Annotated in this window: 99 protein-coding genes and 12 pseudogenes (2 of these 111 only partly in view); 52 read left to right on the forward strand and 59 right to left on the reverse strand. The window is 71.6% G+C overall.

The window, feature by feature from the left end:
* Positions 1 to 209 carry the 3' portion of a hypothetical protein gene (locus tag OG357_RS04265; protein ID WP_329619839.1) on the forward strand. It extends 247 nt beyond the left edge of the window, so the window shows 209 of its 456 coding nt (coding positions 248-456); its start codon lies beyond the left edge, outside the window; its stop codon occupies positions 207 to 209.
* Between the two features lie 58 nt (positions 210 to 267).
* On the opposite strand, the gene OG357_RS04270 is transcribed toward OG357_RS04265, so the two are convergent.
* Positions 268 to 735: a type II toxin-antitoxin system PemK/MazF family toxin gene (locus OG357_RS04270; protein ID WP_329619840.1), complete on the reverse strand. Its 468-nt coding sequence runs from the start codon at positions 733 to 735 to the stop codon at positions 268 to 270.
* Positions 736 to 947: 212 nt separating this feature from the next.
* On the opposite strand from OG357_RS04270, the pseudogene OG357_RS04275 reads away from it, so the two are divergent.
* Together OG357_RS04275 and OG357_RS04280 are read left to right on the forward strand one after the other, a co-directional pair.
* Positions 948 to 2,188, forward strand: a pseudogene (locus OG357_RS04275) (IS701 family transposase).
* 183 nt (positions 2,189 to 2,371) lie between these two features.
* Complete coding sequence (locus OG357_RS04280; protein ID WP_443066622.1) at positions 2,372 to 3,601, forward strand: IS701 family transposase; 1,230 nt, start codon at positions 2,372 to 2,374, stop codon at positions 3,599 to 3,601.
* Positions 3,602 to 4,699: 1,098 nt separating this feature from the next.
* Here OG357_RS04280 and OG357_RS04285 read toward each other — a convergent pair.
* The 3 genes from OG357_RS04285 to OG357_RS04295 all read right to left on the reverse strand — a co-directional run bounded on the left by OG357_RS04285 (position 4,700) and on the right by OG357_RS04295 (position 7,967).
* Positions 4,700 to 4,897: a hypothetical protein gene (locus tag OG357_RS04285; protein ID WP_329619841.1), complete on the reverse strand. Its 198-nt coding sequence runs from the start codon at positions 4,895 to 4,897 to the stop codon at positions 4,700 to 4,702.
* 517 nt (positions 4,898 to 5,414) lie between these two features.
* The gene (locus tag OG357_RS04290; protein WP_329619842.1) at positions 5,415 to 7,511 is read right to left on the reverse strand and encodes a SpoIIE family protein phosphatase; all 2,097 of its coding nucleotides are present in this window, start codon (positions 7,509 to 7,511) and stop codon (positions 5,415 to 5,417) included.
* Positions 7,512 to 7,604: 93 nt separating this feature from the next.
* Positions 7,605 to 7,967: a QsdR family transcriptional regulator gene (locus OG357_RS04295; protein WP_329625486.1), complete on the reverse strand. Its 363-nt coding sequence runs from the start codon at positions 7,965 to 7,967 to the stop codon at positions 7,605 to 7,607.
* Between the two features lie 10 nt (positions 7,968 to 7,977).
* Between OG357_RS04295 and OG357_RS04300 the strand changes: the two genes are divergently transcribed.
* Positions 7,978 to 8,157: a hypothetical protein gene (locus tag OG357_RS04300; protein WP_329619843.1), complete on the forward strand. Its 180-nt coding sequence runs from the start codon at positions 7,978 to 7,980 to the stop codon at positions 8,155 to 8,157.
* A gap of 895 nt (positions 8,158 to 9,052) precedes the next feature.
* On the opposite strand, the gene OG357_RS04305 is transcribed toward OG357_RS04300, so the two are convergent.
* The 7 genes and pseudogenes from OG357_RS04305 to OG357_RS04335 all read right to left on the reverse strand — a co-directional run bounded on the left by OG357_RS04305 (position 9,053) and on the right by OG357_RS04335 (position 13,089).
* A complete protein-coding gene (locus tag OG357_RS04305) occupies positions 9,053 to 9,496 on the reverse strand; it encodes a hypothetical protein (RefSeq protein WP_329619844.1) in 444 nt (147 codons plus the stop codon).
* A complete protein-coding gene (locus OG357_RS04310; protein ID WP_329619845.1) occupies positions 9,478 to 9,804 on the reverse strand; it encodes a restriction endonuclease fold toxin-2 domain-containing protein in 327 nt (108 codons plus the stop codon). The genes OG357_RS04305 and OG357_RS04310 overlap by 19 nt, the downstream gene beginning before the upstream one ends.
* 10 nt (positions 9,805 to 9,814) lie before the next feature.
* Positions 9,815 to 10,963 carry a hypothetical protein gene (locus tag OG357_RS04315; protein WP_329619846.1) on the reverse strand — a complete coding sequence of 383 codons (1,149 nt, stop codon included), beginning with the start codon at positions 10,961 to 10,963 and terminating at the stop codon, positions 9,815 to 9,817.
* 136 nt (positions 10,964 to 11,099) lie between these two features.
* Positions 11,100 to 11,427: pseudogene (locus OG357_RS04320) on the reverse strand (sulfite exporter TauE/SafE family protein); the annotation flags it as partial.
* A 73-nt stretch (positions 11,428 to 11,500) separates the two neighbouring features.
* Entirely contained in the window at positions 11,501 to 12,052 is a 552-nt protein-coding gene (locus OG357_RS04325) for a flavoprotein (RefSeq protein WP_329619847.1), read from the reverse strand.
* Positions 12,049 to 12,153: pseudogene (locus tag OG357_RS04330) on the reverse strand (FAD-dependent oxidoreductase); the annotation flags it as partial. The gene OG357_RS04325 and the pseudogene OG357_RS04330, both read right to left, overlap by 4 nt.
* Before the next feature lie 204 nt (positions 12,154 to 12,357).
* The gene (locus OG357_RS04335) at positions 12,358 to 13,089 is read right to left on the reverse strand and encodes a MerR family transcriptional regulator (protein WP_329619848.1); all 732 of its coding nucleotides are present in this window, start codon (positions 13,087 to 13,089) and stop codon (positions 12,358 to 12,360) included.
* Positions 13,090 to 13,143: 54 nt separating this feature from the next.
* Between OG357_RS04335 and OG357_RS04340 the strand changes: the two genes are divergently transcribed.
* Positions 13,144 to 13,431: a hypothetical protein gene (locus OG357_RS04340; RefSeq protein ID WP_329619849.1), complete on the forward strand. Its 288-nt coding sequence runs from the start codon at positions 13,144 to 13,146 to the stop codon at positions 13,429 to 13,431.
* 16 nt (positions 13,432 to 13,447) lie between these two features.
* On the opposite strand, the pseudogene OG357_RS04345 reads toward OG357_RS04340, so the two are convergent.
* Positions 13,448 to 14,017 (reverse strand): annotated as a pseudogene (locus tag OG357_RS04345) (sensor histidine kinase); the annotation flags it as partial.
* Between OG357_RS04345 and OG357_RS04350 the strand changes: the two are divergent.
* Positions 13,997 to 14,107, forward strand: a pseudogene (locus tag OG357_RS04350) (alpha/beta hydrolase); the annotation flags it as partial. The pseudogenes OG357_RS04345 and OG357_RS04350 sit on opposite strands and share 21 nt — an antisense overlap.
* Before the next feature lie 31 nt (positions 14,108 to 14,138).
* Positions 14,139 to 14,405, forward strand: coding sequence for a hypothetical protein (locus tag OG357_RS04355; protein ID WP_329619850.1), 267 nt, complete (start codon positions 14,139 to 14,141; stop codon positions 14,403 to 14,405).
* Between the two features lie 161 nt (positions 14,406 to 14,566).
* Here the strand turns inward: OG357_RS04355 and OG357_RS38775 are convergent, their stop codons facing one another.
* The gene (locus tag OG357_RS38775) at positions 14,567 to 15,382 is read right to left on the reverse strand and encodes a DUF4232 domain-containing protein (protein ID WP_443066623.1); all 816 of its coding nucleotides are present in this window, start codon (positions 15,380 to 15,382) and stop codon (positions 14,567 to 14,569) included.
* 212 nt (positions 15,383 to 15,594) lie between these two features.
* On the opposite strand from OG357_RS38775, the gene OG357_RS04370 reads away from it, so the two are divergent.
* Positions 15,595 to 16,788, forward strand: a complete 1,194-nt coding sequence (locus OG357_RS04370; RefSeq protein WP_329619853.1) for a helix-turn-helix domain-containing protein — start codon at positions 15,595 to 15,597, stop codon at positions 16,786 to 16,788.
* Between the two features lie 514 nt (positions 16,789 to 17,302).
* Here OG357_RS04370 and OG357_RS04375 read toward each other — a convergent pair.
* Complete coding sequence (locus OG357_RS04375) at positions 17,303 to 17,806, reverse strand: RNA polymerase sigma factor (protein ID WP_329619854.1); 504 nt, start codon at positions 17,804 to 17,806, stop codon at positions 17,303 to 17,305.
* Positions 17,807 to 17,950: 144 nt separating this feature from the next.
* Positions 17,951 to 18,331, reverse strand: coding sequence for a winged helix-turn-helix transcriptional regulator (locus OG357_RS04380; protein ID WP_329619855.1), 381 nt, complete (start codon positions 18,329 to 18,331; stop codon positions 17,951 to 17,953).
* A gap of 100 nt (positions 18,332 to 18,431) precedes the next feature.
* Here OG357_RS04380 and OG357_RS04385 point away from each other — a divergent pair, with 100 nt between their 5' ends.
* Positions 18,432 to 18,839, forward strand: coding sequence for a RidA family protein (locus OG357_RS04385; RefSeq protein WP_329619856.1), 408 nt, complete (start codon positions 18,432 to 18,434; stop codon positions 18,837 to 18,839).
* 76 nt (positions 18,840 to 18,915) lie between these two features.
* Here OG357_RS04385 and OG357_RS04390 read toward each other — a convergent pair.
* Positions 18,916 to 19,286, reverse strand: a pseudogene (locus OG357_RS04390) (VOC family protein).
* 51 nt (positions 19,287 to 19,337) lie between these two features.
* On the opposite strand from OG357_RS04390, the pseudogene OG357_RS04395 reads away from it, so the two are divergent.
* Both OG357_RS04395 and OG357_RS04400 read left to right on the forward strand, forming a co-directional pair.
* Positions 19,338 to 19,436: pseudogene (locus tag OG357_RS04395) on the forward strand (IS982 family transposase); the annotation flags it as partial.
* A 73-nt stretch (positions 19,437 to 19,509) separates the two neighbouring features.
* A complete protein-coding gene (locus OG357_RS04400) occupies positions 19,510 to 20,397 on the forward strand; it encodes a PhzF family phenazine biosynthesis protein (RefSeq protein WP_329619857.1) in 888 nt (295 codons plus the stop codon).
* A gap of 495 nt (positions 20,398 to 20,892) precedes the next feature.
* On the opposite strand, the gene OG357_RS04405 is transcribed toward OG357_RS04400, so the two are convergent.
* Both OG357_RS04405 and OG357_RS04410 read right to left on the reverse strand, forming a co-directional pair.
* Positions 20,893 to 22,290 (reverse strand): hypothetical protein, encoded by a 1,398-nt coding sequence (locus OG357_RS04405; protein WP_329619858.1) that lies wholly within the window; start codon positions 22,288 to 22,290, stop codon positions 20,893 to 20,895.
* An 896-nt stretch (positions 22,291 to 23,186) separates the two neighbouring features.
* Complete coding sequence (locus OG357_RS04410; protein WP_329619859.1) at positions 23,187 to 23,558, reverse strand: DUF6193 family natural product biosynthesis protein; 372 nt, start codon at positions 23,556 to 23,558, stop codon at positions 23,187 to 23,189.
* A 391-nt stretch (positions 23,559 to 23,949) separates the two neighbouring features.
* Between OG357_RS04410 and OG357_RS04415 the strand changes: the two genes are divergently transcribed.
* The 3 genes from OG357_RS04415 (at position 23,950) to OG357_RS04425 (ending at position 25,782) form a co-directional block, all read left to right on the forward strand.
* Positions 23,950 to 24,078, forward strand: a complete 129-nt coding sequence (locus OG357_RS04415) for a hypothetical protein (protein WP_329619860.1) — start codon at positions 23,950 to 23,952, stop codon at positions 24,076 to 24,078.
* A gap of 130 nt (positions 24,079 to 24,208) precedes the next feature.
* Entirely contained in the window at positions 24,209 to 24,643 is a 435-nt protein-coding gene (locus tag OG357_RS04420; protein ID WP_329619861.1) for an NfeD family protein, read from the forward strand.
* 29 nt (positions 24,644 to 24,672) lie between these two features.
* Complete coding sequence (locus OG357_RS04425; protein WP_329619862.1) at positions 24,673 to 25,782, forward strand: SPFH domain-containing protein; 1,110 nt, start codon at positions 24,673 to 24,675, stop codon at positions 25,780 to 25,782.
* A 33-nt stretch (positions 25,783 to 25,815) separates the two neighbouring features.
* On the opposite strand, the pseudogene OG357_RS04430 reads toward OG357_RS04425, so the two are convergent.
* The 3 genes and pseudogenes from OG357_RS04430 to OG357_RS04440 form a co-directional block, all read right to left on the reverse strand.
* A pseudogene (locus tag OG357_RS04430) lies at positions 25,816 to 27,160 on the reverse strand (DNA repair ATPase); the annotation flags it as partial.
* 174 nt (positions 27,161 to 27,334) lie between these two features.
* Positions 27,335 to 28,445, reverse strand: a pseudogene (locus OG357_RS04435) (hypothetical protein); the annotation flags it as partial.
* Positions 28,446 to 28,482: 37 nt separating this feature from the next.
* On the reverse strand, positions 28,483 to 28,764 hold the full coding sequence (locus OG357_RS04440) for a hypothetical protein (protein ID WP_329619863.1): 282 nt from the start codon (positions 28,762 to 28,764) through the stop codon (positions 28,483 to 28,485).
* Positions 28,765 to 29,068: 304 nt separating this feature from the next.
* Here OG357_RS04440 and OG357_RS04445 point away from each other — a divergent pair, with 304 nt between their 5' ends.
* The 4 genes from OG357_RS04445 (at position 29,069) to OG357_RS04460 (ending at position 33,507) form a co-directional block, all read left to right on the forward strand.
* Positions 29,069 to 30,040: an acetylxylan esterase gene (locus OG357_RS04445; RefSeq protein ID WP_329619864.1), complete on the forward strand. Its 972-nt coding sequence runs from the start codon at positions 29,069 to 29,071 to the stop codon at positions 30,038 to 30,040.
* A 147-nt stretch (positions 30,041 to 30,187) separates the two neighbouring features.
* The gene (locus OG357_RS04450) at positions 30,188 to 30,880 is read left to right on the forward strand and encodes a hypothetical protein (protein ID WP_329619865.1); all 693 of its coding nucleotides are present in this window, start codon (positions 30,188 to 30,190) and stop codon (positions 30,878 to 30,880) included.
* Positions 30,881 to 31,852: 972 nt separating this feature from the next.
* Positions 31,853 to 33,055 (forward strand): MFS transporter, encoded by a 1,203-nt coding sequence (locus OG357_RS04455; RefSeq protein WP_329619866.1) that lies wholly within the window; start codon positions 31,853 to 31,855, stop codon positions 33,053 to 33,055.
* Between the two features lie 41 nt (positions 33,056 to 33,096).
* Entirely contained in the window at positions 33,097 to 33,507 is a 411-nt protein-coding gene (locus OG357_RS04460) for a GlcG/HbpS family heme-binding protein (protein WP_329619867.1), read from the forward strand.
* Positions 33,508 to 33,589: 82 nt separating this feature from the next.
* Here the strand turns inward: OG357_RS04460 and OG357_RS04465 are convergent, their stop codons facing one another.
* A complete protein-coding gene (locus OG357_RS04465) occupies positions 33,590 to 33,958 on the reverse strand; it encodes a lipase family protein (protein ID WP_443066624.1) in 369 nt (122 codons plus the stop codon).
* Between OG357_RS04465 and OG357_RS38780 the strand changes: the two are divergent.
* Positions 33,901 to 35,759, forward strand: a pseudogene (locus tag OG357_RS38780) (Tn3 family transposase); the annotation flags it as partial. The gene OG357_RS04465 and the pseudogene OG357_RS38780 overlap by 58 nt on opposite strands.
* An 80-nt stretch (positions 35,760 to 35,839) precedes the next feature.
* Here OG357_RS38780 and OG357_RS04480 read toward each other — a convergent pair.
* Positions 35,840 to 36,502 carry a TetR/AcrR family transcriptional regulator gene (locus tag OG357_RS04480; RefSeq protein ID WP_329619870.1) on the reverse strand — a complete coding sequence of 221 codons (663 nt, stop codon included), beginning with the start codon at positions 36,500 to 36,502 and terminating at the stop codon, positions 35,840 to 35,842.
* A gap of 108 nt (positions 36,503 to 36,610) precedes the next feature.
* Between OG357_RS04480 and OG357_RS04485 the strand changes: the two genes are divergently transcribed.
* The 3 genes from OG357_RS04485 to OG357_RS04495 all read left to right on the forward strand — a co-directional run bounded on the left by OG357_RS04485 (position 36,611) and on the right by OG357_RS04495 (position 38,915).
* Positions 36,611 to 37,192 (forward strand): class I SAM-dependent methyltransferase, encoded by a 582-nt coding sequence (locus OG357_RS04485; protein WP_329619871.1) that lies wholly within the window; start codon positions 36,611 to 36,613, stop codon positions 37,190 to 37,192.
* 176 nt (positions 37,193 to 37,368) lie between these two features.
* Positions 37,369 to 38,388 carry a recombinase family protein gene (locus tag OG357_RS04490; protein ID WP_329619872.1) on the forward strand — a complete coding sequence of 340 codons (1,020 nt, stop codon included), beginning with the start codon at positions 37,369 to 37,371 and terminating at the stop codon, positions 38,386 to 38,388.
* On the forward strand, positions 38,385 to 38,915 hold the full coding sequence (locus OG357_RS04495; protein ID WP_329619873.1) for a hypothetical protein: 531 nt from the start codon (positions 38,385 to 38,387) through the stop codon (positions 38,913 to 38,915). The genes OG357_RS04490 and OG357_RS04495 overlap by 4 nt, the downstream gene beginning before the upstream one ends.
* A gap of 90 nt (positions 38,916 to 39,005) precedes the next feature.
* Here OG357_RS04495 and OG357_RS38785 read toward each other — a convergent pair.
* Positions 39,006 to 39,200: pseudogene (locus OG357_RS38785) on the reverse strand (BBE domain-containing protein); the annotation flags it as partial.
* Between the two features lie 94 nt (positions 39,201 to 39,294).
* The gene (locus tag OG357_RS04500; protein WP_329619874.1) at positions 39,295 to 40,476 is read right to left on the reverse strand and encodes a cytochrome P450; all 1,182 of its coding nucleotides are present in this window, start codon (positions 40,474 to 40,476) and stop codon (positions 39,295 to 39,297) included.
* A 266-nt stretch (positions 40,477 to 40,742) separates the two neighbouring features.
* Here OG357_RS04500 and OG357_RS04505 point away from each other — a divergent pair, with 266 nt between their 5' ends.
* Positions 40,743 to 41,969 carry a cytochrome P450 family protein gene (locus OG357_RS04505; protein WP_329619875.1) on the forward strand — a complete coding sequence of 409 codons (1,227 nt, stop codon included), beginning with the start codon at positions 40,743 to 40,745 and terminating at the stop codon, positions 41,967 to 41,969.
* A gap of 113 nt (positions 41,970 to 42,082) precedes the next feature.
* On the opposite strand, the gene opcA is transcribed toward OG357_RS04505, so the two are convergent.
* Together opcA and OG357_RS04515 are read right to left on the reverse strand one after the other, a co-directional pair.
* Positions 42,083 to 42,994, reverse strand: a complete 912-nt coding sequence (opcA, locus tag OG357_RS04510; RefSeq protein WP_329619876.1) for a glucose-6-phosphate dehydrogenase assembly protein OpcA — start codon at positions 42,992 to 42,994, stop codon at positions 42,083 to 42,085.
* Positions 42,995 to 43,026: 32 nt separating this feature from the next.
* Positions 43,027 to 43,581, reverse strand: coding sequence for a DoxX family membrane protein (locus tag OG357_RS04515; RefSeq protein ID WP_329619877.1), 555 nt, complete (start codon positions 43,579 to 43,581; stop codon positions 43,027 to 43,029).
* 179 nt (positions 43,582 to 43,760) lie between these two features.
* Between OG357_RS04515 and OG357_RS04520 the strand changes: the two genes are divergently transcribed.
* From OG357_RS04520 to OG357_RS04530, 3 genes are all read left to right on the forward strand, one after another.
* Positions 43,761 to 45,137, forward strand: coding sequence for a dipeptidase (locus tag OG357_RS04520; RefSeq protein WP_329619878.1), 1,377 nt, complete (start codon positions 43,761 to 43,763; stop codon positions 45,135 to 45,137).
* A 73-nt stretch (positions 45,138 to 45,210) separates the two neighbouring features.
* The gene (locus OG357_RS04525) at positions 45,211 to 45,813 is read left to right on the forward strand and encodes an HdeD family acid-resistance protein (RefSeq protein ID WP_329619879.1); all 603 of its coding nucleotides are present in this window, start codon (positions 45,211 to 45,213) and stop codon (positions 45,811 to 45,813) included.
* Positions 45,814 to 45,980: 167 nt separating this feature from the next.
* The gene (locus tag OG357_RS04530) at positions 45,981 to 46,403 is read left to right on the forward strand and encodes a DUF350 domain-containing protein (protein WP_317601289.1); all 423 of its coding nucleotides are present in this window, start codon (positions 45,981 to 45,983) and stop codon (positions 46,401 to 46,403) included.
* Positions 46,404 to 46,466: 63 nt separating this feature from the next.
* Here the strand turns inward: OG357_RS04530 and OG357_RS04535 are convergent, their stop codons facing one another.
* A complete protein-coding gene (locus OG357_RS04535) occupies positions 46,467 to 47,495 on the reverse strand; it encodes a S66 family peptidase (RefSeq protein WP_329619880.1) in 1,029 nt (342 codons plus the stop codon).
* Between the two features lie 68 nt (positions 47,496 to 47,563).
* A complete protein-coding gene (locus OG357_RS04540) occupies positions 47,564 to 48,040 on the reverse strand; it encodes a hypothetical protein (RefSeq protein WP_329619881.1) in 477 nt (158 codons plus the stop codon).
* Positions 48,041 to 48,499: 459 nt separating this feature from the next.
* On the opposite strand from OG357_RS04540, the pseudogene OG357_RS04545 reads away from it, so the two are divergent.
* Positions 48,500 to 49,402 (forward strand): annotated as a pseudogene (locus OG357_RS04545) (SPFH domain-containing protein); the annotation flags it as partial.
* A gap of 8 nt (positions 49,403 to 49,410) precedes the next feature.
* The gene (locus OG357_RS04550) at positions 49,411 to 50,388 is read left to right on the forward strand and encodes a M23 family metallopeptidase (RefSeq protein WP_329619883.1); all 978 of its coding nucleotides are present in this window, start codon (positions 49,411 to 49,413) and stop codon (positions 50,386 to 50,388) included.
* A 13-nt stretch (positions 50,389 to 50,401) separates the two neighbouring features.
* Here the strand turns inward: OG357_RS04550 and OG357_RS04555 are convergent, their stop codons facing one another.
* The 3 genes from OG357_RS04555 to OG357_RS04565 form a co-directional block, all read right to left on the reverse strand.
* Positions 50,402 to 51,274, reverse strand: a complete 873-nt coding sequence (locus OG357_RS04555; protein ID WP_329619884.1) for an alpha/beta hydrolase — start codon at positions 51,272 to 51,274, stop codon at positions 50,402 to 50,404.
* A gap of 139 nt (positions 51,275 to 51,413) precedes the next feature.
* The gene (locus OG357_RS04560; protein WP_329619885.1) at positions 51,414 to 52,100 is read right to left on the reverse strand and encodes an ABC transporter ATP-binding protein; all 687 of its coding nucleotides are present in this window, start codon (positions 52,098 to 52,100) and stop codon (positions 51,414 to 51,416) included.
* 44 nt (positions 52,101 to 52,144) lie between these two features.
* Positions 52,145 to 53,638, reverse strand: coding sequence for an ABC transporter permease (locus OG357_RS04565; protein WP_329619886.1), 1,494 nt, complete (start codon positions 53,636 to 53,638; stop codon positions 52,145 to 52,147).
* 320 nt (positions 53,639 to 53,958) lie between these two features.
* On the opposite strand from OG357_RS04565, the gene OG357_RS04570 reads away from it, so the two are divergent.
* Entirely contained in the window at positions 53,959 to 54,741 is a 783-nt protein-coding gene (locus tag OG357_RS04570; protein ID WP_329619887.1) for an MBL fold metallo-hydrolase, read from the forward strand.
* A 7-nt stretch (positions 54,742 to 54,748) separates the two neighbouring features.
* On the opposite strand, the gene OG357_RS04575 is transcribed toward OG357_RS04570, so the two are convergent.
* Positions 54,749 to 55,972 carry an ROK family transcriptional regulator gene (locus OG357_RS04575; RefSeq protein ID WP_329619888.1) on the reverse strand — a complete coding sequence of 408 codons (1,224 nt, stop codon included), beginning with the start codon at positions 55,970 to 55,972 and terminating at the stop codon, positions 54,749 to 54,751.
* Between the two features lie 79 nt (positions 55,973 to 56,051).
* Between OG357_RS04575 and OG357_RS04580 the strand changes: the two genes are divergently transcribed.
* Both OG357_RS04580 and OG357_RS04585 read left to right on the forward strand, forming a co-directional pair.
* On the forward strand, positions 56,052 to 56,669 hold the full coding sequence (locus tag OG357_RS04580) for a winged helix-turn-helix transcriptional regulator (protein ID WP_329619889.1): 618 nt from the start codon (positions 56,052 to 56,054) through the stop codon (positions 56,667 to 56,669).
* Positions 56,666 to 57,589, forward strand: coding sequence for a ketopantoate reductase family protein (locus OG357_RS04585; RefSeq protein WP_329619890.1), 924 nt, complete (start codon positions 56,666 to 56,668; stop codon positions 57,587 to 57,589). The genes OG357_RS04580 and OG357_RS04585 overlap by 4 nt, the downstream gene beginning before the upstream one ends.
* A gap of 52 nt (positions 57,590 to 57,641) precedes the next feature.
* On the opposite strand, the gene OG357_RS04590 is transcribed toward OG357_RS04585, so the two are convergent.
* A complete protein-coding gene (locus OG357_RS04590; protein WP_329619891.1) occupies positions 57,642 to 58,919 on the reverse strand; it encodes a serine hydrolase domain-containing protein in 1,278 nt (425 codons plus the stop codon).
* Positions 58,920 to 59,103: 184 nt separating this feature from the next.
* Here OG357_RS04590 and OG357_RS04595 point away from each other — a divergent pair, with 184 nt between their 5' ends.
* Positions 59,104 to 59,970: a GNAT family N-acetyltransferase gene (locus tag OG357_RS04595; protein ID WP_329619892.1), complete on the forward strand. Its 867-nt coding sequence runs from the start codon at positions 59,104 to 59,106 to the stop codon at positions 59,968 to 59,970.
* Between the two features lie 49 nt (positions 59,971 to 60,019).
* Entirely contained in the window at positions 60,020 to 60,523 is a 504-nt protein-coding gene (locus OG357_RS04600) for a GNAT family N-acetyltransferase (RefSeq protein WP_329619893.1), read from the forward strand.
* Positions 60,524 to 60,541: 18 nt separating this feature from the next.
* Here the strand turns inward: OG357_RS04600 and OG357_RS04605 are convergent, their stop codons facing one another.
* From OG357_RS04605 to OG357_RS04615, 3 genes are all read right to left on the reverse strand, one after another.
* Complete coding sequence (locus OG357_RS04605; RefSeq protein WP_329619894.1) at positions 60,542 to 60,997, reverse strand: hypothetical protein; 456 nt, start codon at positions 60,995 to 60,997, stop codon at positions 60,542 to 60,544.
* Positions 60,998 to 61,054: 57 nt separating this feature from the next.
* Positions 61,055 to 61,456: a VOC family protein gene (locus OG357_RS04610; protein ID WP_329619895.1), complete on the reverse strand. Its 402-nt coding sequence runs from the start codon at positions 61,454 to 61,456 to the stop codon at positions 61,055 to 61,057.
* A 116-nt stretch (positions 61,457 to 61,572) separates the two neighbouring features.
* Complete coding sequence (locus OG357_RS04615; protein ID WP_329619896.1) at positions 61,573 to 61,953, reverse strand: VOC family protein; 381 nt, start codon at positions 61,951 to 61,953, stop codon at positions 61,573 to 61,575.
* A gap of 400 nt (positions 61,954 to 62,353) precedes the next feature.
* Between OG357_RS04615 and OG357_RS04620 the strand changes: the two genes are divergently transcribed.
* Complete coding sequence (locus tag OG357_RS04620; protein WP_329619897.1) at positions 62,354 to 62,860, forward strand: DoxX family protein; 507 nt, start codon at positions 62,354 to 62,356, stop codon at positions 62,858 to 62,860.
* Here OG357_RS04620 and OG357_RS04625 read toward each other — a convergent pair.
* Positions 62,857 to 64,500: an FGGY family carbohydrate kinase gene (locus tag OG357_RS04625; RefSeq protein ID WP_329619898.1), complete on the reverse strand. Its 1,644-nt coding sequence runs from the start codon at positions 64,498 to 64,500 to the stop codon at positions 62,857 to 62,859. The genes OG357_RS04620 and OG357_RS04625 overlap by 4 nt on opposite strands.
* A 151-nt stretch (positions 64,501 to 64,651) precedes the next feature.
* Between OG357_RS04625 and xylA the strand changes: the two genes are divergently transcribed.
* A complete protein-coding gene (gene xylA, locus OG357_RS04630; protein ID WP_329619899.1) occupies positions 64,652 to 65,821 on the forward strand; it encodes a xylose isomerase in 1,170 nt (389 codons plus the stop codon).
* A gap of 73 nt (positions 65,822 to 65,894) precedes the next feature.
* Here xylA and OG357_RS04635 read toward each other — a convergent pair whose 3' ends face one another.
* Together OG357_RS04635 and OG357_RS04640 are read right to left on the reverse strand one after the other, a co-directional pair.
* A complete protein-coding gene (locus tag OG357_RS04635) occupies positions 65,895 to 66,992 on the reverse strand; it encodes a LacI family DNA-binding transcriptional regulator (RefSeq protein WP_329619900.1) in 1,098 nt (365 codons plus the stop codon).
* Positions 66,993 to 67,098: 106 nt separating this feature from the next.
* Positions 67,099 to 67,428 carry an L-rhamnose mutarotase gene (locus OG357_RS04640; protein ID WP_329619901.1) on the reverse strand — a complete coding sequence of 110 codons (330 nt, stop codon included), beginning with the start codon at positions 67,426 to 67,428 and terminating at the stop codon, positions 67,099 to 67,101.
* 174 nt (positions 67,429 to 67,602) lie between these two features.
* On the opposite strand from OG357_RS04640, the gene rhaI reads away from it, so the two are divergent.
* From rhaI to OG357_RS04670, 6 genes are read left to right on the forward strand one after another with little or no spacing between them, the layout of a single operon-like run.
* A complete protein-coding gene (gene rhaI / locus OG357_RS04645; RefSeq protein ID WP_329619902.1) occupies positions 67,603 to 68,769 on the forward strand; it encodes an L-rhamnose isomerase in 1,167 nt (388 codons plus the stop codon).
* A 55-nt stretch (positions 68,770 to 68,824) separates the two neighbouring features.
* Positions 68,825 to 70,870, forward strand: a complete 2,046-nt coding sequence (locus tag OG357_RS04650; protein WP_329619903.1) for a bifunctional aldolase/short-chain dehydrogenase — start codon at positions 68,825 to 68,827, stop codon at positions 70,868 to 70,870.
* Between the two features lie 8 nt (positions 70,871 to 70,878).
* Positions 70,879 to 72,393: a rhamnulokinase gene (locus OG357_RS04655; protein ID WP_329619904.1), complete on the forward strand. Its 1,515-nt coding sequence runs from the start codon at positions 70,879 to 70,881 to the stop codon at positions 72,391 to 72,393.
* Positions 72,393 to 73,109 (forward strand): (Fe-S)-binding protein, encoded by a 717-nt coding sequence (locus OG357_RS04660; protein ID WP_329619905.1) that lies wholly within the window; start codon positions 72,393 to 72,395, stop codon positions 73,107 to 73,109. The genes OG357_RS04655 and OG357_RS04660 overlap by 1 nt, the downstream gene beginning before the upstream one ends.
* A complete protein-coding gene (locus tag OG357_RS04665) occupies positions 73,106 to 74,530 on the forward strand; it encodes a LutB/LldF family L-lactate oxidation iron-sulfur protein (RefSeq protein WP_329619906.1) in 1,425 nt (474 codons plus the stop codon). The genes OG357_RS04660 and OG357_RS04665 overlap by 4 nt, the downstream gene beginning before the upstream one ends.
* Positions 74,527 to 75,177 carry a LutC/YkgG family protein gene (locus tag OG357_RS04670; RefSeq protein WP_329619907.1) on the forward strand — a complete coding sequence of 217 codons (651 nt, stop codon included), beginning with the start codon at positions 74,527 to 74,529 and terminating at the stop codon, positions 75,175 to 75,177. The genes OG357_RS04665 and OG357_RS04670 overlap by 4 nt, the downstream gene beginning before the upstream one ends.
* 54 nt (positions 75,178 to 75,231) lie before the next feature.
* Here OG357_RS04670 and OG357_RS04675 read toward each other — a convergent pair whose 3' ends face one another.
* Genes OG357_RS04675 through OG357_RS04690 form a run of 4 tightly spaced genes read right to left on the reverse strand, consistent with a single transcriptional unit; the run spans position 75,232 to position 79,459 of the window.
* On the reverse strand, positions 75,232 to 76,257 hold the full coding sequence (locus OG357_RS04675; RefSeq protein WP_329619908.1) for a LacI family DNA-binding transcriptional regulator: 1,026 nt from the start codon (positions 76,255 to 76,257) through the stop codon (positions 75,232 to 75,234).
* A 30-nt stretch (positions 76,258 to 76,287) separates the two neighbouring features.
* Positions 76,288 to 77,208, reverse strand: a complete 921-nt coding sequence (locus OG357_RS04680) for a carbohydrate ABC transporter permease (RefSeq protein ID WP_329619909.1) — start codon at positions 77,206 to 77,208, stop codon at positions 76,288 to 76,290.
* Positions 77,205 to 78,137, reverse strand: coding sequence for a carbohydrate ABC transporter permease (locus OG357_RS04685; protein ID WP_329619910.1), 933 nt, complete (start codon positions 78,135 to 78,137; stop codon positions 77,205 to 77,207). The genes OG357_RS04680 and OG357_RS04685 overlap by 4 nt, the downstream gene beginning before the upstream one ends.
* Positions 78,134 to 79,459, reverse strand: a complete 1,326-nt coding sequence (locus OG357_RS04690; protein ID WP_329619911.1) for an ABC transporter substrate-binding protein — start codon at positions 79,457 to 79,459, stop codon at positions 78,134 to 78,136. Before OG357_RS04690 ends, OG357_RS04685 begins: the two co-directional genes overlap by 4 nt.
* A 207-nt stretch (positions 79,460 to 79,666) precedes the next feature.
* On the opposite strand from OG357_RS04690, the gene OG357_RS04695 reads away from it, so the two are divergent.
* Together OG357_RS04695 and OG357_RS04700 are read left to right on the forward strand one after the other, a co-directional pair.
* Positions 79,667 to 81,688 carry a beta-galactosidase gene (locus tag OG357_RS04695; RefSeq protein ID WP_329619912.1) on the forward strand — a complete coding sequence of 674 codons (2,022 nt, stop codon included), beginning with the start codon at positions 79,667 to 79,669 and terminating at the stop codon, positions 81,686 to 81,688.
* A 185-nt stretch (positions 81,689 to 81,873) separates the two neighbouring features.
* Positions 81,874 to 83,457: a glycosyl hydrolase 53 family protein gene (locus OG357_RS04700; protein WP_329619913.1), complete on the forward strand. Its 1,584-nt coding sequence runs from the start codon at positions 81,874 to 81,876 to the stop codon at positions 83,455 to 83,457.
* A 61-nt stretch (positions 83,458 to 83,518) separates the two neighbouring features.
* Here OG357_RS04700 and dgoD read toward each other — a convergent pair whose 3' ends face one another.
* The 5 genes from dgoD to OG357_RS04725 all read right to left on the reverse strand — a co-directional run bounded on the left by dgoD (position 83,519) and on the right by OG357_RS04725 (position 88,060).
* Positions 83,519 to 84,664 carry a galactonate dehydratase gene (gene dgoD / locus OG357_RS04705; protein ID WP_329619914.1) on the reverse strand — a complete coding sequence of 382 codons (1,146 nt, stop codon included), beginning with the start codon at positions 84,662 to 84,664 and terminating at the stop codon, positions 83,519 to 83,521.
* A complete protein-coding gene (locus tag OG357_RS04710) occupies positions 84,661 to 85,413 on the reverse strand; it encodes an SDR family NAD(P)-dependent oxidoreductase (RefSeq protein ID WP_329619915.1) in 753 nt (250 codons plus the stop codon). Before OG357_RS04710 ends, dgoD begins: the two co-directional genes overlap by 4 nt.
* A 61-nt stretch (positions 85,414 to 85,474) precedes the next feature.
* The gene (locus tag OG357_RS04715; protein WP_329619916.1) at positions 85,475 to 86,437 is read right to left on the reverse strand and encodes a sugar kinase; all 963 of its coding nucleotides are present in this window, start codon (positions 86,435 to 86,437) and stop codon (positions 85,475 to 85,477) included.
* Positions 86,434 to 87,099: a bifunctional 4-hydroxy-2-oxoglutarate aldolase/2-dehydro-3-deoxy-phosphogluconate aldolase gene (locus tag OG357_RS04720; RefSeq protein WP_329619917.1), complete on the reverse strand. Its 666-nt coding sequence runs from the start codon at positions 87,097 to 87,099 to the stop codon at positions 86,434 to 86,436. The genes OG357_RS04715 and OG357_RS04720 overlap by 4 nt, the downstream gene beginning before the upstream one ends.
* A gap of 55 nt (positions 87,100 to 87,154) precedes the next feature.
* Positions 87,155 to 88,060: an SMP-30/gluconolactonase/LRE family protein gene (locus tag OG357_RS04725; protein WP_329619918.1), complete on the reverse strand. Its 906-nt coding sequence runs from the start codon at positions 88,058 to 88,060 to the stop codon at positions 87,155 to 87,157.
* 129 nt (positions 88,061 to 88,189) lie between these two features.
* Here OG357_RS04725 and OG357_RS04730 point away from each other — a divergent pair, with 129 nt between their 5' ends.
* On the forward strand, positions 88,190 to 89,467 hold the full coding sequence (locus OG357_RS04730) for an ROK family protein (protein WP_329619919.1): 1,278 nt from the start codon (positions 88,190 to 88,192) through the stop codon (positions 89,465 to 89,467).
* A gap of 55 nt (positions 89,468 to 89,522) precedes the next feature.
* Here OG357_RS04730 and OG357_RS04735 read toward each other — a convergent pair whose 3' ends face one another.
* Positions 89,523 to 90,308 (reverse strand): IclR family transcriptional regulator, encoded by a 786-nt coding sequence (locus OG357_RS04735; RefSeq protein WP_329619920.1) that lies wholly within the window; start codon positions 90,306 to 90,308, stop codon positions 89,523 to 89,525.
* Between the two features lie 161 nt (positions 90,309 to 90,469).
* Here OG357_RS04735 and OG357_RS04740 point away from each other — a divergent pair, with 161 nt between their 5' ends.
* The 4 genes from OG357_RS04740 (at position 90,470) to OG357_RS04755 (ending at position 94,927) form a co-directional block, all read left to right on the forward strand.
* On the forward strand, positions 90,470 to 91,624 hold the full coding sequence (locus OG357_RS04740; protein WP_329619921.1) for a mandelate racemase/muconate lactonizing enzyme family protein: 1,155 nt from the start codon (positions 90,470 to 90,472) through the stop codon (positions 91,622 to 91,624).
* Positions 91,621 to 92,664, forward strand: coding sequence for a zinc-dependent alcohol dehydrogenase (locus OG357_RS04745; RefSeq protein WP_329619922.1), 1,044 nt, complete (start codon positions 91,621 to 91,623; stop codon positions 92,662 to 92,664). Before OG357_RS04740 ends, OG357_RS04745 begins: the two co-directional genes overlap by 4 nt.
* 51 nt (positions 92,665 to 92,715) lie before the next feature.
* Positions 92,716 to 93,723 (forward strand): hypothetical protein, encoded by a 1,008-nt coding sequence (locus OG357_RS04750; protein WP_329619923.1) that lies wholly within the window; start codon positions 92,716 to 92,718, stop codon positions 93,721 to 93,723.
* Positions 93,724 to 93,841: 118 nt separating this feature from the next.
* Complete coding sequence (locus OG357_RS04755; RefSeq protein ID WP_329619924.1) at positions 93,842 to 94,927, forward strand: LacI family DNA-binding transcriptional regulator; 1,086 nt, start codon at positions 93,842 to 93,844, stop codon at positions 94,925 to 94,927.
* Here the strand turns inward: OG357_RS04755 and OG357_RS04760 are convergent.
* The 5 genes from OG357_RS04760 to OG357_RS04780 all read right to left on the reverse strand — a co-directional run bounded on the left by OG357_RS04760 (position 94,917) and on the right by OG357_RS04780 (position 102,933).
* Positions 94,917 to 97,127, reverse strand: a complete 2,211-nt coding sequence (locus OG357_RS04760; protein WP_329619925.1) for a glycosyl hydrolase family 95 catalytic domain-containing protein — start codon at positions 97,125 to 97,127, stop codon at positions 94,917 to 94,919. The genes OG357_RS04755 and OG357_RS04760 overlap by 11 nt on opposite strands.
* Positions 97,124 to 99,142, reverse strand: coding sequence for a beta-galactosidase (locus OG357_RS04765; RefSeq protein WP_329619926.1), 2,019 nt, complete (start codon positions 99,140 to 99,142; stop codon positions 97,124 to 97,126). Before OG357_RS04765 ends, OG357_RS04760 begins: the two co-directional genes overlap by 4 nt.
* A 91-nt stretch (positions 99,143 to 99,233) precedes the next feature.
* Positions 99,234 to 100,172, reverse strand: a complete 939-nt coding sequence (locus OG357_RS04770) for a carbohydrate ABC transporter permease (RefSeq protein WP_329619927.1) — start codon at positions 100,170 to 100,172, stop codon at positions 99,234 to 99,236.
* Positions 100,169 to 101,203 (reverse strand): ABC transporter permease, encoded by a 1,035-nt coding sequence (locus OG357_RS04775; protein WP_329619928.1) that lies wholly within the window; start codon positions 101,201 to 101,203, stop codon positions 100,169 to 100,171. Before OG357_RS04775 ends, OG357_RS04770 begins: the two co-directional genes overlap by 4 nt.
* Before the next feature lie 2 nt (positions 101,204 to 101,205).
* A complete protein-coding gene (locus tag OG357_RS04780; protein ID WP_329619929.1) occupies positions 101,206 to 102,933 on the reverse strand; it encodes an extracellular solute-binding protein in 1,728 nt (575 codons plus the stop codon).
* Positions 102,934 to 103,285: 352 nt separating this feature from the next.
* Here OG357_RS04780 and OG357_RS04785 point away from each other — a divergent pair, with 352 nt between their 5' ends.
* Entirely contained in the window at positions 103,286 to 106,165 is a 2,880-nt protein-coding gene (locus OG357_RS04785) for a glycoside hydrolase family 3 C-terminal domain-containing protein (protein WP_329619930.1), read from the forward strand.
* A gap of 36 nt (positions 106,166 to 106,201) precedes the next feature.
* The gene (locus OG357_RS04790) at positions 106,202 to 106,456 is read left to right on the forward strand and encodes a hypothetical protein (protein ID WP_329619931.1); all 255 of its coding nucleotides are present in this window, start codon (positions 106,202 to 106,204) and stop codon (positions 106,454 to 106,456) included.
* Here OG357_RS04790 and OG357_RS04795 read toward each other — a convergent pair.
* Together OG357_RS04795 and OG357_RS04800 are read right to left on the reverse strand one after the other, a co-directional pair.
* Positions 106,447 to 106,641 carry a DUF397 domain-containing protein gene (locus tag OG357_RS04795; protein ID WP_329619932.1) on the reverse strand — a complete coding sequence of 65 codons (195 nt, stop codon included), beginning with the start codon at positions 106,639 to 106,641 and terminating at the stop codon, positions 106,447 to 106,449. The genes OG357_RS04790 and OG357_RS04795 overlap by 10 nt on opposite strands.
* Positions 106,638 to 107,438 (reverse strand): helix-turn-helix domain-containing protein, encoded by an 801-nt coding sequence (locus OG357_RS04800; protein ID WP_329619933.1) that lies wholly within the window; start codon positions 107,436 to 107,438, stop codon positions 106,638 to 106,640. Before OG357_RS04800 ends, OG357_RS04795 begins: the two co-directional genes overlap by 4 nt.
* A 133-nt stretch (positions 107,439 to 107,571) precedes the next feature.
* On the opposite strand from OG357_RS04800, the gene OG357_RS04805 reads away from it, so the two are divergent.
* Positions 107,572 to 108,030: a hypothetical protein gene (locus tag OG357_RS04805; RefSeq protein WP_329619934.1), complete on the forward strand. Its 459-nt coding sequence runs from the start codon at positions 107,572 to 107,574 to the stop codon at positions 108,028 to 108,030.
* Positions 108,027 to 108,287 carry a hypothetical protein gene (locus OG357_RS04810; RefSeq protein WP_329619935.1) on the forward strand — a complete coding sequence of 87 codons (261 nt, stop codon included), beginning with the start codon at positions 108,027 to 108,029 and terminating at the stop codon, positions 108,285 to 108,287. Before OG357_RS04805 ends, OG357_RS04810 begins: the two co-directional genes overlap by 4 nt.
* A gap of 166 nt (positions 108,288 to 108,453) precedes the next feature.
* On the opposite strand, the gene OG357_RS04815 is transcribed toward OG357_RS04810, so the two are convergent.
* Both OG357_RS04815 and yicI read right to left on the reverse strand, forming a co-directional pair.
* On the reverse strand, positions 108,454 to 109,635 hold the full coding sequence (locus tag OG357_RS04815; RefSeq protein WP_329619936.1) for a Cmx/CmrA family chloramphenicol efflux MFS transporter: 1,182 nt from the start codon (positions 109,633 to 109,635) through the stop codon (positions 108,454 to 108,456).
* A 265-nt stretch (positions 109,636 to 109,900) separates the two neighbouring features.
* Positions 109,901 to 111,906 carry the 3' portion of an alpha-xylosidase gene (gene yicI / locus OG357_RS04820; RefSeq protein WP_329619937.1) on the reverse strand. The gene runs 244 nt beyond the window's last position, so the window shows 2,006 of its 2,250 coding nt (coding positions 245-2,250); the start codon falls outside the window, past its right edge; its stop codon occupies positions 109,901 to 109,903.

Below are 111,906 nucleotides of genomic sequence, written 5' to 3' on the forward strand. Positions count from 1 at the left end.
CGTTCAACCGCCCGCCGGGGGACAGAGACTGGGGCCGACACTGGCTGAACCGCATCAGATATCTCCAGAAACCGGGCACCGAGAACCCGGAGAAGCACATCTCCTACATCGTGCACACCCGGCGGCATGCGGGGCTGCCGGATCTGGAGGGCCATGAAGTCGCAAGGGGCACTGATTCCTCTGATTCCCCTGCCTCCGAAGGCCCTTGAGGCGGCCGCGGGCTGTCGTTCGCGTTGCCTCGTGGTGGCGGGTCGTCGGCGTGAAGGATCACATGCTGCTGGAATTGCTCCATGGATTCGGCCTGGCCCCGCCCAACGGGGCCGGGGTGTTGAAGTGCGGGCCTTCGAGACGGCGGGCATCTTTGATCTCGCTGATCCTGGCAGCCGTCATCGGGGTCCACTCCCTCCTCTGTCCAGCGGCACGGAGGGCTTCTCCAACCTCGCTGAGCTTCACGGAGGACAACACGCCCGCCCGCTCGATCAGGTCGTCCCGGGCCACGGTGGTCAGCCATGTGCACGGAGTAAAGCCTGGACGCGGGAACGCGAACCGCAGCACGCCTTCGAAGGGCAGTCCTTCCGGGGCTCCTACGGCCACTTCAACGCCCAGGCCGCTGATGTCGACGCCCGCTGGCGCAACGACCTGCATCGCCTGAAACCCGGATGACTCCTCGTCCGAGAGCAGCACGACCGGGCGTCGCTCATCGAAGTCGACCCACCAGACTTCACCGCGTTGCATGTGTCCTCCTGGCACGAGACGGCGGGCGAACGCTGCATGCCCCGTGCGGGACACGGAAGGGATGCGGCCCCGTCTTCGCACGTCGTGACCGAGGGGCGGTGAAGACGGGCGCGGCCACCGTTGATCATCGGTGTGTGAAGACTGAAGATCATGCGGTGGCCGCGAGTCACAGCGTAGACCCTGCCCGCTGGCAGGAGGCGTTCGAGGTCCTGATGTCCCGGATAGCGGGCCGGTTCGCGCGGGTTGAACCCCGGCGTCGGGTGCGGGACTTAGTACTGGGGCTGCTGTCGGACCTGCCGCGCAGGAACTGCTGGAGCATCGCCGAGTGGACCGGGCAGGCCAGTCCGCATGGAATGCAGCACCTGCTCGGCCGGGCTAAGTGGGATGCCGACACCGTGCGCGATGACGTGCGCGAGTACGTGCTGGAACATCTGCACGACGACGATGCGGTGCTGGTCGTCGATGAGACCGGGGACGTGAAGAAGGGCACGCACACCGTGGGTGTCCAGCGCCAGTACACCGGCACGGCCGGGAGGATCGAAAACGCTCAGGTCGCTGTCTACCTCGTCTATGCAGGCCGCCGCGGACACGCGGCGATCGACCGCGAGCTGTACGTCCCGCGCTCGTGGACGTGCGACCCGGACCGCTGCCGGGCGGCGGGACTGGGCGAGGACACCGTCTTCGCGACCAAGCCGGAGCTGGCCGCCCGCATGATCGGCCGGTTCCTTGACGCCGGGCACCGTGTGGGCTGGGTCGCGGGCGATGAGGTCTACGGCGGCAACCCCAAACTGCGGGCCGCGCTGGAAGAGCGCCAAGTCGGCTACGTGCTCGCCGTTTGCTTGCTCGGCCGAAGTCACTACGGGCGCGGGGAAGTTCTGCGCGGATGCCCTGGCCGTGAAGGTGCCGAAGTGGGCCTGGCTGAAGCTGTCAGCAGGGGCCGGCGGCAAGGGGCACCGCTTCTACGACTGGGCCGTCATCGACCTGGCCGAACCCCGCCTCGGCAGCCACCAACTGCTGATCCGCCGCGACCGCACCACCGGTGAACTGGCTTACTATCGTTGCTGGTCGCCGGCTGCGGTGCCTTTGGGCCACGCTGGTGCGGGTCGCCGGGTCGAGATGGCGAGTGGAGGAGACCTTCCAGTCCGGAAAAGGCCTGGCCGGACTGGACGAGCACCAGGTCCGCCGTTTCACCTCGTGGTCTCGCTGGGTCACCCTGGTCATGCTCGCCCACGCCTTTCTCGCCGTCGTCCGCGCTGACGAACACTCCCGCCATTCCGCCCCGGACGGGCTGATCCCGCTCACCTGCAACGAGATCCAGCCACTATTCACCACGCTCGTCGTTCGGCCCGTGCACGGTGCAGCCCACCGGCTCGGCTGGTCCGACTGGCGACGCCGCCATCAGGCCCGAGCCCAGACCAGCCATTACCGCCGACAAGCCGCGAATCAGACCTGAAGATCACGATCTACGGCTGGAGTACTAGTACTCCAGCAGGACTTTGATGTTTTGCCTGGTCAACGGCTTGGGTTTGGGGAGTGTAGCGGGGTGGTGCTGGAAGCGGGGCGGGTTCACCTGGCCCGTCCCGCGAACGAGTGCCCTCGCCGTGTGTAGTGACATCGGGCTGGACAGCCACCATGTGTGACTGATGACGTAACCGCCAACGAGTGGGAACACGAACTGGAAGAACTCTTCCTGCAAGTCGGGCACCGCTTCTCACGTGTTGAGCCGCGACGCCGGATGCGGGACTACGTCCGTGGTCTGCTCGGCCCGGTGGGCCGCAAGAACTCCTGGCAACTGGCCGAGTTTGCCGGGCACTCCACGCCGGACGGACTGCAGCACCTCCTGGCGAAAAGCCGGTGGGAAGCCGACGGAATCCGTGATGACCTGCAGGGTTACGTCGCCGAGCACCTCGGCGCCGACGACGGTGTCCTGATCATCGACGACACCGGCTTCGTCAAGAAGGGTGTCACTTCAGCCGGGGTGCAACGGCAGTACTCCGGCACAGCCGGCCGCACCGAGAACTGCCAGATCGGTGTCTTCGCCGCCTACGCCACCACCCTGGGCCATGCCTTGGTCGACCGCGAGCTCTACCTGCCCAAGTCCTGGACCGACGACCTCGAGCGCTGCCGTGCTGCCAAGATCCCCAGCGAGCGTGGCTTCGCGACGAAGAACGACCTGGCCCGCACCATGGTCCTGCGAGCACTCGCCTCCCCGCTGCCCGTCGCCTGGGTCACCGCGGATGCCGCCTACGGGCAGGACTCCCGCTTCCGCCGGTTCCTGGAAGACGTCGGCCTGTCCTATGTCATGGCCGTACCGAAGTCCCAGCAGGTCCACGGCCCCCGCATCGACCATCTCATCGGCCAGGCTCCGCCAGAAGCGTGGCAGCAGCTCTCCTGCGGCGACGGCGCCAAGGGGCCCCGAATCTACGACTGGGCCGCGGCCCGGCTGCCGGCTGTCTGGGAATTCGACGGCGACGAGCCCACCCGCCAGCGATGGATGCTCGCCCGCCGCAGCATCACCAAGCCGGACGAGCTCGCCTACTTCCTCGCCTCGGCACCCCTGCAGGCAACCCTCACCGACCTCGTGGGGATCGCCGGCTGCCGCTGGAAGATCGAGGAGTGCTTCCAGAGCGCGAAGAACGAATGCGGCCTGGACCAGTACGAAGTCCGCCGCTACACCGGCTGGCACCGGCACATCACTCTCGCCATGCTCGCCCACGCGTTCCTGGCCGTCACCGCCGCCCACGCGAGGGAAAAAGGGGAACCGAGCAGAACACTCCCGACCTCGTGGACCTCACACCAGCCGAGATTCGCCGTCTCCTGGCAGCTGCCCACCGACATCCTGCTGCACAGGGCGACCACTCGATGAACTGGTCACGATGGCGCCGTCGGCACCAGGCCAGAGCCCGCAGATGTCACTACACACGGCGAGGGCACTCGTTCGCGGGACGGGCCAGGTGAACCCGCCCCGCTTCCAGCACCACCCCGCTACACTCCCCAAACCCAAGCCGTTGACCAGGCAAAACATCAAAGTCCGGCTGGAGTACTAGGTCCAGGTCTGTTGACGGCATTCCAGGTCCGGTGGAGCCGCCAGTGCACGAGGCTGACGTTTCCTCGGCACCGGGAATGCGTCACACACACGACGGGTGGCTTCAGAGCATCCTCTTCGAGCCCGGATGGAACATCAAATGCGGTCCTTGGCGACGCCAAGTAGCTAGATCTTGGGCGCGCAGTCCGCTCTCCTCGGGTCCGCCTCCGTCGCGGGCCGCTCGTCCCGGATCCGGTCCAGGTCGGGCTTCCCGAACAGAAGGGGCTCGGCAGCCGAGTCCCAGATCGTCGCCGCCGGATCGAGCAACTCTCGATCCGGGCCCGGTCCCCCGCCTCATACGCCTCGTACATACCGGTGATCACCGCTCAGACCGCCGAGGCGTCGGTGGCCGAGGCCCCGGGGCGAGCGGCCGAAGAAACGGCAGAGCGCGTGCGTCGGACACGGGAACCTCCAGGTCGGGCTCGATTCAGGCGGGTCACTCCAAGGGGTGCACGCCGGTCCCTCCGCCGTCCCATCTGCCGCCTCACCCGGGGAGATGCCCCGCCCTCTGCCGCCTTCCAGCCGCATCATCGTCGTACCGCAGGCGCCGTGGGTGTCGCCTTGGAAGCACAGCAGCAGGGGAGCAGGTCTGACACACAGAGCCCGCTGGCACCAAGATCTGGACCATTCCCGGACCAAACCACTGGCCTGAACCCCCAGGAGGACGCGGCCGTCCCCATGCGGTCAAGCGCTTCCGGACAGGTCAGCTGGGTGCGGCCTCGGGCCGTCGGCGCTCGGTGCCCTCTCCATGCCCGCTGCCGGGTATGCCAGGCCGGTCGTGTGCCGGCCGGGATGGCGGGCGGTGGCAGGACGCGGCAGAGCCCGGCCGGATGACTGTTACCGATCGGGCTCTGGGCGTGTGGGTGAGCAATGCCAGGGTCAGAGCGTCTCGTCGTGCAGGTCCTCTTCGCGCATCAGGTCGTCCTCGCGGCGGCGCGAGGGCTCCTGCTGTTCTTGCTTCTGTCCCTGCTCGCGGGACTTGCCCGGCCGGGGGTGTGCGGGGTCTCCGGGGCGCCGGTGTTCCTGCCCCTCGCGGCCCTTGCCCGGCTCCTGGCGCTTGTCCTGCTTACCGCCCATGACGGCGACTCCTTCATACGGGGTACGGATTTCTCACTTTCACGCTGACACGAACAGTCACCGCTCGCACGATTTCGGTTACGTCGTCAGTGGTGGCCACGCGCACGGTCGCCTGCGCCACCGTGGGGGTCGCTGCCCCCACAGTGCTCAAGACGCGGCCGTCAGCGGCCCGCGCGGTGACCCGTGTCTCAGGTGCCGTGATGATCGCCATCAGCGGGTTCCTCCTCCCGGAACGCCTGCCCGGTTGGTTGATGCGAGGGCGGTTTTGCCGCGGCTGCTCCTAACCTGACGCGAGCGCCTCACAACGAGCATCAGAGAATCGATCGAACGGCAGATCAGGTATCCGCATACGCTCTGCCTCCGGTCGCCGTCTTCTGCGACCCGACACGGCCGCACCCCATGCCCTGTCTGGAGGCCGAAGCTCACCCCCGGGGTGCACGGCTCGCCACCGCACTCGCAGCCGTTCCCGCGTTCGGGACCGCTGCGGAACGCGCCTCGGGCCGGACTCGACGCCTCCTCAAGGGGCGCGGCGGACGCGGGCGAGGACCAGAACCGTGTCGTCGGCCGGCGGGGCGGGCAGCAGGCTCGCGAGGATGCGGTCCGCCATGGCTTCCAACGCCCCCGGGGCTCCGCCCAGTTCGGCGCGCAATGCCTTCAGGCCGACCTCGAGGTCCCCGCCACGTGTCTCGATGAGGCCGTCGGTATACAGGGCGAGAATCGCGTTCCGGGGAAGTTCGATCTCGATCGTCCTGAAAGGACAGCCGCCGACGCCGAGAGGGACTCCCAGGACGTCGTCGATGGTCTCCACGGTGCCGTCCGGCCGGAGCACCAGGGGCGGGGGATGGCCGGCGCTGGCGATGCGGGCGCGCCCGCTCGTCGGGTCGTAGACGATGTACAGGCACGTCGCCAGCTCGATGCCGGCCTCCTGGGCGCACGCGTCGAGCTCAGTGAGCAGGTCGTCGGGCTCGCTGTCGTGCCTGGCCAGAGCCTTGGTGGTGATGCGAAGGCGGCCCATGGCAGCCGCGGCCGACACCCCGTGCCCCATCACGTCGCCCACCACGAGCACGACCCGGCCGTCCGGCAGATTGATCACGTCGTACCAGTCGCCGCCGACCTCGGTGACCCGGCTGCCGGGCAGGTACCGGTGAGCCACGTCCACGTACGGGCTGGTCGCCAACGCGCTGGGCAGCAATGCCCGCTGCAGTGTGAGGGCGATGTCCTGGACACGGCTGTACAGACGGGCGTTGTCCAAACAGATCGCAGCACGTGAGGCGAGCTCACCGGCAAGGCTGACATCGTCCTGGGTGAAGGCCGGCCGGCCTGCGGACCGGCCGAACATGGCGATTCCCTGGACGGTGCCCCTGGCGATGAGCGGGGCGACGAGGACGCAGGCCAACCCGCTCTCGGCCAGGAGCCGCGCGCGCGACTCGATGAGGACGGTCCGGGCCAGGAACTCATCGTTCACCACGGCGGAGATGGCACGACCGGTTTGCAGCATGTCGTGGATGACGGAGCCGGGCGGATACCGCACCGTTTCCACTCCGCTCACGAGTTCGGTGGCCGGAGGGGGCAGGATCGTCCCGGATGCGATCCGGCGGGTGATCAGTGGTCGCGCCGGGTCGAAATCCTCCGCTTCATCCATCCACTCCACGACTTCGACCACGGCTCCGTCGCAGAAATCCGGCATCGACGCGTCCACCAGCTCCTGGGCCGTGAGGTTCACGTCCAAGGTGGTCCCGATACGCTTGGAGGCCCCGTCCAGGAGAGCCAGTCGTCGCCGGCTGGCGGTGGCTTCCAGGATCGCCTGTTCCCGGTCCGTCACATCCACCATCAGCCCACCCACTCCGGGACGCGAGCCGACCGCCTGACTCAAGGGGAAAAAGCTCACAGACCGCACTTGGTCACGGTCCGGATGCCCCCGCGGGCGCATGCCGACCAGCGTCCCCACGACCGGCTCTCCGCCCAGGGCGACGTCGCGGAGCATGAGCTGGTACTCGCCACCGTCGGACATGATCATGACTTCGTCCATGTGCCGCCCGAGGTGCGCCTCGATCGGAAGGCCGTCCATGTCGGCGAGCGCCTGGTTGAGGTGGACGTACCGGAGGTCCGCGTCGAGCATGACCAGGCCGATGGGGCAGGTCTCGAAGAGGGCGTCGAGGAAGGCGAGGTTGGTCTTGACCCGATCGAGCTCGTCGCTACGGCTCGCCAGGATCATCACCGCCGAAGGCCCTCCGGCTCCGGTCACGGAGAAGACCCGGAAGCCGCAGTCGAAGACTGTGCCGTCACGGTGCCGTGCCGTCAGCCGGCCCCTCCAATACCCCTGGGTCCGGCCACGCTCCGTCAGTCGGGCGCACGATTCGGACGCGCTCTGGGGCCCGTCGGCGAAGAGAACGGCGCCGGGCTTCGACAGGACGGCGGTGGAGTCGTACCCGAAGAGGTCCCGCGCGCCCGGCCCCCAATAACAGACGAGGTCGCCGGCATCGATGCCGAAGACAGCCACCGGCACATGCTCGAGCAGCGTCCCCGGCTCGGACCAGAACGGGCCGTGAGCCTCCTCGCCCCCCGGCCGAGCCGATGGCACGAGACGTCCCCTTCCATCCGCCGTTCTATCCATTCATTATGCGGAGACCTTGGGCTTTCCGCGGCGGGAAGTGCGCCGCGGCGAGGACTGAGCCGAGAGAGACGTCCCCGGCCACCAGTGGGCGGCTCAGCGCAGCAGGGCGGCAACGGCGGCCGCCGGTTCGGCCGCGTCGGGTTCGTCGCCGCTGATCAGGTCCGGGTGTACGAACGTCGCCGATGCGGGTGACGATGCAGGCGAGGTCCGGGAGCTCCATCGGCGGCACGCGGGCCCCGCGGTCCACCTCTTCCTGAAGGCTCCCTGGATCTTCGCGACGATGCGGCGCTGCACGACGCCGGCCCTGGTGGTCATCAGTCGGAGGGCCGCCTTGGGCTCGCGGGACACGAAGGTGTGGACGTAGTCGGCCTCGATGATGCCGCGGGTGAAGTTCTCCACGATGGCGGCGATGCGGGATCCTCCCTGGCCCGGCGCCTCGGCCGCAGCCTGCTCCAGGGCCGGCTCCGTGAGCGATCAGCTGATCGCGGTTTCCGACCCAGGGAAACAGCACGGCTCGGCTGATGCCGAGCGAGCCGGCGAGGTCCTGCATGTCGACGCGGTCCCCGGCAAGATACCGCTGACGCGCGAGATCGAACGCGTCCATCAGGCTGCGGCGCGGGACCTTGCCCGCGGCCAGGTGCCGTGACAACGGCGTCTCCTCTACGACCACCACTGTTCTCGGACGCGGCGGGACAGCAGAAGGTGGCCATGCCCCAGATCCGCAACCGCCTGTGCCGCTGAGCCCGCCCCTGAACGACGGCAGCCCCCACCTCGACGGACGCTCCATAGCCGTCGCCACTCGTCTGACCTCAGCAGGCGGAGGAAGTTCCGAGGCGGTGTGTGACCAGACATCATTCGGCGCAACGGCCGGATAGGAAACTACGGATGGCTGCACCCTGCGGCTCACCCGGCCGACTGGCCATCTAAAGGTCGGACAGCGACACGCGGGCCCCCGCCCGGGCACGGGGCACGGGGCACGGGGCACGAACCAGCCCCCGTGATCACCGTCACCCCGGCGGACCGACGGCGATCCCGACCCCTGCATCCGCGAGGGAACCTCCCGTCGCCACAGGAACCCTCGAAGCGGCGCGGCAACCTAGCAGCGAATCCCGGGCCGGCAAAGCCGACGAAAGGAGCCGTCTCAACCATGGAACCGCAGCCGCACCCCTCCGAAAACAGCCGACCGCGCAGGCGTCAGCCCGTCGAGCCCGTCCTTAGGGACACTTCCGACGTCGCCACGATGCTCAGCATGTCCACGAGCTGGGTGTACAGGGAGGCGTCGAAGCTGGGCTTGAAGGGATACAAGCTCGGCCGTGGCAAGAATGCCAAGGTCCTGTACAGGAGTCTGCCCGGAGTCGAACCCCAGCTCCAAGGGCAGCAGTTGCCAGGCGATGTCGTTGTGCAGCCCGTACAGGGTCCCGATGGGCGTGTACGGACCTCCGGGCTTCCCGCAGCCATGGCCTTCCAGAGTCGGCCGCCGATCCGGCCGACTCCACCACGTACCTCGGTGAGGCGCTGGAGGCAGTCGACCACGTCCGCCGTCATAGCGCTTCGAGGTGAGCGAGGAAGGTGGCCATGAGGCGGGGGCGGGGGACGTCGGGAACAAGCGCGTCGGGCAGGTCGGCTTCCAGGCCCCACTCCGTGTTGAAGGTGATGCTGCTGCCGTCCGGGACGACGCTGTCCCACAGCCACTTGGCGAACTCCGCTGCGGCATGGACCGTGCAGTCCTCGATGGCGATACCTTCCGGGGATTGTTTGGTGATGCCCTCCAGTTCCTCCTCGCCGAGCGTGATGCCGAAGTGCATGACGGACCCGCGCACGGGGCCTTCGCCCCCTTCGTCGACACGGACGAACGTGTCCGTCTGCCGCTCGCGCAGCTTGGCCTCGATCCCCTCGTAGGTCAGACCCCAGGTGGAACCCTCGGCGGGGCCGAAGACGTACATGGTCCGGAGTTCGGCCAGTTCGGCTAGTTCGGACGCGTCCACGCGTTCGCTCCCTCGTCGTGCGCTGCTGCGGTTGGTGAGGGTACGTATCGGGCGTAGCCGTTGACGCCGTACGCGGCCGTCATGACGCGCCAGTAGGCCACGGAGTCCGCGTTGTTCGTGACCGTCTCGATGCCTCTCATCTCCTTGTTCCGAGGGTCGTTGAGAGCGGCGTTGTACTTCGCGAGCTCCTTGCGGTCCTTGTCGTACAGGAAGTCCTTCTTGCCGGACCGGTGGTTCGTGCGGAGTTCGTCGAGCGAGCGGTAGCACGGCTTGTTCGGGTTGTTGACGTACTTGGCCTCGATCGCCATGCCGTCACGGTTACGGAAGCCGTCGACCATCAGGGTGCTGTTGGCGCTGATGGTCGAGCGGGATGGGCACCTCGTATTCGGGGTATCCGGCGACCCGCTTCTCGTAAGCGATCTCGGCGGGATTCCCGCCGGACACGTCTCCGGCGCGCAGGGAGTTCAACCACGTCGGGAAGTTCTGCTGCTCGGGCGCGGTGAGGGACCGGAAGCGGGGGTCCTGAGGCGTCGGTGGGGCCATCGGCTGTACGCGAGGACCGTTCGGCGGTCGATGGACCACGGGGACCAGGAGGGGAAGCCGGATCAGCGGTGCGAGGAAGGGCGGCAGCGACGGGAGGGGGAGGAAGCCGCCTCCGTCAGGTTGTGGCATGGGAACCCTGGACTCCGAGCTGTCGAGCGCCGGCGGGATGTTGCCCGGGCGGGCGATGCGCGTGTCGCCCGTGACGAGTTCGTGGAGCCCGCCGTCGTGCCCCTCGCCGCCGAAGAGCGGGCGCTCCCAGATGGCGAGCGGCTCGCCGAGGAGCGGGCTGTCCTCTTCCGGGATCCGCTGCAGCGCGGTGCCGATGTGGTCCGCGTACGCCTCGCAGGCGCTGGCGATCATCCGGCACGCGGACGGCAGGCTCGCCATCAGGGTCTCCTCCTCGCCGGCTTCGGAGGGAGGCGGGGTCTTGCCCACGAAAACGGTGAAGAAGGTCTGGACCGCTTCGGCCGTCTCCCCGAGCTGCTGGGCGCTCGCGGTACGCCAGGCGCTGTCGGAGTCCCAGTAGGCGTTGTCGAGGATGCTTGCCGCCGAGCGCCACGCGTTCGCTGTCTTGGTGAGCTTGTCGCGCTGGCCGTGGAAGCGGGAGCTGAGCAGGTACTGGTCGGTCCAGCTGGTCTCGCCGACGGCCTCGGGCAGTTCCTCGGCGTTGTGGCTTCCACGTGGGTTGCAGTCCGGCCTGGGGGGCTGGGAGCCGATGTCGGGTGCTGTGCTCTGGCCGAGCAGGGACGCGGCGTTCGGGCTCTCCTGCTTGAGGAAGTCCTCGGCGGCCTTGAGCATGGCGCCGGCTCCGTTCGCCATCACCTGATGGGCAAGGCCCGCCGCCTCGAAGACCGTCTTCACCGCCGGCTTGTACACGGCGGCGACGGCACGGGCCGGCGTTGCCGTCTCCCGCCATCCCGCCATGAGCGCTGAGTTCGGTGAACAACAGACCCAGCATGTCGTAGATCAGGTCCCGCAGCCGCACCATGGACCACGAAGCGTTGACGTAGTTCCCGGCCTTGTGTTGAAGATTCAAGACTCCCCCGTGCCCTCACCCACCAGGCTGTCGGGGCTGGAGGCGGGCGCCGAGGCAGCCTCCGACGAGACCGCCCAGGCCACAGGCCAGACCCCTGCCACCACCCGGGCGCGGCGGGGTCGGGGCTTGCCATCGCCAGCACGGCGTGTGCGGCGGCCCCGGCGACGGTGGGGTTAAAGCTCGCGGCGAAGGTGGCCGGTGCAACACGGGTCAGGGGCATGCCACGCGCGGCGAGGATCGGACCAAGCAGAGAGCCGCGGGCGGGGCACAGGGTGCGCAAGCACAGCCACGCCCCGAGCGGCAGCAGCAGGGCCGCGACCTGCATCCGGAAGACGTCCGGCCGGGGGGCTGAGACGGCGAAGCGGCCCGTGCGAAGGCTGGCGGTACCTCCCCAGCCTGTGCGCAGCGTGGTGTGGTGGAAAACCCTATGCACCCGCCGAATTGCGGGCCGCAGGAGTGAGTAGCTCCAGCGCTTCCGCCCAGTGGAAGGGAGCCGCTCCCCCACCCGCCTCCGGACGGTGCGGCTCATGGGCCCCGACGAGCACGCCCATCTCCCTCAGCTGCTCCAGACTCCGGCGGTACGCCGGGTGGGCGGCCAAGGCAGCGTTCACGTACGGCAGGACCACTGTCGGGATGCCCATCCCGTACGCCTCGCACAGGATGCCCAGGGCAAGGGTGTCGGCGATGCCCGCCGCCCACTTGTTGATGGTGTTGAACGTGGCCGGCGCCACGGCGATGGCGTCGGCAGGCGGGAGCGGGCGCGGGTCGCCGGGGCCGCGCCACGCCGAGCGGATCGGGTAGCCCGTCTGCCGGGTGAGCGCCTCGGTGTCGAGGAAGCCGAGCCCCTGGGGTGTCGCGACCACACCCACGTCCCAGCCCTGTTTCTGCGCAGCGGTGATCAGCTTGTGGGCGTCACCCGCGATGCCTGCGGCGCAGACAACGATGTACAGGACGGGCTTCTTCGGCTGGTCATTCACTGCCTGTTCCCTTCACTGGAGGCCATGAGGCTCGCGGCTTCCTCGGCGCATCCCCATGAGAGCGTGACGCCGGCACCGCCGTGCCCGTGGTTGTGCACGACCTTCGAGGTCGGCTACTGCACCAGCCCAGTAACCGCCGAACGCTGCGCGGGCCCGCAAGTCGCCAAACACACCAACGGGGCCTAGCCATGCCAGACCTGGTGCACGACGAGGGCGTCCCAGCACCGACGCCATACTGACGTCATGGGGCAGACCGGTCTACCTCCGGCCCTCCGGACAGTGTGAGCGCACCCGGCAATTTCGCGTCACGCGTTGAGCTGTTGCCGAATGAGCGTGTCGATTCGCTGCCATGCAGGGGACGAGGCGTTGACCGTGCCTTGGATCAGTGAAGGGATGCCGGAGTCCTCATCCAGGTGGGGTAGCTCCTCGGAGCCGTAACGAGCCTTGGTCGCCTCGACAATGCGGCGGGCGAGGTCGTCGATGCGGGGATCCTGGGCGTCGAGGTCGTGCGCGTGGTCGTAGTCGAGGAAGAGCTGCCGTAGGGCCGGCTCGGCCAAGGACTCGGCCTGGTCGTGGAACAGGGTGATCGCGTGGTCCGGGTGGGTGGCGAAGACGAGGATCCACAGGTCGCGTTGCAGATCGACCCACCGCGGGGTGAATCCCCAGCGGGCCAAGTGCTCCAGGTGGGCAGCGACCTCGGCAGGTACCGGTGCCAGCTGCCCGGCGACAAGTCGGCGAAGGCGCGCCTGTGTCGCCCGCAGGTCGCGGATGCGCGTAGTGAGCTCCTCGTCGATCTCGCTCAACGCCTCCCGGAACTCCGCGTCGGTCGCCGATCTCAGCTCTCGGATACGGGCCAGGGGGACGCCGGCTTCGGCGAGCGTCCGGATTTTGATCAGGTCGATGGCGTCGCTGGCGTCGTATCGCCGGTACCCGGACGCATCACGGTCGGGCTCGGGGAGCAGCCCCTTGTCGTGATAGACGCGGATGGTCTTGATCGATACTCCGACATACGCGGCCAGCTGCCCGATGGTGATCACCCGGCCATCGTCGCACTTGACCTTTCCCCTGGGGCAGGGTCGCACCATGGCGTCATGGAGAACACGAATATCGATCGGGAGACCCTGCGCGAGCTGGCCGACGAGGGCAACGAGTCCGCGTTGGACCGGCTGGCCGACCTTGTCGACGCAGCCGGTGACCTCGACGAGCTGAGCGAACTGTTGGACGAGGGATCCCTGCGCGCCGGGTTCCTCCTCACCCGACGCGCGGTCGCGGCCGGCGACCTGCGCGAGCTGCAACGCATCTCCGACGCTGGGTACGACGAGGCCGGGAGTGAGCTGGAGCGGCTGTTGAAGGCATCGGCTGACGAGTACCGGGACTGACCCCGGCACGCCCGTGTCAGGTGGTCGTCCCGGCCGCCAGGTCCGGGAGGGACGGCGGGGAGCCGTCGGCCATGCGCAGGCTCACGGACATGGTCAGCCCGCCGCCGGGGGTGTCCTCGGCCGTCACCGTGCCGTCGATAGCTTCCGCGAAGCCCCGCGCCACTGCCAGGCCGAGACCGACGCCCGCGCCGCGCGGGGCGTCGCCGCAGCGCTGGAAGGCGCCGAAGATGCGGTCCTCGACCTCGTCCGGGACTCCGGCTCCGCGGTCGACGACCCGTAGGTCGACGCGGTCGGCCTGAGCGCTCGCCGAGACGAGTACGGGCTGCCCGGGCGGGCTGTGCTTGACCGCGTTCTCGACGATGTCGGCGACGGCCCGTTCCAGCAGTCCGCGGTCGACGGCGACCATCGGCAGCGTCTCGGGGATGTCGGGGTCGACGCTGCCCTCGCGGACGCGGAGCAGTGCCATCGGCACGACCTCGTCGAGGTCGGTCTCCCGGATGACGGCGGTGACGGCGGTGACGGTACCGGTCTCCAGGCGGAAGACGTCCAGCAGGTTGCCGAGGGAGAGTCGGTCAGCACCCTCATCGCCGGCCCCCCGCCCGGCGCCCCCGTGCCGCCCATCCTCCCGCCCCAGGACGGCTTCCTGTTCCTGGACCGCGACAAGTTCGCCGCCTCTGCCCACAGCCAGGAGTCCAGGAGTCATTGCCATGGAAAGGCCGACCCGCCGCACGCTGGCGGTCGCCGCTGCGGCTGCCGCTCTGGCGACCCTCATGCCCACCGTCTCCGCCGCCATCGGCCCGACCGCCACCGAGGCCGGCAGCGCCCCGGAGGCGTCTCCGAGACCGACGGTGGTCCTGGTCCACGGAGGATTCGACGACAGCTCCAACTGGAACGGCGTCATCGCGCGCCTGCAGAAGGACGGCGGTCCGGTCGCCGCCCCGGCCAATCCCCTGCGCGGCCTGCCGACCGACTAGACGTACCTCTCCAGCGTCCTCGACTCGGTCCAGGGCCCCGTCGTCCTCCTCGGCCACTCCGCGCTGACGTGCCCGGGCCGCCGCCGGCACCGGGATCTCGGCGCCGGCGGCGGCCTGCCTGTTGCTCCACGTGCTGTAGGGCCGTCGTCAGGCCTCCCGGGTCAGGAGCCCAGTGCGTCCTCGACGGTCTGCTGCCAGTACGTGACCGTCAACGAGCTGTCGTAGTAGATGCCCTTCGCCGGAATGGACGGTGTGGCGGACGCCCCGCCGCTGCTGAGGGGTGTCCGCCCCTGGAAGGCGATCGTGAGCCGCTTTCCGTTTGTCCCGCCCTCGCCACTGCCGTCGGCTGCCGACAGCATGGCCCCCGCGTAGCCCGACTCGCCAGGCGCGAGGGACACCACGGCCTGCGGCTTGGTGTCCTCCCGCGCGGCCGGTGCCCACTGCATCTCGTCGAACCGGACCACCGGGTAGTACGTGAGATCGCAGAGCTTCGAGCCGGTGTTCTTCACCGTGATCAGCATGTGGTTGAGGGGACGGGACACTGTCTGGACGGTGACTGCGGTGTTCGAGCCGTTGCACGAGACACGATCGGCCGCAGCAGACGGCTTGGCAGAGCGCTTCGCGTCTCCTGGTTCGCTCCCGCTCGTCGCGCCGCCGCCGGTCGCCTGTGAACCGCCGCTGCTCGTCTCGAAGCTCGGGGCCGGGGTGCTCGGCTTCGTCTGCTGCCCCGTGGGAAGGCTCTGGGTGTTCGACGCGTCGCGCGGCGACGACGACGGCGGCGATGAGGGCGACGGCGCGGCCGTGGTGGAGCCCGGGGCGGCCCCGCCTCCCTCGTCCTTGACGCCTGTGCCGCTCTGACACGCGGTGAGGGCGAGCGCTGCCAGGGCGACGGCGGCCGCACTCGCGACGCGTCGGGAGTGCGGGGGCCGAAGGGTACGGGCGGTGCTCGTGGGGCGGGTGCCACGGATGGCGAACATAGCGATTCCCTCTCGTACGACAAGCCGTGGGTGGCCGGTTGAAGCCGGTCGCCCAGGGCGCTGTGCTTGGATGACCTGAGCTTGTGGGGAGTTCCGTCCCAGCTGCCAGACCCGATGGACGGTCAGGGATGCTGGAACACAGAAAGGGGCTCTGAGCTGCTGAAACAACCCGCCCCTGGGACGTGGGACGGGACACCGGGGTGGGAGGAACAGTGTCGGAAGACACTGCTGGGGCCGAGTTCGCCAGGCTGCTGCGGGAGTTGAAGGACCGGTCCGGGCTCAGCTACGGAACGCTCGCCAAGCGACTCCATATGAGCACGTCGACTCTGCACCGGTACTGCTCCGGCGATGTCGTACCGATCGAGTACGCACCGGTCGAGCGGCTCGCCCGCCTCTGCAAGGCATCGCCCGAGGAGCTCGTCGAACTGCACCGGCACTGGGTGCTGGCGGACGCGAACCGTCCACGCAGGGGCACCGAGCCGGACGTCAAGTCCCCGGCCGGCGCTGCCCCGGTGGCACAGGCGGTCGCGCCGACCCGCGCGCCGCAGGAGACGGGTGCGAGCGTGCCACGGGAACCCGGAACGCCTGCGCCGAAGGTGCGTCACCGGCGCAGGGCCGTCATCGCCGGGATCGCCGCGGCGGTTGTCGCGGTGGCCGTCGCCGGGACGATCGCGCTCACCACGAACCTGCCCGCTGGAAGCACGGACGCCCGAAACGGCCCGACCGGTGCTACCGGTGCTACCGGTGCTACCGGGACCCCCTCCTCCGCCGGCCTCGGCGGGGGCACCGGATCGCGTGCGCCGCTGAGCGTGACCACCCTGCCGCACACGTGGGAATCGCCCTGCGGCCAGCACTATCTGATCGACAAGCCCCCGGCCCAGGTCTCTCCGCCGCCTGTGGAGCAGGACGCCCCCGCGTGGGTGGCGGCGTCCGGAGCCGTGCCCGCGGGCGAGCAGTACGTCACGCTGACAATTCAGGGCTCGGGCAAGGAGACGGTGGTCCTGGACGGCCTCACTGTCCGTATGGCCGCCAAACGGGCGCCGCTCGCCTGGAACGACTACGCCATGGGGTACCCGGGCGTCGGCTGCGGTGCCGGAGTCCCGACCCGCTCCTTCACCGTGGCTCTCGACGCCACGCGCCCGTCCGTCGTCCCCGAGGCGGGGCAGCCGGACTTCCCCTTCAAGGTGAGCGAATCCGCTCCGGAGGTCTTCTACATCAAGGCCGACGCCTCCGCCTACGACGTCAGCTGGTACCTGGAGCTGACCTGGTCGAGCGGCTCACGCCACGGCACACTCAAGATCGACAACAAGGGCAAGCCGTTCCGTACGAGCGGACACAACGGGCGTCCCGGCTACGAGTTCCCCCTCGGCGGTGACGGGTGGGTCCCCGAGGGGACCACCCTCTGAGCGGGCGACTCGGGTCCGGGCATGAGGACTTGCAAGGTGCCGCAGCAGGTCGACGACGAGTGGGACGCGTACTGGCGCACCCACACGCTCGACGCGGACGGAAAGATCGTCGACGTGCCGTGACGATGCTCCGCGCACGTCGGCGGAAGGGCGCTCGCTCCTCGGCCCGGCGGCTGGGGGAAGACCACTCGGAGTCTCTGGACGCGCTGCCGATGGACAGGAACCCGTCCCGGCGGAACATGAGCCGGGCTAGATTCGGTGGGCAGATGTGAACCGCGCCGGGGCGGGTAACGTCCATCTCCCAGATCTGGATCTCGCGACTCGCCGCCACATGGCGCAGGTGCTGCCGTACTCCGTCTTCCAGGGTTTGCCGCACGACCGGGACGGGATGGACCTGTTCACCCGGCCTCCCCAGTCGGCCGACCATCTCGGACTCGGCCACTCGGCCGGCCACAACTCGGAGATCTCCCGGGGCAGTCCACCGGATTCCCACGCCCGCAGCGTCGCCACGGCCTCATGTCTGCTCGCCTCGGCGAGCGTGGAGGTCCTGATAAGAGGTGACGCCGCTGAAGTGCCTGAGCAGCAACACCAACCGTTGCTGCTCGGGCAATTCCTCCACCGCGGCCCAGATCCAGTCGCGCATCGCGTGCTGCTCGACGAACCGCTCGGGATGCCCCACGTCGTCTCTGCGGAGGCACGGGGACTGAAGTCCGGCGAGGCCTGGTGATTCCCGTATGGCACGCAGGCGCATGCAGCAAGCATTGCGCACGACCGCACGCAGCCATGCGCCCACTGCCACGGGATCCCGCACGTCACTGATACGGCGCAGGGCAGTCAACGCGACGTCCTGCACTGCATCTTCGGCATCCGGGCCGTAGCCGAGCACACTCAGCGCCACCGCGCGCATCGGCGCCTGATGGCGCGCCAGCAGCAGCCCCAGGGCAACGGCCTCTCCGGCCTGGGCCCTGCGGGCGAGGTCCTCGTCCGTCGGACCCGTCTGCGGGTCGAGAGCTGTCATGTCTCCGAACGCCTCCGTGACTACCCGTCACGAACTCGGCTCCTGGGAGGAGTTGGAGCCCTCCTACTCCCAAGCGGGCATGCGCGCAGGTAGACCTGGGAGCAAACGGCCGCGACCGTCGCGGGCGGGCGTGTGCTCCAGTGGTCAGGCGTCGAACTCGCGGCGGGCGGTCTCGATGTGCCCGAGGTAGCGGTGGGTCCAGTCGCACAGGCCGTCGATCGTCACCCGCAGAGCGTGACCCGGCTCGGTGAGGGCGTACTCGACCCGCGGCGGCACGACGGGGTGCACCGTCCGCACGAGGAGGCCGTAGCGCTCCAGCATGCGCAGGTTCTGGGTGAGCATCTTGTGACTGATGCCCTCGATCTCGTCGCGCAACTCGCTGAAGCGCAGGGTGCGGTCCCCCACTGCCTCGATGATCAGGAGCGCCCATTTGTTGGCGACGTCCGAGAAGATCTGCCGCGCCAGGGAGTCCGCGCGCCGAAGGTCCGCGTCGTCGGGCGAGCCCGTGAACTGCTTGGTCACCATCTGGTTCCCCAGTCACCGAAAAGTGCGTTCTTCCATGTCAGCGGCCACTCTCCTACGGTTTCTGAGTAACCACAAGAGAGTGTCAGGAAGGACGGAAACCATGACCATCACCCTGATGAACCCCAGCGGACTGCCGGAGATCCCGGTGTACCGGCAGGTGTCGGTCGCGACCGGAACGAAGCTGGTCTTCGTCGCCGGCCAGGTCTCATGGAACGCCGACGGGGTCACGGTCGGCGCAGGCGACCTCGCCGCACAGGTCGAGCGCTGCTACCTCAACGTCGGCACCGCGTTGGCCGAGGCCGGCGCCTCCTTCGCCGACGTGGCGAAACTGACCCTCTACGTCGTCGACTGGACCCCCGACAAGATGCCCCTGGTCCTCGACGGCATCGCCCGGGCATCCGCGCAGCTGGCCATCACCCCCATGGCGCCCGGCACGCTGATCGGCGTCGCGGCACTCGACGTACCCGAGCACCTGGCCGAGGTCGAAGCCACCGCCGTCGTCGACTGAGCTGCGACCCCGAACCGGCTCTCGACGCCCACCGCGCGGGATCACAGCACGCCGACCGATGGCGAATCCTAAGCGCTCAGTTCGCGTAGGCGGTGATCGCGTGGCCCTCGGGGCCGAGGAAGGTGAACATCCTGCCGAACGGGCCGTCATCCGGCCTCGTGACAATGGCGATTCCGGCGACCTTGAGGCGGTCATGAAAGGCCTGGGCGTCACTGGTCCCGCCCCACGGCGAGACGCCAACACCGGACCGCTCCGCACTGTCGAGGTCCACGCCCGGCAGGGGCTCGCGGACCGCGAACGCGATCAGTTCGGCGGCGAACACCACGGCCCCGGGGGCGAGGACGGTGCCCGGCGGAGCCCGAGGTGGGTCTCGTAGAAGGCGGCAGCGGCATCGCGCACCTGCAGGGCAACGACATCCGGCCCGGTGACGGAATCGGTAGTGGTCATGGGAACTCCTCAGCCGGGGCTCGTGTCAGGACTTCGACATAGGAGACCGTCCGCGTCGCGCAGCGCATCCTTGCGCTGGCCGCGGCAATCTGGCACAACCACAGGACCGCGCAGCCTGCCATGCGATCTCTGATCGCCTACGACCACTGATCACATCGGAATCACTCGCCTACAGCGTGCTGAAGTGGGGAACTACCTCGGGGCTCGGTGCCGTTCTCCCGGCATGAACTACCTACGCGCAACCCCTGACATCCTGCGATACACCGCCTTCTCCGACAATCCAGAGGGAGGCAATCCCGCCGGAATCGTTCTCGACGCCACGGGCCTCGGCGACGAGGAGATGCTGGCGATCGCCGCCGAAGTCGGCTACAGCGAGAGCGCGTTCCTGACAGCGGCGTCCGAGGAAGCGGGATCCGGCGCTTCGGACGCCGGGCGCGCGTACACCATCCGCTACTTCAGCCCCAAGGCGGAGGTGCCCTTCTGCGGTCACGCCACCGTCGCGACGGCCGTGGCCCTCGCTGAGCGCATCGGCCCCGGCGACCTGGTGTTCACCACGCGTGCCGGGACCGTGCCGGTCACCGTGACGCGGGAGGGCGGGACGCTGCGGGCGACGCTCACGAGCGTCGAGCCGCACATCGAGGAGATCGCGGCCGATGACCTGGCAGAGGCACTCGCAGCCCTCGACTGGCCGGCCGACGACCTCGATCCCGCCCTGCCTCCCCGCATCGCCTTTGCGGGCGCCCGCCATCTGATCCTTGCCGCCGCGAGCCGAGAGCGCCTGGCCCGCCTGGCGTACGACTTCGCCCGCCTTGAGGCCCTGATGCACCGGCTCGACCTGACGACGCTGGAGTTGGTCTGGCGCGCCTCTGCGGAGGTCTTTCACGTCCGCGCCCCGTTCCCGGTGGGCGGTGTGGTGGAGGACCCGGCGACCGGGGCGGCGGCCGCCGCCTTCGGCGCGTACGCCCGTGAGCTCGCACTCGTGCCCGAGGCGACGGTCCTCACCCTCCACCAAGGGGAGGACATGGGGCGTCCTGGCGTCCTGACGGTGGAACTGCGGCCGGGCGACCGTCGGATCAGGGTCGGCGGCGCAGGGGCCCGCATCTCGGCCTGATCCAAGCGAGAGGCCCTGACCGATCAAGTCCGCCGGCTACCGGCCCAGCCCTCGTTCCCGGCATAGCAGCCGCCGGGGACGAGGCGCTCCGCATGTGAACGGGTGGCTACCCGATCCGGATGATGTCCAGTGCAGGACGGGTTCTGGGTGTGGCGGTCACGCGGGCGGAACTCCGGTGGAGGGCCGCTGGGCGCTCTGGCACTGTCCCCGGCCCCCGGCCAAGGAGTTCCCGCCCGTGCTCGACGCCTTCGACCGGCTCCTGGACACGGTCGGAGGCCGTGTCGGCCTCGCAGGCCGGGAAGACCGAATGCGCTCCGGGCCGCCACCAGCCTTTCCCGGCCCGCTCGGCCGTACTCCGGCCGGGAGCGCCCCCCGCAGCTGCGCGCGGCGTTGTGGCCGGCATGGGCTGATGGACCGGGCACGGCCCGGGCATCGAGGAAGAACGCGGATCAGGTTACGGAGAGGGCGTGACGGGCTGATGACGGCTGCCGAGGGTCAGTCGCCCCCGCAGCCGCCACTCGACCCGCAATTGGAGCCGCAGCCGACCCCGTTGTGCCGGTCACCGAAGCCGCTCCCGCGCCCCCGGGTCGACGAGCCGCGCGGTGGGTTCCTGCGGCGCTCCTCCGCCTCGCGCTGCGCCTCCCGGTAGCGCTCCGCCTTCTCCCGGCCCTCGCGGAGCCGCTCACGCTGCCGCGCAGGGCCGTCCGCCGGTTCCCATGGGCCCAGCCCGTGGCGGCGGTCCGGGCGGAGCGGGGCAGCGGTCACGGTCGCGTACATCCGCCCCATCTCCTGGTAGCGGTGGTATTCGGCACAGGCGTATTGGAGGACGACTTCGTCGCCCTCCGCGGGGCTGCCGTACAGGACCGCTTCAAAAGGCTCGTGCTTCGGGTCGATGTCGTGGTGCCCGTTCCCCACTCCGTACGCCGAGCCGCTACCCAGAAGCCGCGTCCTGGCGCGGGTGTCTCTCTTGCGGGGAACGTACGCGATCAGGGGGGTCGCCGAACGGGTGCGGGCGTCCGCGCACACCCAGTGGCGCCCGTCCGCCCCGGCTCGCACGCCCACGATCAGGGCCGGCTGCGGCTCCCCGTGCAACCGCCGGGCCGCCCGGTGGGCGAGCTGGCCCCGGCCGTAGAGGGTCGTACCGGCCACAAGGAGCACCAGAGCGATGCCCTGCTGCCCGACGGCGTCGTAGGCAACGCCGGACACGGTCGGTTCCCCGAACAGTCCGTCGGCGAGGATGGCTGCGGCGACCAGGCAGAGCGCCAGCCCGAGGTAGACCCGCTGGTGTCCGCGGTGGCCGTCCGACTCCGGAGTGCCTTCGGGCAGCGGGAAGCGGCGCACTCCCGCAACGGCAAGGGCCAGGGCCCGCTGTCGGCGTCGGGCCCGCAGCCGCAGACAGCCTCCTGTGAACGCGACGACGCAGACGGCGAGGACGACCAGCCACCCGGCCCTCGCCGGTTGGTCCACGTCGCCGGGCCGGGCCAGAGTCAGAACCGCTTCCACAGCGACGAACACGGACGCCGGTATGGCCGCGACCGGAACGTACCGATACCAGAGCGGCAGGGCGGTCAGCAGGATCAGGCCCGGATACCTCAGCCAGTCCGTCCCGTCCCCGGGCCCGCTGTGCCACGCCGCGGACGCGGACGAGAGTCCGAACAGCAGGACGTACGCTGCCGCCACCAGGACAGCCAGGACCCAGCCGCCCACGGTCGGGGCGAGAACGGTCGGGACCGCCGCCTTCCGCCACCGTTCGGCGTCGGCCACAGCCCAGGTGGCGACGCCGCCTCTGGACACGGACCGGGAGGCGACACCGTCCCCGGTCACCGACCAGGTGACGACACCGTCTCCGGGCAGAGTCCCGGGTGGCAGATGCTTGATGTGATACGCCGTCACCGACCCACCGCCACGCGCCCCCGTATGCCCATCCCGCACGCCCCCTGCGCTCGCTCCCCCATGCTTTCCCGGCCAGTCTGCCCGCGACGGTCCTCCGCCCCACCGCGGAGAGCGTTTTCCAGCCAAGCATTCCGGTCCGGTATCAACACGCTCACCGCCTGCCACCACCCCTTAGCCTCGCCGTTTCGGTTGGACGGTGAGTCCTCGTTGAGGGGTAACTTCCAGGTGTTCGACGCGTTTTCGGTGTTCAAGCATGGCGGAGTTCCGGCGCGGTGGTCAGGTTCTCCAGGGCCCCTCGGTCCGTGAGCGAGGCGTACCGCTTCAGCCACTTCGAAGCGCAGGAAACGGCGCGGCGCCACGCCACCCGACTGACCGCATGCGTCAGCGCCGTACGCACGCGCGTCGAGGCCATGCCGCCTGGCCAGCACCGAAGCCGAAGCATGGATCAGCTGGGCGGGGGCAGGTGCGTACCTCCCATCGCGCACACTCGGAGAAACGGCAGGTCAGCGGCCCTTTTCGGCGGGCTCAAGCATCGCCACGCACTCCACGTGGTGCGTCATGGGAAAGACGTCGGCTTCCAACGGCGAGGTTCGAAGGTGAGCCCTGCTCGTCGCCAGGCTTCTGCTCCACCATCGCAGGCAGTCACTCAGCGTGCCCTTGACAGTGCCTTCGAACCGGCTGCCGGCTTCTCCGACGTATCGTCAGAAGGGTGCAGCGCCGGGCCGCCCTGAAGCCCTCGTCCGTGGACCGCACCCGGCGACCGTCCGCCTGCCGACGAGCTTCGCACCGACAGAAGTCGGGCCGATACCGTCGGGCCTTCCCTGTTCCGGTCAGCGGTCCTCGGGTATTCGGACGACGTCACATCGAGGGGTTCGCCATCTTGCTCTGGGCACGCGTCACAGATCGTCCGGAGTACCGTCGACGGCCGGGCCGCAGCCCTCGGGGAGGTTGGCCGCGATCAACTCGTACGCCTCCTCCACGGTCCCGGCCACGCCGACGAGCGTGCGGTCGGATTCGCGCCGGACGCGGTAGCCGCCGGCGACCTGAGGGAAGGCGGTCGGCACGTCGTGTGTCCACGGGTACTGGGTGCACCGGCTCAGGTAGAGGACGCCGTGGCCGACCATGGGGAACAGCTCGCGCAGGGCCGGATGGCCGCAGGCGGTGCGGGGAACGATCGGATCGACGCGTTCCGGGCCGTAGGCCAGCACCGTCGCCCATTCCGCGGCCACGATGTCTCGTGCGTTCTGGGTCTTCTCGTCGTCGGCCATCAGTCGGCGTTCCTCAGTTAGTCGGGGAGTTCGCTTCTCAGGTTCTCCGGAAGTCTGGACAGGTCCGTCCGGGGCGGGCTCACCCGTCTCATGCGCGGCGACGTCATCCATGACCTCGGCCAGGCGGAGAAGGGCCTCGGCCCGGACACGGAGCTGTGCGTGAGCCCTGGCGAGTACGAGGACGGTCTCCAACCGCCGCGGCGGCCGTCGTCGCGGCGGTCTCCCTCTGGCCGACGGAGCTCACGACGCTGCGCGAGCAGAACCTGTGCCTGGGGATGCTGACGGAGGAGACCACGGGCCTGCTCCAGGACGGCGAGGGCGGGGCCGTTCTCGCCGACGAGGACGAGAGCTCGGGGTCCGCCGCGAGATCGGGGAGGGCCTCACGGGCAGGGTGGGCCCGCGGCAGAGCGGGGTCCTCGTCGGACGGAACCGGGACAGCACGTCGCTGGTCAAGGAGTCGCGGACCGTGATCCTGGAGGCTGTCGACAACCTGGTCAAGCCGTACGACTGCGCCGCGTGACCAGTCGCCCAGGCCGAGGTCAGGTCGCGCAGCGGGGCTCCCTGATCGCAGAGTGGAGGGAACGAGTCCGTTCTGTCCGGGTTCCGGGTGGGTAGGTGGTGGATAGGTCCCCCTGAGGGAGGCTGACCCGATGCCGTGGTTCGTATGGCTGCTCGCCGCCGGGGTGCTCGGTGTCGCGGAGTTCTTCACCCTGACGCTGGTTTTCGGGTTGCTGGCGGGCGCTGCGCTGGTTGCCGCTGTCGTCGCTGGTGTGGGTATCGGCCTTCTCGGCCAGATCGTGGCGCTCGGAGTGGCAGCGGCGGCGGGTCTCCTCATCGTCCGTCCCGTCGCGCTGCGGATGGCGCGGACACCCCTCACGCGCGAGGGCAGCGATGCGCTGATCGGGAAGCGTGCCGAGGTGATGCAGGAGGTCACCGCGAGCCACGGTCTGATCAAGATCTCAGGTGAGGAATGGTCCGCCCGCGCTCTCGACGAGAGCCTCGTGATCCCGGTGGGCGCGCTGGTGGATGTCATGGAGATCGAAGGCGCCACCGCGGTCGTCTACCCCCGCGAGCTCCTTCCGTGAACGACTGAACACCTCGCAACGGAGGAATTGTGGATCCGGTTCTCATCCCGATTCTCGTGGCGGCGATCGTTGTCGTCTTCCTCATGGCCGCCACGGTGCGGATCGTCCCGCAGGCGCGCCGCTACAACATCGAGCGGTTCGGCCGGTACCGGCGGACGCTGCAACCCGGCCTGAACTTCGTCGTGCCGGTGGCTGACCGCGTCAACACCAAACTCGACGTACGCGAGCAGGTGTACTCGTCCGCACCCAAGCCGGTGATCACCGAGGACAACCTCGTGGTGAACATCGACACCGTGCTCTACTACCAGATCACCGACCCGCGGGCGGCGGCCTACGAGGTCGCCGACTACCTCCAGGCAATCGATCAGCTCACCGTGACCACGGTGCGGAACGTCATCGGCTCCATGGACCTGGAGCAGACGCTCACCTCACGTGAGGAGATCAACGCCCGGCTCCGCGCAGTCCTCGACGACGCCACCGGCAAGTGGGGCATCCGCGTCAACCGTGTCGAGATCAAGGCCATCGATCCGCCGAACACCATCAAAGAGGCGATGGAGAAGCAGATGCGGGCCGAGCGGGACAAGCGCGCGGCCATCCTGCACGCCGAAGGGGAACGGCAGGCCAAGATCCTCACCGCGGAGGGCACGAAGCAGAAGGACATCCTGGAAGCACAGGGCGCGCAGCAAGCCATGATCCTGCGAGCCGACGGCGAGGCGAAGGCGGTGGAGCGCGTCTTCCAGGCCGTCCATCGCAACAACGCCGACCCGAAGATCCTGGCCTACAAGTACCTCGAGACGCTCCCGCACCTGGCGAAGAGCGACAACAACACGTTCTGGGTGATCCCGGGCGAGCTGACCGAGGCCGTCCGTGCCGTCACCCACGCGTTCGGAGACCGGTCGACGATGGGTCTTCCCGCACCTGCGCAACCGGAGGAAGCGACCACCACCGATGCCGACGGCGCGCCGGACGAGGGCGGGGCACCGGAGCTCGAGGCAGGTTCGCCGCTTTCGCTCGACGCTGCCGCGGCCGCAGCCGAGGTCGCGAAGCGGGCCGACGCCGTGGTGAGCGACGCGAAGGCCGAGGCCGAGGCCGCGAGGACGGCCCAGCTACCGGGCCGGGGGCAGACGTCCGGCGATTGAGCGCCAAGGGTGTCGTCTCCCTCCGCGCTCGGGTCAGTTCGGGGACTCGTCGGGGACATCATCGGATCGTGACGCGTGGCGTCCCACCGGTCGCGCCAGGAGGCGGCGCGGGTCCGTGGCGCGGGTGACGGCCGTCTCGACGGCGGTGATGCGGTCGGCGAACAGGCCGAGGGCGGCGACCGCCCTGGCGGCGGGGTCGTCTCCGGAGCCTCCCGACGCCTGGGTGCGGGTGTGGGTGTGGGCGGTGGTGATCTCCGACCAGCGGGCGGCCTGGGCCGGCGTGAGGTGCCGCGCAGTTCGGCGAACTTGAGGAGGTTCGCCTCGGCCTCGGTGGCGAGGGGCTGGGCCACGTCGGTGTAGTGGTCGTCGATCACGGCGGCGAGTTCGGCGCCGTTCATGGCGGCCGAGATGCGGGCCGCGATCTTGTTCATGGCGCGGTACGAGCCCTGGAGCCGGAAGGGCGGTTCCGTGCGGGCCGCGTCGGTGCGGGCGGCCGAGGCGATGTACTCCTCGGTGACGCCCAGGACGGTCTCGCGGGCAGTGAGGAGATGCAGCTCCAGGTCGGACCGGTCGCGGCCGGCCAGCGGCGCGAGGACCGGGTGAGAGGTGAGGGCGTTCTCGACGAAGCTGAGCGCGAAAGCGCCCTCCTTGCCGGTGGTCTTGCCGTAGCCGGGCGGGAAAGGAGCAGCAGCAGCCCCTGGGGGTCGCTGCGCTTGGCGTCCCCGGCGGCACCGAGCTGCTTGGCGAGGTTGTCGACGATCAGCGGGAGGTAGACCTCGTCGACGAGCCGGTTGCGGACGAAGGACGACATCACGCGGGGGCGGTACCCGTCGAGCCGGAGCCGGGTGCGCTCGGCCGCGACGAGATCCGCCCGCTGCCGCTGGTAGGCGCGGAAGGCCGGTACGTCCGGCTCGGCAAAGGCACGCGTCCTGTCCAGGAACTCGTCCAGGCGCAGTTCCAGCGCGCGTCCCTTCACCCGGGGGTGGCTGCCCAGGAGGCCTGTGACCGTCGCCGTGGTCGGGGCGGCCACCTCGTAGCGTTCGAGGTCCCGGCAGAGCTCGACGGCGGCGGCCTCGGCGAGTACGCCCTCGTCGGGCTGCTCCCCGGAGGCCGTGGCGTAGGCGGTGAGCCAGGCCTCGACGAGGCGGAACGTGCCGAGGAGCGTCCGGGCCGCCTCCGAGACGGCGAAGCCCGCCGGCGCTGCCGTCCGCGCCGTGCTCGGCCAGCAGGCGGGCGGCGAGGTGTTCGGCGCGGTAGACCCGCGGCGACTCCCGACGGCGGCGACGTCACGGGGCACGCGGGCGTGCCCGGTGCGCACCCGGCCGGTGCCGGTCAGGCCGAGCTCGCCGGAGCCGAAGGCCGCGATACGGGCCTCGTCGAGGGTCCCGGCTCGCCTGTGCGGCGGGCCGGTCGCGCAGCACCGTGTACGTGTCCTGGCCGATTCCGGCGCTCATCTCGTTCCGCTCCTTGTACCGTGGTGGATACGGGTCCGGTGCCGGCCACTCCCCCGTTCGCCGGCACCGGACTCGCTGTGACCGCTCCCCCGGGGCGGTCAGCTCCTGGCGGCGCCGTTCAGCGCCGCGGTCTCGGCCGGGGGTGCGGTGGCCGGGCCGGGTACGTGTGCGTCGAGCCCGCCGGACTTCATGACCTTCGCGAGGAGCGCGGAGACTCTGAGGTTCTGCACGTCCGCGCTGGAGAGCGAGCCGAGCACCTTCGTCGGGTCCTCGGTGAAGGCGCCCTCGCCGTTCCACCACGGGCCGGCCAGCGCCTGCGCGGTCCGGGAGGGGTCCCGGAAGCCGTCGACGGACTTGTCGAGCCGGTCGAGGAAGACGGACACGCCATCGACGATGCTGATGTCGGCCTTCGCCAGGCCCGTGGCGAGCACATTGGCCTGAGCCTCCGCGACCTGCCGCTGCACTTCGAGGCCGGCGAGACGGATGTCCTTCTCGACCTCCAGCCTGAGCCGGTACTCCTCGTGCGCGCGGGACGCCTCGTCGAACGCGGCGACGGCGATCGCCTTCTGGTTGAGCCCCTCGGCCTCCGCCTTCGGCTTCTCGCCGATCGCCGTGGCCTCCGCGAGCGCCTTGGCCCGCAGCCCCTCGGCCTCGGCGCGCAAGCGGGCCTCGGTGGCCTCCGCCTCCGTTCGGCCGGTCTTCTCGATGGCGTCGGCCTCCTTCTTCCGTACCTGCGCGGCAGCGAGGCCTTCGGCAAGGCGGATCTTGGCGCGGGCGTCCATGTCGGCGGCATGGTGCCGGGCCTCGGCCAGGGTGAGTTCCTCGGCGGCCCGGTGCACGGCGGCCTGCTCGGCCGCCTTCGCCGCCTTGATGTCCTTGATGCCCTTGATGCCCTTGACCAGCTTCTCCTGTGCCTCCGCCTCGGCCGCGATGACGATCGCCTGCCGGGTACGGTCGGCCTCCTCGACCGTACGCAGCCGCTTGATCGACTCCTCCTGCTCGGATCTTGCGGATGCCCTGGGCGTCCAGGATGTTGCCCGGGTCGAGCTGCGCGAGCGGGGTCTGCTGCTCCAGATAGTCGAGTGCCGCGTCCTCCGGGCTTTAGCCGTTGAGGTCGATGCCGATGATCTCGATGATCCGGAAGCGCAGTTCCTCGCGCTTGGTGCAGAGGTCGGTGAAGTCGAGCCGCTTGCCGACGGTCTTCAGCGCCGACCGGGGCGGCTCCGGCATGCCCTCCGCAACACCCCTACAGCGTGTTCACGTCCAGGAGGCGGCTCGTGCGGGTGCTCGCGCCGGTCAGGGTGAGGGGGATGCCGAGGCTTCCGCACATGCGGTGGGCGCGGGCGAGGGCGCTGAGGGTGGCCGGGGTGGGGTCGGCGGCCGGGAGCGCGATGACCACGCGCGTCGGACGGTGGGTCTGGACCAGGGCTTGGATCTGGAGGGCGGCGGCGGCCCTGTTGGTGACGTCCAGGTCGCGGTGGAGCATCACGTGCAGGACGTCGTGGCGAACGGTGTGGCTGATGAGCATGGTGTCCCTCCGCGCAGGACGACGAAGGCCCGCAGCCGGACACGGTGGGGCATCGTCCGAGGATGCCATGGGGACAGGTCCGGGAGCGTTCTCGTGGCGCGCTCGGCGTGAAGTGTCGGTGGGGTGGCGTCGGGAGCGGCCCCCTGATTCACGTAGACGAATCGGCGGCGGGTGCCGACCAGGGCCTGTCCGGCGGATCAGGGTCGGCCCCGGCCGCGATCCGCCGGGCAGGCCCTAGGGTGGGGAGGACCGGAGTGACCGGTCGAGATTTCGAACGCGACCCCTCACCCACCAGGCGGTACCCATGAGCCAGTTCGACCTGCCCATCGACCAACTCCGTACGTACCGCAGCGCATCCGTGGAGCCCGAGGACTTCGACGCCTTCTGGGCGAAGACCCTCGACGAGACGCGCACGCACCCCCTCGACGCGCGTTTCGAGCGCGTCGCCACGGGGCTCGTCACGGTGGAGACGTACGACGTGACGTTCGCCGGGTTCGACGGTCAGCCGGTCAAGGGCTGGTTCGTGCTCCCGGCGGGCACCTCCGAACCGCTCCCCGTGGTCGTCGAGTTCCTCGGGTACGGCGGCGGGCGCGGACTGCCGCACACGCATCTGCTCTGGGCCTCCGCCGGGTTCGCGCACTTCGTGATGGACACCCGGGGACAGGGCAGCGGATGGGCCACCGGCGACACCCCCGACCCGGTCGGCAGCGCGCCTGCCTCCCCCGGTTTCATGACCCGGGGCATCGAGGATCCGGCGACCTACTACTACCGGCGGCTCTTCACGGACGCCGTCCGCGCCGTGGAGGCGGCGCGCTCGCACCCGCTGGTGGACGCGGGCCGCACGGCGGTCACCGGAGGCAGCCAGGGCGGCGGCATCACCCTGGCGGTGGCGGGGCTGGTACGGGATTTGGTGGCGGTGGCCCCGGACGTACCGTTCCTCTGCGACTTCCCGCGGGCGACGACGATCACGGACCGCACGCCGTACCGCGAGATCGGCACCTACCTCAAGGCCCACCGTGGCCGCGTCCAGCGGGCGCGGGACACGCTCGCGTACTTCGACGGGGTCCACTTCGCGGCGCGCGCGACCGCGCCGGCCCTGTTCTCGACGGCCCTGGAAGACCTGACGTGCCCGCCGTCGACGGTGTTCGCGGCCTTCAACGCCTACGCGGAGGAGGACAAGGAGATCGAGGTCTACGACTTCAACGACCACGAGGGCGGCGGCTCCTTCCAGCAAGCGGCCCAGCTTCGCTGGCTGCCGGGGAGGCTGCGCGCCTGAGGCCCTGCCCCGCGTCTCGCCCCCTTCCTTGGCGAAGCGCCGCTCGCCCCCTGGGTAATCAGCCGGACTGATCGTTGCTTCGGAGCTATCGTCTGCCGAACAAGGTCCGTACACCCGGGGGGGGTTGTGGTGAGACGACGGCTTCTCATGAGTGCAGCAGCCACATTGCTGGTGGCGCTGGCCGGATGTACGTCGGGGATGGAACCGTCGCGGGCATCCTCGAAACCTGTGACCGGGACGCCTTCGGCCACGATACGACCGGCGGTCACGCAACGGCCGTACGACAGGGCGCCGGCACGGCCGCTGGACAAGGCGGCGGCCGACAACCGTGACCTCGCTTTCCTGCGCGCGGCATTCTCTCCCCCAGTGCCGACGGGACACGAGGTTCCACCGTCCGACGAAGTCGCCGTCATTCATCGGCTGAGCGCCGAGACCGGGGAGCTGGCGTGGATGCCCGACGGGCGTACCTTCTGCTACGGCATGGTCCGGGAAGGCTACAGCTCGTTCAGATGCGGCCGGCTTCCCGAGGAGGCACCGGCGCCCGGACTGCTCTTCACGCATACGGGCGACGATGACCGGGCGGAGCGGGAGGGCGATCTCGACGAGGTCCGGCGAGTGGTCTTCGTGATAGCCGAGGGCGGTCCGAAGCGATTCGACCACGTCAAGCGCAGGAAGGGGATGGGACCGGTGCACCAGGCAGTCGCAAGGTTCCCCTCGGGCCGTATGGTCACCTTCCTGACGTTCGACCACCCCGTGCACGGTTGGGAGCTCGACCCGGAGGCCAGGATCTGCAGGAGCGACCGGGCGGTCTGCTTCCCGTCCGAGCCCGTACCGTACTGACAGGGCGGCGGTGCGCGGCCGGTGGCCGCACACCGTCTCAGCACCAGCGCCCGGTCTGCTCCCCCGCGCACCCGGCTGACCAGCCCCGTCTTCGGCTTGGCCTGCGCGGCATCCCGTCGCCGGCAGGCGGGGGCATAGGCAGCGCGCGGAAAGGCGATGCCCTGCGATGACGGGCCGTGGCACAGTCATCGGAACCGGCGGTCACTGGATTGGCTGGACGCGCCCGAGGCGTGATTCCGCGGCGAGTCCAAGCATGCTGAGTGACTCTTCTCTTCAACTCCCGTACCCGCTGCCCGAACGAGCCCGCCGACGACCAACACCGTCCGCGTCCACGTCCGCAGCGTCGTCATCGACGGCCGCCAGATGAGGGAGCCGTACGCCCACTGGCTCGCCGCACAGGTGGGACTCACGGCCATCGGACCCGCGCAACGGTCCTGAAGGCGGCCGGCCGACCCTCGGCCGTAACGCGCATGACGAGGAGTCCTGCTCCACCGGATGGGCATGACGGGCGAGCCGACGGTCGATGCCGACGTCGAGGCACTGGTCGAGAGGGTTCTGGCGCGCTCTCCGACCGTCCCGGGCCGGCTTAGGGCCTTTGCCTTGAGGCGGGCGGGCCTGTCTGCGCCGTCGCTTCGGAGACTCCGAGCCGGAGGGAGTGTGCGACTCTGCACGCACTGCGTCACGATCGCCCACCGGCACGCGCTCACCCACCTCACCCGGGCCTCGGCCGAGGAACCCCGGTGCAAGGGGAATGGCCTGGAGGCGCCCCAGCCGCCGGTCAGGCGGTCATCCGGCCACATACCGCTGCGGTTCAGCTGACCGATGCGGAGCAAGTCCCACACCGCGCCCGCCCCAGGCAGCGCGCCACCACCCCGAGGGCACCGGCTATCCGCGTTTGCAGTTAGGGCGCGCCTGCAACTATTGTGGAGGCACGTAAAGAGCTTACTCAAGCAATCACGGAAGGGGTGAGCCATGCCGCTCGCACTCCTCGCCCTGGCAGTCGGGGCCTTCGGTATCGGCACGACCGAGTTCGTCGTCATGGGGCTGCTGCCCGGGATCGCCGCCGACTACGGCGTCTCCATCCCCGCCGCGGGCCTCCTGGTCACCGGCTACGCACTCGGCGTCGTCGTCGGCGCGCCGCTGCTGACCGTCCTCGGCAACAAGGTGAGCCGCAAGCGGATGCTCATGCTGCTGATGGGCCTGTTCGTGCTCGGCAACCTGGTCTCCGCCCTAGCCCCGAGTTTCGGGATGATGCTGACCGGCCGCGTGATCGCCTCGCTCGCCCACGGCTCGTTCTTCGGCATCGGGTCCGTCGTCGCCGCCGGCCTCGTCGCCCCGGACAAGAAGGCCGGCGCCATCGCCACCATGTTCACCGGCCTGACGGTCGCCAACATCGTCGGCGTGCCGCTCGGCACCTTCATCGGGCAGGCAGTCGGCTGGCGCACCACCTTCGCGATCGTCGCCCTGCTCGGTGTGATCGGGCTGCTCGGCATCGCCAGGCTCGTACCCGCCATGCCCCGCCCCGAAGGCACCCACCTGCGCCGGGAGCTGAAAGCGTTCCGCAACCCGCAGGTGCTGCTCGCGATGGCGATGACCGTGCTCGGCTTCGGCGGCGTCTTCGCCGCGATCACCTACATCGCACCGATGATGACCGAGGTCGCCGGCTACTCCGACGGCGCGGTCACCTGGCTCCTCGTCCTCTTCGGCGTCGGGATGTTCCTCGGCAACCTGCTCGGCGGCCGGTACGCCGACCGTGCGCTGATGCCCCTGCTGTACGCCTCCCTCGGCGGGCTCGCGATCGTCCTCGCGCTGTTCACCGTGGCCGCCCACGACAAGATCCTCGCCGCGATCGCGATCCTCCTCGTCGGGGCGCTCGGCTTCGCCACCGTCCCGCCGCTGCAGAAGCGCGTCCTCGACCAGGCGCACGGCGCGCCCACCCTGGCCTCCGCCGTCAACATCGGCGCCTTCAACCTCGGCAACGCGCTCGCCGCCTGGCTCGGCGGCCTCGTCATCGCCGCCGGCTACGGCTACACCGCACCGAACTGGGTCGGCGCCCTCCTCGCCGCCGCCGCTCTCGGCCTCGCCATCTGGTCCGCCGCACTGGAGCGCCGGGCCCCGGCAGCCGAAGCCGCCCCCACCGTCGACACCGACGCCCGCATCCCCGTACACCACTGATCACCCCTCTTCCATCCCCCCACCACAAGGAAAGTGCCATCATGAGCCTCACCCTCCACGACGCCGAGACCCTGATCACCGCCGCCCGTCGCGCCGCCGACGCCGCCGGGGTCACCGTCAGCGTCACCGTGCTCGACGCCGGCGGCCACCTGCTCGCCTTCCGCCGCGACGACCGGGCCGTGCTGATCTCCGGCGAGACCAGCACGCGCAAGGCGTACACCGCCCTCCAGCTCAACGCCCCCACGGCCGACCTGGTCGACCTCGTCAAGCCCGACGGCCCGTTCCACTCGCTGCCCACCGCCCTCGACCGGCCGCTGCTCTTCATCGCCGGCGGAGTGCCCGTGCACCGCGACGGACGTCTCGTCGGCGCCGTCGGCGTGGGCGGCGGCGCCCCGGAACAGGACCACGCCTTCGCCACCACCGCACTCCAGGAGCTGCCCCGCTCCCGATGACGCCCAGGAGGTCTCGGTGACCAGGGCACGCCTGGTCACCGGCCCCGGTGCGGGTGCGAGCGGGGGCGCAACCGGGGTGGATTCAGCCGAGGTCGTTCTTCAGCGCTGCGATGTACGTGAGGATCGAGTGGTCGCGGACGCCGTCGCCGGCGGGGGCGAACGGATCGGCCGTCAGTCCCTTGGCCCGGTCCGTCAGTCCTGCCATGAGCGTCATCGACTCCCGCACCTTCCCGGAGGCGTCGATGTAGCGCAACGTGTCGACGTGGGTGTAGGCGGGCTCGGGTGGGAGCTGGGGGACGATGTCGTTGTTGTTGACGAAGCGGTGGATGCGTTTGGCGAGGCCCTTGTTGCAGGCCGCGGCGAGGCGACGGTCGCAGGTGCGGGGTTGGCCGGGAGCGGGCGACGGACAAGGAACGCCCGTCGACGCTGCCGCAGCTGGAGAAGGCGTCACGGACCCTCGCGCGGGCGGCGAAGATGCTGTTCGAGGAGCTGGAACTGGTCGAGAGCCATGGCACGGATCTGGACGCGGCGGCGCTGTGGCGGGCGCTGGAGGAGGTCGCCCCGCGGGCGGTGGTGATGAGCGCGGCCGCGCTGGTGGTCTCGCTGGTGCCGGAGGACGAGGACTCGGCGGCGGTCGCGATGCGGGCGGCGCTGGCGACCCGGTACAACACGGTGCGGCCGTTCCTGTCGCTACTGGGCGAGTCGAAGGCGCTGGACGCCGCGACCGGCGGGAAGCGGGTGCTGGCTGGGGTGAAGCGGCTGCCCGCACTGGCGCGGTGGCGGGTGAAGGACAAGCCGCTGCTGCCGCGCGAGGTCGACGACAAGCTGGTGCCGGCCGCGTGGCGCAAGACGGTGTACGCGAACGCCGGCCTGCCGCCGGGAGCGGTGCACAGGGACGCGTACGTGGTGTGCGTGCTGGAGCAACGGCACCGCGCGCTTCAGCGCAGGGACGTGTTCGCCTCTCCCTCGCACCGCTGGTCCGACCCGCGCGCTCGGCTGCTGGACGGCACCGAGTGGGAGGCCGTGCGGAAGGACGTCCTGGCGGGCCTGAGCCTGGACCTGCCGGTCGAGGAGCACCTGGCCACGCTGGTGACGGTGCTGGATGCGGCGTGGAAGCAGATGGCGGAGCGGCTGGAGACGGCCGGGCAGGACACGAAGGTCACCATCGAGGTCCCGCCGGGCGGCCGGGCGAAGCTGAACGTGTCCAAACTCGGCGCCCTGGGCGAACCGAAGTCCCTGACGTGGCTGCGGGGGCGGGTGGAGAGGATGCTCCCGAAGATCGACCTGCCGGAGCTGCTGTTCGAGGTGCACGGCTGGACCGGGTTCCTGGACGCCTTCGTGCACCTGGGCGACGGCACGACCCGCATGAAGGACCTGACCACCTCACTGGTGGCCCTGCTGGTCTCGGAGGCGTGCAACATCGGCATGACCCCGGTCATCAACCCCGCACATGATGCACTGACCCGTTCCCGGCTGGTGCACGTCGACCAGTTCTACCTGCGGGCCGACACCATCGCCGCGGCGAACGCCGCACTGATCGAGGCGCAGGGCCAGGTGCCCGGTTCAAGGACCTGGACGACCAGCGGTTCTGGCGCGCGTCCCTGCCCGGCGTCGTGACCGGTACGTACGGGCCGCTGGAGCCGCTGGCCCGCAACCGGGTCAACCTGAACAAGGTGATCACGCACTGGCCGGACATGCTGCGGGTCGCCGGATCCCTGGTCACGAACCAGGTCCGCGCCTACGACCTGCTGCGGATGTTCGGCCGCGAGGGCCACCCGACCCCGCTGGGCCAGGCGTTCGCCGAGTACGGGCGGATCGCCAAGACCGAGCACCTGCTCCGTGTCGTGGACCCGGTCGACGACACCTACCGCCGCCAGATGAACCGGCAGCTCACCGTGCAGGAGTCCCGCCACAAGTTGGCCCGCGACGTGTGCCACGGCAAGCGCGGCACCATCCACCAGGCGTACCGGGACGGCATGGAGGATCAGCTCGGCTCGCTCGGCCTGGTCCTCAACGCCGTGGTGCTCTGGACCACCCGGTACATCGACGCGGCTGTCGCGCAGCTCCGCGCCGAGGGCCACGAGATCCGGGACGAGGACATCGCCCGGCTCTCCCCGCTGAAGCACCGCAACCTCAACGTCTTGGGCCGCTACAGCTTCACCGCCTCCGCCCCGGTCGGCGGGGCCTTGCGGCCGCTGCGCGACCCGGACGCCGCCGGGCTTGACGATGATGACGACGGTGCAGCGGAGTGAGCGTCCCGGTCAGCTTCCGCAGCCGCAGCCGGTCGCGGACTCTGCTTCGCTTCGGCGGCTGTCGCCGAAGGGTCGGTGGCCTACTCGTCGTCTGTGCAGAGGTGGGTAGTCAGGGCCACACATGCCCACTCCTCCCAGGCGTCGGGGGACCAGCCCCGGTCGCGGACAAAGATCAGGTATAGCTCCGGACTGAGCAGCCCGTACAGCAGGTCGGCGGCGCGGGCGGTGTCGACGTCGGGGCGGGCGTCGGGCTTGGAGGTCAGCGCCTTCGCCGCGGCGTGCTGGACGGTGTAGCGCGGGTCGGGGCCGGCCGGCCACTGCGCGGCGATCTCCGGGTCCGTGGCGGCCGCAGCCGCGATCAACGGCATGATCGGGGCGACCCGGCCGAGGATGTCGCGTACACCCCGTACGTGGGCGCGCAGTTGCCCGGCCGCGGTGGGCTCGGCGCACGCGCCGCGGAACCAGTCGCGGTCCATCGTGGCGACCGGTTCGACGTCGCCCGCGATGGACGTGTCGACGACGTCCTTGAACAGCGCGCGCTTGTTTCGGAACACGAAGTACACGGTCTGGACGGCCACACCCGCGCGATCCGCAACCTCCTGAAGGCTTGTCGCACCGTACCCCTGCGCGACGAACAGCTCCCGCGCCGCCGCGACGATCTTCTCGCGGGTACGCCGCGAGCGTTCGGCCCTCTTGTCGGGGCGCTTGACGTTCTGTCCGTCGGATCCCTTGACCGCATCCATGCCGGGAGTCTATCTCTAGAGTCAGTCACTAGAGATGAACTCTAATTTCTTGGAGGGGTAGCGATGAGTGAGACTCAGACGGCTGCGGAGCTCGAGCAAGAGGGTTTTGTGCGCCGCGTGTTGGAGGACTTCTACCGGGACGGCAAGCCGCCGTGGGACAGCGGCATCACGCCACCCGAGCTCATGGCCCTGATAGAGGGGCCCGGTGCGCTGATGCCAGGCCAGGTCCTCGAACTCGGCTGCGGCACCGGGACCAACGCGGTGTACCTGGCCCGGCACGGCTGGCGAGTGGCGGCCGTCGACCTGGTCGACCGCGCGGTACGGCAGGCTCGGGAGAAGGCCGACGCTGCAGGAGCGGAAGTCACGGTGCTGTGCGGGGACGCCACCCGTCTCGACGAGGTGGGCGTGCCCGGCCCGTACGACCTGTTCTTCGACCTGAGCTGCTACTGCGGGATTCCACCGCACCGCCGCGACGCCTACGCCGCCGGCCTCACCAAGCGTGCCGCCCCCGGTGCGCGATTGCTGATGTTCGGGTACGGGCCCGGGGCGTTTGACGACTCGTGGTCCGGCGTCACTGCGGACGAACTCAGCGCCAGGTTCGCTGGGTGGCAGCTGGACGACGTGACGCCCGGCACGAACCCGGTCCCGACTTTCTGGTTCACGCTGCGCCGCGGCGCCGGCTCTGCATGAGCTCAGTCGCACCGGGCAGCTTCGGGCTGCGGCTGTCGCGCGCGGCCGTTCTCAAACGAACATCTGTGAGAGTTCTGCGAGAACCCTAGGAGTGATCACGTTTCCGCAGGTCGCCGTTCGCAGAAGTCCTCTCGAAACCGGCGTGTTGTGCGAGGCGGTTCCGAGAGACTGCCGCCATGGATCTCACGCCCGATCAGGCCGCATTGGCGGTGGAACGTCACGACTGCCCGAACTGTGACGCACCCGTCGGAAGCGCCTGCCGCACCCGGGGCGGGAAGACAGCCGCGAAGTACCACACCCCGCGTTTCGTCCTGGTCCCAGCGCTCCGCAAGGAACCGGAGATCCCCGTCCCCGCCGACCGGCTCCCCGGACGCGCGTGGAAGCAGGGCCCCGCGCTCGCCGCCGTCCCCGCGCCCCGCACCGAGCGGCCCGTCAGGATCGGGTACGCGAGGACGTCAACCGCCCGCCAGGAACTGGCGAGCCAGCTCGAAGCCCTCCACCGCGCGGAGTGCCACAAGGTCTTCAAGGAACAGATCAGCACCCGCATCAAGATCCGGCCCGAGCTCGAGAAGGCACTCGCACTGGCCCTCCAGTTCAAGGAGGCCGCCCCCGAGACGCCGGTCATCTTCACCGTCCACGAACTCAAGCGGCTCGCCCGCAACGCGGCCGAGCTGATGACCCTGTCCGCCGAGCTCCAGGCAGGTGGCATCCAGCCCGAACTCCTCACCGGCCCGCTCACCGGCGTCTACGACCCCAACGGCATGGGCGCCATGTTCTTCGCCGTACTCGCGGTGGCCGGGCAGATCGAGCGCAACTACATCCGGGAGAAGACCCTGGAGGGCCAGGTCACCGCGGCGGCCAAGGGGAACCACGGCGGACGCCCGAAGGTCATCGACGACGACATGCTCACCTTCGCCGTCGCCCTCAAGGACAAGGGCGTACCCGTCCCCGAGATCGCCAAGAAGCTGGTCATCAAGACTGGGAAAAACGCGGGCAAGCACCCCTCGATCGCCTCGCTCTACCGGGCGCTCGCCGAAGCTGAGGAGGGCGCGGTGGACGATGGCCCGCCTCTGCGGCCCAAGCCCGTCCGCATCCGCCGGCCCGGGGAGCCGCTCACCCCCGAGAAGATCGACCTCCGCGAACGTCTCCAGTTCCAGCCTCACCCGAACGTGGAGATCAGCAGCCGGAACCAATGATCAATCTCAGCGCCAACGGCTGTACGGATGTTCCCCATGGCCGCAACACCCTGCCGGCGATCGGGGCCTTCTCGCTGCCTGTCTGGCAGCCGACCCTCCGTACGACCGACCTGCCCGTCACCGTCCGATACACCACCACCGGTCGGTTCGGCACGACCGATCTCCAGGGCCGCCTGTCCACCTTCAGCCGCATCGTCCACACCATCGGCCAGGAGGCCGACCACCCCGGTGGCACAGCCGCGCTCCTGGGCTCCGGCACCCGGCTGTTCGCGATGCGCGGACCGGACGGTGTGGAGGTCAACGGCCTCGGGGACGCCCAGCGCACGCTGCGGGTCCTGGGCGCGGCCGGTGTCACCTCCGGCGTCCTGCGATTGACCGGGGCGGACCAAGCCGTACTGGCCGACATGATCAGGCGGCAAGCGGACGTCCTGCCGCCGGACGCCCGCGCCATCCATCCCGGCATCCGCTATCACGCCGGGCGGATCGCGGAGAGGAACCGCACCTTCGAGCGGCGACCGACAAGGTGAGCTCCGGGAAGCCCTCCAGCCGTACGCGCGTGAACCCGTGCGGCTGAGGGCTTCCCGGTCTCGCACCCGGGGACGGCCGACGGCTTGTCGGTAGCGGAACAGGCCGGCGGGGTCGTAGCGTCGTTCGACGGCGAACAGGCGGTCGTAGTTGCGGCCGTAGTAGGCGTGCTGCCAGTCGGGCAGGTCGGGTCCGGGAAGTTGACGTAGGCCGCGCGGGTGTCGAGGCGTCGGCGGAGCCTGACGCCCGCAGCTGATCCGGACAGGGCTGAAGCCCGAGCCGTACAACAGGCTCGGGCTTCAGGTCGTGCACCATCGTGCACGAGGCGTGGCGCGCGCCTCCCGGACGGGCGCCCCGCTCACTGGTTTCAGTGCCAGTACTTCATGGTCGTACCCCCTCCCCCGCTCTCGGGCGCAGAGTGACCTCGAAGCGGTCGAGACCGCGGAGGGTCAGATTGCGCCGGTGTTCCGGTTCCGCGACTCCCCGTGCGTCCGGGTAGTCCCTGGCCAGGGCCCCGAGGACCGATCCGGCGAGCCGGATCGCCATGGACGCGCCCAGACAGGCATGGGCTCCGCGTCCGAACCCGAGGTGCGGGTTCGGGGTGCGGTCGAGTCGCAGCTCTGTGGGGTGGTCGAAGCGGAGCGGGTCGTGGTTGGCCGCGCCCAGGAGGAGCGTGACCGGATCACCCGCTCTCATCGTGACGCCACCCAGTTCGGTGTCGGTGACGCAGACCCGGGCGTCCGCCTGGACGGGTGCGTCGTACCGGATGAGTTCGTCCACGGCGGAGGCCGGGGTCGCCCGGAAGGCGGCCGGCGCGCCGGGGGTGGTGAGGAGTGCGGCGGCGGCGTTGCCGAGGAGCCGCGAGGCGGATTCGTAGCCGGCGTGGAGGACTGCGCGCAGACTGTTCCGGAGAATCGTTTCCTCTACGCCGCTGTCCGCCGCGTGCTCGGCGACGTGGGCGATGAGCCCTTCCTTGGGCGGATCCGCGAGCCATCCGCCGGCGTACTCGGCGAGCCGGGCCCTGGCCGCGACGGCGGGCTCGTGCTTCTCCGGCCACAGGCCGGCGTCCATGCCGTCGACGACGGTACGGGACATGGGCACGAACCAGTCGAGCTCGGGGGCCGGTACGCCGAGGAAGGCGGTGACGAAGCGCAGCGCGACCGGTTCGGCCAGCTCCCCGACGAAGTCGAACGAGGGTTTCTCTGCCAACTCCGCGAGCAGGTCCGCGATTTCGAGGTCCAGACCGTCGTGCAGCGCCCGTCGGTCCTGGGCCCGGAATCCGTCGAGGAGCAGGTGCCGGATTGCCGTGTGCTCGGGCGGGTCGAGGGTCTGCACGCTGAGCAGCGGCGCGGGGATGTCCTCCCCGGCGCGGCGCCAGTCGGAGGCGAACCGGTGACTGTCGGTGAGGACGGCGAGGCAGTCGGCGTGCCGGGTCAGCACCCAGGAGCCGAGCAGCTCATGCCAGAAGACGGGGGTGGACTCACGCATCAGGGCGTACGCGGGGTACGGGTTCCGCAGGTTCGACGGACGGACCAGGTCCAGGATCGGGTCCACAGCGTTCACAGCTGCCGCTTGCTCCACGAAACATCTCCCCCTTCGCACACGGCCTGGTTGAGGCCTTCATTGCCGACGAGTCGAGCTGTACGAGACGTGGATCCACCGGTGGGCGGAGCGTCTCGCTGGTGTGCCACCGGCGGTTCGCCGGTCCTTCCCCGTGCATCATTCGTACATCATTCGAGCCGAGCGCCGGTGACGCTACCACGCAACTGAGGCGGCTGGTATGACTACCTGCCACAGATCTTTCACAAAGCTTCGGGGAGTTACGGAAGATGACCGGCCAAGACCAGACGATTGTTCACGATGTCCCGGTAAACGTCGCCCAACAGCCCAACCCCTACCCCCTCTTCGAGCGCATCCGTGAGCACGGCGTCGTCCAGCGCGTCCGGCTGAATCCCACCCTTGAGGTCTGGATGGTCACCGGCTACGACGAGGCGGTCGCCGCGCTCACCGACCCCCGGCTCAGCAGTAGTCCCGTCGGGGTCAACGGACTTGAGGAGGAGATGGCCCATCAGGAGCGCACCAACGTCCTGATGGCCAGCATGCTCGTCGCCAACGGCGAGGACCACACGCGGCTGCGCAACCTCGTCTCGAAGGCCTTCACCTTCCGTCGTGTGGAGCAGATGGCGCCCCGCGTCCAGGCGCACACCGACGCCTTCCTCGACGCCTTCGCGGCACGCGGATCCGCCGATCTCGTCTCCGAGTTCGCCCTCCCGCTGCCCATGGCCGTACTCAGTGAACTCATCGGCATCCCGGCCGAGGGACAGCCCGACTTCGCCCGCCTCGCGGTCGGCCTCATCATGCCGCCCAACACGCCCGAGCGACTCGCCAAGGGAGCCCAGGCGCGGGCCGAACTCACCGAGTTCTTCGAGCCGTTGATCGCCCAGCGCAAGGCCGACCCGAAGGACGACCTGCTGAGCGCCCTGTGCGCCGCGCAGGCCGAGGAGCGGATCAGCGACCGTGAGCTGACGGCCATGACGATCCTGCTCACGCTGGCCGGTCACGAGACGACGGCGAGCCTCGTCGCCAACGGCGTCCACGCGCTCCTCCGCCACCCCGAGCAGTTCGCCGCGCTCCGGGACGACCCCTCGCTGCTTCCCGGCGCGATCGAGGAACTGCTGCGCTACGAGGGCCCGGTGAGCCGGGGTGTCGCACGCTTCACCGTCGACACGTACGAGATCGGCGGGGTGACCATCCCGGCGGGCGAGATGATCATCATCGGGCTCGCCGCGGCCAACCGCGACCCGGCCCGATACGACCGCGCCGACATCCTCGACATCGCACGTCGCGAGGTCCCGCAACAGCTTGCTTTCGGCCACGGTGTGCATTTCTGCCTGGGCGCCCCGCTGGCCCGGGCCGAGGCCCGGATCGCCATCGGCACCCTGCTGCGCCGCTTCCCGGATCTGCGGCTCGCGGACCCGGACGCGGATCTGACCCGGCGTGAGGGCATCCTGCGGGGCATGGCGACGCTGCCGGTCGTGTTCACGCCGGAGGGCTGAGTCCACGGAAGGCTGAGTCCACGGAAGGCTGAGTCCGCGGAGGGCTGAGTCCGCGGAGGGCTGAGCCGGTGGTGCACGGGGGGCGCGTCACGCGCCCGGCGTACGGGGGCGTGTCACACGCGGCCGCGCAGGGCGGCCGCGTAGGCGTCGTCGGGGTCGAGGCGGCGCAGTTCCTCGGCGATCAGCTCGGCGGTGGTCCGGACCTTGAGGGCGAGGACCCGGCTGGGCTGGCCGGGGATGGCCAGCCGGGCCACCGGGCCCTCCGGCCGGTCGATGCGGATCTCCCCGTCGGGCGTACCCATGCGGACGGCCGTGACGACCGGGCCGTCGGTGACGATCCGGTCGACGGGGACGCCGAGGCGGACCTCGAACCAGCGGGCGAGGAGTTCGGCGCTGGGGTTCTCCGCCTCGCTCTCGACGGCCGCCGAGGTCACGGACGCCCGGGCCTGGTCGAGCGCGGCGGCGAGCATCGAGCGCCACGGGGTGAGCCGGGTCCAGGCGAGGTCCGTGTCACCGGGGGCGTAGGACGCGGCCCGCGCCTCCAGGGCGGTGAGCGGGTCCTCGACCGCGTACATGTCGGTGATGCGGCGCTGGGCGAGTACACCCAGGGGGTCCCGGGAGGGGACCTCGGGGGCGTCGACGGGCCACCAGACGACGACCGGGGCGTCCGGCAGCAGCAGGGGCAGGACCACGGAGTCGGCGCGGGCGCCGAGTTCGCCGTGGAGACGGAGCAGGACCGTCTCGCCCGAACCGGCGTCGGCGCCGAGGCGGACCTCGGCGTCGAGCCGGGTCTCGTGCCGCCCGCGGGGCGAGCGGGCGTGGCGCTTGATGACGACGAGGATGCGGGAGGGGTGTTCCCGGGAGGCGTCGTTGGCGGCCTTCACCGCGTCGTAGGCGTTCTCCTCGTCCGTGACGACGAGCAGCGTGAGCACGACGCCGACGGCGGGGGTGCCGACGGCCCGCCGGCCCTCCAGGATCGCCTTGTTGATCTTGCTGGAATTGGTGTCCGTCAGATCGATCTTCATGTGCGGCGCCCGTCCCTTCCTCTGCGGCGAGCCTAACGCTCCTCGCCGGGTGCGGCGTCCGCCGGTTCGTCGTCCTCCGCGGGCGCCCGGTCCTGGGCGCGGCGGCCGACCACGGCGGCCGCGGCGATCGCCGTGCCGAGGAAGGCGGTCGCCACGACCCACGGCCGGTCGAGGACGTGGCAGGTGGCGTGGTCCAGGGAGTACCGGCCGGCGCCGGCGATGCCGATCGCGGCGGCGGTGAAGCCGAGGAAGGCCGGGTACTCGTACCCGCCGGCGTGGGCGAAGAAGCCGGCCGGGGCGTGGACGGCGACGGCTCCCGCCATGGCCCCGGCCGCGGCGGCGCCGGCGGCCGGGGTGGCCAGACCGAGGGCGAGGAGGACACCGCCGCCCGCCTCGCCGAGACCGGCGGCGATCGCGCTCTCCCGGCCGGGCGAGAAGCCCATCGCCTCCATGCCCTTGGCGGTGCCTTCGAGGCCGCTGCCGCCGAACCAGCCGAACAGCTTCTGCGTCCCGTGCGCGGCGAGTACGGCGCCGGTGCCGACCCGCAGCACGAGCAACCCGAGGTCACGTCGGTTGAGCTGGGTCATGAGGGGGTCTCCGTAATGTGCGGGGAGGCGGACTCGTACGCCGTCCACTCTCGGCCCGCTCCCCCGGCCGCGCCGCCCGGGAGCCTCTTCCCCTGCTCCATCGGAGTCATCTTTTGCGGCATTTGTCCCGCGTTGCTTTAGTGAGGGAGCTGTGGCCGTCCCGAAGAGAGTGGGTACGCATGACCGCCGAGTCCCCCGAGACCGCCGCGCTGCGGGAGAAGGTCCGGACGCTGATGCCGCGGGCGAAGGCCGACCTCGCCGAGCTGGTGGCGATGCGCTCCGTCGCCGACGCGCGCCAGTTCCCGCCCGAGGAGTGCGCGAAGGCGGCCGATTTCCTCGTACGGGCCTTCACGGAGGCCGGACTCCGTGACATGCGGCGGGTGACGACCCCGGACGGCACGGACGCCGTGGTCGGCCACGCGCCCGGCCCCGAGGGCGCGCCCACCGTGCTGCTCTACTGCCACTACGACGTCCAGCCGCCGCTGGACGACGCCGCCTGGCAGACGCCGCCCTTCGAGCTCACCGAACGCGACGGCCGCTGGTACGGGCGGGGCTCCGCCGACTGCAAGGGCAACATCGCCATGCACCTGACGGCCCTGCGCGCGCTGGGCGGGCCGGAGGGCAAGGGCTTCCCGGTGAATATCAAGTTCGTGGCGGAGGGGTCGGAGGAGCAGGGCACGGGCGGCATGGAGCAGCTGGTGCCCCTGCAGCCCGACCTCTTCGCCGCCGACGCCCTGCTGATCTGCGACACCGGCAACTTCGCGCTCGGCCTGCCCACCGCGACGACGTCGCTGCGGGGGCTCACCAATGTGGTGATCACCGTCTCCACGCTCAAGGGCGAGATGCACTCGGGCATGTTCGGCGGGCCCGCGCCCGACGCGCTGGCCGCGCTCGTACGGATCCTCGACAGCCTGCGCGACGAGCACGGGAACACCGCGGTCAAGGGGCTGCCGGGCGACGGCTCCTGGGACGGCGTGGACTATCCGGCCGAACAGTTCCGGACCGACGTGGGCGTCCTGGACGGTGTGTCCCTCGTCGGTACGGGCTCGGTCGCGGACGAGCTCTGGGCCCGCCCCGCCGTCACCGTCCTCGGCATCGACTGCCCTCCGGTCGTGGGCTCCTCGGCCGCGATCCAGGCGAAGGTACGGGCCAGGGTCAGCCTGCGCGTCCCGCCGGGCATCGACGCGAACGAGGCACTCCGCGCGCTCACCGACCACCTGACCTCGGCCACGCCGTGGGGCGCCCGGGTCGAGGTGGAGGCGGAGAGCGCCGGGCAGCCCTTCCGGGCGCGCACCGACGGTCCGGCCTACCGGGCCCTGGCGTCGGCGCTGCGCGAGGCCTACGGGAAGGAGATGGTCGAGTCGGGGCAGGGCGGGTCGATCCCGCTGTGCAACGTGCTCGCCGACCGGTTCCCGAAGGCGGAGATCGCGCTGATCGGCGTCGAGGAGCCCGGCTGCCTCATCCACGCGCCCAACGAGAGCGTGGACCCCTCGGAGATCGAGCACATGGCGCTGGCCGAGGCGCTCTTCCTCAGCGGCTACGCGACCGCGCGCTGACCGGTGACCGGCGACCGGTCCCCCTCACCCGCACGACACCGATGCATCCGAACGGAAAGGGACCGATGGTTCCATGACACAGACTCATGACGGACCGGCGCGGCACGACGTACCGCCGGGTCCGCTCGGCGCGCTCGCGGGCGCGGCCTGGCAAGCGCTGCTCGTCGCCGGGCTCGTCTCGGTGGTCCTGGGCATCCTCGTGCTCGTATGGCCGGATGCCTCCCTGAGAGTGGCCGGTGTGCTCTTCGGCCTCTATCTGCTCTTCAGCGGTGTGATGCAGCTGGTCGCGGCCTTCGGTACGCACGCGACCACGGCGCTGCGGGTCATGGCGTTCATCAGTGGTGCGCTCTCGATCCTGCTCGGCCTGTTCTGCTTCCGGGGCGCGATGCAGTCGACGCTGCTGCTCGCGCTCTGGATCGGCATCGGCTGGCTCTTCCGGGGCATCACGCAGACGGTGGCCGCGGCCTCCGACCCCGCGATGCCGGCACGCGGCTGGCAGATCTTCCTCGGCGTCGTGAGCGCGGTCGCCGGCGTGGTGCTCATCGTGTCGCCGCTGGAGTCGGCGAGGGTCCTCACCGTGCTCGCCGGTGTCTGGCTGATCGTGGTCGGCCTGGTCGAACTCGTCACGGCCTTCGTGATCCGCTCGCGCGCCAAGGACCTGCCGCAGGGGGCCTGACGCATCGCCCCACCCGTCCCTGACTACCGCCACCTCAGCCCGTCGCCACAGCCCGCCGCCCACCCGATTTCCGGGTGGGCGGCGGGCGTGGTTGACCCGTGCGCTACATTTTGCCGGTCCTTGACCACCGATCCCCCGTGATCGCAACCTTCCGGAGTCGGCATCCCATGAGCGACATCGTCAACGGCCTGGGCCGGGCAGGCGCGTACGGCGCCCTCGGCGTGGTCCTGCTGATCCTCGGCATCGTGCTCGTGGATCTGCTGACGCCGGGGAAGCTCGGCCGGCAGATCTGGGAAGAGCGCAACCGCAACGCCGCGATCCTGCTGAGCTCCGCGCTCCTCGGCATAGGCGGCATCGTCTTCACCTCGATCTGGACCACGTACCACGACTTCGGCAAGGGGCTCGTCTCCACGGCCGCGTTCGGCCTGCTCGGCCTCGTGATGATGGCGGTCGCCTTCCTCGTCGTGGACCTGGTCACGCCGGGCAAGCTCGGCGCCACGCTCGTCGACCCCGAGCCGCACCCGGCGGTGTGGGTGACGGCCTCGTGCAACCTCGCGGTCTCGGCGATCGTCTCCGCCTCGATCGCCTGACGACCACGCACACGGAGAGGACTCGGCCCGTCGGGCCGGGTCCTCTCCGTGTGTCCGGCGGCGTCAGTCCAGCGTCTGGGTCAGTTCGCTGCGCGCCGCCGTGTGGACGAGGCGGCCGCGGGCGCCGTTGACGATCGGCAGGTAGGGCGCCACGTGCCCGCACTCGACGTCGGCGACGATCGGCACGTTCAGCGGCGCGAGCGCGTCGAGCACGGCCTCGTGCTGGCTGAGCGAGTCGTGTCCGGGGGCCGAGGTCCGGCCGACGAGGACCGCGTTCGCCTCGTCGAAGAAGCCCGCCAGCCGCATCCCGTGCAGGTATCTGCAGATGGCGTAGGCGCCTTCGTCCGCCGCCTCGACGTAGACGAGGAGTCCCTCAGGGGCCTCGGTCCGTGCGAAGCCCGCGGTGTCCAGGCAGGGCGTCCCCGTGAGGTTGCACAGCATCTCGATGCACCCCCCGATCAGGCGGCCCTCGACCTCCACGTCCCCGTCGCCGTCCAGCCTGGTCCACCTGCCGGGTGTGTCGAGCGTGAACTCGCGGACCTCCGGATGGACGGCGTAGTCGTCCCAGCCGCCGGCTCGGTAGCGGTTCGGCGGGACCTGAGTGAACCGGTGTCCCCGGGGGGCGGTGACGATGTCGAGCCACGACAGGAGCCCGTCCGGCGCGCGGTAGGGCGTGTCCATGAGATTGCTCCCGTGCACGGTCGCCGTGCCGGTGAGCAGGGTCAGCGGTGTCATGACGGTCGCCATGTCGGAGAACCCGACGAGCCAGGTCGGCTCGGCGTCCCGCAGCCGGTCCCAGTCGAGCAACGGCAGCAGGTCGATCGCGGTCTCGCCGCCCCACGGCGGCACGACGGCCCTGATGCCGGGGTCCGTCAGCATCGACATCAGCTCGCGCGCGCGGTCGGCGGCCGGGGCACTGAGGTGACCGGCGCCGTCCATGCAGTCGCCGACCACCACCTCGTACCCCCGGGCCTCCAGATCGCGGATCGCCACGTCGAGGCGCGCGCGCATCTCCTTGGGCACTCCGCTGGAAGGGGAGGTGACGCCTATACGGTCGCCGGGGCGCAGGGGGTTCGGGTATCGCATCGACATGCGCCGGATCCTGACATGCCGTCACGGCTGTGCGGCATCGAATTTCGCGGGCGGTGCGCCTGTCCCCGTCACGGAGTCATGGGCTCCACCTCCAGGAAGCGGCGGCCCCGCGGCCCCCGGTAGAGCAGGGCCTCCCAGCCCAGTCGGGCCAGCACGGGTACGCACGCGGCGAGCGCCTCCGCCTCCTCCTGGGCGGCCCCCGAGCCGGGCGGGCCCGGCCACTCCACGACGGCGGTTCCCGGCCGGTCCCCCGCCCTGACCCGGTAGCCGGTGGCGACCCGTGCGCCCGAGGCGTCCACGGAGGAGGGCGTGAGCCCGCCGGACTCCAGGGCCAGGGCCACTGCGCGGACCGGCCTCCCGCGCTCCCAGTCGGCGGGCACCGCTGTCGGATCGCCCCCCTGACCGTTCGTCAGCCGTCTGATCTGGAGCAGCCCGTCCCGGGCCGCGCGGACCTCCCGCGAACGCTGCTCGGCCGCGGCCCCGGGCAACGGCGGACCGTCCCCCGTGGCCGCCTCGAACGTTCCCCCACCGCTCGTCGTCGTCATACGAAAACGGTAGGGGCCGCCACTGACAACGGCCTGCCGTGAAGCCTTGGCCAAGGGACTAAAGTCCTCGACATTCGGGACTTCTGTCGTGGCATTTCGGACATTCACCCCTGTGACGATGGTCTTTGAAGATCATCCGACGTGCCGTCATCTCCGGACGGCCGGAAGGGCCTCATGACCGAGCCCCAGAAGCGGCCCCTGCCCGTCCGAGTGCGTCGCCATCCGGACGGCATACCGATGGACGACCTCTACCGGTCGGATCCCGCGCACCCGACCGGCACCCTGCTCAGGCCGAACGACCGGTCCGCACCTGCGGAACAGGCAGCACCCACGGCACCCCCTGCACCCACGGCTCTGACAAAGCCTTCGGGAGCCGTGGAGCTGACAGAACCGGCGGAACGTACCGAGCCCGCGCGGTCCGTCCCTCCGGTCGCCGCCCCTGCGGTCGCCGTCCCTCCGGTCGCCGTCTCCCGGCGCCCGCCGCCCTCCGACCCCGGCCTCGTCGAGCGCCCCGGGCCCGCAGTCCCCGGCTGGCTCGCCGTGCTCGTGGGCCTGGCCGCGCTCGCCGGTCCTGCGGCGATCCTGTGGCGCGCCCGCCCCCTGAGCGGCATGCAGCCGCTGCCCTGGCAGTGGGCCGCGTTCGCCGGCTGTGCCGTCGTCGCCGTCGTCGCCTTCGGCGGCCTCACCCGCGGGCGCACGGGCTCCGCCTGGGTGCTCTCGCTCTTCGGCCGCTACCGCGGCACCGTGCGCCGCACCGGCCTCGCCTGGATCAGCCCCTTCGTACTGCGCCGCCGGATCGACGTCAGGCTGCGGCACTGGCGCAGCGAACCGATCGCCGTCGTCGACGCCGAGGGTTCGGCGCTGCGCGTCGTGGTCCTGGTCGTCTGGTCGGTACGGGACACGGCCCGCGCGCTCTACGCCGTCGACGACCATCTCGGTTATCTGCGGGAGCAGGTGGAGGCGGCCGCCGCGCGGGTCCTGTCGCAGCTGCCCGCCGACGCCTTCCGGGGTGACGCGCCGACCCTGCGGAACGCCGAGGCGGTCGGCGACGCCCTCACCCGCATGCTCGCGGCCGAGTGCCGGCCGGTCGGCATCGCGGTCTTCTCCGCCCAGCCGACCCGTATCGAGTACGCCCCCGAGGTGGCCGCCGCGATGCAGCGGCGGCAGATCGCCGCGCTCGACGCCAAGCACCGGGACTCCGTCCTGACCGGCGTGATCGACGCGGTGGACGACACGGTGACACGGCTGACCACACGCGGACTCGTCGAACTCGACGACTTCGAACGCCAGGCCCTGGTCAAGGACTTGACCGTGGCCTTCTACACCCGGCGTGGCGGACCGGCCCCACAGAATCAGGAGTGACGAGGATCGTGGACACCCCCGAATTCACCGCACCCGACTTCACCGACGAGATACCCCTGGACTGCGCCTGCGCGGGCTGCGTCGAAACCGCCCGGGGCCACGGCGCCGGCGGCGCGCGCTCCGGTGCGCCCCTGCACGGGGTGCGCCGCGCGGTCGTCGCGACCGTCGGCGCGGTCGCCCTGGTGGGGGCGGGGTGCGGAACGGCTGTCGCCGAGCCCGCCCCGGCGCACGCCGGCTGGGACGGCTCGAAGTACTGGTTCCGGAACGCCGCGGGCGAGTGGCGCTGGACCAGCCACCACTCCACGTACGTCCAGCGCACCGGCGATCCCGGCGGCAGCGGCAGCGGCTCCGGCAGCGGCGGGCAGCAGGCCGCGGCGGGCGGGGGCCGTACCGGCGAGCCCGTCTTCCGGGGGCGGCAGGGCTGGGACGCCCAGGACCGCGTCTACTGGTACAAGTACGGCGGTCACTGGTACTGGACCAGCCACAAGTGGAAGTACGAGCAGCGGACGGGCACTTCGGGGAACACGTCGGGGAACACGTCGAAGCCGACCGGCCCCACGGCCCCGGCCACTCCGTCCTCGCGGGGCTGGACGGTGCCGGTCTCCTCGTACGTCTTCACGGGGTACTACGGGCAGCGGGGTTCCTGGTCGAGGGGGTATCACACGGGTCAGGACTTCGCGGTGCCGACGGGGACGACGGTCCGCTCGGTCGGCCCGGGCCGGGTGGTGAGCTCCGGGTACAACCGCTCGTACGGCTACGAGGTGGTGATCCGTCACCCCGACGGCCGCTACACCCAGTACGCCCATCTCTCGCGGATCGACGTGTCCCCCGGGCAGAGCGTGTCGGCCGGCCAGCGGATCGCGCGGTCGGGGAGGACGGGCCGGGTGACGGGTCCGCACCTCCACTTCGAGGTGCGGACCACGCCGTACTTCGGCTCGGACGTCAACCCGCTGGCCTATCTGTGCGGCCACGGCGTGCCCGTGTAGCAGGAGAGCGGGCTCAGCCCGCCACGCGCTCGATCCAGGCGGTGAGGTCGGCGACGACCTCGTCCCGGTTGGTCTCGTTGAGGAGCTCGTGGCGGGCGCCCTCGTAGCTGCGGTACGTGAGGTCGGTGAGCCCGGCCTCGCGGTAGCGGGCGACCAGCAGGTCGGAGAGGGCGAGGCGGGCGTTGAGCGGGTCGTGGTCGCCGACGAGGACGTAGACCGGCAGGCCGGACGGGATGCCCTCGGGTGCGGCGAGCCGGCCGGCGGCCGCGCCCATGTCCGCCATCCCCCGGTCGTCGGCGGCGAAGCCGCAGAGCGGGTCGGCGAGGTAGGCGTCGACCTGCTTCTCGTCGCGGCTGAGCCAGTCCGCGTCCGTACGGTTGGGCGCGAAGGCGGCGTTGAAGGCGTCGAAGACCCCGCCGCCCTCGGCGCCCGTCTCGGCGGCCTGGCGGGCGGCCTCCGCGAGTCCGGTGAGGAGCCCGTCCACGGCCGTGGTGCCGGAGAGGGCGACGCCGTCGACGAGGACGGCGTGGTCGAGGACGTACTGCTGGGCGGCGAAGGAGCCCATGCTGTGCCCCAGCAGGATCACGGGCACTCCGGGGTGCCGGTCGCGGGCGATCCGGGTGAGGGCGGCGATGTCCTCGACGAGGAGGTTCCAGCCGTTCTCGCCGAAGTGGCCCGCGCCCGCGTGCATGGAGAGTCCGTGGCCTCGGTGGTCACCCGCGTAGACGGCGAAGCCGAGGCCGGTGAGGTGCTCGGCGAGCGGGGCGTAACGGGCGGCGTGTTCACCCATGCCGTGCGCGATCTGGACGACGCCCCGCGCCTCTCCCTCGGGGAGCCACGCGTGGACGTGGATGGCGATGCCGTCCTGGGAGGTGAAGGTGAACACGGCGGCTCCTGATTCCTGACTGCGGGCTGCGGGCTGCGGGCTGCGGGCTGCGGGCTGCGGGTGTCTGATGCCCGGCCACCGTAATGGCGTTCGACATTGCCGAACACCGTTACGGCGGCGTGATCCCCGTCTCAGCCGCTCAGCCGACCGGGCGGTTCTCCTTCACGCTGATCCGGCCCTTGCGGATCGTGGCCAGGCGCGGCGCGCGGCGGGCGACGGCGCTGTCGTGGGTGACCATGACGAAGGTCAGCCCGTGCTCCTCGCAGAGCCCTTCGAGCAGGTCGACGATCTCGTCGCGCATCGACTCGTCGAGATTGCCGGTCGGCTCGTCGGCGAGCAGCACCTTCGGCCGCTTCACCAGCGCGCGGGCGATGGCCACGCGCTGCTGCTGGCCGCCGGAGAGCTCGGACGGCAGATGCCCGTGGCGCTCGCCGAGGCCGACCGAATCCAGCGCCTCGGCTGCCCTCTCGCGGCGGTCGGCGGCCTTGACGCCGAGGGGGACCAGGGCGGTCTCCACGTTCTCCAGGGCGGTGAGGGTGGGGATGAGGTTGAAGCTCTGGAAGACGAAGCCGATGTTCTGGCCGCGTACGGCCGTCAGGCGGCGCTCCGAGAGCTTCGCCAGGTCGGTGCCGTCGAGGAGGACGCTGCCGGAGGTGGGACGGTCGAGGCCGCCGAGCATCTGGAGCAGGGTCGACTTGCCGCCGCCCGTGGGGCCTTGGATGACGAGCCGGTCTCCCTGACCGATGGCGAGGTCGACCCCGGCGAGGGCCTCGACTCTGGTGCGGCCGCGCCGGTACTGCTTGGTGACGCCGATGAGTTCGTACATGGTGCGACTCCTGGGTGAGGTGGTGCGGTGCGGTCGGTCGGCCACTACTCGACGCGGCGCAGCGCGTCGGCGGGGCGCAGGCGCGAGGCGCGCCACGCGCCGAAGGCGCCCGCGACGAGACCGCCGCCGAGGGCGAGGAGCACGGCGAGACCGACGGTGGTGACACCGACCGGGGCGGTGAGGGCGATGTCGACGGTCTTGCCCACGGCCGTACGGGCTCCGCCGGGACCGCCTGCGGCGCCGCCGAAGACCATCCCGCCGCCCCGCCCGCCGAAACCGCTCACGCTCGCGCCCAGTTCGGCGGTGAGGTTCGGGCTGACGGCGGTCACGGCGTACGCGCCGGCGATTCCGACCGCGATGCCGAGGGCGCCGCCGACGACACCGTTCACGAGGGCCTCGCCGACGACCTGGCGAGTGACCCGGCCGCTCGTCCAGCCGAGCGCCTTGAGCGTGCCGAACTCGCGGACGCGTCGGCCGACCGCCGAGGAGGTGAGCAGGCCGGCGACGAGGACGGCGGCGACGAGCACCGCGTACGAGAGCCACTTGCCCATCGTGGACGCGAGGTTCGCGGCGGTGTCCAGGGATCCGGAGACCGTCTGGGCGAGATCGGCCGAGGTGGTGACGGTGGTACCGGAGACGTTCTTCTGGATGGCGGTCTTGACCGCCTCGATCCTCGTCGAGTCGGTGGCCTTCACGTAGATCGTGGTGATCTTGCCGGCGGAGCCGGAGAGCGTCTGCGCCTGCTTCAAGGGTAGGTAGACCTGTGCGGCGGACTGGCCGCTGTCGGCCGTCGCGATGCCGATGATCTCGAACGACACGCCCTTGACCGTCAGCTTCCCGCCGACCGCGAGCCCCTCCTGCTGGGCATAGGCGCTGTCGAGGACGGCGACCTTCGCGTCGGTCTCGGTGGTCTTGAAGGTGCGGCCCGTGGAGACGGTGGACGTGGTGAGGGGGCCGAGGTCGGGGGCGGTGACGTCGGTGCCGTACAGCGTGTAGGAGTTGACGTCGAAGGCCGCTCCGCCGCCGGTGACCGTGTCGCTCGGGCCCGATCCGCCACCGGTTCCGCCGGTTCCGCCCGGTTGGGCAGGCTGCGCCTGCTGCGCCTCGCCGCGCTGGATCCGGCCGCGGGTGAACTCGCCGTCGATCTTGAGGTTGACGAGGCTCAGCCCGCCCACCGCCCGGTCGACGCCCTGCTGCTTCGCGACCGTGGCGACGGTGGAGTCCGCCAGGGTCTGGAAGCCCTGGACCATCAGCCGGTCGCTGCTCTGCTCCTCCGCGCCGTCCTCCTGGCTCTCGAACTCGAACCGGGGCCGCTGCGGCCGCGCGCCCTCCTGGGGCTGCTCCTGGGCCTTGGTCACCGTCAGGTCCGTACCGAGCCCGTACAGGGACTCGAGCACCTTGCCCTGGGCGACTTTCATGCCGGAGGAGACGGAGTTGACGACGATGACCAGCGCGATCCCGAGCGCGAGCCCGGAGGCGACGACGAGCGCCGCCTTTCTGCGGCGGCGCAGCTCGCGCCGGAGGTAGGTGAAGAACATGGCGTGAAGGTAGGAGCGGCGGGTGATGGTGGGATAAGGCCCGCGTGAGAGCCGGATGAGAGCACGTCAGCGGGGCAAAGCCTGGGCACGAGGGGCCTCGCGATGGCAGAGTCGGCGCCATGTCGGACAGTGGGGGAACGGTGGGGCCGGAAACGGCACGGCAGGGACCGGAACGGCCGGGACCGGAACGGCAGGGGCCGGAACGGCCGGGACCGGAACGGCAGGGGCCGGAACGGCCGGGACCGGAACGGCCGGGACCGGAACGGCAGGGGCCGGAACGGCAGGGGCCGGAACGGCAGGGGCCGGAACGGCACGGGCCGGTGACGGCCCTGCTCGACGCCACCGGGATGTTCTTCAAGTCGGCGCGGGACGCGTTCCCCGGGGCGCTCGCGGCCGACTGGGCGGCCGCCGCCGCCCTCGACCCGGGGGCGGTCGGGCCCGACGGAGCCTGGCGGCTGGACTTCCGCTGCTTCGCCGTCGCCGACCCGACCGGTACGGGCTGGACCCTGATCGACGCCGGCGTGGGCCCCGCCGAAGGCCCGGGAGCGCCCTGGTGTCCCGTCCCCGGCCGGCTGCCGGATCTCCTCACCGAGGCCGGGATCGACCGGAGGGACGTCCACACCGTCGTCCTGACGCACCTGCACGAGGACCACACGGGCTGGGCCGCCGACGCCGCGGGGCAGCCCTTCTTCCCGGACGCCCGGTACGTCGTCCAGGGCGCGGAGACCGCCGCGCTCGACCGGCACGACCCGGTGTGGTCCTGGGTCGTGGAACCGCTGCGGGCCGCCGGGCAGTTGCACGAGATCGACGGCACGCACCGGCTCCGCCCCGGTGTCACCCTGCTGCCCACGCCGGGGCACACCCCCGGCCACCAGTCGGTCCTCGTCGAACGCGCCGACGGCAGGGACGTCCTGGTCACCGGCGACCTCCTCGTGCACGCCGTCCAGCTCGCCGCTCCGTCCGTCGCGTACGCCCATGAGCGCGACCCGGCCACGGCGCGGGCCTCCCGCGAGGAACTGCTCGCGCGGGCCGCCGAACGCGGCGCGGTCCTGGCGACGGCCCACCTGACCCGCCCGTTCGTCGAACCGCCCAAGTCGCTCTAAGGGAGCGTCAGTTGTCCGTCGCTGCCGTCGCGTAGGCGAGCGGGTCGGTCAGGACGTCGTGGAGGACGAGGGCCGCCGCGCCCCGGGCGGCGTCGGACGCCGGGGAGGCGGCGCGGAGACGGGCGGCGTCCGGGGTCCAGAGGCCGGAGACCACCCGGGCGGCGAGCTCCTCGGCGACGGCCGGGGCCAGCCAGGGCATGAGGAGCGGGAAGATGCCGCCGAGGACGACGGCCTCGGGATCGAGGAGGTTCACGGCGCCCGACAGGGCGCGGCCGAGCATGCGGCCCGCCTCGTCGAGCGCGCCGCGCGTGCGGGGGTCTCCCGTCTCGGCACGGCGTACGAGCTCCGCGACGTCGCCCGCCGCCGCCGCCCGCAGCAGCGCCGCCTGGCCCGCGTACTGCTCCAGGCAACCGCGTGATCCACAGCGGCAGCGGGGCCCCTCGGCGTCGACGACGAGATGGCCGATCTCGCCCGCGAAGCCGTGTGCGCCGCGCAGGAGTTCGCCGTGGACGACGATCGCGCCGCCGACGCCGATCTCGCCGGTGAGGTGCAGAAAGGTGCGGAGGTCTCCGAGCCCGCCGAACCACAGCTCGGCGAGGGCCGCCATGTTGGCTTCGTTGTCGGAGGTCAGGGCGAGGCCGGCCGGTCCGCCCGTGCCGGGCCGCCGCGCGGCGAGCGCCTCGGCGAAGAGCCGTTCGGCGTCGACCTCGTTCCAGCCGAGGTTGGGCGCCTGCCGGACGGACCCGCCGGTGACGAGTCCAGGGAGGGCGAGCCCGGCTCCGGCCGGGACCAGCCCCCGTTCGGCCGCGTCGTCGAGCGCCTCCGCGGCGATGCGGGCGGCCCGGTCCAGTACCTCGGTGGCGCCGGCCGCGCGGTTGTCGAGTCGCTCGGTGCGCCGGACGCGGTCGGTGCCGGTGAGGTCGACGACGCAGACCGTCACGTAGTCGATGTTGACCTCGACGCCGAGCCCCGCGGGGCCGGTGTCCGCCGGTTTCAGTACGGTCCCCGGCCGCCCGGCCTGCCCGCTGAACGTCTTGCCCGACTCGACGAGGAAGCCGAGGTCGAGGAGCTGCTCGACGAGCGAGGAGACGGCGGGCCGGGTGAGGCCGACGCGGGACGCGACGGCGGCCCGCGTCGTCTCCCCCGCGTCGTGGACGGTCCGCAGGACGAGACTCAGGTTGTGCCGGCGCACACCCGACTTGTCGGCCTTGGGTTCCGTGGGCTGGTTCATGGTGAGCGAGAGCCTAGTCGCCCCTTTCGCTCACCCGAAAACAGTTCGGTGACCGAACTCTTCTGCGCTAGTCTCCCCCATGACGCTTCCGCGCGACTACCGCGGCCAGACCTGTGCCCTCTCCCGCTCGATGGAGATCGTCGGCGAGCGCTGGACGCTGCTCATCCTGCGCGACGCCTTCTACGGGGTCCGCAGGTTCGGGGAGTTCGCGGCGCATCTGGCGGTCCCCCGCGCCGTCCTCACCGACCGGCTCGCCGTACTCGTCGAGGCCGGTGTCCTGGACCGCCGGCGCGAGCCGGGCACGGGGCGCCGCGAGGTCTACGTCCTGACGCCCAAGGGAATCGCCCTCTGGCCGGCCGTCCGCGCGCTCACGGCGTGGGGCGAGGAGTTCTACGCGGCGGAGGGCGGCCCGCGCCGCGTCTTCCGGCACGTCGGCGACGAGGCCCCGCTCGACGCCGACGGACGGTGCACCGGCTGCGGCACGGCCGTACCGGTCGAAGACGTCCTGGTCACCCCCGGACCAGGGCTCCGGACGCCGCCAGGGTCCCCGGCCGTGGACGCCGACCCGGTGACGGCGGCACTGACCCGCCCTCACCGCCTCCTCACTCCTCTCCTCACTCCGCGCCTCCCTCTTCTCCCGCCCGCCCACCCCGTCACCGCGCCCTCAGGGCGCCCCACGAGAGGTCCCCGCCCATGAAGATCCTGGTCGTCGGCGCCGGTGCCACCGGTGGCTACTTCGGCGCCCTGCTCGCCCGGTCCGGACAGGACGTCACCTTCCTCGTCCGCCCGGCCCGCGCCGCCGCGCTGCGCGAGCGCGGGCTGCGGGTCGTCGGCCGGGACGAGGAGTGGGTCCTCACGCCGCGGCTCGTCACGGCCGACGAGCTGACCGGCCCGTACGACCTCGTCCTGCTCTCGGTGAAGTCCACCGGGCTCGACCGGGCCGTCGAGGACATCGCGCCGGCCGTCGGCCCGGACACCGCCCTCGTCCCGCTGCTCAACGGCCTCGCCCACATCGACGTCCTCAACGCCCGTTTCGGCGCGTCCGCCGTCCTCGGCGGGGTGGCCAAGGTCGTCACGACCCTCGACGAGACGGGTGACATCCGGCGCCTTGCCCCGCTCGCCCATCTGGCCTTCGGCGAGCAGGACGGGACGGTCTCCCCGCGCGTGGAGCGGATCCGGGCCGTGTTCGACGCGGCGGGGATCGACGCGCCGGTGCCGGAACGGGTCATGACCGCGATGTGGCACAAGTGGGTGTTCATCACGACCTTCGGCGCCGTGACGAGCCTGATGCGCGGCACCGTCGGCGACGTGTACGACACCTCCGGCGGTCCCGCGCTGGGGCCCGCGGTCCTCGACGAGGCCGCCGCCGTCGCCGCCGCGGCGGGTCACCCCGTACCGGAGGCGGAGCGGGCGGCGACGCTCGCCGTGGTGTCCGCGTCCGGCTCGCGGATGGTGCCGTCCCTGTACCGCGATCTGACGGCGGGACAGCCCACCGAGGTCGAGCACCTCTTCGGCGACCTGACCGACCGGGCGCGCGCCTTCGGTGTGGCGACCCCGCTGCTCGACCTGGCGACCCTGCACCTGCGGGTCCACCAGCGCCGGGTCACGGCACCGTAGGTCCTGTGCTTTGCCGGTCCTTCGCCTGCCCTTCGCCTGTCCTTCCCGAAGGTCAGCCGATGGCCAGCGGCGTACCCGGGGCGAGTGCGGCCGCGATGCGCTCGGCGACCACCTCGGCCATGTTGCCCTCGGGTGTGGTCGCCGTCTTCGTGGCGGACACCGCGATGGCGAGCCGCTCGGACGGGAGGTACGCCTGGATGGCCGCGTACCCGGAGAACGACGGGTTCTGGAGCAGCCAGCCGTTGATCACGATGACGCCGAAGCCGAAGTGCTTGGCCTCGGTCTGCTTGAGGCAGATCGAGGCGGGGCACTTCGCGGTCGCGCCGCCGAGGCCGACCGTGCCCGGGTCGAGCAGGGTCCGGTAGGAGCGGGGCGAGAGGAGCTCGCCGCTGCCGATGGCCTCGGCGGATCGCGCGAGGTCACAGATGTGGGTCGTGATGACGGCGCCGGGCGCGGTGGTCCACGAGGGGTTCCAGAAGGTGGACTCCTCGTAGAGGCCGCGGTCGGAGGTGAAGGCGTGCAGGGCCGGGCGCGGGATCTCGGGGGTGAAGTTGTTCCGGGTGTCGCGCATCCCGAGGGGCCCCGTGATCCGCTCCTTCATGAACTCGTCGATCCGTACGCCGGTGATCTTCTCGAGCGCGGCGATGAGGAGGACGTAATTGGCGTGGGAGTAGCTCCAGTTGGTGCCGGGCTCGTACCAGAACGAGTGACGGAGGGGGTAGCCGACGAGCTCCGCCGGGGTCCACGCGCGGAACGGGTGGGCCTCCAGTTCGGCGAGGAAGGCCGGGTCGGTGACGTAGTCGTGGAGGCCCGTGGTGTTGGTCGCGAGCATCCGCAGGGTGATCTTGTCGGCCTTGGGCAGGTCGGGGAGCCAGCGTTCCACAGTGTCGTCGAGGCGGACCTTCCGTTCCTCGACGAGCTGGAGGAGGGCGGTGGCGATGTGGGCGAACGCGACGGAACCGGCGCGGAAGTGCATGTCCGGCCGGGCCGGGACGTTCGTCATGGACTCGCCGAGGGCGTCGGTGACGACCTCGTGTCCGTCGACGGTGACCCGCAGCTGCACGGACTTCAGGCGGAGGTCCTTCTTGGCCTTGCGGGTGATGGCCAGGACCTGACGGGCCCGGTCGTCGCGGGGGTTCTCGGTCCGCACGCAGTCGCGTCCGCCGTTCCCGCCCCGGTCGCCGGACTCCTCGGCGGACACGGGCGCGGTGACGGTCGTCTGGAACGTGACGGCAAGGAGGGCGGCGCAGAGGAGGGCCCTGCGGGTGCCTGCCCGAGGACGCGTACCTGTACCTCTGCCGGTACGCGTGCGGAAGGGGGTGAGTGTCATGGGCCGCACTATGTCCGGAAGACCGGCGGCGCTCCGCCGGAACACTCCGAGCACGGGGGCGGACGCGCCCGTGCGGGGCAGGCGCCTGACGCCGTTCGGACGCAGCGCGCCCCGGGGCCGGCTGCGTGGCTGCCGATCGGAAAGCAGATGCGGACCGCCCGCGCCGTGGTGTGTGATCGGGGGCATGACGATCGTAGGGGACAAGCCGGGAGTCGACGGGCTGGGCGAGGCCTTGGACGCGCTGCGGGAGTGGCAGGACGAGGGTGCGCCGGCTCAGCTGCATCCGGGGGATCTGGGCTGGTTCTGGCGGTCGGGTGCGGAAGCGACCGCCGCGGCGGTCAGGACGTGGAGCCGGGACGGACGGATCCTCGCCGTCGGCCTCCTGGACGGTCCGGGGCTGCTGCGGCTGACGATCGCGCCGGACGCCCGGCGGGACGAGGAGCTGGCGCGGCGGTTGGTCGACGACGTCGCGGCGCCGGAGCGTGGCGTGCTGCCCGGCGGAAGGGCGAGCATCGAGGCACCGATGGACGCGCTGGTCCAGGATCTGCTGCCCGAGGCCGGATGGCACGCCGACGAGCCGTGGACACCGCTGCGCCGCGACCTGACGGAGCCGGTGGACGACCCTGGCGTACGGATCGAGGTGGCCGGGCCGGAGCGGGCGCGCGCGTTCGCCGCCGTCCACCGGTCGGCGTTCGACGGGTCGAGCTTCACCGAGGAGCGCTGGCACGCGATGGCGGCCGGATCGGCGTACGCCGACGCCCGGTGCCTGATCGCGTACGACGACCAGGGCGACGCGGTGGCGACGGTGGCGGTGTGGTCGGCGGGTCCGGGGAAGCCGGGGCTGCTCGAACCGGTGGGCGTGCACCGGGACCACCGCCGCCAGGGCCACGGCAGGGCGATCAGCCTCGCGGCGGCGGCCGCACTCCGGGAGCTGGGCTCGTCGAGTGCGATCGTCGGCACCCCGAGCTCCAACGTCGGCGCCGTCGCCACGTACGAATCAGCCGGCTTCGACCGACGTCCGCAGGTCCGGGACCTGTCGCGGGACGCGTAGCACCCGGGGGGTCTCCAGCTCGTGACGACCCGTGGGGCAGAGTAGGGGCATGCCTACGTACGAGACGATGTCGTTCCACCTGGAGACCGAGCGGCTGATACTGCGGCCGTGGGCCGAGTCGGACGCCGCCGAGTTCCGCGCCCTCATCCTCGAACGCGGCAAGGGGGCGTCCTCGGTCGAGCACATCCGGACGGCCATCACGGAGCTGCTCACCGCGACGGAGAGCACGGGGATCGCCCTGCTGCCCATCCAGCGCCGCGACGAAGGCGACTTCATCGGCTACTGCGGGTTGATCATCGGCCGCACCACGCTCGATGAGCCGGAGATCGCGTACGAGTTGTTCCAGCACGCGCATGGGCGTGGCTACGCCACCGAGGCGGCCGCCGCGGTGCTCGACGCGGCGATCGCGACCGGGCGGAAACGGCTCTGGTCGACCGTCGGCGCGTGGAACGCGCCGTCGCTCCGTGTCCTGGAGAAGCTGGGATTCGAGCGGGATCACGATTCGATCGAGGAGGCCGGTGAAGTGGTGTGGCTCACGCGCTCGTTGCCGTGACGCGAGACCGTGCGTGCTCTACCCGGATTCGCCGGTGAGGCAGGCATGGCACAGGCAGGGGTCCGGGTGCGGACTGCCCGGCGCCGTCTCGGCTCGGTACTGGCGCGCATACCGCTCCAGCGTCGCCGATGTGTCGGCCAAGTAGTCCGCGCCGGGCCCGCGTTCGTATCTCATCTCACGCAGCCGCTCCAGGACGCGCGGGGTGTGGACGAGCTTCGGCCGGAAGCCGTGGAGGTGGCGCGTCGCCGTATCGATGACGATCCACCGGCTGGTGTGCCGTTCACGTCCGAGCACCGAGAGCCGATCGCCGCCCGGACCCCAGTACACGTGGACCACGTATACCTTCGCCCCGCCCCTGAAGTACTTCGTCCCCGGGCACAGTTCCTGGCCGCCGACTCCGCGTCGACGCCAGGCCACCACGTTCGCCGCCACCAACCAGACCGGTTCCAGCGGCGGGACATTCGACTCGCTCACTCGTCCCCCTCCGGAGGAATGGGCCTGGTGCCGCTGCCGCGCGGGTGGGCCAGGTCGTCAGTCGGCCGTCCGGGCGGCGTCGGAGTCCTGCGGGTACCAGCGCAGTTCGACCGTGTTGCCGTCCGGGTCCTTCACGTAGACCGACTGGGCGGAACCGCGCGCGCCCCAGCGCGGGACGGGGCCTTCGAGGACGTCGAACGTCCCCGAATCGATGACGTCCTGCCAGTCCAGGGGATCCACGACCAGGCATATGTGGTCGACGTTGGACTCGCCTCGCGGACGCGAGAAGAGGTCGATGACCGTGCCCTCGTCGATGCGCACGGACGGGAAGGGAACCTTGCCGGCCCGCCACTCCTCGACTCGCTCGGGCGTGAGGCCCAGCGGGCCGGTGTAGAACTCGAGCGCCCTGTCGACGTCGGTCACGTTGAGTACCAGGTGGTCGAAGGCTTTGACTCGCATGTGCCGGATCCCCGTTCTGAAGTTGCGTTCTGATCTCGTGGTCTTCGGATGATCATGCTCATCCCGGAGCCGGCGATCAAGTGCGCGGGCGGAACTCGGGCGCGAGCCCCGCCCCCTCAGAGGGGCTGGAGCCGGGTACGCAGGAGGCAGAACTCGTTGCCTTCCGGGTCGACCAGGACGTGCCAGCTCTCGGTGCCGGTCTGACCGATGTCGGCGGGCCGGGCGCCGAGCGCGAGCAGCCGCTCCAGCTCGGCGTCCTGGTCCCGGTCGGTGGGGTTGACGTCGATGTGCAGGGGGAGCTTCCCGGCCCGCGGGTCGCTGCTGGGGCTGAGGACGAGCGTGGGCTGCGGCCCGCCGAACCCGGCGTCGGGCGGCCCGATCTCGATGCTTCCGTCCTCCCGGCCGAGTTCCACATAGCCGAGCACCTCGCTCCAGAACGCGGCGAGCCGGTCCGGGTCCGCGCAGTCGATGACCAGTTCACTGATGCGGCATGCCATGCCCGCGAGTGTACGGAGAACTCCGGGAGCCCATCGACAGGACAACCGCGAGGCGCGATACCGGTTGCACGACTGCGGCTGGGCCCGGGGGCGGCATCCCTTCACGCAAGTCGTGCTTGATCAGCGGCACTTGCACACCGGCGCGTCGACCGAGCCCGGAGACATTCATCCACTCACCCGCTCGGCAATAGATAGCGGATAGCGCTATTATCCATTCTGCTGCGACGCCCACGCTCGACCTCCCGAACGGGCTCGCCTCCTCGCCGGGAAGGCGCGGGACGACGTCGCCGGCCCGGCCGACCGTGACGGCTTCTCCGTCTCCGCCCACCGGACGTACGGCGCGGGCCTGTTCCTCACCGCGGCGTGAACACGACCGACAGACCGAAAGGACTCTCCTCCCATGTTCGGCACACTCATGCTCATCGCCGTTCCCACCGTGCTGTTCCGGCTGCTCGGCGCGCTCGGCGTCGGACGGTTCACGACCTGGCGGGTGTCCGCCCTGCACGGCCTCGCGGTCATGCTGGTGTTCACGGCCGGCGCGCACTTCGCCCCGTCCGCCCTCGGCCCCATGCCCGGCCACCACGACCTGGTCGCGATGGTCCCGCCGTTCGTGCCGTTCCCTCGCCTCGCGGTCTACGCGACGGGCGTCCTGGAACTCCTCGGCGCCGCCGGACTCGTCCGGGAGACCACCCGACCGACGGCCGGGCTCGGCCTCGCGGCGCTGTTCGTCCTGATGCTCCCGGCCAACATCCACGCGGCCGTCGAGCAGATCCCGTTCAACGGGGAGCCGGCGACGCCCCTGTGGTTCAGGATTCCCGAGCAGGTGATCTTCATCGGTGTCGCGCTGTGGGCCTACGCCCCGACGCGTGCCGCGGCTGCCCGCCGGACCGACGGGGTACGCGCTTAAGGGCGGCCCAGGAGGCCCGGGCTCGCCGTCGCCAGGACTCCGGCGATCCGGTCCCACGCCTCCGTCGCGCGCGGGAGCGGTGGCAGGAGTGCGCCCTCACCCGTGCCCCAGGCCGTGGCCAGGGTCACGGGATCGTCGCCGGTGACCGCGCCCCCGGCGAGTGCGGCCGCGCCGAGGGCGACGAGTTCCTCGGCCGCGGGGACGACCAGCGGCCGCCCGGACAGTCTGCGTACGGTGTCGGTCCAGACCCTGCCGCGTGCGCCGCCCCCGATCAGGCGCAGCGGGCGGTCGCGTACGGCGGTGTCCGTCAGGTCGAGGCCGCAGGCGGCGAGGAGTTCGTCGAGGGCGCGCAGGACGGTGAACGCCGCGCCTTCGTAGGCGGCGCCGAGGATCGCGCGCGGGTCGGTGGTGTGCCGGATGCCGGTGACGAGCCCGGCGGCGTGCGGCAGGTCGGGGGTGCGTTCGCCGTCGAGATACGGGAGGACGACCACGTCGCCGCCCGGTGCGGCGTCCTCCCGGTCGAGGCCGAGGAGGGTGGCGAACCGGTCCACGGCGAGCGTGCAGTTGAGGGTGCAGCCGAGCGGGAGGTACGTGCCGTCGGTGGCGGCGAATCCGGCGAGCCCGGGGTGGGCCGGCCGGGCGCGGGTGGCGGCGAAGACCGTGCCGGACGTGCCGAGGCTGACGACCGGGTGGTCCAGCAGGCCCGCGCCGCCGAGGCCGAGGCCCACGGCGGCGGCCATGTTGTCGCCGGTGCCGGCGGCGACGACGACTGTACGGGGCAGGCCCAGGGCCTCCGCGGCGGTCACAGTGAGAGTGCCGACGCGTGTGGCCCCGGTGGGGGCGACGGTGGGCAGGAGGGCGGGGTCCAGGCCTAGGAGATCCAGGATCGCGGGGTCGTAGGCGGCCGTGGGGGCGTAGGTGCCCGTGGGGTCGTAGGTGACCGTGGGGTCGTAGATGACCGTGGGGTCGTAGGTACCCGTGGGGTCGTAGGTGACCTTGGGGTCGTAGATGACCGTGGGGTCGTAGATGACCCCGTCGGTGCCCGCCCTGCTCTCGGCGCCGGCCGCCCCCGTCCCGTACCAGCACGTTCCCGAGGCGTCTCCGGGGTCCGTCACGGCGTGGCCCGTGAGGCGCTCGGTGAGGTAGTCGTGCGGGAGGCGGACCCCGGCGGTCGCGGCCGCGTGCGCCGGTTCGTGCTCGCGCAGCCACTGCCACTTCGCGGCCGTCATGGAGGCGACCGGGACCGAACCCGTGCGCTCCAGCCAGGACTTCGGTCCCCCGAGACCGGCGGCGAGAGCGGCGGCCTGCGGTGCGGAACGGGTGTCGTTCCAGAGCAGCGCCGGGCGCAGGGGCCGCCCGTCGGCGCCGAGCGCGACGAGGCCATGCTGCTGGCCCGCGACCGCGATGCCCGTGACGGAACCGGCCGGGACGCCGGCGTCCCGTACCGCCGCGCGGACGGCCGTCACCAGGGCGGTCCACCACTCCTCGGGGTCGCTCTCCCGCGCGCCGCCCGTGCCGGTGACGGTGTGCGGCGCGCGGCCGACGGCGAGAAGCTCGCCGGTCTCGGCGTCGACCGCGACGGCCTTGGTGGACTGCGTCGAGCTGTCGACGCCGATCACGACTGAGCGGCTGGTGCGCACGCCCTCACCTCGTCTCTCTCGTGGCTCGTGGTTCGTGGTTCGTGGCGGCTCATGGCTTGCTGATTCTCTCGGGCGGGTCTGGCGCCGCAGCACTCCATCCCGTATTAGTTATGTCAGATAACAAATCCCGAGAGCAAGGGAAGGACACACCGTGCCGCAGCTCTTCTCCCCCACCCCCGACGACCGCTTCACCTTCGGCCTCTGGACCGTCGGCTGGCAGGGCCGCGACCCCTTCGGCGAGGCCACTCGCCCCGCCCTCGACCCGGTCGAGGCCGTCGAGCGGCTCGCCGCCCTCGGCGCGTACGGCATCACCTTCCACGACGACGACCTCATCCCCTTCGGCGCCACGGAGGGCGAGCGCGACGCCGTCGTCAAGCGTTTCCGCGCCGCGCTGGAGCGGACCGGACTCGCGGTGCCGATGGCGACGACCAACCTCTTCACCCACCCCGTCTTCAAGGACGGCGCCTTCACCGCCAACGACCGGGACGTGCGCCGCTTCGCCCTGCGCAAGACCCTCCGCAACATCGACCTGGCCGTCGAGCTCGGCGCCACCACCTATGTCGCCTGGGGCGGACGGGAGGGCGCCGAGTCCGGCGCCGCCAAGGACGTACAAGTGGCGCTCGACCGGATGAAGGAGGCCTTCGACCTCCTCGGCGAGTACGTCACCGAGCAGGGCTACGACCTGCGCTTCGCGATCGAGCCCAAGCCGAACGAGCCACGCGGCGACATCCTGCTGCCCACCATCGGCCACGCCCTCGCCTTCATCGAACGCCTTGAGCGCCCCGAGCTCGTCGGGGTGAACCCCGAGACGGGTCACGAGCAGATGGCCGGGCTCAACTTCCCGCACGGCATCGCGCAGGCACTGTGGGCGGGCAAGCTCTTCCACATCGACCTCAACGGCCAGTCGGGGATCAAGTACGACCAGGACTTCCGCTTCGGGGCGGGCGATCTGCGCCAGGCGTTCTGGCTGGTGGACCTGTTGGAGACGGGCGGGTACGCGGGGCCGCGCCACTTCGACTTCAAGCCGGTGCGCACGGACGGCTTCGACGGCGTGTGGGAGTCCGCGAAGAACTGCATGCGCAACTACCTGATCCTCAAGGAGCGCGCGGCGGCCTTCCGCGCCGACCCCGACGTCCAGCAGGCGCTCGCCGCCTCCCGGCTGCCGGAGCTCGCCGTCCCCACGGCCGCCGACGGTCTCGCCGCACTGCTCGCCGACCCCACCGCGTACGAGACCTTCGACGCGGACGCGGTGGCGGCTCGCTCCATGGCCTTCGAGCACCTCGACCAGCTGGCCCTGGAGCACCTCCTCGGCGTCCGCTGAGGGGCCAGGGGGTGTCTTGTCGATCAGGCCGGATCAGGGAGCGGGGCCTGATCGGCAACACCCCCCAGGGGCTTCAGCGACCGGCGAGCGTCGAGCGGCGGACCACCAGCTCCGGCTGGAGCACCACGTGTTCGTGCCGGTGCTCGTCCGCCCGCTCCCCGGTCTCCTCCAGAAGCAGCTCGGCCGCCTTCGCCCCGAGCGTGAACGCCGGCTGCCGTACGGAGGTGAGGGGTACGGTCGCGGCCGCAGCGAACTCGATGTCGTCGTAGCCGACGATGGCCATGTCCTCCGGGACCCGGACCCCGGCCGCGTACAGCGACTGGAGGACCCCGAGGGCCAGCAGGTCGTTGGCGCAGAAGACGGCGGTCGGCCGCTCGGTGAGGCCGAGCAGGCGGGCGCCCGCGTCGCGCCCCGAGGCCACGTCGAGGCGCTCGGCCGGGAGTTCCCGGAGGGCCGAGGCGGGCAGGCCGGCCTCGGCGAGCGCGAGGAGGGCGCCCTCGCGCCGGTCGCGGATCTGCTGGAGGTGCGGCGGGCCGCTGACGTAGGCGAAGGAGCGGTGTCCCGCCGCCGCGAGGTGGCGGATCGCGAGGGAGCCGCCGGCGACGTCGTCTACGGAGACCGAGCAGCCGGCGTCCGCGCCGTCGCCCTCGCCCGCGACGCGGTCGACGAGCACGGACGGGATGCCGTGGCGGCGGAACTCCCGCAGGTTCGCCCCGCTGGGGTCGGCGGGGGTGACGAGGACGCCGCGGACGCGCTGCTCGGCGAAGAGGGAGAGGTAGTCGGCCTCGTCGCCGGGGTTCTGGTCGCTGTTGCAGACCATGACGACCAGGCCGGCGGCCCGGGCGGTGCGCTCGGCGCCGCGGGCGATGTCGACGAAGAAGGGGTTGCCCATGTCGAGGACGAGCAGGGCCATGATCCTGCTGCGGCCCGCGCGCAGCTGGCGGGCGGACTCGCTGCGGACGTAGCCGAGGCGTGCGATGACGCGCCGGACGTGCTGGAGCGTCGCGGGCGACACCCGGTCGGGTTGGTTGATCACGTTGGAGACGGTGCCGACGGAGACGCCCGCCTCGCGTGCCACGTCCTTGATGCCGACGTTGATGCCGGTGTTGATGCCGGTGTTGATGCCGACGTTGATGCCGGCGTTCCCGGCCGTCCGCGCGGTGTCCGTCATCCGTCCCACCTGGTCCGTCCTGCCCCTGCCGCCACCCGGTCCGGGTGGGCTTCCGCCCCGCTTCTCATCCCGCGTTTCATCCTATGCGGCCGCCCGGATCCGCCCCTCACGCGAGGTGGAAGACCTCGGTCAGCGGGCGCATCGCGGCGTCGGGCGCCTGCCCGTCGAGCTCCTCGAAGAACTCCGCCATCTCGGCCTGCCATCGGGCGTTGACCTCCGCCTCCTCCATCGCGGCGCGCGCCCGGTCGAAGTCCGGGGTCTCCAGGTAGCCGACGAGCAGCCCGTCCTCACGCAGGAAGAGCGAGTAGTTGTGCCAGCCGGCCGCCGAGAGCGCCGTGAGCATGTCGGCCCAGACGCGTGCGTGGCGCGCGCGGTACTCGTCCACCCGCTCGGCCCGGACCTTCAGCAGGAAGCAGACCCGCTGCGCGTTCGCCATCCGCTCCTCCGTGACTGCTCGGCTGCCTGCCTGCTTGAGTGAAATGTTTCATTTCCGTGGGTCGGGACGTTAGGACGCGGACGCTCCCTTGGTCAAGAGTCTTGACGACACCTGGTGCGCTGGCTAGCTTCCCCCACGTACTGAATCGATTCATTTCAAGGCTCCGAGGTGGACATGCCCGACATCGCTGCCGTGAAGGCCGCACTCGCCGCCCAGCGGATCGAAACGCCCTCCTGGGGCTACGGAAACTCCGGGACGCGCTTCAAGGTCTTCGCGCAGCCGGGTGTGCCCCGGACCCCGTACGAGAAGCTCGACGACGCGGCTCAGGTCCACGCCTTCACGGGTGTCGCCCCCAAGGTGTCGCTCCACATCCCGTGGGACCGGGTCGACGACTACGCGGCGCTCGCCTCGTACGCGAAGGAGCGCGGGCTCGAACTGGGCGCGATCAACTCCAACACCTTCCAGGACGACACGTACAAGCTCGGCAGTGTCTGCCACCCGGACGCCGCCGTGCGCCGCCGGGCCGTGGACCACCTGCTCGACTGCGTCGACATCATGGACGCGACGGGCTCGGCCGATCTGAAGCTGTGGTTCGCGGACGGCACGAACTACCCCGGGCAGGACGACGTCACCGCCCGGCAGGAGCGGCTCGCGGAGTCCCTCGCGGAGGTGTACGAGCGGCTCGGCGAGGGGCAGCGGATGCTCCTGGAGTACAAGTTCTTCGAGCCGGCCTTCTACACGACCGACGTGCCGGACTGGGGCACCGCGTACGCGCACTGCCTCAAGCTGGGCCCCAGGGCCCAGGTGGTCGTGGACACCGGCCACCACGCGCCGGGCACCAACATCGAGTTCATCGTCGCCCTGCTGCTGCGGGAGCGGAGGCTCGGCGGCTTCGACTTCAACTCCCGCTTCTACGCGGACGACGACCTGATGGCCGGCGCCGCCGACCCCTTCCAGCTCTTCCGGATCATGCACGAGGTCGTCCGCAACGGCGGTCTGGAGCCCACCGCGAACGTCGCCTTCATGCTCGACCAGTGCCACAACATCGAAGCGAAGGTGCCCGCGGTGATCCGCTCGGTGGCCAACGTCCAGGAGGCCACCGCCAAGGCGCTGCTCGTCGACGGCGCCGCCCTCGCCGCCGCCCAGCGCGACGGGGACGTGCTCGCCGCGAACGCCGTCCTGATGGACGCCTACGACACCGACGTACGGCCTCTGCTGCGCGCGCTGCGCGAGGAGCGGGGCCTCGCCCCGGACCCTGTAGCCGCCTACCTCCGCTCCGGGCGGCAGGAGCGGATCGCCGCCGAGCGCGTCGGCGGGGACCAGGCCGGCTGGGGCGCGTGACCACTCGTTCTCGATCTCCGTTCGCACCCGCCCGAAGGCCTGAAGGAAGAACCCCATGACCTCCGCCCCGCACCCCGTCGTCACCTCCCTCGTAGAACGTTCTCACCGGCTCGGCTCCGATCCCCGCACCACCAACTACGCCGGCGGCAACACCTCCGCGAAGGGCTTCGTCACCGACCCCGTCACCGGCGGCCCCACCGAGCTCATGTGGGTCAAGGGCTCCGGTGGCGACCTGGGCACGCTCACCGAGGACGGGCTCGCGGTGCTGCGCCTCGACCGGCTGCGCGCGCTCGTCGACGTCTACCCGGGCGTCGAGCGCGAGGACGAGATGGTCGCCGCCTTCGACCACTGCCTGTACGGGAAGGGGGGCGCAGCCCCGTCCATCGACACCGCCATGCACGGCCTCGTGCCCGCGGCCCACGTCGACCACCTCCACCCGGACGCGGGAATCGCGCTCGCCTGCGCCGCCGACGGGGAGAAGCTGACCGCCGACTGCTTCGGCGACACGGTGGTGTGGGTGCCGTGGCGGCGCCCCGGCTTCCAGCTGGGTCTCGACATCGCCGCCGTGCGGGCCGCCCACCCGCAGGCCGTCGGCTGCGTCCTCGGCGGCCACGGCATCACGGCCTGGGGCGACACCTCGGAGGAGTGCGAGCGGAACGCGCTGCACATCATCAGGACCGCCGAGGCCTTCCTCGTCGAGCGGGGCCGCCCGGAGCCCTTCGGGCCGGTCGTCGACGGCTGCGCGCCGCTGCCCGAGGCGGCGCGGCGGGAGCGGGCCGCCGCACTCGCCCCGTACGTCCGGGGGCTCGCCTCCCGGGACCTGCCGCAGGTCGGCCACTTCACGGACTCCGACGCGGTGCTCGACTTCCTCGCCCGCTCCGAACATCCGCGGCTCGCCGCCCTCGGCACGTCCTGCCCCGACCACTTCCTGCGGACGAAGGTCCGGCCGCTCGTCCTCGACCTGCCCGCCGACGCACCCCTCGACCGGGCGGTCGCCCGGCTGCGGGAGCTGCACGCCGAGTACCGCGAGGAGTACGCGGCGTACTACGCGCGGCACGCCACCGCCGACTCCCCCGCCATGCGGGGCGCGGACCCGGCGATCGTCCTCGTCCCCGGCGTGGGCATGTTCTCCTTCGGCCGCGACAAGCAGACGGCGCGGGTGGCGGGCGAATTCTACGTCAACGCGATCAACGTGATGCGCGGGGCCGAGGCGGTCTCCTCGTACGCGCCGATCGAGGAGGCGGAGAAGTTCCGCATCGAGTACTGGGAGTTGGAGGAGGCCAAGCTGCGGCGGATGCCGAAGCCGAGGCCGCTCGCGACCCGGGTGGCGCTCGTGACGGGCGCGGGCAGCGGCATCGGCCGGGCCATCGCGCACCGGCTGGTCGCCGAGGGCGCCTGTGTGGTGGTCGCCGACCTCGACGCGGCGAACGCGGCAGCGGTCGCGGAGGAGTTGGGCGGCCCGGACAAGGCCATGGCCGTCGCCGTGGACGTCACGTCGGAGGAGCGGATCGGCGCCGCGTTCCGGTCGGCGCTGCTCGCGTTCGGCGGGGTCGACCTGGTCGTCAACAACGCGGGCCTCTCCATCTCCAAGCCGCTCCTGGACACGACGGCGCAGGACTGGGACGTCCAGCACGCCGTCATGGCGCGGGGTTCGTTCCTCGTGTCGCGGGAGGCCGCGCGGGTGATGACGGCCCAGGGGCTGGGCGGCGACATCGTCTACATCGCCTCCAAGAACGCGGTCTTCGCCGGGCCGAACAACATCGCCTATTCCGCGACGAAGGCCGATCAGGCGCATCAAGTGCGGTTGCTCGCAGCGGAGTTGGGCGAGCACGGGATTCGGGTCAACGGCGTCAACCCGGACGGCGTGGTGCGCGGATCGGGCATCTTCGCCGGCGGCTGGGGTGCTCAGCGGGCCGCCACGTACGGCATCGCGGAGGAGGAGCTGGGCGCCTTCTACGCCCAGCGGACCCTCCTGAAGCGGGAGGTCCTGCCCGAACACGTCGCCAACGCGGTCTTCGCGCTCACCGGCGGCGACCTCAGCCACACCACCGGGCTCCATGTCCCGGTGGACGCGGGCGTGGCCGCCGCGTTCCTCCGGTGAGCGGGCCGATGACCCGGAGGCCGGCGGGCGCGCCGCGGGATGTCTTCGCGGCGGTGGATCTCGGGGCCACCAGCGGACGGGTGATGCTCGGCCGCGTCGGCCCCGACCACCTCGCCCTCGCCGAGGCCCACCGGTTCCCCAACGCCCCGATCCGCCTGCCGGACGGGCTCCGCTGGAACGTCCTCGCGCTCTTCCAGGGCGTCCTGGAGGGGCTGCGCGTGGCCGCCCGCTCCGGCGGGGTCGCCTCCGTCGGCGTCGACACCTGGGGCGTGGACTACGGCCTCCTCGACGCCGACGGCGTCCTCCTGGGTGCTCCGTTCCACTATCGCGACCCGCGTACGGACGGCGCCGCCGAGGGCGTGTGGGCGCGGGTCGGCCAGGCGGAGCTCTTCCGGATCACGGGCCTCCAGCACCTGCCCTTCAACACCGTCTTCCAGCTCGCTTCAGCCGTCGGCACCGCCCAACTGAACGCGGCACGCACGCTGTTGCTCATGCCGGACCTGGTGATCCACTGGCTGACGGGGACGGTCGGGGCCGAGGAGACCAACGCCTCCACCACGGGCCTCTTCGACGCCCGCGCGGGCACCTGGTCGAAGGAGCTGCTCGGCGGGCTCGGAGTGGACCCCGCCCTCCTGCCGCCCCTCCGCGCGCCCGGCGACCCTGCGGGCGAACTCCTCCCGTACGTATGCGAGTTCACCGGTCTCACCCCTCGCACTCCGGTGACGACGGTCGCCTCCCACGACACCGCGTCGGCCGTCGTCGCCGTCCCGGCCACCGGCCCGGACTTCGCCTACCTGTCGTGCGGCACCTGGTCCCTGGCCGGCCTGGAGCTGGACGCCCCGGTGCTGACCGAGGAGGCCCGGGCGGCCAACTTCACCAACGAGCGCGGGGTCGACGGCACCGTCCGTTTCCTGCGCAACATCATGGGCCTGTGGCTCCTGGAGGAGTGCCGCCGGACGTGGGCGGGGCACGGTCCGGCCGCCGAACCGCCGGAGCTGTCGGAGTTGCTCGCGCAGGCGGCGCGGGCGGAGCCGTTCGCGGCGCTCGTCGACCCGGACGCGCCGGAGTTCCTGGCTCCGGGCGACCTGCCGGAGCGGATACGGGCCCACTGCCGCAGGACCGGGCAGCGCGCGCCCGAAAGCCCCGGCGAGGTGGTCCGCTGCGTCCTGGAAAGCCTGGCCCTCGCCCACCGGCGGACGCTGCGGCAGGCCGCCGAGCTGGCCGGCCGGGACGTCACGCGGGTCCATCTCGTGGGCGGCGGGGCCCGCAACGAGCTGCTGTGCCAGTGGACGGCGGACGCCACCGGCCTTCCCGTGGTCGCCGGACCCGTCGAGGCCACGGCCCTCGGCAACGTCCTCGTGCAGGCGCGGGCCGCCGGGCTCGCCGGCGACCTGCCCTCGACGCGTCGGCTCGTCGCGCGGACACAGCCCCTGCGACACTACGTACCGCGGAAGGACCCCGCCGGCCGCGCCGCCTGGGACGCGGCCGCCGCCCGAATCGAACCGTCCCCGAGGAACCCGTGATGCGCGTCGCCCTCTTCGTCACCTGCGTCAACGACGCCGTCTTCCCGGCGACGGGCGTGGCGACGGTCCGGCTCCTCGAACGGCTGGGCGTGGAGGTCGACTTCCCCGCCGCGCAGACGTGCTGCGGGCAGCCGCAGTTCAACACCGGCTACCGCGAGGAGACCCGGCCGCTGGTCCGGCGCACGGTCCGGGCCTTCGAGGGGTACGAGCACGTCGTCGTCCCGTCGGGTTCGTGCGCGGCCATGGTGCGCCGGCACTATCCGTCGTTCGGCGCGGAGGCGGCGAGCCTGGGCCCGCGCGTGTACGAGCTGACGGAGTTCCTGGTGGACGTGCTGGGCGTGACGGACGTGGGCGCGTACTTCCCGTACAAGGTGACGTACCACCCGTCCTGTCACGGGCTCCGGCTGCTCGGGCTCGGGGAGCGCCCCCGGCGGCTCCTGGAGGCGGTGAAGGGTCTGGAGCTCGTGGAGCTGCCGGGGGCGGAGGAGTGCTGCGGCTTCGGCGGGACCTTCGCGGTGAAGAACCCGGACGTGTCGGCCGCCATGGGCGCCGACAAGATCACGAACGCGCTTTCCACGGGTGCCGGGGTGCTGTGCGGCGCGGACAACTCCTGCCTGCTGCACCTGGGCGGCATGCTGAGACGGCGCGAAGACCCGCTGCGGGCCCTGCACTTGGCGGAGATCCTGGCGAGTACGGAAGAGGAGCCCTGGCAGTGAGTGGAACCTTTGTCGGAATGCCGTCCTTCCCCAAGGCGGCGCACGAGGCGGTCGGCGACGCCACGCTTCGGGCGAACCTGCGGCACGCGACGCACACGATCCGGGACAAGCGGGCGCGGGCGGTGGCCGAGCTCGACGACTGGGCCGCGCTGCGGGAGGCCGGGAAGCGCATCAAGGACGACACGCTCCGCCATCTGGGCACGTATCTGGTCCGGTTGGAGGAAGCGGTGACGCGCGCGGGCGGCACCGTGCACTGGGCCGCGGACGCCGCGGAGGCGAACCGGATCGTCACCGACCTGGTGAAGGCCACGGGCGAGACGGAGGTCGTCAAGGTCAAGTCGATGGCCACCCAGGAGATCGGGCTCAACGAGCACCTGGAGGCCGAGGGCATCGCCGCCTACGAGACGGATCTCGCGGAGCTCATCGTGCAGCTCGGCGAGGACCGCCCCTCGCACATCCTGGTCCCGGCCATCCACCGCAACCGGGGCGAGATCCGCGACATCTTCAGGGAGAAGATGGGAAGTTGGGGCCGCCCGGCTCCGGAGGGCCTGAGCGACACCCCGGCCGAGCTCGCGGAGGCGGCCCGGCTGCACCTGCGGGAGAAGTTCCTGCGGGCCAAGGTGGGGATCTCGGGGGCGAACTTCATGGTCGCCGAGACCGGCACCCTGGTCGTCGTCGAGTCGGAGGGCAACGGCCGCATGTGCCTGACCCTGCCCGAGACCCTCATCTCCGTCGTCGGGATCGAGAAGGTGGTGCCGACCTGGCGGGACCTGGAGGTGTTCCTCCAGACGCTGCCCCGCTCGTCGACGGCCGAGCGCATGAACCCGTACACGAGCATGTGGACCGGCACGACGGACGACGACGGGCCCCGGACCTTCCACCTGGTGCTCCTCGACAACGGCCGCACCGACGCCCTCGCCGACGAGGTCGGGCGCCAGGCGCTGCGCTGCATCCGCTGCTCGGCCTGCCTCAACGTCTGCCCCGTGTACGAGCGGGCCGGCGGGCACGCGTACGGCTCGGTCTACCCCGGGCCGATCGGCGCCATCCTCACCCCCCAACTCCGGGGCACGACAAGCGACATCGACGCGTCGCTGCCGTACGCCTCCTCACTCTGCGGCGCCTGCTACGACGTGTGCCCGGTCGCCATCGACATCCCCGAGGTCCTCGTCCACCTGCGCGAGCGGGTCGCCGGAGAAGGCGGGAAAGGCCACCGCCTGGAGAAGGCCGCGATGAAGGCCGCCGGCTGGGTCCTCGACCACCCGAGCGCGCTCGCCGCCGGGGAGCGGCTGGCGTCCGCGACCCGGAAGCTCCACCCGAAGCGCCTCCCTGGCCCCGGCGCCCGCCAGTGGTCCGACCACCGGGACCTGCCCGAACTGCCCGCCGAACCGTTCCGCGACTGGTGGAAGAAGAACCGCACGTGACGCCTCAGCCCTCAAGCCGTGACCGGATCCTCGCCCGGGTCCGCGCCGCCGTCGCCGACGCGCCCGAGGCGCCCGCCGTCGCCCGCGACTACCGGACGAGCCACACCGCGGACGACCCGGCGGGCGTCCTCGACCTGCTCCACGAGAACCTCGCCGACTACCGCGCCCACGTCCACCGGACCACGCCGGACGGGCTTCCCGCGCTGGTCGCCCGGAGGCTCGCGGAGCGCGGCGCCCGGACTGTCGCCGTCCCGCCCGGGCTGCCCGCCGGCTGGCTCGCCGCCACCGACGCCGTCCGGCGGCCCGACGAGCCGAGACTGACCCCGTACGAGCTCGACGGCGTCGACGCCGTGGTGACGGGCTGCGCCCTGGCGATCGCGGAGACCGGCACGATCGTCCTCGACGGCGGTCCGGGTCAGGGCCGGCGCGCCCTGACCCTCGTCCCCGATCTGCACGTCTGCGTGGTCCGGGCGCCGGAGCAGGTGGTGGCCTCGGTCCCCCTGGCGCTCCCCCGGCTCGACCCGACGCTTCCGCTCACCTGGATCTCCGGGCCGTCCGCGACGAGCGACATCGAACTCGACCGGGTCGAGGGCGTCCACGGCCCCCGGACCCTGGAAGTGATCCTGGTGGCCGGCGGCCTGACATGACGGAGGAGCGGTCGGTCCCCCGTCAGGGACCGACCGCTTCTCGACAGGGTCCCGCTACGCCGATTCCCTGCGGACGAGCTCCGTGGGCAGGATGACCGTCGCCGGGTCCTCGCCCGCTATCCGGGCCAGGAGCGTCCGCACCATCTCGGTGCTGATCCGGTCCCACGGCTGACGGATCGTGGTGAGCGAGGGGCGGCTGGAGAGGGCCGCCGGGGAGTCGTCGAAGCCGCCCACCGCGATGTCCTCGGGGACCCGCCGGCCCGCGCGGGCCAGGGCGTCGAGGACGCCCTGTGCCATCAGGTCGGAGGCGACGAAGACCGCGTCGATGTCGGGGGCCCGCTCCAGGAGGGCGACGGCCGCGTCCTCGCCGCTCGCCCGGCTGTAGTCGCCGGTGGCGACGAGGGTCTCGTCGACGGGGAGTCCGACCTCGGCGAGCGTCTCGCGGTAGCCGGCGAGGCGCTCGACGCCGCCCGGGGTGTCGAGCGGGCCGCTGACGGTGGCGATGCGGCGGCGCCCCGACGCGTACAGGTGGCGGACCATGTCGCGGGCGCCGTCGCGGTCGTCGGCGGCGACGTAGCCGATCCTGGCGGTCTGGCCGAGCGGCTTGCCGCAGGCGACGACGGGCACGCCGGCCTCGTGCAGCCGGTCCACGACGGGGTCGCCGGAGTGGCTGGAGACGAGGAGGACGCCGTCGACGTGGCCGGCCTCGATGTAGCGGAGGTTGCGGCGGCGTTCGTCCTCGGTGCCCGCGATCATCAGGAGGAGCGGGATGTCCTGGGCGGCGAGGGCCTGGGTGCAGGCGCGCAGCAGGACGTTGAAGTTGGGGTCCTCGAAGAAGCGCTCCTGCGGCTCGGTCAGGAGGAAGGCGACCGAGTCGGACTTGCCGGTGATCAGCGAGCGGGCGTGCCGGTTGACGACGTATCCCGTTCTGCGGATCGCGGCGTCGACGGCGGCCTTCGCCGACGGGCTGACGTAGTGGCCGCCGTTGAGGACGCGGGAGACGGTGCCGCGCGAGACCCCGGCCTCGCGGGCCACGTCGTGGATGGTCGCCGGGCGGCGCCTTGCCGCTGCTGTGCTCATGCTGTGTGTTTCCCCTCGATCCCCTGTGGTTCAGGACTTTACGGCGCCGGAGAGCAGATCGAGGCTCCAGAAGCGCTGGATGAGGAGGAAGAGGGCGATGAGCGGGACGATCGCGAGCAGGGCGCCGGTGATGACCAGGGTGTAGAGGGCGGGCTGGCTCGCGCCCTGCTTGAGGAGGGTGAACAGGCCGACGGTCATGGGGAACTTCTCGTCGTCGCCGAGCATGATGAACGGCAGCAGGAAGTTGTTCCAGATGGCGACGAACTGGAAGAGGAAGATCGTCACCAGGCCCGGGGCCATCATGGGGACGGCGATCCTGAGGAAGATCCGCCATTCGCCGGCGCCGTCCACGCGGGCCGCCTCGACCAGCTCCATGGGGACGGCGGCCTCGGCGTAGATGCGGCCGAGGTAGACGCCGTACGGGGAGAGGACCAGCGGCAGCAGGACGGAGGCGTACGTGTCCGTGAGGTCGGCCTCGGCCATCAGCAGGTACTGCGGGATGGCGAGGATGACGGGGGGCATGAGGACGCCCGCCAGCATGATGTTGAAGAACGCCTCGCGGCCGCGGAAGCGGTAGACGGCGAGGGCGTAGCCGGCGAACGCGGAGACGATGGTGGACAGGATGCCGCCGAGGCCCGCGTACAGCACGGAGTTGGCCATCCAGCGCCAGTAGATGCCGTCGCGGTAGCGGGTGAGCTCGCCGATGTTGTCGCCGAGGCCGCTGCCGGGCAGGAGGGTGAAGGTGGAGAAGAGTTCGTCGTCGGCCTTGGTGGCGGCGACGAGGACCCACGCCACGGGCAGCAGGCAGTAGAGCGCGCCGAGGACGAGGGCGGCGGTGGGCAGCAGGGCGGTGCGGCGGGGGCGCGGGGCGGGCGGGCCCTGGGAGGTGCCGGGGGTGGTGCCGGCGGTGGGGGCCGCCTTGCGGAGCGTCGGGGAGGCGAGCCCGGTCATCGGCCTGCTCCTTGTGTGGTGCGGCGGTTGGAGATCCTGAGGAGGGCGAAGGAGAGCGCGAAGGTGGCGAGGGCGAGCACGACGGCGGTGGCCGAGGCGGCGTAAATGTTCCCGCCGGTGAAGGCGTCGCTGTAGACCTTCATGAGCGGGCTCCAGGTGGACGGGATGCCGTTGGTGAGCGGCTTGAGCGTCATGGGCTCGTTGAAGACCTGGAGGGTCGCGATGATCGAGAAGAAGAAGGTGAGCACCAGCGAGGGCACGACCATCGGGATCTTGATGCGGAGCGCGATCTGGAGTTCTGAGCAGCCGTCGAGCTTGGCTGCCTCGTACACCTCGGTGGGCAGGGCGCGCAGCGCGGTGTAGATGACGATCATGTTGAAGCCGGTGCCGCCCCAGACGGCGATGTTGGACATCGCCAGGTAGAGGGGTCCGCCGTCCATGAGGTCGGGCTGCGGGAGGCCGGCCTTGTCGAGGAGGTAGTGGAAGGGGCTGACGTCGGGGAGGTAGAGGAAGCCCCAGAGGACGGCCGCGATGACGCCGGGGACGGCGTACGGGAGGAAGATCGCGAGCCGGGCGAAGGAGCGGGCCCGGACGCGCTCGGAGTCGAGCAGGAGCGCGAAGAAGAGAGCGAGGCCGAGCATGACGGGGACGACGATGGCGCCGTAGCCGAGGACGCGCAGGGCGCTCGCGAGGAGTTCGGAGTCGGTGAGGGCGGAGGTGTAGTTCTCCAGGCCGGCCCAGACTTCGGACTTGGCGCCCTTGCCGAGGCCGAGGCCCTTGATCTCGACCTTGTGGAAGCTGATCCAGACCGCGTAGCCGATGGGCAGGGCGAAGAAGAGGGCGAAGAGGACGGCGGCGGGGAGGAGGAAGCCGTACGGGGCCGCCTTGACCCCGTACGACCGGCGCGCGCCCTTGGGGGGCTGCGTCACTGGGCGACCTCGAAGCCCTGCTTGTCCAGGTCCGTGACGGTGGCGGCCTGCATCGCGGTGAGGGCTTCGGCGAAGCCGCTCTTCGCCTTGGCGGCCTTGCCGAACTGGTCCTTGAAGGACGTGTAGGCGACGTTCACGTTGGGGCCCCAGGCGGCCGGGGCGGTGGTCTTCGCTATCTCGGCGGCGCGGGTGTAGAAGTCGGGCTGGTTGGCGAAGTAGTCGGGGGCCTTGGCGAGGGCTCCGCTGGTCTGGGCGGCGGTGGCCGCGGGGTAGATGCCGCTCTCCTTGACGAGCGCGGCGAGGGCCTCCGGGTCGGTGTTCAGCCAGGTGGCGAACTGGGCTGCGGCGGCCTTGTGCTTCGAGTCGGTGGTGACGGCGGTGGAGGAGCCGCCCCAGCTGCCGGTGGCGTTGTCGCCCTTGTTCCACTGCGGGAGGGGGGCCATGGCCCACTTGCCCTTGGTGTCGGGGGCGGCGGTGGTGAGGGTGCCGGGGGCCCAGACGGCGCTGACCCAGGCGAGCTGCTCGCCGGTGTTGAGGGCCTTGTTCCAGGCGGGGGTGTACATCGGCTGGTTGTCGATGGCGCCTTCGGCGACCAGGCCGCCCCAGAAGTCGGTGACCTTCTTGGTGGCGGCGTCGTCGATGCCGACCTTCCAGGTGTCGCCCTCGAAGGTCCACCACTTGGCGCCGGCCTGCTGGGAGAGGCCGGCGAAGAGGCCGGAGTCGTTGGCGGAGAAGGTGGTCAGGGCCTTCTTCGGCGCCTTCTTCCTGACGGCGCGGGCGGTCTCGGCGAACTCGTCCCAGGTGGTGGGGACGGTCAGGCCGTACTGCTTGAACAGGTCCTCGCGGTAGAAGAACATCAGCGGCCCGGAGTCCTGCGGCAGGGCGTAGACGGCCTCGCCGCCGAAGGTGGTCTGCTGCCAGATGCCGGGGGCGAACTTGTCCTTGACGCCCTGGACTTCCTGGGCGATGTCGGCGAGGGCGTCGTTGCTGACGAGGGTCGGCAGGGCCTGGTACTCGGCCTGGACCAGGTCGGGGGCCTTGTGCGCCTTCGCCGCGGTGATGATCTTGGTGACGAGGTCGTCCCCGGACGCCTGCTTCTGCACGGTGACCTTGATGTCGGGGTGCTTGGCGTTCCAGAGGGCCGCAACCTTGTCCATACCGGGCGCCCAGGCCCAGTAGGTGAGCGAGACGGGGCCGGAGGCGGCGCCCGCCCCGTCGCCGGAGCCGGAGTCGGCGTCCGAGGAACCGCAGGCGGTGAGTGCGGTGGCACCGAGGAGGACGGCGATGGCGGCGGCGAGGCTGCGGCGCGTGATGTGGGGCATGGGGTACTTCTCCCTGACCGAAAGGGGCCTCTCTCGCAGACGGAGAGGCCGACCATGCATCTGTGAGCGTTCACAGTAGAGAAACGTTCCGGACACTTGTCAATGGTTGTTCGTGTGCGGTTATGTTGCGTTGCCACATCGAGATCGGGTGTGTGCACGTTCCCAATCCAACACAGCTTCCATCTTCCGAAGTTTCAGGAGAGACTCATGCCGCAGACCACTCCCAAGGGCCTGCACCGGCTCGCGTTCGGCGGGGACTACAACCCCGAGCAATGGCCGGAAAGCGTCTGGCAGGAGGACGTCCGGCTGATGCGGGAGGCCGGCGTCACCATGGTGAGCGTCGGCATCTTCTCCTGGGCCCTGCTGGAACCCGAGCGCGGCCGGTACGACTTCGGCTGGCTCGACCGGCTCCTCGACCTGCTGCACGCGCACGGCATCCGCGTCGACCTGGGCACGCCCACCGTGGCACCGCCCGCCTGGTTCTACCGCGCCCATCCCGACGCACTGCCCGTCACCGCCGAGGGCGTGCGCTACTCGTACGGTTCACGCGGGGCGATCTGCCACAGTTCGACCGCCTACCGCGCGGCCGCCACCGGGATCACCACGGCACTCGCCCGCCGCTACGGCAGCCACCCCTCGCTCGCCCTCTGGCACGTCCACAACGAGTACGGCGTGCCCGTCAGCGCCTGCTACTGCGACAACTGCGCCGCCCACTTCCGCCGCTGGCTCCACGAGACCCACGGCTCGGTGGAGGCCGTGAACGAAGCCTGGGGCACCGCCTTCTGGGGGCAGCGCTACGGCTCGTACGAGGAGATCGACCCGCCCCGCGTCACCCCCACCGTCGGCAACCCGGCCCAGCAGCTCGACTACCGGCGCTTCGCCGACGCCACCATCCGCGAGAACTTCCGGGCGGAACGGGACATCCTGCACGAGCTGGCCCCCGGCATCCCCGTCACCACCAACTTCATGACCGCGCTCAGCCAGTGCGACTCGATCGACTACTGGGCCTGGGGCCGCGAGGTCGACCTCGTCACCAACGACCACTACCTGATGACCGACGGCCGCCGCACCCACGTCAACCTCGCCATGGCCGCCGACCTCACCCGCTCCGTGGCGGGCGGCGCACCCTGGCTGCTCCTCGAACACTCCACGTCCGGCGTGAACTGGCAGGCCCGCAACCCCGCCAAGCGCCCCGGCGAGATGGCCCGCAACTCCCTCGCCCACGTCGCCCGCGGCTCCGAGGGCGCCATGTTCTTCCAGTGGCGCCAGTCCCGGCGCGGTGCCGAGAAGTTCCACTCCGCGATGGTCCCGCACGGCGGCACCGACACCCGCGTCTGGCGCGAGGTCGTCGCCCTGGGGGCAGGCCTGGAGGCCCTGGAGGAGGTACGCGGCACCCGGACCGTCCCGGACGTCGCCATGCTCTGGGACTGGCACTCCTGGTGGGCGCAGAACCTGGAGTGGCGGCCGAACGAGGCCCACGACGCCCGCGAGCGCGCCGACAGCTTCTACGAGACCCTGTACGACCGGCACCTCACGGTCGACTTCGCCCACCCCGAGGCCGACCTGTCCGCCTACCCGCTGGTCGTCGTGCCCGCGCTCTACCTCATGACCGAGGCCGCCGGGCAGAACCTCCGCGAGTACGTCGAGAACGGCGGCACGCTCGTCGTCTCGTACTTCTCCGGGATCGTCGACGAGCACGACGCCGTGCACCCCGGCGCCTATCCGGGCGCCCTGCGGGACGTCCTCGGCCTGACCGTCGAGGAGTGGTCCCCGCTCCTCGACGAGCAGCGCGTACGGATCGCGGGCCCGGACGGCGCCTCGCTCACCGGAGACGTGTGGACGGAGTTCGTCAGGCCGCGCGGCGCCGAGACCGTCTGGACGTACGCCGACGGGCCGGCCGCCGGCGGGCCCGCGGTCACCCGGCACCGGCTCGGCCGGGGCACGGCCTGGTACGTCTCCACCCGGCTCGACGCGGCCTCGCTTGACGCGATCGTGGCCGCCGCCTGCGAGGACGCCGGAGTCCCGGCGCGCGCCGCGCTGCCGCACGACGTGGAGGTCGTGCGCCGCGCCGGGGACGGCGGACAGTACCTGTTCGCCCTCAACCACTCCGCCGAGGACGCCGAGGTGCCGCTCGACGGCTCCGGGACGGAACTCCTCGGCGGTACGCCGGTCGACGGGAAGTTCACCGTCCCGGCCGGGGCCGTCGGGGTCGTCCGCCTGGACACCTGACGTCCGACGCCTGACGCCTGTCGCCTGACCGCATCACTCCCCCTCCGGCCCCCTGCCTCCGGGCCGGACCCCTGATCTCCCCGGGGGCGGCAGCTCCCGCTGCGCCGCCCCCGGGTGAGCCGCACCACCCGTAAGGAACCACCCGCACCACACCTCACATTGGCCACCGTCGAAGGGACTCGACGATGCACTCCGTACGAAGCCGATTCCGCCTGCGAGCAGCCGCCGTCGCGGCGGCTCTGGGCGCCCTGCTCCTGGCTCCGCTGCCCACCGCCCCGCAGGCGGAGGCGGCCGCCAGCCTCACGAACGCCGGGTTCGAGAGCGATGCCACCGGGACCGCCACGCCCGCCGGCTGGTCCACCTACTCGGCCGCCGGCCAGAACGCCGCCTCGTTCGCCGAGGCCGGGGGCCACGGCGGGAGCTACCGCCTCAGCCACTGGTCGGCGTCCGCGTACAAGGTCGAGACGTACCAGTACCTCTCCGGGCTCGCCGACGGCACGTACACGCTCAGCGCGTGGGTCCGCTCCGGCGGCGGGCAGAACGCCGCCTACCTGGCCCTGCGCAACTGCGGCTCCGCCGAGCAGCGCACCGACCTGCCGGTGACGTCCAACGGCGCCTGGATACGGCTCGTCACCTCCGTCACCGTCACCGGCGGCGCCTGCACCGTCAGCGTCAACTCCGATGCCAACGCCGGGAACTGGCTCAACGTCGACGACCTGACCTTCACCTCCGGCACGACCGGTCTCGCGGTCAAGGGCGTCGACCTGTCGGCCCTCAAGAAGAGCGAGGACCTCGGCGGGACCTACCGCACCGCCGCCGGCGTCACCGGTGACCCGGTCGCGATCCTGAAGAACGCGGGCGCCAACTACGGCCGCCTCAAGGTGTGGGTGAACCCGGCGGACGGCTACAACAACAAGGCGCGTGTCCTCGCCACCGCCCAGAGGATCAAGGCGCAGGGCATGAAGCTCCTCGTCGACTTCCACTACTCGGACAGCTGGGCCGACCCGGGCGCCCAGAGCAAGCCCGCGGCCTGGGCCGGCCACTCGTACTCCCAGCTGACCACGGACGTCTACAACCACACGTTCGACGTCCTCAACGCCCTCAAGGCGCAGGGCACCACGGCCGACATGGTGCAGATCGGCAACGAGATCAACACCGGCATGCTCTGGCCCGAGGGCTCGACGTCCAACTGGTCGCAGCTCGGCGGGCTGCTCAAGTCCGGTATCTCGGCGGCCAAGGCGGTGTCGTCGAGCACGCAGATCGCGCTGCACCTCGCGAACGGCGGCGACAACGCCCTCTACCGGACGTGGTTCGACAACGCGACCGCGCAGGGCGTGAGTTACGACGTCATCGCCTTCTCCTTCTACGGCTACTGGCACGGCGCTCTCTCCGCGCTCCAGGCCAACCTGGACGACATCTCCGCCCGTTACGGCAAGAAGGTCATGGTCGCGGAGACCGCCTACCCGTTCCGCCTCGACAGCGAGGACGGCCACGAGAACATCATCGACCTGTCGAGCGAGCTGGTCTCCGGTTACCCGGCGAGCAGCGCCGGCCAGTCGGCCTGGCTGCGGGACGTCATGAACGTCGTCGAGGCCGTGCCGAACGGCCGGGGTCTCGGGGTCGTCTACTGGGAGCCGGCCTGGACCGCCGTCACCGGCAACGGCTGGGACCCGACCGACTCCGCCTCCGGCAACGGCTGGGAGAACCAGGCCCTGTTCGACTACGACAGCAAGCTGCTCCCGGCGGCGAGCTGGTTCGCGCACCGCTGACGGACAACCAGACGAAGGGGCGGGCTCGTTCACGAGCCCGCCCCTTCCGCATGCCGCTCTCCTACCACTCGGCGAGCGAGCCGTCGTCCCGTCGCCATGCAGGGTTCCGCCAGCGGTGGCCGACCTCGGCGGCCCGCTCGACCGCCTTCTCGTCGACCTCGATGCCGAGCCCCGGCCCGGTCGGCAGGGCCACGTGCCCGTCCTCGTACCGGAAGACCGTCGGGTCCACGAGGTAGTCGAGCAGGTCGGAGCCGGTGTTGTAGTGGATGCCGAGGCTCTGCTCCTGGATCAGCAGGTTCGGCGCGGCGAAGCCGACCTGGAGGCAGGAGGCGAGCGCGATCGGCCCCAGCGGGCAGTGCGGGGCGAGGGAGACGTCGTACGCCTCCGCCATCGCGGCGATCCTGCGCACCTCCGAGATGCCGCCCGCGTGCGAGAGGTCCGGCTGCGCGACCGCGATGCCCTGGTCGAGAACCTTCTTGAAGTCCCAGCGGGAGTAAAGGCGTTCGCCCGTCGCGATGGGGATGGAGGTGGACCGCACGATGTCGCCGATGTGGTCGCTCATCTCCGGGACGACCGGCTCCTCCACGAAGAAGGGCAGGTACGGCTCCAGGAGCGGCAGGACCCGGCGGGCCATCGGCGCGGTGAGGCGGCCGTGGAAGTCGATCGCGATGTCGAAGTCGTCGCCGACGGCCTCGCGGATGGAGGCGACCCGGTCGACGATGCCGTGGACGGCCGCCGGGGTGTCGATGAGCCGCAGCTGCGCCGAGGCGTTCATCTTGATCGCGGTGAAGCCCTCGTTCTTCCGTGCCAGCGCCTCCGAGGCGACCTCGTCGGGCCGGTCGCCGCCGATCCAGCTGTAGACCCGGGCGCGGTCGCGGACGTTGCCGCCGAGGAGCTGCCACACGGGGACGCCGAGGGCCTTGCCCGTGATGTCCCAGAGGGCCTGGTCGATGCCGGCGACGGCGCTGGAGAGGACCGGGCCGCCGCGGTAGAAGCCGCCCTTGGTGAGGACCTGCCAGTGATCCTCGATCTTCATCGGGTCCTGGCCGATCAGGTAGTCGGAGAGCTCCTCGACGGCGGCGGCGACGGTGTGCGCGCGGCCCTCGACGACGGGCTCGCCCCAGCCCGTGATGCCCTCGTCTGTCTCGACGCGCAGGAAGCACCAGCGCGGGGCGACGAGGTACGTACGCAGGGAGGTGATCTTCACTTGGAGTCCTTCTTCACGGTCCAGCCGCCGTCGACGACCAGGTTCGTTCCGGTGATGTAGGAGGCGTCGGCGGAGGCGAGGAAGGCGACGGCGGACGCCACCTCCTCGGGTCGGCCGAGCCGGGCGAGCGCGGTGGCGTCGGCGGAGATCCGCCGTCCTTCCTCGTCGACGTCGTTCCACACGTCGGTGAGGATCGGCCCGGGCAGGACGGAGTTGAAGCGCACGTCCGGGCCGTACTCGACGGCGAACTGGCGTACCAGGGCGCACATTCCGCCCTTCGCGGCGGCGTAGGCGGGGTAGCCGGGCAGGCCGAAGTCGGCGTGGACGCTGGAGGTGGCGACGATGCTGCCGCCCTCGGCGCGCAGGTCGTCGAGGAAGGTGCGGGTGGCGAGGTAGAGGGCCCGCAGGTTGACCGCCATCTCCCGGTCCCAGACGGCGACGGGGAGTTCGTGGGCGGCGGCCGTGGTGTGGGTGAAGGCGTTGCTGTGGAGGATGCCCACCGGCCCGAAGCGGGCGTGGGCCTCCTCGCGCAGCGCCGTCCAGTCCTCCTCGGAGGAGACGTCGCAGCGTACGTAGGCGGCTCGGCCGCCGGCGGCGCGGATCGCCGCGGCGACGGCCTCGCCCGCCTCGTCGGCGATGTCGGAGACGAGGACCGAGGCGCCCTCGGCGGCGAGTCGGGCGGCGCTCGCGGCGCCGATGCCCGAGGCCGCGCCGGTGACGACGGCGGTCCGTCCGGAGAAACGGTTCATAGTGGTGGGTTCCTGTGCTGTGGCGGTACGGGGACGGGGTACGGAGCGGACTCGGGCGCGCTCAGCGGCTGATGTCCTGCGCGTCGAGCAGACCGAGTTCGGCGCGGCGCGGGAGGCCCTCCCAGTCGCCGGGGACGGAGACGGCGAAGGCGCCGCAGAGCGCGGCGAGTCGGAGGCGTTCCGCGGCCGGGGCGTCGTCGAGGACGGCGGCGAGGTAGCCGGAGACGAAGGCGTCGCCCGCGCCGACGGGGTCGACCGCGGTGACGGGTACGGCCTGTCGGACGTGGAGCTCGTCGTCGACGACGGCGAGGGCCCCGGCGGCGCCGAGCTTGAGCACGGCCTGTGACGGGCCGAGCCGGGTGAGGGCGCGGGCCATCCGCTCCGGCTCGTCCTCGGGGACCTCGGGCACGAAGAGGGAGGCCTCCTCGGGGCCGGCGAAGACGATGTCGGCGTGCGGGAGGAGGCGGGCGAGGGCGTCGGCGGCCTCGGCGCGGCTCCAGAGGAGTTCGCGGTGGTTGACGTCGAAGGAGACGGTGACGCCGGCGGCGCGGGCGAGCGCGACGGCGTGCTCGACGGCGGCACGGGCGGTGGGGCTCAACGCCGGGGTGATGCCGGTGACATGGAGGATCCGGGCGCCGGAGATCCGGGCCTCGTCCAGGTCCTCGGGGGCGAGCCGGGAGCCGGCGAGTCCGGCGCGGTAGTAGGTGACGCGGAGCCGGTCGGCGGTGCGCCGTTCGCGGAGCATCAGGCCGGTGGGTGCCGCCGGGTCCGTACGGGCGCCGGAGACGTCGACGCCTTCGGCGCGGAGTCCGGCGAGGACCATCGCGCCCGCCGCGTCCTCCCCGACACGGCCGGTCCAGGCGGAGCTGTGGCCGAGGCGGCTGACGCCGATGGCGACGGTCGCCTCGGCGCCCGCCCAGCCGAGGCGCAGGGGCGCTCCGGTGGCGAGCGGCCCGGGTGAGGTGGCGGCGGCGACCGCCATGACCTCGCCGAGGGTGACGAGTTCGGGCCCCGGTGGTGTCATCGGCGTATCCCGTCGAGGAAGGCGGCCGCGCGCTCGGCGAGGGCCGCCAGGGAGCCGCCCTCGCAGGCGTCCCCGACGAGGGGGCCGCCCACGCCCAGGGCGGCGGCGCCGGCGGCGAGGTAGGCGGGGGCGTCGGCGGCTCCGATGCCGCCGGTCGGGACGAGGGGGATGTCGGGCAGCGGGGCGCGTACGGCGCGGAGGTACTCCGGTCCGCCGGTCGCGGCGGGGAAGAGCTTCACCATCGTGGCGCCGGCCCGCCAGGCGGTGAGGATCTCGGTGGGGGTGTACGCGCCGGGGAGCACGGGGACGTCCAGGCGGACGGCTTCGGCGATGACCTCGGTGGAGGTGGTCGGGGTGATGAGGTAGGTGGCTCCGGCCTCGACGGCGGCCTGGGCCTCGGCGGGCGTGGTCACCGTGCCCGCGCCGAGTGCGAGCCCGGGCGGGGCGTCGGCGGCGTACTCGCGGAGCGCGTCGAGGACTCCGGGTGTGGTGAGGGTGAACTCGGCGGCCCGGACGCCGGAGGCCCGGAGCGTGTCGGTGACCTCGGCGAAGCGGGTGGCGGAGGTGGAGCGGAGGATCGCGACGACGGGGGCGGCGGCCAGCGCGGCGCGCAGCCCTGCGTGGGCGGCGCCGGGGGTGGCGTCGTGGTGTGGGGTGGTCATGGTGCGGTGCTTCCTTGCGGGTCGGGGCGCGTTCCGCCGGGGGCGGCGTACCGGGTCAGCGGTCGGCGTACAGGTTCGTGGGCAGGCCCGTGGTGCCGGGGCGGCAGGCGAAGAGGCGGCCGGCGTCGGGCTCGGCGCGCAGTCGTTCCTCGTCGAGGCCCTCGGTCGCCGTGGTGATGACGAGGACGTCGAGGGCCGGACCGGCGAAGGCGCAGCTCGTCACGTGCGAGGCGGGCACCTCCACGCGCGCGTGGAGGGTGCCGTCTTCCGTGAAGGCGAGGACTTCGCCGCCTCCCCACACCGCGACCCAGACGCGTCCCGCGCTGTCGACGGTGAGTCCGTCGGGGACGCCCCGGTCGAGGACGGCGAAGGGGCGCCGGTCGCTCAGGGCGCCGCTCTCCGGGTCGTAGGCGAAGACGTCGACGCGGCCGGTCAGGCTGTCCGCGTAGTAGAGGCGACTGCCGTCGGGGCTCCAGCCCAGGCCGTTCGAGATGGTGACGGAGTCGAGCAGGGTGACGAGTCCGTCGTCGTCGAGGCGGTAGAGGGCGCCCGCGCCGGGGGTCTCGTCGTACGCCATGGTTCCGGCGAGGAGCCGGCCGGCGGGGTCGACGGCGGCGTCGTTCATGCGGCGCGGCAGGCCGTCGTCGGGGAGGACGGGCGCGGCGAGCTCGACGGCCTCGGCGACCGGGCGGCCTTCGTCCAGGCGGAGGACGGAGGTGCCCGCGGCGGCGAGGAGGGCTCCGGAGGCGCAGAGGGCGACGGCGCCGACGGGTCGGTCGAGGCGGAGGGTGACGACGGGTGCCAGGTCGGGGCCCTCGGCTCCGTCGGTGAGGGCGGCTCGGTGCACGAGCCCTTCCGGGATGTCGACCCAGAGCATCTCCTGGCGCCGGTCGTCCCAGAGGGGACCTTCCGTCAGGCGTCCGGGCAGGGGGGAGCAGGGCACGGCCCTGAGGTGCAGCATCTGTCCTCCTCGGTTGGCTCCTCAAAAACTAGGGCTTCGTCTAACGGTTGTAAATAACCCGTCCCCCGCTTCTTCCAACCCTTCGAATAACATCCTCGGGACAGCGTGGCCGATCGGAGGACAGCACAGATGATCAAGCGGACGTCGCAGGACATCCGACGCCTCAACCGCTTCGAGGTCCTGCGGCGCGTCTACGCGGGCCCGGGCGCGATGAGCCGTCAGGACATCGCGACGGCGACCGGGCTCTCCTTCGCCACCGTCGCCAACCTCACCGCCGAGCTCCTGGAGGCCGGGGTGCTCGTCGAGGCGGGCCACGAGGACTCCAGCGGCGGCCGGCCCCGGGCGCGCCTCGCCGTGAACGCCGAGCGGGGCGCGCTGATCGGCGTCGACATCGCCGAGACCTCGGTGCACGCCGAGCTCTTCGACCTGGCCCTGGAGGTCCGGCACTCCGTGGAGCGCCCGCTCCCGCCGGGTGACGTCCGGCCCTCCGACGTCGTCGACGTCCTCGCCGGCTGTGTGGAGGAGCTGCTGAGCGTCTCCGGGGTGCCGCGCGAGCGGGTGCTCGGGGCCGGGGTCAGCGTGCCGGGCATGGTGGAGCGCGAGGGTGGCGTCTCGTCGTTCTCGCCGTACTGGTCCTGGCACGAGGTGCCCCTGCGCGCCCTGCTCGACGAGCGCCTCGGGCTGCCCCTGTGGCTCGACAACCCGCTGCGGGCCAGTACGGTCGCCGAGCTGTGGTTCGGCGCCGGGCGCGAGGTCGACGACCTGGTGGTGCTCACGCTGAGGGCCGGTGTCGGCGCCGGGATCGCGATCGACGGGCAGCTGTACCGGGGCTTCACCAACAGCGCGGGCGAGTGGGGCCACACCTGCCTCGCGCTCGACGGCCGCCTGTGCACCTGCGGCAACCGGGGCTGTGTGGAGGCGTACGTGAGCACCCGGGGGATCGCGCGGACCTGGCGCGAGCTCGCGCCCGGCGACGAGCGGGCGACGGGCGAGGACGACGCGGCCGTGGTCGCGGCCCTGGCGCGCGCGGCGGCGGAGCAGGACCCGACGGCCGCCGCCGTCATCGACAGGACCGGCCGCTACCTGGGCGCGGCGGTGGCCAACCTCGTCAACCTCTTCAACCCCCGGGTGCTCGTCCTCGGCAATCAGGTCGTCGACCTGCTCGGGGAGCGCCTCCTGACCGCCACGTACGAGGCGGTGACGCGGCACGCCCTGCCACTGCCGCACCGGGCCGCGACCCTGCGACGGAGCACGGTCGCGCACAACGCGGTGACGCGGGGGGCCGCCACCTTCGCCCTTGAGGGCTTCCTCAACGACCGGGAGGTCTTCGGACCGGTCAGCCGGACGCGTCAGCCCCGGGAGCGCCGCGACGGCCGCCGCTCCGGGTCCGCCGATGCGAAGGCCTGACGGACACCGGCCCGCACCTGACGGACAGCGGCCCGCGCCTGGCGCGCACCGGCTCTCAGCGGCGCACGCCCCGGTGTCCGAGCCGTGCCGAGAGCTCGTCGGCGCCCTTCGCGGCGAGGGCGGTGAGTTCGTTCTCCCGGTCCTCGCTCCAGCGGTGGACCGGGACCGAGACGGACAGCGCCGCGACGACCCGGCCGGTCCGGTCCCGTACGGGCGCGGCGACGCAGCTGACGTCGGGGTTGGACTCCTGGAGTTCGACGGCGACGCCGAGGATCCGGATCTCGGCGAGCGCGGCCCGCAGCGCGTCCGGGTCGCTGAGGCTGCTCGGCGTCATCGTCTCCAACGGCCCTTCTTCGAGCCGCTCTTCGAGGCGCGCTTCGAGCTCGGCCGCGGGGAGGGAGGCGAGGAGCATCTTGCCGACGGCGGTGCAGTGGGCGGGCAGGCGGCGGCCGGTCGCGGAGACCATCCGCACCGCGTGCGTCGAGTCGACCTTGGCGATGTAGATGACGTCCATGTCCTCCAGGAGGGCCACGTGGACGGTCTCGCCGCAGGTGTCGGCCACCTCGCGGGCGACCTGGTGGCCTTCGGCCGCGAGGTCGAGCTGTTCCGCGTACCGGCTGCCGAGCTGGTACGTGCGGACGCCGAGCCGGTAGCGGCCGGGCTGCTCCGGCACCTGGACGAGGTAGTTGCGGGCGGTCAGGGTGGCGACCAGCTCGTGCGTGGTCGTGCGCGGCAGCTGGAGCCTGCGGGTGATCTCGGGCGCGGACAGCGTCCCGTCGCCCTGGAGGAAGAGCTCCAGTATGTCGAATGCCCTGGTCACCGCCGGAACGAGTCGTCCCACGAGGCCCACCCCACCCTCTGCTCGTGCGCGATTCCGAGCGGCGTCCCCGTGGACGCGCTCCCATTGACACGTCGGCGGGCCGCTGCCTACGGTCTCGCCGATCCACCGAACACTATTCGATATCTCGAACATCACGCCAGCGCCCCCGGGGAGCAACCACCGTGCGCATCACGGGAATCACCACGCATGTCGTCGGAACGCCCTGGCGCGATCTGACCTACGTCCTGGTCCACACCGACGAGGGCCTGACCGGTGTCGGCGAGACCCGGATGCTCGGGCACACCGATGCCCTGATCGGCTACCTCCGCGAGGCGGAGGCGAACCACATCGCCGGCTCCGACCCGTTCGCGGTCGAGGATCTCGTACGCCGCATGAAGTACGGCGATTTCGGACGGGCCGGTGAGATCGTGATGTCGGGCATCGCCGTCGTCGAGATGGCGTGCTGGGACATCAAGGGCAAGGCGCTCGGCGTGCCCGTGTGGCAGCTGCTCGGCGGGCAGGTGACCGACCGCGTCCCGGCGTACGCGAACGGCTGGTACACCACCGAGCGCACCCCGGAGGCCTATCACGCGGCGGCCCGTGCGGTCGTGGCCCGCGGCTACCGGGCGCTGAAGATCGACCCGTTCGGCAACGGCCGGTTCGAGCTGGACGCCGAGCGGTCGCGGGACGCGGTCGCGCTCATCGAGGCCGTACGGGACGCGATCGGGCCGGACACCGAGCTGATGGTGGAGATGCACGGCCGGTTCTCCCCCGCGACGGCGGTCCGGCTCGCCCGCGAACTGGCACCGTTCCGGCCCGCGTGGCTGGAGGAGCCGGTGCCGCCGGAGAATCTCAAGGCCCTGCGGAAAGTGGCCGACAAGGTCGACCTGCCGATCGCGACCGGGGAGCGGATCCACGACCGGATCGAGTTCCGGGAGCTGTTCGAGTCACAGGCAGCCGACATCATCCAGCCGGACGTCGGGCACATCGGCGGCATCCTGGAGGCCCGGAAGCTCGCCGCCACCGCCGAGACCCACTACGTGCTCGTCGCCCCGCACAACGTCGGGGGCTCGGTCCTCACCGCCGCCTCCCTCCAACTCGCCGCCTGCACCCCGAACTTCAAGATCCTGGAGCACTTCAACGACTTCGCGGACGCCGAGATCACGAAGGTGGTGCACGGGGCCCCGGAGGTCGATCCGGAGACGGGCTGCTTCGCCGTCTCGCACGCGCCGGGCCTCGGTGTCGAGCTGGACGTGGACGCGGCGGCCGAATTCCCGCAGCAGCGCGCCCGGTTCGACCTGTGGGCCGAGGGCTGGGAGAAGAGGCGGCCCCGATGAGCGGCCGACCGGCACACGGACCGGCCCGTCGGAGCCGCGCGATCGTCGTCGACGCACCGGGCGAACACCGTCTGGTCGAACGGGAGGTGCCCGAGCCGGGACCGGGCGAGGTCCGGGTACGGGTCGCCGCCGCCGGGATCTGCCTGAGCGACCGCGAGCTGTACGACGGTCACCGCGCCCCCGGCTACGTCCGCTATCCGGTGGTCCCCGGGCACGAGTGGTCCGGCACCGTGGAGGCCGTCGGCGCCGGGGTCGACCCCGCGCTCGCGGGCCGGCCGTGCGTCGCCGAGGGCTTCCGGTCCTGCGGCACGTGCGAGCGGTGCCGTTACGGGGACACCAGCCTCTGCACGGCCGGGTACGCGGAGACCGGCTTCACCGAGCCGGGCGCCTTCGCCGACCACCTGGTGATCCCCGCACGCCTGCTTCACCCGCTCCCCCACGGCGTGGACCTGCGGGCCGCGGCGCTCCTCGAACCCGCCGCCGTCGTCGCGGCGGCGGTACGGGCCGGGCGGCCGCGCCCGGGCGAGCGGATCGCCGTCGTCGGCGCCGGGACGCTCGGCCTGCTCGCCGTCCAGTGGCTCGCCGCCTCCTCCCCCGCCGAGCTCGCCGTCGTCGACCCCCGTACGGAACGGGCCGCGCAGGCCCTGGCCTTCGGCGCAGGCCGGGCCCTCTCCCCGGCGGAGGCGGACGACGTGTCCGGGCGCTACGACCTGGTCGTGGAGACCGCCGGGGCGCCCACGACGGCCGCGTCCTCCTGCCTGCTCGCTCGGCGGGGCGGCCGGGTGGTGCTGACCGGCATGTTCGCGGCGGGCGCCACCGGCATCGACCCGGTCCGTCTCTCGGTGAGCCAGCTGGAACTCCGCTCCGTCTTCGGCGCCTCCTCCGCCGCCTGGGCGGACGCGGTACGCGCCTTCTCGGCCGGACTGCTCGACCCGGCACCGCTCGTCACCCACACGTTCCCGCTGGAGCGGTTCGACGGGGCGCTCGCCCTGGTGGGCGGCGGCGCCCCCGGGACCGGAAAGGTCCTCCTGCGCCCCTGAGCGCTCCTTCCTCGTACGCACCTCGTCCGACCTCCCGAACAGAGGATCCCGATGACCACGCGCCCGGCACCCCGACGTCCCGGCGGCGACGCGCTCCGCCGCATCGGCCACCCCGTACCGGCGGACGACCTCGCCGACGCCTCCCCGCACGCCTTCCCCGACGGCGGCCTCTGGCGCACCGAACTCCCCTCCGTCGAGGGCCCCGAGGCGCTCGGTGTCGTGCTCGCCGAGAGCGCGCGGCTCGACGTCCCCGTGCACCGGGTCAGCCAGGGCAGCGGCGTCTGGATGCTCACCGACGCCGAGATCACCGAGATGGTCGACGCCTGCGCCGAACGCTCCGTCGAGCTCTGCCTGTTCACCGGCCCGCGCGGCACGTGGGACACCGGGGCGGCCACGCGGACCGACTCCGGCGGTGCCGGGCTCCGCGCCCGGGGTCACGACGCGCTCGCCGGATGTGTCGAAGACGCGCTGCGTGCGGCCGACTTGGGCGTGCGGTGTCTGCTCGTCGCCGACGAGGGCGTCCTGTGGACCCTGCACCGGCTGCGTGCTGAAGGGGTGTTGCCGAGCGACACCACCTTCAAGGTGTCCGCGCTGATCGGCCCGGTCAATCCCGCGGCCTTCGCCGTCCACGAGCGGCTCGGCGCCGACTCGCTCAACGTGCCCTCCGATCTGACCCTCGCGCACCTCACGGAGATCCGGCGGGTCAGCAGGGCGCCGATGGACCTGTACGTCGAGGCCCCGGACGACCTCGGTGGGTACGTCCGGATGTACGAGGCGGCCGAGTTGATCCGGCGGGGCGCACCGCTGTACCTGAAGTTCGGGCTGAGCCGGGCGGCCGGGATCTACCCCTACGGAGCGCACCTGCGGGACCAGGCTCTCGCCACCGCCCGCGAGCGGGTCCGGCGTGGACGGCTCGTCCTCGACCTGCTCGCCCGCCTGGGGGCGGACGGCGGGATGTCCCCGCTCGGCTCTCGGCATCCGGGCGAGCTCCGGCGCTTCCCGGTCACCGACGAGGCCGACTCTTCCACGCCCGCCGTCGAAGCGCTTCGATCTTCCTGACCTTGCACTCTGGACACGTCAGCACGGTCACGTTACGGTCTCGCTGGGTCGCCGAAGCGATCACTCGACGGTCTCCGTCGAAGCGATTCACCACTGTCACGGGCCGCGGGGAGAACGAATGGTCACCCTTGTCGAGGTCGCCCGGCACGCCGGTGTGTCGGCGAGCACGGTCAGCTACGTGCTCAGCGGCAAGCGTCCCATCTCCGACCCGACCCGGCGGCGGGTGCGGGCCAGCATCGAGCAGCTCGGTTACCAACCCCACGCAGGCGCCCGGGCGTTGGCGAGCAGCCGGTCGCGGATCATCGCGCTGATGGTGCCGCTGAGGACCGACATGTACGTGCCGGTGATGCTGGAGATCGCGGTCGCCGTCGCCACCACCGCCCGGGCACACGGCTACGACGTGCTGCTGCTCACCGGCGAGGAGGGCCCCTCGGCGCTGCGCCGGGTCACCGGCAGCGGTCTGGCCGAGGCCGTGATCCTCATGGACGTCCAGCTCGACGACGAGCGGCTGCCGGTGCTGCGCGCGGCGGGCCCGCCCGCCGTCCTGGTCGGACTGCCGGCCGACCCCGCGGGACTGGACTGCGTCGACCTGGACTTCATGGCGGCCGGGGCGCTGTGCGTGGAGCATCTGGCCGGCCTCGGGCACCGGGAGATCGCCGTGATCGGGGAGGCCCCCGGGGTCTACGCCCGGCACACCGGCTTCGCCGAGCGGACCCTGCGCGGCCTGCGCGACCGGGCCGCCGAGTTGGGCGTCGGGCTGCTGCACCGGCCCTGCGAGGGCGGTCACGACGCGGTCGCGGGGGTCCTGGCCCGGATCTTCGACGAGCGGCCAGGGGTCAGCGCCTTCGTCGTGCAGAACGAGACGGCTGTCGAGCCATTGCTCGCGCTGCTGCGGCGTACGGGCCGGGCCGTGCCCGAGGACGTGTCGGTCGTCGCCGTCTGCCCGGACCCGATCGCCGCCCAGGCCTCGGTGGCGCTCACCTCGGTGGCGATCCCCGCGCAGGAGCTGGGCCGCCGGGCGGTGGAGCGGCTGATCACGGGCCTCTCCGGGCGGCCCGGCGACGACGGGACGGAAGACGACCGGCCGGAAGGCGACCGGGCGGAAGGCGACACCGCCCCGACGGCGGGCGTCGAGCTCCTCACGCCGGTCCTGACGGCCCGGGACAGCTCCGGCCCCCCGCCGGCGCGACCGTTCAGGAGCTGACGACCCGCGCCTCGCCCGCGCGCAGGACGAGCCGGGTCGCCCCCGCCGGGTTCCGGAGCTCGACGTTCGCGTCCCGGTCCGGCCGGACGACCGCGTGGTACTCCCCCGGTGACCAGTCCAGGTCGACGCGTGCGCCGAACCGGGTCCGTACGCCTGTGAGCCGGCCGCGCGGGCAGCGGGCGGGCGGCGCGGGCAGGAGCACGAGCCGGTCGGGCGTCGACTGCACGAGGGCCTCGATCAGGAGCGCGGGCAGGGTGTGCGCGGCATCGGCGTTGTAGACGTCGCGGGCCGGATAGTGGGCGCTCATGAGGGAGTCGTGGAAGTAGTCCCCGGTAAGCACGCGGGCGAGGGCGCCCTCGGTGCGGGCGGCGTCCCCGAGCCGGGCGGCGACCAGGCCGTGGTGGAGGTGTCCGTGGGCGGAGTCGTTCTCGCTGCCCCGGAGTTCGAGGGCGCGTCGGGCGGCCCGGGCGAGGTCCGGGGTGTCGTACGGGTTGATCTCGTCCAGCGGCCAGACCGGGTAGAGGTGGCTGAGGTGCCGGTGGTCGTAGCGGTCGCCGAGCCCGGGGCGGGCCCATTCGGCGAGCGCGCCGTCGCCGTTGACCCGGTACGGCGGCAGCCGGTCGGTGAGGGCCCGGAGCCGGGTGGCGTCCGGGTCCGGGGCACGGTCGGCGGCGGCGCGCAGGGCGTGCCGGGCGGCGGCGATGTCCATGGTGGCGTCGACGGCGCCCCAGCTTCCGCCTTGGGGGCGGTTCTCCGGGGAGTAGGAAGGGACGATCACGATCCGGCCGTCGGGTCCGGTGCGCGTGAGGAAGTCCTCGTAGAACGCGGCGAGTTCGCGGAGGATCCCGGTGACGCGCGGGTCGCGCCGTCCGCTCGCCTCCTCGTGGGCGAGGGGCGGGACGAGCAGCCAGTCGGCTCCGGCGGTCCACAGGTGGAGGGGGTACTCGCGGCTGAAGTGGTACGTGTGCCCGGAGACGCCGTCCGTGTGGGTGGGGGCGACGATGCCGCGGGCGCCGAAGATCTCCCGGGCGTTGTCCCGCCAGTCCGCCAACTGCCGACGGATGAGCCTGATCTGAGCCTCGGTCACCTCGGGGAGGTCGGCGGCGACGGCGGAGGCGGTCTGGAGGTTGAGGTTGGCGTTCGTGGTGAACGCCCCCGACCATGCGGTGTTCCAGTCGCCGGTCCACAGTCCGGTGAGCCGGGGAGGCAGGAGGCCCGAGGAGGAGAGCAGGTGGTAGCGGCCTGCGGCGAAGAGGCGTTCCAGGAGGGCGGCGCTGTCGGGGCGGCCGAGCAGGGCGGAGCCGGGGAGGGCCCGCTCGGTCGCGTCCGCGCCGAGGTCGAGGGCGACGCGCCCGTAGGCGGGGCCGTGCAGCGCGGTGTGCCGGGCGAGCAGCCGGGCGTGGACGACGGCGAGGTCCGGGAGGGGCCCACCGGAATCGACCAGGGCGCGCAGCCCCTCGGTCTCCCCGTCCATGGCCGTGCAGGTGTCGGCCTCGTGCCGGCGTACCCGGGTGAGGAGCAGCAGCTGCCGGGCGCCCTCGATCCGTACGCCCGAGGCGGTGATCGTGGTGCGGCCGGTGTCGCTGAGGAGGAGGGTGAGGCCGGTGTAGCCGAGCGGGCTGTCCGGGTAGCGGGCCCGCAGGGTGAGGACGGCCTCGCGGCCGGCGGTGGCGAGGCCACGCCCGGTCGCGAGTTCCGCGGGGACGCCGGGCAGCCGGTGGTCGAGGTCGACCTCGACCACCGGGCCGGGCTGGGAGACGTACTGGACGAGGACGTCGTCGGCGCGGGAGACGAAGACCTCGCTGCGCCGTTCCCCGGACACGCCGGCGACCACCCCGGTGGTGAAGTCGACGGATCGACGTGTCGCCGCGCCGGTACTGAAGGGTGCGCGGCGGACCCGGGTCTGGAACGCGGGGTGGAAGGGCCGCACCCAGCGCAGCGGCCGGCCGTCCGTGAAGCGTTCGGCGGCGGTCGTGTCGCCGGCGAGCAGGGCGTCCTGAAGGGCCGGCAGCGCGTCGGCGAGGCGGGGCGGCGCGGTGTCGGCGGCGGTGTTGTTCGGCCGTACGAGGGTGTGGTGGGTGACGATCACCCGGTCGTCCTCGGGGTCGCCGAAGACCAGGGCGCCGTGCCGGCCGTTCCCGGTGAGGAAGGCGTCCTCCCAGCGGGCGGCGGGCGCGGGCTCCCAGGTGCCGTGGGTCACGGGCGGTCCTCCCCCGGTGTGGGCGGGTGTTCCTCCAGGACGACGACGCCGAACCGGTCCAGCTTCACGGTCCCCTCCGTCACGGTGCCGGTGAGGAGGTCGCGGTGGCGGCCGGGCAGCGGCACCGTCACGGCGTCGGGGCCGTGGTGGAGGAGGAACAGCAGCTCGCCTCGGCGGACGGCCTCGACGCCCTCGGGGAGGCCGTCGAGGACCGGCCGGACCCCGGTCTCGCGCGCGACGGAGGCGAGCAGACCGCTCAGCGCGGCGGGTTCGGGGAGGGTGGAGACGTACCAGGCGCGGCCGTTGCGGAGGATCGCGGGCAGTCCGTCGAGCTCGCCGCCCCGGTAGGCGGCGACGGTCTCGGCGCCCGCAGCCGGGGTGAGCTCCTCGGACCACAGGGTGCCGTGGAAGGTGCCGCAGTCGACGTGCTCGTCCTCGTCGAGGGGCCACCACTCCTGGAGCACGTCGATGCCGAGGAGTTCCCTGAGCCGGGCGTCCATGCCGCCGGGGCGGACCCGGTCGTCCTGGTCGGCGATGCCGGTGAGGAAGCCGCAGACGAGGGTGCCGCCGCCGCGCACGTACGCGGTGAGGTTCTCGATCGCCCGGTCGTCCAGGAGGTGGAGGTGGGGCACGAGGACGAGGCGGTGGCCGCTCAGGTCGTGGTGGGGGTGGGCGAAGGAGACGGGGAGGTGGGCGTCCCAGAGGGCACGGTGCCAGGCGCGGACGAGCTCGGCGTGGTCGACGCGGGTGGAGAGCGCCCCTTCGTGGGACTCCGTCCACCAGGAGTTCCAGTCGTGGAGGAGGGCGATCTCGGTGGTCACACGGCTTCCCGCAACCCGGGGGCCGAGCGTGGCGAGGTCCTCGCCGATGCGGACGGTCTCGCGGAAGACCCGGCCGCGTTCGCCGGCGTGGCCGAGCATGCCGGAGTGGAACTTCTCCGCTCCCTGGCGGGACTGGCGCCACTGGAAGTAGCAGACGGCGTCGGCGCCGTGGGCGACGGACTGGAGCGCCCAGAGGCGGTTGAGGCCGTCCGGCTTGGGGTGGTTGACGGCCCGCCAGTTGACCGCTCCGGCGGCCTGCTCCATCACCATCCACGGTCGTCCGCCGGCCTCGGAGCGCGTCAGGTCGGCGGTCATCGCGTTGTACTGTCCGGCGCCCGGGTCCCGGGGGTCGGGGTAGACGTCGACGGAGACGACGTCCTCCTCCGCCGCCCAGGCCCAGCCGTCCTGGCCGGACCAGAAGGGCATGAAGTTGGTGGTCACGGGGAGGTGCGGGGTGTGGCGGCGGACGATGTCGCGTTCGGCGCGGTAGCACTCCAGGAGCAGGTCGGAGGTGTAGCGCCGGAAGTCGAGGACGTGGGTCGGGTTCTTCAGGTAGTGGGTGCGACGGGGCGGCAGGACCTCGTGCCACGCGCCGTACCGCTGACCCCAGAAGTCGCTGCCCCAGGCGGTGTTGAGGGCGTCGAGGCTGCCGTACCGGTCCTGGAGCCAGCGACGGAAGGTACGGGCGGCCTCGTCGCCCCAGTCGATGGTGCAGTACTCGTTGTTGATGTGCCACATGGTCAGTGCGGGGTGGCGGGCGTACCGGACGGCGAGGTCCTCGGTGATCGCGGCCGCGTGACGCCGGTAGACCTCGCTGGAGTGGGAGAAGTGCTGGCGGGAGCCCCACCATTCGGTTCTGCCGTCCTCGTCGCGGGGCAGCGTCTCCGGGTGGCGGTGCCCCAGCCACGGCGGGGGCGAGGAGGTGGGGGTGGCCAGGACGACACCGATGCCGTGGGCGTGCATCAGGTCCATGACGCGGTCGAGCCAGTCGAACTCCCGGGCCCCCGGGGTGGGTTCGATGCGGGACCAGGAGAAGACGCCGAGGGTGACGGAGGTGACTCCGGCCTCCCGCATGAGCCGCGCGTCCTCGGCCCAGGTCTCCTCGGGCCACTGCTCGGGGTTGTAGTCGCCGCCGTACAGCAGCCGGGGCGGCCGGCCGGGCGTGCGGGTCAGGTCGTCGAGGCTGGGAGGCATCGGGCGGTCTCTCCGTAGGAGGGTGGGGTGGGGACGGGTCGGCCCTTGACGACGCCGACTGGGGCTGAGCCCTTGCCTGCGCAGGTGGGGCTCAGCCCTTGACGGCGCCGGTCAGCATGCCCTTCCTGAAGTGCTTCTGGACGAAGGGCGAGAGGACGGCGACCGGCAGCAGGGCGAGGACCATGACGGCCATCTGGACGGCGAGTCCGGAGAGGTCGCCGGCTCTGACCGCCTGGCCGAGGCCGACCGGGATCTCCTGTTTCTGGACGAGTTGGATGAGGACGTTCTGCAGCGGCATCATGTTCTGGTCGCTGAGGTAGATGGAGGCGTTGAACCAGGCGCTCCAGTAACCGACCGCGTAGAAGAGGGTGATGACGGCGATCACCGCCCGGGAGAGCGGCATGACGATCTGCCAGAGGATCCGCAGGTCTCCGGCGCCGTCGATCCGTGCGCTGTCGACGAGTTCGGGCGAGATGCCCATGAAGAAGCCGCGCAGGACGAGGATGTTGAAGACGCTGACGGCGCTCGGCAGGATCAGCGCGAGATAGGTGTCGGTGAGCCCGAGGGTCTGGACGAGCAGGTACGTGGGGATGAGTCCGGCGCCGAAGAACATGGTGGCCATGAGGGCGAGCAGGATGAGGCGGTGGCCGAGCGATCCCGGCCGGGACAGCCCGTACGCGCAGAGGACCGACACGGTCATCGAGAACAGGGTGCCGGCCACCGTGACGAGGACGCTGACGACCGCCGCCCGGGTGACCTGGCCGCCGCTCAGGAGCTCCTGGTAGGCGATGAAGGTGAGGTCCCTCGGGACGACCACCAGGCCGCCGACCTCCGTGATCGTCTTCTTCGACGAAAGGCTGGTGACCACGACGATCCACAGCGGTACGAGGACGGCGAGGCAGGCGCCGGCGAGGAGCAGGCCCTTGGCGGCGAGGCCCGCACGGCCGGGCGGCTCCTCCCAGACGGGCCGGGCGGGCGCCGCCCGCCACGAGGGGCGGCGCCGGGACATCTTCGATACGTCCGCGGTCATTTCCGGTACACCCCCTGCTCACCCATCAGGTGGGCGACCTTGTTGGCAGAGAGCACCAGCACCAGGCCGACGACTCCCTTGATCAGTCCGGCGGCGGCCGCGTAGCTGAAGTCCTGGCTGCGCAGGCCGGTCCACCACACGAAGGTGTCGAGGACCTCGGCCGCCCCGGGTCCGACGGCGTCCCGCTGGAGGAGCAGTTGCTCGAAGCCGACGGTGAGCGCGTCGCCGACGCGCAGCACGAGCAGCAGCGCGATCACGGGCCGGAGCGCGGGCAGGGTGACGTGCCACATGCGGCGCCACCGCCCGGCCCCGTCCATGGCGGCGGCCTCGTACAGGTCCTGGTTGACGGCGGCGAGCGCGGCGAGGAAGACGATGACCCCCCAGCCGGCGTCCTTCCAGATGCCCTCGGCGGTGACGAGGAACTTGAAGACCCCCGGGTCGGTCATGAGGTCGAAGCCCTCGTGGCCGTACTGCCGGAGGGTCTGGGCGATGATGCCGGCGCCGCCGAGTATCTGCTGGAAGACCGTGATGACCAGGACCCAGGAGAAGAAGTGCGGCAGGTACAGGATCGCCTGGACGACCGCCCGGACCCGGGGCCGCAGCACGCTGTTGACGAGCAGGGCGAGCGCGATGGGCACCGGGAAGAAGAGCACCAGCTGGAGCAGGAAGAGGACGAAGGTGTTCTCGACGGCGTGCCAGAACGACGGGTCGGAGAAGACCCGTTCGAACTGGGCGAGGCCGACCCAGGGGCTTTCGAGCATGGCGGTGACGCCGTTGGTGGAGACGTACGGGTCGTAGTCCTGGAAGGCGACGACATTGCCCAGGATCGGGATGTAGTGGAAGACCAGGACGAGCAGGAGCGCCGGAACGGTCATGAGGAGGAGGGTCCGGTCGCGCCGGAACCGACGGGCGAGCGGGACATGCCCGTCCGCGCGGCGCCGGTTCCGGACCCGACCGACTTGGGCGGGCGTTGTCGGGTCGTCCGGGGCCCGTGCGGCCGGGTCCGCCGTCTTCGTGTCGAGCGTGCTCACGGTCAGCTCGCCGCGGATCCGGTGGTGTCGAGGAGCTTCCTGTACCAGTCGCGCAGCTGGTCCCCGCCCTTGGTCTTCCACTCGGAGACGGCCTGCTGCATGTCGGAGACCTTCTTGCGGCCCCGGACGATGTCCTTCTCCAGCTGCTCGAAGTCGTTCATGAGGCCGGTCCACTGGGACGGCTCGGTGATGGTCATCCCGTAGAAGGAGGACTTGGAGGTCACGGCGCCCATGCGCTGCTGCCACTCGACCATCGCCCGGGTGACGTCGGGGGTGTCGGGGTGCGCCACGTAGGGGGCGGGGCTGGCGACGAACAGCCAGGAGCTGCTGACCTCCTGGTTGCCCTTGTCGGTCTTGACCGGCAGGCCGTCCTTGATGGTGTGGTGGACGCCCTCGACGCCGTAGTCCGTGAGCATCCGCTCCTTGGTGCCGTAGGGCGCGGCGGTGAAGTCGGCGATGGCGAGGGCGTCTTCGACGACCGCCTTGGAGCTGCCCTTCCGCACGAAGGCCCAGATGTTGGCGGGGTTGGTCGCCCACAGCTTCGGCGTGCCGCCCGCGTGGCCGGGGATGTCCATCGCGGCCATGGCGAACGCCGGGTTCTGCGCGGCCTGTTCGGACGTCTTCGCGTACCAGTGGGAGAGGTCGTTGTTGTAGACGAGGCACTGGCCCGCGGTGAAGCGGAGGCTGGTGTCGCCCTGGTTCTGGGTCTTCTCGTCGGGGTGGACGACTCCGGCGTCGTACAGCTTTCGGGTCCACTCCAGGGCTTCGAGGTACTCGGGGGTCTCGATGCGGTTGATCAGCTTGCCGTCGACGAGGTGCCAGCCGAGCGCCTTGTCGCTGCCGGGGAGCACACCGAACATGTTGTAGGCGGTCCAGGTCATGTCCCCGCAGGCCCAGACCTTGGCCTTGGCGCTGGTGATCTCCTTGGCGAGGGCGAGGAACTCGTCCGCGCTCTTGGGGAGTTGCCAGCCCTTCGCGTCGAAGAGGTCCTTGCGGTAGAAGGGCGCGATGTTCGTGACGTACGAGGCGGGCATGGGCAGGCCGCGCAGCTTGCCGCCGAAGATGGAGCGCTGCCAGGCGTCGGTGGGAATGGCCGCGAGGTTCGGGTAGGCCTTGACCTTGTCGCCGGAGAGGTACGGGCCGAGGTCCTCGAACTTGGCGTTGATCGCGCTGGGGATCTTGCCGCCGAGGTTCCAGCCGGGGACGACGACCACGTCGGGAATCTCGCTGGAGGCGAGGACGGCGCCGAGCTTCTGGTCGTAGACGTTGCCGTCCTGGTTCTGCCAGGTGGCCTGGACGCCGATGGCCTCGTTCATGGCCTTGTAGTACGGGTTGTCGGAGGCGGGCGGCGGCCCCCAGAACGGGGCCATGACGGTCAGGGCGCCGCCCTTGCCCTTCCTGGCGGTGACGGACGCCTTGAGTTCGGCGCTCGCGATGGCCCGGGTGAAGCCGGCGGCGGAGCCGTTCATCGGCGCGATGTCGGGGGTGACGACGGTGCCGGCCACGAAGGCGGGCAGGAGCTTCGCCGCGTCCTTGCCGGTGGTGGTGCCGTCCTTCTTCCCGGTGTCCGAGTCGCCGCCGCCGCAGGCCGCGAGCAGCGGGACACCACCGGCCACCGCCGCGGCGGCGACGGCGGTGGTGGAGGCGAGGAAGCCCCTCCGGCTCTGCCCGGTGTCGCTCCGGCTCGGGGTGGTTCTCCGGGAGCCCGTGGAGACGGCGTTCGGCGTCATTGCGTCAACCCTTCATGGCACGCGCCAGGACATACGGCGACCGAGGGGTCGCCGGCCGGCTGCGGGGTGGAGGTGGAGCGGGCGGGGCGGAACAACCCCGGGGCGCCGTCGACCATCGAGTCGAAGCGCTTCGATATTGCTGCGAGGTTAAGTGAACGTCACAGGCGCGGCAAGAGCCGTTCGCGAGTTTCTCGGCCTTCTCTGCGGTGCGTCCGCACGCCAAAGAGCCCTGCGGATACGGGAAGTGGGTCGCCGTGACGCCTTGACACCCACTCCTGGCACACAGAGCATCGAAGCGCTTCGAAATCTCCCGCAGCATCCTCCTGATCCTCCTCTGCCAAGGGACTCGCACGTGACCGCAGACCGGCCGCCCTTCCGTGACCCGGCCCTTCCCGTCGCCCGGCGGGTCGACGATCTCCTCGACCGGCTCACCGCCGACGAACGTCTGGCCCTGCTCCACCAGTTCACGCCCGGCGTCGACCGCCTGGGTCTCGCCGCGTTCCGTACCGGGCAGGAGGCCCTGCACGGCGTCGCCTGGATGGGCCCCGCGACCGTGTTCCCGCAGGCCGTGGGACTCGGCGCGAGCTGGCACCCGGAGCTGGTGCGCCGGGTCGGCGAGGCGGTGTCCCGCGAGGCGCGGGCCATGCGAGCCAAGGACGACCGGGTCGGCCTCAACGTCTGGGCGCCGACGGTCAATCTGCTGCGCAACCCGCTGTGGGGCCGCGGCGAGGAGGGGTACGCGGAGGACCCCGCACTGACCTCCGCGATCGCGACCGCGTTCACCCGCGGGCTGCGTGGCGACCATCCGCTGTACTGGCGCACCGCGCCGGTCCTCAAGCACTGGCTCGCCCACAACAACGAGGCGGCGCGCGACACTTCCTCCGCATCCGTACGTCCCCGCGTCCTGCACGAGTACGACCTGCGGGCGTTCCGCGGCGCCGTCGAGGCGGGCGCGGTGGCCGGGGTGATGCCCGCGTACAACCTGGTCAACGGCCGCCCGAACCACCTCTCCCCCTACCTGGAGGAGGAGTTGCGGAGCTGGACGGACCAGGAGCTGCTCGTCTGCTCCGACGCGGGCGCCCCGTCCAACCTGGCCGACTCCCAGGGGTACTTCGCCACGCACGAGGAGGCCGTGGCAGCCTCGCTGCGCGCCGGGGTCGACTCCTTCACCGACCACGGGACGGACGCCTCGCCGACCCTGGACCGGCTGCGCGGGGCACTGGAGCGCGGTCTGATCGACCGGTCGCACGTGGACCGGGCGGTGCGGCGGCAGTTGACCGTACGGTTCCTCCTCGGCGAGTTCGACCCGGACCTCGATCCGTACGCGGACGAGAGCCGGTTCGACACCCCCGAACACCGGGAGCTGGCCCGTGAGGCGGCCGAGGCGGCGGTCGTTCTCCTCAGGAACGAGCCGCCGGCCGGCGAGGGGCGCCCGCTCCTGCCGATCGCGGCGACGGAAGGGGTCCGGATCGCCGTCGTCGGTCTCCTCGCCGACGCCTGCAAGCTGGACTGGTACAGCGGTTCGCTGCTCCACCGCTCCACCCCGCTCGCCGGACTGCGGGAGCGGTTCGGGCCGGAGCGGGTGAGCTTCGCCGAGGGGGTGGACCGGATCCGGCTGCGTACCGCGTCGGGCACGTGGCTGCGGGTGTCGGAGAGCGGGACGGAGGCCGAGGCACGGGACACGGAGGTCGCGCTCGACCCGGCCCTGCTCGCCGGCCGTACCGATCTGCCGCCCCTGACCACCGACGCGGAGGGCTCCGAGCTGGCTCTGATCGACTGGGGCGACGGGGTGCTGACGCTGCGCGCGCCGGACGGCCGGTACCTCTCGGTCGCCGAGGACGGGTTCGTCCGCGCCTCGGCGGACGAGCCCGGCGGCTGGGTCGTCCAGGAGACGTTCCGGCTCGAAGCCCATGGGGACGGGCACGGGGACGGACACCTCCTTCTGCACCTCGGGACGGGTGGGTACGTCTCTGTCGCCGCCGACGGCGTGAAGGTTGCCGCCGACCGGGAATCCGCCGAAGTGTTCTCGATCGAGACGGTCGAACGGGGCGAGGAGACGGTCGCCAGGGCCGCCGCCGGCGCGGACGTGGTGATCGTCGTCGCGGGGAACGACCCGCACGTCAACGGCCGGGAGACCGAGGACCGTACGACGCTCGCGCTCCCCCCACACCAGGACCGGCTGTGGCGGGCCGCGCACGCCGCGAACCCCCGGACCGCGCTCGTCCTCGTCTCCTCCTACCCGTACGCGGTGCCGGAGGCGGCCGCCACGCTCCCGGCCCTGCTGTGGACGGCGCACGGGGGCCAGGCTGCGGGCACGGCGCTCGCCCGGATCCTGGCCGGTGGCGTCTCCCCGGCGGGCCGGCTCCCCCAGACCTGGTACGCGGCGGACGCCGACCTGCCCGGGATGCTCGACTACGACGTGATCGGCGGCCGCCAGACGTACCTGTACTTCGACGGCACCCCGCTCTACCCCTTCGGCCACGGCCTCTCCTACACGACCTTCGGGTACGAGGAGCTGACGGCGGCGGTCGACGGCGAGGAGGTACGGATCTCCTGCACCGTCACCAACACCGGCGCCGTCGCCTCGGACGAGGTCGTCCAGGTGTACGGGCGGGCCGTGGCGCCCTCCGTGCCGCGACCGCACAGCGAACTCCTCGCCCACGAACGGGTCCACCTCACGCCCGGCGCGTCCCGCGCGCTCTCCTTCACCGTCCCGGTGACGGCGCTCGGCTTCTGGGACGTGGCCCACGGCCGGTGGGCGGTGGACCCGGGGCCGTACGAGTTCCTCGCGGGCACCTCCAGCACCGACGTGCGCCGCACGGTCCGCGTCGAGGTGCCGGGTACGGCACCCGGGCCGCGTCCGGTCCTGGAGACGGGGCTGGAGGCCGTCGACTACGACGAGCAGACCGCGACCGTGATCGTCGACCGCTCCCGGGTCTCCGGCGACGCGGTGACCCCGGCCGATCCGGACGTGCCGGGCACGCTCGTCTACCGGGCCTGCGACTTCGGCGACGGCGTCACGGAACTGGCCGTGACGGCCGCCGGGGCGGGCGAGGTGACGTTCTTCGCCGGTACGGGGACGGCCGAGCTGGCCCGCGTGACGGTGGAGCCCACGGACGGCCCGTACGACCACACCACCGTGGGGGCGCCCTGCCACGTCCGGGACGTGACGGACCTCCGCGTCGAACTACGCGGGCCGCTGCGCCTCGCGCACGTCGCCTTCTCCGGCTGAGGGACCGGGAAGCCCGACGCCCCCGGGTAGGCTCGCGTGCTCGTCTGCCTGGGGGCTCATCATGACCCGCACGTCATCCACAAGGAACTCCAGGAGCTGGACGGGGCGATGAAGGCCGACCCCAAGGGGCCCGGACGCTTCCCCGAGCCGATCCAGAAGATCGCAGAGCTCAACAAGACGCTGGCCGGGGACAGTTCCTTCGAGAACCTGAAGAAGCACGAGAAGCTGCTCGTCGGCACCCGCGACTTCATCAACACGTGGATGCAGGGCCACCCGGACGACTACCGCTGACGCACCGAGTCGACGAAGACGGCGAAGGCGGCGGCGGAGACGGCGAAGGTCGGACCGGTCGGAACCTTGGAGTCACGGACGGGGACGACTCCACGTGTGGGAACGAGGTTGTGGGCGACCTCCACGCACTGGCCACCGTCGGCACTGTAGGAGGACTTGAACCAGCGGGGGGACTCGGTCGTCACAACATGCCCTTTCGGATTTCTCTGATCATGGCCACGGTGTCCGCCTGGGAGAGCGATTCCGCCACAAGGTGATGGTAGAGCGTGAGCATGGACGCCACGGCTCCGCTCTCTCGCTCCAAGTTCCCCTGGGCCTGCGACTCTGCGTAGGAGAGCACGGCTCGGTCGGGCAGAGTCGCCAGCGTCACGGGCCGGTTGAGCGAACGCCTCTCCCCTATCGCGAACGGTGAGACCTGGATGACCGTGTGCGGGCGCGCCGCGAAATCAATGAGCCGGTCGAGCTGCGCGGCCATGACGTCGGGGCCACCGACCAGCTGACGGATACAGCTCTCGTCCATCACGACGAAGACCATCGGCGGGCGCTGCTGTTCCAAGATCTGTTGCCGCTCGGCCAGGAACGCCAACCGCTCCGCAGACTGATCTGCTGTGATGCTCCCGCGTGCGACGGAGCTTGCCGCCAGAGCTTGTGCGTACTCGGGCGTCTGGAGGAGCCCCGGGATGATCCCGATCTCGAACAATCGGAGCTCTACGGCCTTTCGCTCCTGATGGACGTACTCCGGGAAGCCCTCCAGAAGCACACCGTGCCGCACCTGCCGACACTCTCGATCGAACGACTGATCCGTTCCCGTCAGCCCGAATGCTGCGTCGACGGCCCCCGAGAACTTGAGGGTTGCGGGTCTCCTGCCAGTTTCGACGCCGGAAATGTGCTTGCTGGAGTACCTCGTTCGCTCGGCCAGCTCCTCCTGCGTCCAACCCCGCTCCTCGCGCAGCCTGCGCATACGCGCCCCGTACGCGGCCATGGGCCCACTGTCCGGGTCCAGCTCCTTGCGATTGACCACAACTCTCCCTCAGAAAACCGTACGTTGAGGACTCTCTGACTGTAGGTCACCCTGGCAGCTCCCAGTAGTGGATTCGCTACAGAGAGGAACGCCCATGCCCGAAAGCGACCGCCCGACACCGGTCCCCGACCTCGGAACGTTCATGGCGGCAGACACACCCGAGGGACAGCTCCGCCTCGGGAAGGTGACCGCCTGGGACGGCGAGTTCGTCCATCTGCAACGGCCCGGCGGAGGAATCGCGTGGACGGCGGCACCGTCCGAGTTGCGCCGGCCGACCGAGGACGAACGCGCGCTGATCCGCGTGCTCACCACCCCGGTCACGGCGGCGCCCCGCCCGCAGCAGACCTGTCCGGAGCCTCCGGTGGTGCTCTCGGTGGATCTCGTGCCGCCCGCCGTGCCGGCTCCGGGCTGCGCCACGTGCGCGATCGCGGCCGAACGGGAGCGGCACCACCTCCGGACGCACGACGATTCGGCGGCGGCGGACTTCCGGGTCGAGATCCGGAACCACCCGCACGACGAGCCGAAGTCGACGCTTCCCAGGAAGCTGCCGTGACCACGGCGGCAGCGGTGCCCGCGCCGCCGGTCTATCGCATGGGCCGGTACCCCGGACAGGAGTCCGAGCTCACCATGACCGCACGCTGCATGGACGGTGGATGCGCATGGGAGTCGGAGCCGACACCGCAACCCGGGACCCGCGCGGTCGGGTGCGAGTCGCACACCGCAGCCACCGGGCACATCACGTTCGCCGTCCGCCTGGAGTACATCGCGCTGGTGACCACCGAGGCCGCGGGCGGGGAAGGCAGTGGCTGACCACGGCCGCCGACGCCACCTCGCCGATCACCGTTCCACCCCAGGCCTCGCAGCCCGGACCCGACGGGTTGGCCTGGGAGAAGTGGCGAACGGTCCAGTGCTCAGGGGTGCCGATCACGGGACGAGCGTAGGCCCTCCCCGAACTGCGGAGGAGGGCCCTTCCTCGTCACTCAGCAGTCGCCGCCCGGCGATCGGTCGCGAGCACCGTCCGGCAGGCGAGGGCGACGACCGTCGCGACCGCGACGAGCAGGCCGCTCGCCCAGAGCGGCCCCCGGTCGCCGGCCGCGGTGCCGAGGGCGCTCGCGGCGACGAGCGGCCCGAGGGCGGCGCCGGTGTTGAGCGCGGCCGTCGCGAACGCGCCGGCCATGGTGGGGGCTCCCGTCGCCTCGTACAGGACCCGCGTGATCAGGGTGGCGCCCACGGCGAACGACAGGGCGCCCAGCACGAACACGAGGACCAGCACCGCGAAGGGCCGCTCGGCGAGGACGGCCAGGACGGGCCAGCCGAGGAGCAGCAGCGGCCCGCCGGTCGCGAGGACGAGCCCTGGACGCCGGTCGGCGAGCCGTCCCGCGACGGTGACCCCGGCGAAGGAACCGGCACCGAAGAGCACCAGGACGACGGGGAGCCAGAGCCCGCCGAGACCGGTCGTCCCGGTCACGAGGGGCGCGAGGAAGGTGAAGCTGCCGAAGGTCGCGGCGTTCACCAGGGCGCCGAGCAGCATGGCCAAGAGCAGCCGCGGGCTCCCGAGCCGCGCGAGTTCGTCCCCGAGGGCGGGGCGGCCGGCCCCGTCTTCCTGCTGCGCGGGTCGGGCGGGGACGCCCCGGACGATGCCGAGGGCCGCCGGGAGGCACAGCAGGGCGACGGCCCAGAAGGCGGCACGCCACCCGAAGAGCGCGCCGAGCAGCGCACCGCCCGGCACCCCGGCGATCGTCGCCACGGTCGTACCGGACAGGAGGACGGCGAGCGCACGCCCCTTCCGCTCGGCGGGGACGAGCGCGGCGGCGGTCGTCAGGGCGACGGCGAGGAACCCCGCGTTGGCGAGGGCGGCGACCACCCGGGTCGCGAGCAGGACCGGAAAGCTCGTGGTGAGGGCGGCGACGACATGGGCGGCCAGGAACAGGACGACGAAGCCGAGGAGTCCGGTCCGGCCGGACCGGCCGCGGGCGAGCCCGGCCATGAGCGGGGCGCCGACGACCATCCCCACGGCGAAGGCCGAGGTGAGGAGACCGGCGGTGCCGACGGTGACGTCGAGCTCGGCGGCGATGTCCGGCAGCAGGCCGGCGAGCATGAACTCGGATGTGCCCATGGCGAAGACCGCCAGGGCGAGCAGGTAGAGCGGGAGAGGCATCGAGAGGGCTCCGGGGTGAGGAGAAGTACGAGAGGACTCGTCTCGTCACCGCGGTCAGCACCCACGAACACACGCCTCGCCGCATGCGGCGGACGGCGAACGAGCTGTGGACTCAGCTGCGGACTCAGGGGTTCAGGGGGCTGACGGCGTGACCGAAAGCCCCCACCCTGGATGCTTCGGGGCTCGACATGCCCCGCACGCTACCCGACCACCACGGGCGTGGACACGCCGTTTCCGCGCGGATCCCATCGGGGCCCGTCCGTTCTCACAGGCCGGGCGACTCCCCCGGCCCCGTCCCCAGGCTCCGCACCTCGTACGGGAGTTCCGTGCCGGTCGCCTCCGCGCGCAGGCCCTCCGGCGTGCGCGTCACCCGGTACACGGCGGCCGGGGCGCCCCGGTGGTCCGGGACCGTGACCGTGGTCGTCGTGCCGGGCGCGGCGCCCGGGGCCGTCAGCAGGGTCAGGCCGTCGAGCCAGGTGCCGTCCGGGCGGGAGTCGTCCGCGCCGAGGGGCAGGACGGCGCCGGGGCGGACGTACAGCGGGAGGCTGTCGAGGGCGTGGGTCTCGTGGCGCCAGCCGGGTCCTGTGACCGTCTCGCCCGTGAGGAGGTGGGTCCACTCCCCCGCCGGCAGGTACACCTCCACCTCGCCGCCGGTCGTGAGGACCGGGGCGACGAGCAGGTCGGGGCCGAGCATGTACTGCCGGTCCAGGGTCCGGCAGGCCGGGTCGCCGGGGAACTCCAGGAGCATGGGCCGCATGACGGGGACGCCCGTGGCGTGGGCCTCTGCGGCCGCCCCGTACAGGTACGGCATGAGCCGGTGCTTGAGCCGGGTGAAGCGGCGCGCGACCTCGACGGCCTCCTCGCCGAACTCCCACGGCACGCGGTAGGAGTCGCTGCCGTGCAGCCTGCTGTGCGAGGAGAGCAGGCCGAAGGCGAGCCAGCGCGTGAAGACCTCGGGCTCCGGGGTGCCCTCGAAGCCGCCGATGTCGTGGCTCCAGAAGCCGAATCCGCTGAGGGAGAGCGAGAGTCCGCCGCGCAGCGACTCCGCCATCGCCTCGAACGAGGCCCAGCAGTCGCCGCCCCAGTGGACGGGGAACTGCTGGCCGCCCGCGGTCGCCGAGCGGGCGAACAGTACGGCCTCGCCGGTGCCGCGCTCCTTCTCCAGGAGCTCGAAGACGGTCCGGTTGTAGAGCTGGGCGTAGTAGTTGTGCATCCGCTCGGGGTCCGAGCCGTCGTGCCAGACGACGTCGGTGGGGATCCGCTCGCCGAAGTCGGTCTTGAAGCAGTCGACGCCCTGCGCGAGCAGTGGGCGCAGCTTGTCCTGGAACCAGGTCCGGGCCGCCGGGTTCGTGAAGTCGACCAGGGCCATGCCGGGCTGCCACAGGTCCCACTGCCAGATGTCGCCGTCGGGCCGCCTGACCAGGTAGCCGCCGGCCGCGCCCTCCTCGAAGAGCGCGGACTTCTGCGCGATGTAGGGATTGATCCACATGCCGACGCGCAGGCCCCGCTCCTTCAGCCGGGCCAGCATGCCTTCCGGGTCGGGGAAGGTCTCGGGGTCCCAGCGGAAGTCCGACCACTGGTACTCGCGCATCCAGAAGCAGTCGAAGTGGAAGACGGAGAGCGGGATGCCGCGCTCCGCCATGCCGTCGACGAAGGAGGTGACGGTCTCCTCGTCGTAGCGGGTGGTGAAGGAGGTGGTGAGCCAGAGGCCGAAGGACCACGGCGGGGGCAGGGCCGGGCGGCCGGTGAGCGCGGTGTAGCGGGCGAGCACCTCCTTGGGGGTCGGGCCCGCCACGACGAAGTACTCGACGCTCTGGTCCTCGACGCTGAACTGGACCTGGCCGACGGCCTCGGAGCCGACCTCGAACGAGACCCGTCCGGGGTGGTCGACGAAGACGCCGTAGCCGCGCGAGGAGAGGTAGAACGGGATGTTCTTGTAGGCCTGTTCGCTGCTGGTGCCGCCGTCGGCCTGCCAGATGTCGACGCTCTGGCCGTTCCTCACGAAGGGCGTGAAGCGCTCGCCGAGTCCGTAGATCTGCTCGCCGACGCCGAGCGCGAGCTGGACCGCCATGTGGTGGGAGCCGTCGGCGGTGGTGACGAACGCGGTGCCCTTGCGGCCCGCCTCGGTGAGGGGCCTGCCTTCCGTGTCGCTGAAGTCCAGGGTCCAGGGCTTCGAGCGGTCCAGGCGCAGGCGCAGCGGTCCTGAGGCGAGTTCGACGACCGGGCCTTCGACCACGACGGTTCCGGAGCCGGAGCCCTCCGCCAGGGCGA

Origin of the sequence: Streptomyces sp. NBC_01255, assembly GCF_036226445.1 — a bacterium.
Classification (GTDB): Bacteria; Actinomycetota; Actinomycetes; order Streptomycetales; family Streptomycetaceae; genus Streptomyces.

What these genes read in the sequence shown, in the direction of transcription:
- OG357_RS04270 (WP_329619840.1), bottom strand. Translation starts at nt 735, where the DNA reads ATGCAACGCGGTGAAGTCTGGTGGGTCGACTTCGATGAGCGACGCCCG.
- OG357_RS04285 (WP_329619841.1), bottom strand. Translation starts at nt 4,897, where the DNA reads ATGGGCGGTAAGCAGGACAAGCGCCAGGAGCCGGGCAAGGGCCGCGAG.
- OG357_RS04290 (WP_329619842.1), bottom strand. Translation starts at nt 7,511, where the DNA reads ATGGATAGAACGGCGGATGGAAGGGGACGTCTCGTGCCATCGGCTCGG.
- OG357_RS04310 (WP_329619845.1), bottom strand. Translation starts at nt 9,804, where the DNA reads ATGGCGATCGAGGCCAAGTACGTCAACAACCCGAACAAGCCGTGCTAC.
- OG357_RS04315 (WP_329619846.1), bottom strand. Translation starts at nt 10,963, where the DNA reads ATGGCGGGATGGCGGGAGACGGCAACGCCGGCCCGTGCCGTCGCCGCC.
- OG357_RS04340 (WP_329619849.1), top strand. Translation starts at nt 13,144, where the DNA reads ATGGAGAACACGAATATCGATCGGGAGACCCTGCGCGAGCTGGCCGAC.
- OG357_RS04355 (WP_329619850.1), top strand. Translation starts at nt 14,139, where the DNA reads ATGGAAAGGCCGACCCGCCGCACGCTGGCGGTCGCCGCTGCGGCTGCC.
- OG357_RS38775 (WP_443066623.1), bottom strand. Translation starts at nt 15,382, where the DNA reads ATGTTCGCCATCCGTGGCACCCGCCCCACGAGCACCGCCCGTACCCTT.
- OG357_RS04375 (WP_329619854.1), bottom strand. Translation starts at nt 17,806, where the DNA reads ATGACAGCTCTCGACCCGCAGACGGGTCCGACGGACGAGGACCTCGCC.
- OG357_RS04380 (WP_329619855.1), bottom strand. Translation starts at nt 18,331, where the DNA reads ATGGTGACCAAGCAGTTCACGGGCTCGCCCGACGACGCGGACCTTCGG.
- OG357_RS04385 (WP_329619856.1), top strand. Translation starts at nt 18,432, where the DNA reads ATGACCATCACCCTGATGAACCCCAGCGGACTGCCGGAGATCCCGGTG.
- OG357_RS04400 (WP_329619857.1), top strand. Translation starts at nt 19,510, where the DNA reads ATGAACTACCTACGCGCAACCCCTGACATCCTGCGATACACCGCCTTC.
- OG357_RS04410 (WP_329619859.1), bottom strand. Translation starts at nt 23,558, where the DNA reads ATGGCCGACGACGAGAAGACCCAGAACGCACGAGACATCGTGGCCGCG.
- OG357_RS04420 (WP_329619861.1), top strand. Translation starts at nt 24,209, where the DNA reads ATGCCGTGGTTCGTATGGCTGCTCGCCGCCGGGGTGCTCGGTGTCGCG.
- OG357_RS04440 (WP_329619863.1), bottom strand. Translation starts at nt 28,764, where the DNA reads ATGCTCATCAGCCACACCGTTCGCCACGACGTCCTGCACGTGATGCTC.
- OG357_RS04445 (WP_329619864.1), top strand. Translation starts at nt 29,069, where the DNA reads ATGAGCCAGTTCGACCTGCCCATCGACCAACTCCGTACGTACCGCAGC.
- OG357_RS04450 (WP_329619865.1), top strand. Translation starts at nt 30,188, where the DNA reads ATGAGTGCAGCAGCCACATTGCTGGTGGCGCTGGCCGGATGTACGTCG.
- OG357_RS04455 (WP_329619866.1), top strand. Translation starts at nt 31,853, where the DNA reads ATGCCGCTCGCACTCCTCGCCCTGGCAGTCGGGGCCTTCGGTATCGGC.
- OG357_RS04460 (WP_329619867.1), top strand. Translation starts at nt 33,097, where the DNA reads ATGAGCCTCACCCTCCACGACGCCGAGACCCTGATCACCGCCGCCCGT.
- OG357_RS04480 (WP_329619870.1), bottom strand. Translation starts at nt 36,502, where the DNA reads ATGGATGCGGTCAAGGGATCCGACGGACAGAACGTCAAGCGCCCCGAC.
- OG357_RS04490 (WP_329619872.1), top strand. Translation starts at nt 37,369, where the DNA reads ATGGATCTCACGCCCGATCAGGCCGCATTGGCGGTGGAACGTCACGAC.
- OG357_RS04495 (WP_329619873.1), top strand. Translation starts at nt 38,385, where the DNA reads ATGATCAATCTCAGCGCCAACGGCTGTACGGATGTTCCCCATGGCCGC.
- OG357_RS04505 (WP_329619875.1), top strand. Translation starts at nt 40,743, where the DNA reads ATGACCGGCCAAGACCAGACGATTGTTCACGATGTCCCGGTAAACGTC.
- opcA (WP_329619876.1), bottom strand. Translation starts at nt 42,994, where the DNA reads ATGAAGATCGATCTGACGGACACCAATTCCAGCAAGATCAACAAGGCG.
- OG357_RS04515 (WP_329619877.1), bottom strand. Translation starts at nt 43,581, where the DNA reads ATGACCCAGCTCAACCGACGTGACCTCGGGTTGCTCGTGCTGCGGGTC.
- OG357_RS04520 (WP_329619878.1), top strand. Translation starts at nt 43,761, where the DNA reads ATGACCGCCGAGTCCCCCGAGACCGCCGCGCTGCGGGAGAAGGTCCGG.
- OG357_RS04525 (WP_329619879.1), top strand. Translation starts at nt 45,211, where the DNA reads ATGACACAGACTCATGACGGACCGGCGCGGCACGACGTACCGCCGGGT.
- OG357_RS04530 (WP_317601289.1), top strand. Translation starts at nt 45,981, where the DNA reads ATGAGCGACATCGTCAACGGCCTGGGCCGGGCAGGCGCGTACGGCGCC.
- OG357_RS04535 (WP_329619880.1), bottom strand. Translation starts at nt 47,495, where the DNA reads ATGTCGATGCGATACCCGAACCCCCTGCGCCCCGGCGACCGTATAGGC.
- OG357_RS04540 (WP_329619881.1), bottom strand. Translation starts at nt 48,040, where the DNA reads ATGACGACGACGAGCGGTGGGGGAACGTTCGAGGCGGCCACGGGGGAC.
- OG357_RS04560 (WP_329619885.1), bottom strand. Translation starts at nt 52,100, where the DNA reads ATGTACGAACTCATCGGCGTCACCAAGCAGTACCGGCGCGGCCGCACC.
- OG357_RS04565 (WP_329619886.1), bottom strand. Translation starts at nt 53,638, where the DNA reads ATGTTCTTCACCTACCTCCGGCGCGAGCTGCGCCGCCGCAGAAAGGCG.
- OG357_RS04575 (WP_329619888.1), bottom strand. Translation starts at nt 55,972, where the DNA reads ATGAACCAGCCCACGGAACCCAAGGCCGACAAGTCGGGTGTGCGCCGG.
- OG357_RS04580 (WP_329619889.1), top strand. Translation starts at nt 56,052, where the DNA reads ATGACGCTTCCGCGCGACTACCGCGGCCAGACCTGTGCCCTCTCCCGC.
- OG357_RS04585 (WP_329619890.1), top strand. Translation starts at nt 56,666, where the DNA reads ATGAAGATCCTGGTCGTCGGCGCCGGTGCCACCGGTGGCTACTTCGGC.
- OG357_RS04590 (WP_329619891.1), bottom strand. Translation starts at nt 58,919, where the DNA reads ATGACACTCACCCCCTTCCGCACGCGTACCGGCAGAGGTACAGGTACG.
- OG357_RS04595 (WP_329619892.1), top strand. Translation starts at nt 59,104, where the DNA reads ATGACGATCGTAGGGGACAAGCCGGGAGTCGACGGGCTGGGCGAGGCC.
- OG357_RS04600 (WP_329619893.1), top strand. Translation starts at nt 60,020, where the DNA reads ATGCCTACGTACGAGACGATGTCGTTCCACCTGGAGACCGAGCGGCTG.
- OG357_RS04610 (WP_329619895.1), bottom strand. Translation starts at nt 61,456, where the DNA reads ATGCGAGTCAAAGCCTTCGACCACCTGGTACTCAACGTGACCGACGTC.
- OG357_RS04615 (WP_329619896.1), bottom strand. Translation starts at nt 61,953, where the DNA reads ATGGCATGCCGCATCAGTGAACTGGTCATCGACTGCGCGGACCCGGAC.
- OG357_RS04620 (WP_329619897.1), top strand. Translation starts at nt 62,354, where the DNA reads ATGTTCGGCACACTCATGCTCATCGCCGTTCCCACCGTGCTGTTCCGG.
- OG357_RS04635 (WP_329619900.1), bottom strand. Translation starts at nt 66,992, where the DNA reads ATGACGGACACCGCGCGGACGGCCGGGAACGCCGGCATCAACGTCGGC.
- OG357_RS04640 (WP_329619901.1), bottom strand. Translation starts at nt 67,428, where the DNA reads ATGGCGAACGCGCAGCGGGTCTGCTTCCTGCTGAAGGTCCGGGCCGAG.
- rhaI (WP_329619902.1), top strand. Translation starts at nt 67,603, where the DNA reads ATGCCCGACATCGCTGCCGTGAAGGCCGCACTCGCCGCCCAGCGGATC.
- OG357_RS04650 (WP_329619903.1), top strand. Translation starts at nt 68,825, where the DNA reads ATGACCTCCGCCCCGCACCCCGTCGTCACCTCCCTCGTAGAACGTTCT.
- OG357_RS04655 (WP_329619904.1), top strand. Translation starts at nt 70,879, where the DNA reads ATGACCCGGAGGCCGGCGGGCGCGCCGCGGGATGTCTTCGCGGCGGTG.
- OG357_RS04660 (WP_329619905.1), top strand. Translation starts at nt 72,393, where the DNA reads ATGCGCGTCGCCCTCTTCGTCACCTGCGTCAACGACGCCGTCTTCCCG.
- OG357_RS04675 (WP_329619908.1), bottom strand. Translation starts at nt 76,257, where the DNA reads ATGAGCACAGCAGCGGCAAGGCGCCGCCCGGCGACCATCCACGACGTG.
- OG357_RS04680 (WP_329619909.1), bottom strand. Translation starts at nt 77,208, where the DNA reads ATGACCGGGCTCGCCTCCCCGACGCTCCGCAAGGCGGCCCCCACCGCC.
- OG357_RS04690 (WP_329619911.1), bottom strand. Translation starts at nt 79,459, where the DNA reads ATGCCCCACATCACGCGCCGCAGCCTCGCCGCCGCCATCGCCGTCCTC.
- OG357_RS04695 (WP_329619912.1), top strand. Translation starts at nt 79,667, where the DNA reads ATGCCGCAGACCACTCCCAAGGGCCTGCACCGGCTCGCGTTCGGCGGG.
- OG357_RS04700 (WP_329619913.1), top strand. Translation starts at nt 81,874, where the DNA reads ATGCACTCCGTACGAAGCCGATTCCGCCTGCGAGCAGCCGCCGTCGCG.
- OG357_RS04710 (WP_329619915.1), bottom strand. Translation starts at nt 85,413, where the DNA reads ATGAACCGTTTCTCCGGACGGACCGCCGTCGTCACCGGCGCGGCCTCG.
- OG357_RS04715 (WP_329619916.1), bottom strand. Translation starts at nt 86,437, where the DNA reads ATGACACCACCGGGGCCCGAACTCGTCACCCTCGGCGAGGTCATGGCG.
- OG357_RS04720 (WP_329619917.1), bottom strand. Translation starts at nt 87,099, where the DNA reads ATGACCACCCCACACCACGACGCCACCCCCGGCGCCGCCCACGCAGGG.
- OG357_RS04725 (WP_329619918.1), bottom strand. Translation starts at nt 88,060, where the DNA reads ATGCTGCACCTCAGGGCCGTGCCCTGCTCCCCCCTGCCCGGACGCCTG.
- OG357_RS04730 (WP_329619919.1), top strand. Translation starts at nt 88,190, where the DNA reads ATGATCAAGCGGACGTCGCAGGACATCCGACGCCTCAACCGCTTCGAG.
- OG357_RS04745 (WP_329619922.1), top strand. Translation starts at nt 91,621, where the DNA reads ATGAGCGGCCGACCGGCACACGGACCGGCCCGTCGGAGCCGCGCGATC.
- OG357_RS04750 (WP_329619923.1), top strand. Translation starts at nt 92,716, where the DNA reads ATGACCACGCGCCCGGCACCCCGACGTCCCGGCGGCGACGCGCTCCGC.
- OG357_RS04755 (WP_329619924.1), top strand. Translation starts at nt 93,842, where the DNA reads ATGGTCACCCTTGTCGAGGTCGCCCGGCACGCCGGTGTGTCGGCGAGC.
- OG357_RS04765 (WP_329619926.1), bottom strand. Translation starts at nt 99,142, where the DNA reads ATGCCTCCCAGCCTCGACGACCTGACCCGCACGCCCGGCCGGCCGCCC.
- OG357_RS04770 (WP_329619927.1), bottom strand. Translation starts at nt 100,172, where the DNA reads ATGACCGCGGACGTATCGAAGATGTCCCGGCGCCGCCCCTCGTGGCGG.
- OG357_RS04780 (WP_329619929.1), bottom strand. Translation starts at nt 102,933, where the DNA reads ATGACGCCGAACGCCGTCTCCACGGGCTCCCGGAGAACCACCCCGAGC.
- OG357_RS04800 (WP_329619933.1), bottom strand. Translation starts at nt 107,438, where the DNA reads ATGGCCGCGTACGGGGCGCGTATGCGCAGGCTGCGCGAGGAGCGGGGT.
- OG357_RS04805 (WP_329619934.1), top strand. Translation starts at nt 107,572, where the DNA reads ATGCCCGAAAGCGACCGCCCGACACCGGTCCCCGACCTCGGAACGTTC.
- OG357_RS04815 (WP_329619936.1), bottom strand. Translation starts at nt 109,635, where the DNA reads ATGCCTCTCCCGCTCTACCTGCTCGCCCTGGCGGTCTTCGCCATGGGC.